At 59.2% G+C, this 83472-nt stretch carries 75 protein-coding genes (1 of these 75 cut by a window edge); 35 read left to right on the top strand and 40 right to left on the bottom strand.

Annotated elements, in window-relative coordinates:
• Nucleotides 1–321: 321 nt before the first annotated feature.
• Nucleotides 322–1722, bottom strand: a complete 1401-nt coding sequence (locus B2696_RS00910) for a class II fumarate hydratase (RefSeq protein ID WP_286953367.1) — start codon at nucleotides 1720–1722, stop codon at nucleotides 322–324.
• 206 nt (nucleotides 1723–1928) lie between these two features.
• The gene (gene glpX, locus B2696_RS00905; RefSeq protein WP_286953366.1) at nucleotides 1929–2948 is read right to left on the bottom strand and encodes a class II fructose-bisphosphatase; all 1020 of its coding nucleotides are present in this window, start codon (nucleotides 2946–2948) and stop codon (nucleotides 1929–1931) included.
• A gap of 275 nt (nucleotides 2949–3223) precedes the next feature.
• Between glpX and B2696_RS00900 the strand changes: the two genes are divergently transcribed.
• The gene (locus B2696_RS00900; RefSeq protein ID WP_075731072.1) at nucleotides 3224–3802 is read left to right on the top strand and encodes a DUF4245 domain-containing protein; all 579 of its coding nucleotides are present in this window, start codon (nucleotides 3224–3226) and stop codon (nucleotides 3800–3802) included.
• Here the strand turns inward: B2696_RS00900 and B2696_RS00895 are convergent.
• Genes B2696_RS00895 through xseA form a run of 3 tightly spaced genes read right to left on the bottom strand, consistent with a single transcriptional unit; the run spans nucleotide 3799 to nucleotide 5766 of the window.
• The gene (locus tag B2696_RS00895; protein ID WP_075729533.1) at nucleotides 3799–4167 is read right to left on the bottom strand and encodes a hypothetical protein; all 369 of its coding nucleotides are present in this window, start codon (nucleotides 4165–4167) and stop codon (nucleotides 3799–3801) included. The two genes, B2696_RS00900 and B2696_RS00895, sit on opposite strands and share 4 nt — an antisense overlap.
• Nucleotides 4167–4466, bottom strand: coding sequence for an exodeoxyribonuclease VII small subunit (locus tag B2696_RS00890; RefSeq protein ID WP_276623515.1), 300 nt, complete (start codon nucleotides 4464–4466; stop codon nucleotides 4167–4169). Before B2696_RS00890 ends, B2696_RS00895 begins: the two co-directional genes overlap by 1 nt.
• A 58-nt stretch (nucleotides 4467–4524) precedes the next feature.
• Nucleotides 4525–5766, bottom strand: coding sequence for an exodeoxyribonuclease VII large subunit (gene xseA, locus B2696_RS00885; RefSeq protein ID WP_075729535.1), 1242 nt, complete (start codon nucleotides 5764–5766; stop codon nucleotides 4525–4527).
• A gap of 154 nt (nucleotides 5767–5920) precedes the next feature.
• Here xseA and B2696_RS00880 point away from each other — a divergent pair, with 154 nt between their 5' ends.
• Nucleotides 5921–6874 carry a 4-hydroxy-3-methylbut-2-enyl diphosphate reductase gene (locus B2696_RS00880; RefSeq protein WP_075729536.1) on the top strand — a complete coding sequence of 318 codons (954 nt, stop codon included), beginning with the start codon at nucleotides 5921–5923 and terminating at the stop codon, nucleotides 6872–6874.
• Between the two features lie 9 nt (nucleotides 6875–6883).
• Here B2696_RS00880 and B2696_RS00875 read toward each other — a convergent pair whose 3' ends face one another.
• From B2696_RS00875 to B2696_RS00865, 3 genes are all read right to left on the bottom strand, one after another.
• A complete protein-coding gene (locus tag B2696_RS00875) occupies nucleotides 6884–7597 on the bottom strand; it encodes a DUF6542 domain-containing protein (protein WP_312954952.1) in 714 nt (237 codons plus the stop codon).
• 157 nt (nucleotides 7598–7754) lie between these two features.
• Nucleotides 7755–8831, bottom strand: coding sequence for a DNA recombination protein RmuC (locus B2696_RS00870; protein ID WP_286953359.1), 1077 nt, complete (start codon nucleotides 8829–8831; stop codon nucleotides 7755–7757).
• A gap of 36 nt (nucleotides 8832–8867) precedes the next feature.
• A complete protein-coding gene (locus B2696_RS00865) occupies nucleotides 8868–10358 on the bottom strand; it encodes an AI-2E family transporter (protein WP_286953357.1) in 1491 nt (496 codons plus the stop codon).
• A 29-nt stretch (nucleotides 10359–10387) separates the two neighbouring features.
• Here B2696_RS00865 and ychF point away from each other — a divergent pair, with 29 nt between their 5' ends.
• Both ychF and B2696_RS00855 read left to right on the top strand, forming a co-directional pair.
• On the top strand, nucleotides 10388–11473 hold the full coding sequence (gene ychF / locus B2696_RS00860) for a redox-regulated ATPase YchF (RefSeq protein WP_286953355.1): 1086 nt from the start codon (nucleotides 10388–10390) through the stop codon (nucleotides 11471–11473).
• 380 nt (nucleotides 11474–11853) lie between these two features.
• Nucleotides 11854–12762 (top strand): cation diffusion facilitator family transporter, encoded by a 909-nt coding sequence (locus B2696_RS00855; protein WP_286953353.1) that lies wholly within the window; start codon nucleotides 11854–11856, stop codon nucleotides 12760–12762.
• Here B2696_RS00855 and B2696_RS00850 read toward each other — a convergent pair.
• Both B2696_RS00850 and B2696_RS00845 read right to left on the bottom strand, forming a co-directional pair.
• Nucleotides 12759–13277 carry a DNA glycosylase AlkZ-like family protein gene (locus B2696_RS00850; protein WP_286953385.1) on the bottom strand — a complete coding sequence of 173 codons (519 nt, stop codon included), beginning with the start codon at nucleotides 13275–13277 and terminating at the stop codon, nucleotides 12759–12761. The genes B2696_RS00855 and B2696_RS00850 overlap by 4 nt on opposite strands.
• A 38-nt stretch (nucleotides 13278–13315) precedes the next feature.
• Nucleotides 13316–13714 (bottom strand): DNA glycosylase AlkZ-like family protein, encoded by a 399-nt coding sequence (locus B2696_RS00845; RefSeq protein WP_286953351.1) that lies wholly within the window; start codon nucleotides 13712–13714, stop codon nucleotides 13316–13318.
• Nucleotides 13715–13767: 53 nt separating this feature from the next.
• Between B2696_RS00845 and B2696_RS00840 the strand changes: the two genes are divergently transcribed.
• Complete coding sequence (locus tag B2696_RS00840) at nucleotides 13768–14646, top strand: ADP-ribosylglycohydrolase family protein (RefSeq protein WP_075729543.1); 879 nt, start codon at nucleotides 13768–13770, stop codon at nucleotides 14644–14646.
• A gap of 137 nt (nucleotides 14647–14783) precedes the next feature.
• On the opposite strand, the gene B2696_RS00835 is transcribed toward B2696_RS00840, so the two are convergent.
• From B2696_RS00835 to B2696_RS00800, 8 genes are all read right to left on the bottom strand, one after another.
• Nucleotides 14784–16157, bottom strand: coding sequence for a dicarboxylate/amino acid:cation symporter (locus tag B2696_RS00835; RefSeq protein ID WP_075729544.1), 1374 nt, complete (start codon nucleotides 16155–16157; stop codon nucleotides 14784–14786).
• A 135-nt stretch (nucleotides 16158–16292) separates the two neighbouring features.
• The gene (locus B2696_RS00830; protein WP_286953347.1) at nucleotides 16293–17366 is read right to left on the bottom strand and encodes a lipoate--protein ligase family protein; all 1074 of its coding nucleotides are present in this window, start codon (nucleotides 17364–17366) and stop codon (nucleotides 16293–16295) included.
• 52 nt (nucleotides 17367–17418) lie between these two features.
• The gene (locus B2696_RS00825; protein WP_286953345.1) at nucleotides 17419–18471 is read right to left on the bottom strand and encodes an enterochelin esterase domain-containing protein; all 1053 of its coding nucleotides are present in this window, start codon (nucleotides 18469–18471) and stop codon (nucleotides 17419–17421) included.
• Nucleotides 18472–18507: 36 nt separating this feature from the next.
• Entirely contained in the window at nucleotides 18508–19497 is a 990-nt protein-coding gene (locus tag B2696_RS00820; RefSeq protein ID WP_286953344.1) for a hypothetical protein, read from the bottom strand.
• Nucleotides 19498–19725: 228 nt separating this feature from the next.
• A complete protein-coding gene (locus B2696_RS00815; RefSeq protein ID WP_286953340.1) occupies nucleotides 19726–20895 on the bottom strand; it encodes a chloride channel protein in 1170 nt (389 codons plus the stop codon).
• Nucleotides 20896–20899: 4 nt separating this feature from the next.
• On the bottom strand, nucleotides 20900–21880 hold the full coding sequence (locus B2696_RS00810; protein WP_286953338.1) for a DUF808 domain-containing protein: 981 nt from the start codon (nucleotides 21878–21880) through the stop codon (nucleotides 20900–20902).
• Nucleotides 21881–21955: 75 nt separating this feature from the next.
• Complete coding sequence (locus B2696_RS00805) at nucleotides 21956–22495, bottom strand: DUF402 domain-containing protein (RefSeq protein ID WP_276623507.1); 540 nt, start codon at nucleotides 22493–22495, stop codon at nucleotides 21956–21958.
• Nucleotides 22496–23224, bottom strand: coding sequence for a hypothetical protein (locus B2696_RS00800; RefSeq protein WP_286953336.1), 729 nt, complete (start codon nucleotides 23222–23224; stop codon nucleotides 22496–22498). It lies immediately after the preceding gene.
• Between the two features lie 343 nt (nucleotides 23225–23567).
• Here B2696_RS00800 and typA point away from each other — a divergent pair, with 343 nt between their 5' ends.
• The 8 genes from typA to B2696_RS00760 all read left to right on the top strand — a co-directional run bounded on the left by typA (nucleotide 23568) and on the right by B2696_RS00760 (nucleotide 31318).
• Nucleotides 23568–25478, top strand: coding sequence for a translational GTPase TypA (typA, locus tag B2696_RS00795; RefSeq protein ID WP_075729552.1), 1911 nt, complete (start codon nucleotides 23568–23570; stop codon nucleotides 25476–25478).
• Nucleotides 25479–25617: 139 nt separating this feature from the next.
• Entirely contained in the window at nucleotides 25618–27207 is a 1590-nt protein-coding gene (locus tag B2696_RS00790; RefSeq protein WP_286953333.1) for an ABC transporter family substrate-binding protein, read from the top strand.
• Nucleotides 27197–28066: a PIG-L family deacetylase gene (locus tag B2696_RS00785; RefSeq protein WP_075729554.1), complete on the top strand. Its 870-nt coding sequence runs from the start codon at nucleotides 27197–27199 to the stop codon at nucleotides 28064–28066. Before B2696_RS00790 ends, B2696_RS00785 begins: the two co-directional genes overlap by 11 nt.
• A complete protein-coding gene (locus B2696_RS00780) occupies nucleotides 28066–28443 on the top strand; it encodes a hypothetical protein (protein WP_286953383.1) in 378 nt (125 codons plus the stop codon). Before B2696_RS00785 ends, B2696_RS00780 begins: the two co-directional genes overlap by 1 nt.
• Nucleotides 28444–28494: 51 nt before the next feature.
• Nucleotides 28495–28818, top strand: coding sequence for a ferredoxin (gene fdxA, locus B2696_RS00775; RefSeq protein ID WP_075729556.1), 324 nt, complete (start codon nucleotides 28495–28497; stop codon nucleotides 28816–28818).
• A 2-nt stretch (nucleotides 28819–28820) separates the two neighbouring features.
• A complete protein-coding gene (gene dapC, locus B2696_RS00770; RefSeq protein WP_286953328.1) occupies nucleotides 28821–29903 on the top strand; it encodes a succinyldiaminopimelate transaminase in 1083 nt (360 codons plus the stop codon).
• Nucleotides 29900–30724, top strand: coding sequence for a pseudouridine synthase (locus B2696_RS00765; RefSeq protein ID WP_376778850.1), 825 nt, complete (start codon nucleotides 29900–29902; stop codon nucleotides 30722–30724). Before dapC ends, B2696_RS00765 begins: the two co-directional genes overlap by 4 nt.
• Nucleotides 30725–30754: 30 nt before the next feature.
• Nucleotides 30755–31318 carry a GtrA family protein gene (locus tag B2696_RS00760; protein ID WP_075729558.1) on the top strand — a complete coding sequence of 188 codons (564 nt, stop codon included), beginning with the start codon at nucleotides 30755–30757 and terminating at the stop codon, nucleotides 31316–31318.
• A gap of 148 nt (nucleotides 31319–31466) precedes the next feature.
• Here B2696_RS00760 and B2696_RS00755 read toward each other — a convergent pair whose 3' ends face one another.
• The 3 genes from B2696_RS00755 to B2696_RS00745 all read right to left on the bottom strand — a co-directional run bounded on the left by B2696_RS00755 (nucleotide 31467) and on the right by B2696_RS00745 (nucleotide 34974).
• Nucleotides 31467–32294 (bottom strand): endonuclease domain-containing protein, encoded by an 828-nt coding sequence (locus B2696_RS00755; protein ID WP_286953324.1) that lies wholly within the window; start codon nucleotides 32292–32294, stop codon nucleotides 31467–31469.
• A gap of 292 nt (nucleotides 32295–32586) precedes the next feature.
• The gene (gene dapD, locus B2696_RS00750; RefSeq protein WP_286953322.1) at nucleotides 32587–33558 is read right to left on the bottom strand and encodes a 2,3,4,5-tetrahydropyridine-2,6-dicarboxylate N-succinyltransferase; all 972 of its coding nucleotides are present in this window, start codon (nucleotides 33556–33558) and stop codon (nucleotides 32587–32589) included.
• Between the two features lie 54 nt (nucleotides 33559–33612).
• On the bottom strand, nucleotides 33613–34974 hold the full coding sequence (locus tag B2696_RS00745; protein WP_286953320.1) for an amino acid permease: 1362 nt from the start codon (nucleotides 34972–34974) through the stop codon (nucleotides 33613–33615).
• A gap of 89 nt (nucleotides 34975–35063) precedes the next feature.
• Here B2696_RS00745 and dapE point away from each other — a divergent pair, with 89 nt between their 5' ends.
• The 7 genes from dapE (at nucleotide 35064) to B2696_RS00710 (ending at nucleotide 39867) form a co-directional block, all read left to right on the top strand.
• Complete coding sequence (gene dapE, locus B2696_RS00740) at nucleotides 35064–36146, top strand: succinyl-diaminopimelate desuccinylase (RefSeq protein WP_276623501.1); 1083 nt, start codon at nucleotides 35064–35066, stop codon at nucleotides 36144–36146.
• A 10-nt stretch (nucleotides 36147–36156) separates the two neighbouring features.
• Nucleotides 36157–36921 carry a TIGR00730 family Rossman fold protein gene (locus tag B2696_RS00735; protein ID WP_075729562.1) on the top strand — a complete coding sequence of 255 codons (765 nt, stop codon included), beginning with the start codon at nucleotides 36157–36159 and terminating at the stop codon, nucleotides 36919–36921.
• Between the two features lie 14 nt (nucleotides 36922–36935).
• A complete protein-coding gene (gene folP, locus B2696_RS00730; RefSeq protein ID WP_075731075.1) occupies nucleotides 36936–37748 on the top strand; it encodes a dihydropteroate synthase in 813 nt (270 codons plus the stop codon).
• Nucleotides 37745–38479 carry a glucosyl-3-phosphoglycerate synthase gene (locus B2696_RS00725; RefSeq protein WP_276623500.1) on the top strand — a complete coding sequence of 245 codons (735 nt, stop codon included), beginning with the start codon at nucleotides 37745–37747 and terminating at the stop codon, nucleotides 38477–38479. Before folP ends, B2696_RS00725 begins: the two co-directional genes overlap by 4 nt.
• 2 nt (nucleotides 38480–38481) lie before the next feature.
• Complete coding sequence (locus B2696_RS00720; RefSeq protein ID WP_075729564.1) at nucleotides 38482–38739, top strand: DivIVA domain-containing protein; 258 nt, start codon at nucleotides 38482–38484, stop codon at nucleotides 38737–38739.
• Nucleotides 38740–38832: 93 nt separating this feature from the next.
• Nucleotides 38833–39000: a DUF3117 domain-containing protein gene (locus tag B2696_RS00715; RefSeq protein ID WP_075729565.1), complete on the top strand. Its 168-nt coding sequence runs from the start codon at nucleotides 38833–38835 to the stop codon at nucleotides 38998–39000.
• 9 nt (nucleotides 39001–39009) lie between these two features.
• Nucleotides 39010–39867 carry a methyltransferase domain-containing protein gene (locus B2696_RS00710; RefSeq protein ID WP_286953309.1) on the top strand — a complete coding sequence of 286 codons (858 nt, stop codon included), beginning with the start codon at nucleotides 39010–39012 and terminating at the stop codon, nucleotides 39865–39867.
• A gap of 165 nt (nucleotides 39868–40032) precedes the next feature.
• Here B2696_RS00710 and B2696_RS00705 read toward each other — a convergent pair whose 3' ends face one another.
• A complete protein-coding gene (locus B2696_RS00705) occupies nucleotides 40033–41475 on the bottom strand; it encodes a GH32 C-terminal domain-containing protein (protein WP_286953308.1) in 1443 nt (480 codons plus the stop codon).
• Nucleotides 41476–41485: 10 nt separating this feature from the next.
• The gene (gene glgA, locus B2696_RS00700; RefSeq protein WP_286953306.1) at nucleotides 41486–42640 is read right to left on the bottom strand and encodes a glycogen synthase; all 1155 of its coding nucleotides are present in this window, start codon (nucleotides 42638–42640) and stop codon (nucleotides 41486–41488) included.
• A gap of 109 nt (nucleotides 42641–42749) precedes the next feature.
• Here glgA and glgC point away from each other — a divergent pair, with 109 nt between their 5' ends.
• On the top strand, nucleotides 42750–43976 hold the full coding sequence (gene glgC, locus B2696_RS00695; RefSeq protein ID WP_286953304.1) for a glucose-1-phosphate adenylyltransferase: 1227 nt from the start codon (nucleotides 42750–42752) through the stop codon (nucleotides 43974–43976).
• Here glgC and B2696_RS00690 read toward each other — a convergent pair.
• The gene (locus B2696_RS00690; protein WP_075729570.1) at nucleotides 43973–44620 is read right to left on the bottom strand and encodes an O-methyltransferase; all 648 of its coding nucleotides are present in this window, start codon (nucleotides 44618–44620) and stop codon (nucleotides 43973–43975) included. The genes glgC and B2696_RS00690 overlap by 4 nt on opposite strands.
• A gap of 152 nt (nucleotides 44621–44772) precedes the next feature.
• Here B2696_RS00690 and sigE point away from each other — a divergent pair, with 152 nt between their 5' ends.
• The 3 genes from sigE to B2696_RS00675 are packed head-to-tail and all read left to right on the top strand — an operon-like array spanning nucleotide 44773 to nucleotide 46337.
• Entirely contained in the window at nucleotides 44773–45393 is a 621-nt protein-coding gene (gene sigE / locus B2696_RS00685; RefSeq protein WP_286953300.1) for an RNA polymerase sigma factor SigE, read from the top strand.
• Nucleotides 45394–45427: 34 nt separating this feature from the next.
• Nucleotides 45428–45862, top strand: coding sequence for an anti-sigma factor family protein (locus B2696_RS00680; RefSeq protein ID WP_075729572.1), 435 nt, complete (start codon nucleotides 45428–45430; stop codon nucleotides 45860–45862).
• A gap of 25 nt (nucleotides 45863–45887) precedes the next feature.
• Nucleotides 45888–46337, top strand: a complete 450-nt coding sequence (locus B2696_RS00675; protein WP_286953299.1) for a twin-arginine translocase TatA/TatE family subunit — start codon at nucleotides 45888–45890, stop codon at nucleotides 46335–46337.
• On the opposite strand, the gene B2696_RS00670 is transcribed toward B2696_RS00675, so the two are convergent.
• A complete protein-coding gene (locus tag B2696_RS00670; protein ID WP_376778849.1) occupies nucleotides 46330–47121 on the bottom strand; it encodes an ABC transporter ATP-binding protein in 792 nt (263 codons plus the stop codon). The genes B2696_RS00675 and B2696_RS00670 overlap by 8 nt on opposite strands.
• Nucleotide 47122: 1 nt before the next feature.
• A complete protein-coding gene (locus B2696_RS00665; RefSeq protein WP_075729575.1) occupies nucleotides 47123–48259 on the bottom strand; it encodes an Mrp/NBP35 family ATP-binding protein in 1137 nt (378 codons plus the stop codon).
• A 105-nt stretch (nucleotides 48260–48364) separates the two neighbouring features.
• On the opposite strand from B2696_RS00665, the gene B2696_RS00660 reads away from it, so the two are divergent.
• Entirely contained in the window at nucleotides 48365–49135 is a 771-nt protein-coding gene (locus B2696_RS00660; protein WP_276623493.1) for a hypothetical protein, read from the top strand.
• Between the two features lie 66 nt (nucleotides 49136–49201).
• On the opposite strand, the gene B2696_RS00655 is transcribed toward B2696_RS00660, so the two are convergent.
• The gene (locus B2696_RS00655; RefSeq protein ID WP_414646575.1) at nucleotides 49202–52939 is read right to left on the bottom strand and encodes a multifunctional oxoglutarate decarboxylase/oxoglutarate dehydrogenase thiamine pyrophosphate-binding subunit/dihydrolipoyllysine-residue succinyltransferase subunit; all 3738 of its coding nucleotides are present in this window, start codon (nucleotides 52937–52939) and stop codon (nucleotides 49202–49204) included.
• Nucleotides 52940–53100: 161 nt separating this feature from the next.
• Nucleotides 53101–53814: a hypothetical protein gene (locus B2696_RS00650; RefSeq protein ID WP_276623491.1), complete on the bottom strand. Its 714-nt coding sequence runs from the start codon at nucleotides 53812–53814 to the stop codon at nucleotides 53101–53103.
• Nucleotides 53815–53957: 143 nt separating this feature from the next.
• Here B2696_RS00650 and B2696_RS00645 point away from each other — a divergent pair, with 143 nt between their 5' ends.
• A complete protein-coding gene (locus B2696_RS00645; RefSeq protein ID WP_286953292.1) occupies nucleotides 53958–55676 on the top strand; it encodes a carboxylesterase/lipase family protein in 1719 nt (572 codons plus the stop codon).
• Nucleotides 55677–55750: 74 nt separating this feature from the next.
• Nucleotides 55751–56626: a DNA primase gene (locus B2696_RS00640; protein ID WP_286953291.1), complete on the top strand. Its 876-nt coding sequence runs from the start codon at nucleotides 55751–55753 to the stop codon at nucleotides 56624–56626.
• Here B2696_RS00640 and B2696_RS00635 read toward each other — a convergent pair whose 3' ends face one another.
• Nucleotides 56627–57163: a hypothetical protein gene (locus tag B2696_RS00635; protein ID WP_286953290.1), complete on the bottom strand. Its 537-nt coding sequence runs from the start codon at nucleotides 57161–57163 to the stop codon at nucleotides 56627–56629.
• A 108-nt stretch (nucleotides 57164–57271) separates the two neighbouring features.
• Here B2696_RS00635 and B2696_RS00630 point away from each other — a divergent pair, with 108 nt between their 5' ends.
• The 3 genes from B2696_RS00630 to dcm all read left to right on the top strand — a co-directional run bounded on the left by B2696_RS00630 (nucleotide 57272) and on the right by dcm (nucleotide 61111).
• The gene (locus B2696_RS00630) at nucleotides 57272–58552 is read left to right on the top strand and encodes an MFS transporter (RefSeq protein ID WP_286953288.1); all 1281 of its coding nucleotides are present in this window, start codon (nucleotides 57272–57274) and stop codon (nucleotides 58550–58552) included.
• A 44-nt stretch (nucleotides 58553–58596) separates the two neighbouring features.
• Nucleotides 58597–58860, top strand: coding sequence for a hypothetical protein (locus tag B2696_RS00625; protein ID WP_286953287.1), 264 nt, complete (start codon nucleotides 58597–58599; stop codon nucleotides 58858–58860).
• A 286-nt stretch (nucleotides 58861–59146) separates the two neighbouring features.
• On the top strand, nucleotides 59147–61111 hold the full coding sequence (dcm, locus tag B2696_RS00620; protein ID WP_286953284.1) for a DNA cytosine methyltransferase: 1965 nt from the start codon (nucleotides 59147–59149) through the stop codon (nucleotides 61109–61111).
• Here dcm and B2696_RS00615 read toward each other — a convergent pair.
• The 8 genes from B2696_RS00615 to B2696_RS00580 form a co-directional block, all read right to left on the bottom strand.
• Complete coding sequence (locus B2696_RS00615) at nucleotides 61108–62391, bottom strand: ATP-binding protein (RefSeq protein WP_286953281.1); 1284 nt, start codon at nucleotides 62389–62391, stop codon at nucleotides 61108–61110. The genes dcm and B2696_RS00615 overlap by 4 nt on opposite strands.
• Nucleotides 62384–63169: a hypothetical protein gene (locus B2696_RS00610; RefSeq protein WP_286953278.1), complete on the bottom strand. Its 786-nt coding sequence runs from the start codon at nucleotides 63167–63169 to the stop codon at nucleotides 62384–62386. Before B2696_RS00610 ends, B2696_RS00615 begins: the two co-directional genes overlap by 8 nt.
• Nucleotides 63166–64071, bottom strand: coding sequence for a hypothetical protein (locus B2696_RS00605; protein ID WP_286953275.1), 906 nt, complete (start codon nucleotides 64069–64071; stop codon nucleotides 63166–63168). The genes B2696_RS00610 and B2696_RS00605 overlap by 4 nt, the downstream gene beginning before the upstream one ends.
• A complete protein-coding gene (locus B2696_RS00600) occupies nucleotides 64064–66067 on the bottom strand; it encodes a hypothetical protein (protein WP_286953273.1) in 2004 nt (667 codons plus the stop codon). Before B2696_RS00600 ends, B2696_RS00605 begins: the two co-directional genes overlap by 8 nt.
• A gap of 5 nt (nucleotides 66068–66072) precedes the next feature.
• Entirely contained in the window at nucleotides 66073–67065 is a 993-nt protein-coding gene (locus B2696_RS00595; protein ID WP_286953270.1) for a PD-(D/E)XK motif protein, read from the bottom strand.
• Nucleotides 67065–69791, bottom strand: coding sequence for a Z1 domain-containing protein (locus B2696_RS00590; protein WP_286953267.1), 2727 nt, complete (start codon nucleotides 69789–69791; stop codon nucleotides 67065–67067). The genes B2696_RS00595 and B2696_RS00590 overlap by 1 nt, the downstream gene beginning before the upstream one ends.
• A gap of 76 nt (nucleotides 69792–69867) precedes the next feature.
• Complete coding sequence (locus B2696_RS00585; protein WP_075729590.1) at nucleotides 69868–71238, bottom strand: amino acid permease; 1371 nt, start codon at nucleotides 71236–71238, stop codon at nucleotides 69868–69870.
• 82 nt (nucleotides 71239–71320) lie between these two features.
• On the bottom strand, nucleotides 71321–72163 hold the full coding sequence (locus tag B2696_RS00580) for an SGNH/GDSL hydrolase family protein (protein WP_286953262.1): 843 nt from the start codon (nucleotides 72161–72163) through the stop codon (nucleotides 71321–71323).
• Between the two features lie 126 nt (nucleotides 72164–72289).
• On the opposite strand from B2696_RS00580, the gene B2696_RS00575 reads away from it, so the two are divergent.
• Nucleotides 72290–74245 carry a DEAD/DEAH box helicase gene (locus B2696_RS00575; protein ID WP_286953258.1) on the top strand — a complete coding sequence of 652 codons (1956 nt, stop codon included), beginning with the start codon at nucleotides 72290–72292 and terminating at the stop codon, nucleotides 74243–74245.
• Nucleotides 74246–74398: 153 nt separating this feature from the next.
• Nucleotides 74399–75661, top strand: coding sequence for an HNH endonuclease signature motif containing protein (locus B2696_RS00570; protein WP_286953254.1), 1263 nt, complete (start codon nucleotides 74399–74401; stop codon nucleotides 75659–75661).
• On the opposite strand, the gene B2696_RS00565 is transcribed toward B2696_RS00570, so the two are convergent.
• The 3 genes from B2696_RS00565 to putP are packed head-to-tail and all read right to left on the bottom strand — an operon-like array spanning nucleotide 75593 to nucleotide 78251.
• Nucleotides 75593–76036 (bottom strand): DUF2269 domain-containing protein, encoded by a 444-nt coding sequence (locus tag B2696_RS00565; RefSeq protein ID WP_276623479.1) that lies wholly within the window; start codon nucleotides 76034–76036, stop codon nucleotides 75593–75595. The two genes, B2696_RS00570 and B2696_RS00565, sit on opposite strands and share 69 nt — an antisense overlap.
• Before the next feature lie 47 nt (nucleotides 76037–76083).
• A complete protein-coding gene (locus B2696_RS00560) occupies nucleotides 76084–76653 on the bottom strand; it encodes an HNH endonuclease family protein (protein WP_286953249.1) in 570 nt (189 codons plus the stop codon).
• 35 nt (nucleotides 76654–76688) lie between these two features.
• Nucleotides 76689–78251, bottom strand: coding sequence for a sodium/proline symporter PutP (gene putP / locus B2696_RS00555; RefSeq protein ID WP_286953246.1), 1563 nt, complete (start codon nucleotides 78249–78251; stop codon nucleotides 76689–76691).
• Nucleotides 78252–78485: 234 nt separating this feature from the next.
• Here putP and B2696_RS00550 point away from each other — a divergent pair, with 234 nt between their 5' ends.
• The 3 genes in view from B2696_RS00550 to B2696_RS00540 are tightly spaced (at most 36 nt apart) and all read left to right on the top strand, a layout consistent with a single transcriptional unit that may run on beyond the window.
• On the top strand, nucleotides 78486–81527 hold the full coding sequence (locus B2696_RS00550) for a DEAD/DEAH box helicase (RefSeq protein ID WP_286953242.1): 3042 nt from the start codon (nucleotides 78486–78488) through the stop codon (nucleotides 81525–81527).
• On the top strand, nucleotides 81527–82336 hold the full coding sequence (locus tag B2696_RS00545) for an SWIM zinc finger family protein (protein ID WP_376752346.1): 810 nt from the start codon (nucleotides 81527–81529) through the stop codon (nucleotides 82334–82336). The genes B2696_RS00550 and B2696_RS00545 overlap by 1 nt, the downstream gene beginning before the upstream one ends.
• Nucleotides 82337–82372: 36 nt before the next feature.
• A protein-coding gene (locus B2696_RS00540; RefSeq protein WP_286953236.1) for a metallophosphoesterase family protein crosses the window boundary here: on the top strand, nucleotides 82373–83472 show its 5' portion. 34 nt of this gene lie beyond the right edge of the window; 1100 of the gene's 1134 nt are visible here — the first part of the coding sequence; its start codon is at nucleotides 82373–82375; the stop codon falls past the right edge of the window.

Here is an 83472-nt window from a genome sequence, read left to right as displayed (position 1 = left end):
TACTCCTGCAAGCCCATGACCGTCACGCTAAGGCACCGCCACGCGGTACGACAATCCCCAACCGCGCCCAGTAAGGAAACTGTGGAAAACTCACCCACGCCAGACATAGTTATCCACAGCTGGGCCGCCCAGCCAGAATTAGGTAGTGCGGTAGCAAGGCCATCCGACCTATCCTGAATGATCGGGCTCGGTGCTGACCAACAAAACTAATTCACCCCAAAACCAAAAGAGCCGGTTTAGAGCAAAACGACGAGGCTCCCAGGGCATCGTGACCCTGGGAGCCTCGTGTTAAAGCGAAAGGAAACTAAAAGCAGCTAGGCGCTAGAAGTTGTCTCGGTCGCGGTTGGTCATGCTCAGCACGTTGAGCTTCTCATCGAGTTCTTCCTCGGTGAGGTTCTTGCCATCGACGAAGCCGAGATCGATGACGGCCTCGCGCACGGTGATCTTCTCGTGCAGCGCATGCTTGGCGGCCTTTGCGGCATTCTCATAGCCGATCTTCGAGTTGAGCGGCGTGACGATGGAGGTGGAGGATTCCGCGAACTTCTTCATCCGCTCCTCATTGGCCTCAATGCCATCGACGCACTTCTCGGCGAAGACACGCGAGACGTTGGCGAGCAGGCGAGCGGACTCTAGGACGTTGCGGGCCATGACGGGAATGAATACGTTGAGCTCGAAGTGGCCATTCGCGCCACCGAAAGCCACGGCGGCGTCGTTGCCGATGACCTGGGCCGAAACCATGGTAGCGGCCTCACAGATAACCGGGTTCACCTTGCCGGGCATGATGGAGGAGCCGGGCTGCAGATCCTTGAGGTGAATCTCCGAAAGGCCAGTTAGCGGGCCGGAGCCCATGAGGCGAATGTCGTTGGCGATCTTGTTGAGGGAGACGGCAATGGTGCGCATTGCGCCGGAGAACTCCACCAAGGCATCACGCGCAGCCTGAGCCTCGAAGTGATTCTCGGCTTCCTTCAGTTCCTCGAGGCCCGTGAGCTTCTTGAGCTCGGCGGTAACCTTGGCGCCGAAATCGGCGGAGGTATTAAGACCGGTGCCGGTGGCGGTGCCGCCAATGGCTAGCTCGCCTAGGCGTGGCAGCGTGGACTTGACCCTTTCGATGCCGAGCTCGATCTGGCGGGCGTAGCCGCCAAACTCCTGGCCGAGGGTGACCGGGGTGGCATCCATGAGGTGGGTGCGGCCAGACTTGACCATGTCCGCGTACTGCTTTGCCTTTGCCAGCAGGGAATCGTGCAATACCTTCAAGCCCGGAATGAGGTCATGGACGGCTGCCTCGGTGGCGGCCACGTGCGTGGCAGTAGGGAAGGTGTCATTAGAGGACTGTCCCATGTTTACGTGGTCATTCGGGTGGATCTCCACGCCGGCCTTGTGCGCGAGGGAGGCAATGACCTCGTTGGTGTTCATGTTCGAGGACGTGCCGGAGCCAGTTTGGAATACATCGATCGGAAAAGCATCATCGTGCTTGCCCTCAGCGATGGCGGTACCGGCAGTGATGATCGCATCAGCTTTCTCCGCGTCTAGGGCGCCGGAGTCCTTGTTGACCTGGGCACATGCGGCTTTGAGGAGGCCGAGCGCACGAATCTGGGTAGCCTCGAGGCCACGGCCCGAAATGGGGAAGTTCTCCACCGCGCGTTGAGTCTGGGCGCGCCACAGGGCATCGGCCGGAACCTTGACCTCACCCATGGTGTCATGTTCGATACGGTACTCAGTCATGAAATCCACCTTTATTATCTGTTGCTCTTTAATAGGCTCTTAAAAAACTAAAAGGAAAACTGTGGGGCGGATGAGCCCTACCTTTTAGTGAGCCGCGTCCCACCCACTGAATGACGGTGGTGAGGAACATAGCCCATTGAACATAGTACCGGGTTGCGCCCCGCGCTTGGCGACGACCCCTTCAACAGGGCCGGGCCGAACGCACCTTAAGCGTCTGCGTCAGCCGCGTTGGAGTAGTCCACGACGGAGTACTCCTGCAGCTTGGAGAGCTTGTGCTGGGAATCGATGTAGCGAATGGTGCCGGACTTAGAACGCATGACCAAAGAGCGCGTGGTTGCACCGTTGGAACGGTAAGACACCCCGCGCAGCATGTCGCCGTTGGTGACGCCAGTGGCAGCAAAGTAGCAGTTATTAGAGGAGACCAAGTCATTGGTACGAAGGACGTGATCGAGATCGTGACCAGCCTTGCGGGCCTTGTCAGCCTCTGCCTCGTCCTTGGGCCAGAGCTTGCCCTGGATTTCTCCGCCCATGCACTTCATGGCGCAGGCGGTGATGATGCCCTCGGGGGTTCCGCCGATACCCATCATCAGGTCGATGGAGTTGGTGGGCTGGCAGGCCGCGATGGCGCCGGCGACGTCACCGTCCATGATGAGGCGAACCTTGGCTCCGGCCTCACGAATTTCCGCGATGAGCTTATCGTGGCGGGGGCGATCAAGAACAACGACAGTGAGGTCAGCGGGGCGGATGCCCTTGGCCTTAGAAACCGATTCGATGTTCCAAGCGACGGACTTGGTGATGTCGATGGAACCAACTGCATCGGGGCCTACGGCGATCTTCTCCATGTAGAACACGGCGGAGGGGTCATACATGGTCCCTCGCTCTGCAGCGGCAATGACGGAAATGGCGTTGGGGCGGCCCTCGGCCATAAGCCGCGTGCCGTCGACCGGATCGACCGCGATGTCCATGGCAGCGCCTTCACCGTTGCCGACATGCTCGCCATTGAAGAGCATCGGGGCCTCGTCCTTTTCCCCCTCGCCGATGACTACAACGCCATTCATCGACACGGAATTGATGAGCTTTCGCATGGCATCAACCGCCGCGCCGTCACCCTCATTCTTCATGCCACGGCCGACCCACCGGCCGGAAGCGAGTGCCGCCGCCTCGGTGACGCGCACGAGCTCCATCGCAAGATTGCGGTCGGGCGTTTGAGAAGTGTTTTCGGACATGTGTTAATGCTGCCTTCCGTGTTAAAGAGTAAAGCTAAATCATTGCTTGAGTGATGCTTGCCGAGGGGGTTCCAAGGGGCACCTACCTATTCTTGCACTTTTTGCTTATAAGTAAGCCTTGTTTGCAACCCCAAAAGTGGGAGGGAGCGATTGTGCACGGGCTTCGGCAGACAGAAGCACTGGTCGCGGTGACGGCTGCGGGGCAATGCAAGCGAAGTTGAGTCTAGGAGAGTGAAGTTATCTAAAGCCTGCGCAGGCGTGCGATACTGGTGCGCGTGGCAGCTGAAGAAAAACCAAAGATTTTTGAAGGCGCCAAGGACATCACTTTGTCCTTGGGCGTTACCGTGATCGCCATGTTGGCGGTGGTCGGCGCAACCGGCCTGTGCACGATCAACCCCGAGTCCAGCCAGCAGGCAGTCCAGGAAGTAGATGCACAGACTTTCTTGGAGATGGAGGCCAGAGTGGGAGATACCGCAGTTCGCAGTCCCCAGATGCCCCAGGGCTGGAAGCCTAATGCCGCCCGCCGCGCATCCGTCGCTGGCACAAACGCCCCTAGGGTCAGCTGGGTGACGGATTCTCAAGGCTATGTTGAGTCGACCCAGACCTCCCTGAGCGCCGCTGATGCCATCAAGGGCTATGACTCGAAGTACCGCCCGGATACCACCATGCGTCAAGTAGACGGCGTGGACGTAGAGGTTGCCAGCTCCGAGGATAAGGACGTGCGCCGGCTATGGGTGGTCGATCTTGGTGACGAGCGCGTTATCATCTCCGGCGCCGCGGACGACGGCGACTTCGAGACAGCCGTGCGCGCTTTCCTTCGCGCCCAGCCCCTGCCTAACTCCAGCGCTGCCTAAAGAGCCGAGAACTCAATTTCCTCTAGGCCCTCGGCGCCGCGCACGGTGACGCCTTCTCCTGCCGCAGCGATGGCCTGTGCGAGTGAATTCTGGTCGAGGCCGTTGAGGCGAGTCCGATTGAGGTAGACCTCGACCTTCTCGTGCTTGGATAGGCTAGGGCGCAGAATCACCGCCTTCAAGGAATCCGCTTTAAAACGCAGTAGCAGCGAGCCGGAATAGTAGCTTAATTCCTCTCCTGCCACTTCGTGGGCTGGGCCGAAAAACTCCTCTGCCAGGGTGCGGGAATCACCGAAGCACAAGGAACCAGCAGAACCGGACTTGGATACGAAATCTACTCGGTCACCGGGATAAGCAAAGATCTGCATTAGCTTTCTTCCTCCTCGCTCGAGTCCGCAACTGCGGCTGACTGGGTATCCGCATCACCGTGCGCAGCAAGAGCCTCCTCAACGCGCCGAGACGCGCCATCGAGGTGCGCCTCGCAGGCCTTTGCAAGAGCCTCTCCGCGCTCCCAATAGCGCAGGGACTCATCCAGTCCCATCTGGCCGAGCTCGAGAATCTTCACTGTTTCGATGAGCTCGTCGCGCGCCTGCTCATAGCTGAGTTGCTCCACAGGGGGGAAAGCATCCTCCCTTAATTCTCCGGTGCCGAAAGCATCATTAGCCATACTTTTCTCCTTTTAATCTTCAAGTAACTGTGTTGTGAGGCGGTGCCGTGAATCCGTGCTAATCGGCTGGCTGGGCTGCCATCGCCGCTGCGGTAATCGAGCCATCTCCCACCCGAATTCGCAACTGGGAACCCGGTGGAGATTGGCGGTAAGAGTTAACAACCTCTGGGCCGGAACCGTCGCGCGGAATCACTTGCACGACGGCGTAGCCACGCTCGAGGGTGGCGGCCGGACCCAGTGCCGAGACCTGGGCACGCAGCGCAGAGACGCGGGAGGTTTCGCGCTCGAGGCGGAAGGATATGTCACGCCGGGCCAGGGCGAGCGCACGCCGCACCTCCTCGCGCTGGGCCCGAATAGGAACGAGCGGATCCGCCAATACCGGGCGTGATCGCACGGTAGCCAGGCTGCGGCGCTCGCGTTCAACCCAGCCCCGCAGCGCCGCTGCCATGCGTGAGCGTGCCTCAGTGATGAGGGCATACTCCTCGCTGGCCGCAGGCACCACGCGCTTGGCGGCGTCCGTGGGAGTGGCCGCACGCAAGTCCGCCACGTTATCGAGTACGGGGGAGTCGGGTTCATGGCCGATGGCGGAGACCACCGGCGTGCGCGCAGCCGCCACCGCGCGCTGCAGAGCTTCCTCGGAGAAAGGCAAGAGATCTTCCACCGAACCACCGCCGCGCGCGATGATAATGACATCCACCTCGGGATCGGCATCCAAGGTGCGCAGAGCATCAATGACTTGCGGGACCGCGTTGGCTCCCTGCACCGCCGTGTTGATGACGCGAAACTGCACGGCCGGCCAGCGGTCAGCAGCCACGCTAAGAACGTCACGTTCGGCGGCAGAGCCGCGCCCGGTGATAAGGCCAATGCGCTGTGGAAGGTAGGGGAGTGGCAGCTTGTGAGAAGGCTCGAAAAGGCCCTCGGCGGCAAGCGTCCGGCGCAGTTTTTCTATGCGGGCCAAGAGATCCCCAATGCCGACATGGCGAATCTCAGTGGTCCACAGCGAGAAAGAAGCGCGCCCAGCGTAGAACGCGGGCTTGCCATGAACCACAACTCGGTCGCCGTCCTTCAACGGCGCGTCGAGCCCGCGAATGAGATCGGTGGGGCAGGTCAACTGCACCGATTTTTCCTGCTCGACATCACGCAAGGTGAGATAAGACAGCTTCCACGAAGGCTTGACATTTACTTGCGTGAGCTGCCCCTCGACCCACAGATACCCCAGGCGTTCAATCCAACCCTTGACCTGCTCGTTGACCTTGCCTACAGGCCATGGGGTCTCCGGTGTTGATGCCGGTTGGTTCACAAGCTGCGACCTTTCTGGGCGGAGTTCTACTTACCTTGCACAGTCTATTGATCCCCAGGCCCCCGCGTCGCGCTGGGGTGGCCAGGATGGTGGGGATTGCACGCTTTGTGTACATGGCTACTGTTTTTTGGAACGTTTAGTTACTCTGGGGTCTATGACTGATGTAGGCAAGAATGTTCTTCTCGCGGCGCCGCGCGGTTATTGCGCTGGTGTCGATCGCGCCGTGGAAACGGTGGAGAAGGCACTAGAAAAGTACGGCGCACCCATTTACGTGCGCAAGCAGATCGTGCACAATCGCTACGTCGTAGAATCCCTGGCGCAGCGCGGCGTCATCTTTGTCGAGGAAGCATCGGAGGCGCCTGAGGGCGCGCACTTGGTTTTCTCGGCACATGGCATCTCGCCCGCCGTGCGGGACGAGGCCCAAGATCGGCGCCAGCTCACCCTCGATGCCACCTGCCCGCTGGTGACCAAGGTGCACCGCGAGGTGCAGCGCTTCCACCGCGACGGATTCCACATTCTCTTGGTCGGCCACGAGGGTCACGAAGAGGTAGAAGGAACCGCCGGGGAGGCCCCCGAGGTAACACACTTAGTGGATGGGGTAGAGGGCGTCGCCAAGCTGCCTGCTTGGCTCGAGGACGAAAAGCTGGTGTGGCTCTCGCAGACCACCTTGTCCGTGGATGAGACCATCACCATTGTCAACGAGCTGCGCAAGCGCTTTCCACATCTGCAGAATCCGCCTTCGGATGATATTTGCTATGCCACCCAAAACCGGCAGGAATCCGTCAAGGCTATTGCTCCCAAGTGCGATCTGATGATTGTGGTGGGATCGCAGAATTCCTCCAACTCGAAGCGTTTGGTCGAAGTAGCACTCGAGGCAGGCTCGAAGACCTCCTACCTCATTGACTTCGCCTCCGAAATTGATGAGTCCTGGCTCGAGGGAGTGCGCACAGTTGGCGTAACCTGCGGTGCTTCGGTTCCGGAATTGCTGGTGCGTGAGGTACTCGAGTACTTGGACGAGCGCGGGTATAGCGATGTAGAACAGGTTACTACCACCACGGAGACCATTCAGTTCTCCCTGCCGCGGGACCTTCGCCCCGCGCGTACCTAGGTTCTATTCCTATTCAAGGCGGTCCCATGTGGGGCCGCCTTCTTCGTTGTGCTCTTGTAGGCGATGGCTGGGTCGCGGGGGCGGAGGGTTATCGCCCGCCCTGCGGTGGGGATCCGGTTGCGGCGGCGCTTGGCGAAGTCTGTCCTCCCTCTCCGCTGCCTGTTCCCGGCGGCGCTGCTCTCTATCCTTGCCCCACTGGCGGGAGCTCGGCCGTGGAGCAGTGGTGGTTCGAGTGGCCTGTTTGGCGGCCTCGTTGCGCGCGAGGATCTCTGCGACCGACAGGCGCTCGGACTTGGCCTTGCGGTCTGCCTCGGCGGCGGCCCGCCTTGTGCGGCGGGCCTGCTCATTGTGGCTGCGTAGACGTGCCCGATCGCGCCATAGACGCAGGAGTGCAATGATCAATGCTCCGCCGGTTCCCAAGGCGAGCACCGGGAAGTTCTCGACAAGGGGGAAGGCCGAGGTCAACAGTATGGTCTTGGAGAAGGGGCTGGCCCCTTCCGGCGCCGCGCCGCGCGCGATGAGCCATCCGGTCGCCAGGACACTCGCGAAGAAGAACAGCGGCAGAGAGGAGACCAAGATAAAAAGGCCTGGTTTCTCAATAAATAGCGAAAGCGCGATGGCTGCCACGACGAAGCAGAGGAGGAAAGGCCACGCGATGGCCCCGCTCATCATGCTCAGCAACAAGCCTGTGACCATAGCAGCAGTCAAGATAAGAAGCCCCATAGCCGTGTTAAGTTCGGGCGCTGGGGCGCTTTGACTCCGCTGGGCTCGGTGGTTGCTCTTTTTAGCTACTGACACGTGGGAGAATCCTACATGCTCCGGTGACCTTTTCGTTACTCATTTCTCTCGTGGTAGGCGAAATCGTGGCCTGTGTCTCAGACTATTCGGCACCGGGGTGGCTGTGGCGCGGCCAGGTTTCTACCGGATAGGGCTGGGGTGGAAGTCTGTCGCTGCGTGCGGGGATCTCCAGCTCGTTGAGTTTGCGGGCCGTGACCGCTACGCGGGAGTCGAGTGAGCTCAACGTGGCGTTGTAGGCCTCGACGGCCTTCTCGAGGTTTCTCCCCACCCGCGAATAGTGCTCAGTAACGGTATTGAGGCGCGAATAGAGTTCTCTGCCCAGCCTGAGGACCTCCCGCGCCTTGTCAGAGACATCTTCCTGACGCCATCCCAACGCCACCGTCCTCAGCAGGCCGAAGAGCGAAGACGGGGTGGCGATGACGACGTTCTTCTCAAAACCAAACTCGATGAGCTCTGGGTCCTCAGATAATGCCGCGTCGAGGAAAGGATCCGCAGGCACGAAAAGAACAACGAACTCCGGAGTGGGGGAGAAAGCCTCGATATAGTCCTTTTGAGAAAGCGCCTTGACGTGATTTCGCAGTAAATGGGCGTGATGACGCAGATAGGCGCGATGCTCCTCCGGATCCTCGGTCTCGAGCGCATCGAGATAAGAGCTGAAGGGAGCCTTTGCGTCGACCACGATCCTGCGGCCTCCTGCGAGGTTGATGATCATGTCTGGGCGGACCACAGTCCCTGCGACGTGCGCGCTGACCTGGGTGTCAAAGTCCACATGCTTGTTCATGCCTCCCAGTTCCACGACCCTCTGGAGCTGCACTTCACCCCAGCGACCGCGCACATTGGGTGAGCGCAGTGCGCTGACCAACTTATCGGTGCGATCAGTCAGGCGCGTGGAGGTACGCGTAACCGCCTGCACCTGGCTGGTGAGTGAGGCGAAAGTGGTAGCGCGATCCTCCTCAATTTCCTGCAGCTGATAGCCCAGCCTGTCCATGGCCTTCTCAAGAGGCTGCAACTCCGCCTGCCGACGCTGCGACTCTTGAAGAGCCTTGTGGCTCTCATTGGGTTGGGCTCGCGTGGTGGCATAGGCGTGGGCGAGCCACCCCAGCACCGCTCCGAGCACCAGTCCGAGGAAGAGCAATAACACGGGCAGAGAAGTCGTCATAGCCTCCAGTATCCTCGCGCCACGGACATATGACCTTTAACGGCGAAAGCGCGGATGCAACAAGTGTTCGAAAGACTCTACCGCACGCTTGATGTTGGCCCGCACGGCTGGGCGCTCGTTGTCGCTACCATCGGTGGCTCGCGCCACAGCATCGTCGAGAGAGGGGCTGTCTGCTCCCTGCGCGGCGACGTCATCCGGCGCTCCAGAAGGCGCCGCGTAGTCGGGGATCTTGAGCCACTCTTCGCGCCTATGCAGCCCCTGCTTTTCCGTGTAACGGCCGATGAGGAATCCCGCGCCTGTTGCAAAGTGTAGATCTCCGGCCTTCTTCTCTCCGGACTGCAGCATCATCATGTCCTGGAAGTAGCGATAGGCCACCGCTACCATCGCGGCGGTGGGCACGGCGAGGAATGCTCCGATGAGATCGAAAAGCGCCGAGCCGACAGTCACTGAAATGAGCACGATGACCGGGTGCAGGTTCATCGCCTTCGATTGCAGCCACGGGGAGAGCACGTTGCCCTCGAGCTGCTGCACCAGCAGGACGAGGCCAAGTACCAACAGCGCCTCGGTCACGCCGAGAGAAACCAAGGCGATGACAACTGAAAGCGTGCCGGCCAAAATCGCTCCGACAAAGGGAATGAAGCCGGCGATGAAAGTAATGATCGCTAGTGCCATGGCCAGGGGGACGCCGATGAGGGCGAGGCCGATGCCGATAAAAACGGCGTCGACAAGCGATACTAGTGCCTGAGCACGGACGAATCCGCCGAGTGTGTTCCACCCGCGAGTCAACAGCTCGGTCAGGTGCCAGCCGGTGCGACGGCCCGTGGCTTTACGCAGCCACGGGAGGAAATGGTGCCCATCCTTGAGGAAGAAGAAGGTCAAGACCAGCACGATGAACAAGGTCACCAGGATCGAGGTGACTGTGCCGATGCCAGTGAAGACGGAGCCCGCGATGGCGCCCGCGCGTTGTTGCAACCACGACGCCGCCTCGTCGATGTAGCGGCCCATGTCATTGCTGTCGAGGTTCAGCGGTGGCCCCTGTGCCCACAGCTGGAGGCGCTGGATGCCCTCAACCGTCTGCAAATAGAGGGTCTGGGACTGCCGGGCGAAGTCAGGCGCGATGAAGGTGACGAGCACCCCAACGGCGGTGAAGGAGAAAAGTATCGTTACGACCGCCGCAGCCGCAGCAGGGAAGTGATGGTTGCGCAGGAAGCGAGCCATGGGCGAGAGCACCGTGCAGATGATGAGTGCCAAGAGTACGGGGAGGATACCGCCCCAGAGGTTGCCCGCCATCTTATAAATTGCGAAGAGGAAGACGGTGATGATGAGTAGGCGCACGGCCCACAGCGACGAGGCCTTGATGACCTCGCCGACAACCACCGAACGATCGACCTGGTTTCCGGGTGGGTGGGGAGATACCTCGTCGAGGGAGCTGGTGTCTATCGACTCATCGAACTTCTCCCCAAGCGCGGCTTCGGGCCCTTCCGCAGGAGATGGCTTATCAGAACTCACCCCACCATCTTGCCTCATAAAAGGGCCGGTGCGTTAGGATTGGCTCCGTGAGTCTTACACTTGGAATCGTCGGTCTGCCTAACGTAGGCAAGTCCACGCTGTTTAATGCCCTGACCCGTTCTGATATTTTGGCGGCGAACTACCCCTTCGCCACCATCGAGCCCAATGTCGGACTCGTGGAGCTGCCGGATGCCCGCCTCAAGCGCTTGGCGGAAATCTTCGGCTCCGAGCGGATCCTGCCGGCTACCGTGTCTTTCGTTGACATCGCCGGCATCGTCGAGGGCGCTTCCAAGGGCGAAGGCATGGGAAATGCCTTCTTGGCCAATATCCGCGAGGCAGATGCTATCTGTCAGGTCGTGCGCGCGTTCTCTGATGATAACGTCATCCACGTTGACGGCAAGGTCGACCCCAGCCACGACATCTCGGTGATTAATACCGAACTCATCTTGGCTGATCTACAGACCATTGAGAAAGCACTGCCGCGCCTCGAGAAGGAAGCCAAGAAGCACAAGGAGCTGGCAGAGAACGTCGCTGCCACCCAGCAGGCGCAGGCAATCCTCGAGGATGATCGCACGCTCTTCGCGGCCTCTGAGATTGGCGAGATTAACCTTTCCTTGCTCCGGGACCTGCACCTGATGACCGCTAAGCCTTTCTTGTATGTGTTTAACTCCGACGAGGCGGTCCTCACGGATGATGCGAAGAAGGCTGAGCTAAGCACGCTCGTTGCGCCGGCCCAAGCCGTATTCCTCGACGCACAGTCCGAGACGGAACTGCTCGAGCTCGATGAGGCAGAAGCGCTCGAGCTGCTCGAAGCTGTGGGCCAGGACGAGCCCGGGCTTGCCACGCTCGCCAAGGCAGGTTTTGCCACCCTCGGCCTGCAGACTTACCTCACCGCTGGCCCGAAGGAGTCCCGCGCGTGGACCATCAAGCAGGGCTCGGCCGCGCCGCAGGCCGCGGGAGTCATCCACACGGACTTCGAGAAGAAGTTCATCAAGGCAGAAATCGTTTCCTTCGCAGACCTTGATGCCGCAGGCTCCATGGCCGAGGCCCGCTCGGAGGGCAAGGTCCGCCAAGAAGGCAAGGAATACATCATGCAGGACGGCGACGTCTGCGACTTCAAGATCGGCGGCTAAGCGCACCGCTGCTTGCAACCACGCCTGTCCCTTCGCGTACACACAGCGAGGTTTTGCTGCGCGCTTTTACCGCGAGTGTGCCCGCGAAGGGACAGCAGGGCAGCAACATGGCTACATCGAGGCAGCAACACGGCCACAGCAGGATAAGATACAGACCAACAGAGCACTTGAAGCAGGTAGGTAACCCTTGCTAGAGTGGTAGCTCTGAAGGGGAGTAGCTCGTCCGCGCAGCGGATGGTTGGTCGACATACTGGTGCTTCGCACCCGGCCACCCTGCCGCAGGATAATCCTGAGGTGAGCGAGACCTTCGGTCCGTAGAAACTACGTCGGCCGAGCTCCTTTTGAGATAGCGGCTGACGCCGACTGTCCGAAGGTGCACCATGTCTATCCCCTCTGAACAGCTCATCCTTGAGCGTTTCATGAAACTATCGATTGCCGCTGCTGTGGCAACGATCGGCCTTAAGTCTCTAGCCGCTTATCTCACAGGATCGGTCGGTTTCCTCTCCGATGCGCTGGAATCCGGCGTCAATCTCGTCGCCGCCGTCGTGGGATTTATCGCGCTGCGCATTGCTGCGAAGCCCGCTGACGATAACCACCAATTCGGCCACGGAAAGGCGGAGTATGTCTCCGCGCTCGTGGAGGGTGCGATGATCTTCGTCGCAGCGGCGCTCATTATTTACACGGCGGCGGAGCGCCTGCTTGACCCGCGCCCCCTCGACCAGCCCGGTATCGGCCTCGTGCTTTCTTTATTGGCTTCTGCGCTTAATCTAGTGGTCGGCCTGGCTCTATTGCGCTATGGAAAGCAGTATCGATCCGCTACTTTGTCGGCGGATGGACATCATCTCTTGACTGATGTGTGGACCTCCGTTGGGGTTTTGGTCGGAATAGTTGCCGTGGCGCTCACAGATTGGCTGTGGTTGGATCCCCTCATCGCCTTCGCTGTTGGTATCAACATCTTGTGGACGGGCTACCGCTTGCTACAAAGCTCGCTGCGCAGCCTGCTCTCGGAGGCCCTTCCCAAAGAGGAAACCGATGCGATCGATGCTCTCTTGTCCGAAGAAGAAGATAAGCACGGGGTGTCCTTCACTTCCCGTCGGACTATCGCTTCCGGTCGCCAGCGGTTGGTCTATCTCACCATGGAAGTGCCGGGGCAATGGAGCGTGCTGTCCTCGCATGGAGTTGCTGATGAGGTTGAAGAGGCCGTCGACAAGCTCTTTCCGGGGGCGGAGGTATTCATCCACGTTGAGCCTGCTGGGGTTCGCCACCGACGGATCATGCGGATGTTTTAGGTACCGCGCAGGCTGGCTACGGCGACGCCTCCTTGCATCACCCACGGCCAGCTCAGCCCGTTCGGGGTGAGGATGTCTCCGCGCAGGTGTGGCGGGAGGACAAGATCTTTGTTGGCATAGCCGAGCAGATACTCATCGAAGGCCGGCAGCCCCAATCGCAGTTCGAGCGCGTGCTGAATATCTTCGGCGCTCACATCACGGTGCCAGTGAGGCATCCACATGAGCTGTCCGGCGGCTTCAACCTGCACGGCGTCGATGCTAGCGAAGGCCTTCAAAGCCTGGGACTTCGACAGCGCCGACCAAGCCATGAGATCGGCGACCCCGACCGGGCCATGTCCCGCGACGTAGCGCGCGGCGAGCTCGGCGAAGGGATCCGAGGGCTCGAACTGTTCGACGCCTAGCGCGTCAACCCTAAGAAAAATCTCTTGTGCTCCGCGCCGTGGCCCCTGCACCACCTCCCCCTCGCCGCCAAAAGCGCGCAGCAGGTGCGATCCGCGGTTGTCGCCGGGGTCTATTCCGGCGGCGGAGAATACCTCGTAGATTTCTTTCCTCGTTAGGGGGGGGACGAGACGGCTTCGAGTAGCGCCTGCCTAGCCCGCGTCACCATCTCCTCGCTGAGCCCGAGGGCGGCTCGTGGCCCACGCTGGGAATTAGCCACGCGGGGATAGAGCAGCTTCGACATCCAACGCACGTCGGCGGCGTGGAGGAAATGCAAGGTCCCGCGCTGCGGCCAGGAGCGCACGAGCTCGAGAGTGCGAACCTCGTCGGTTATAGCGGCGTCGTCTAAGCCGCAGCGAAGGCCCAGGGCTCTGATGCCGGCAGGGTAGTTCTGCGCCTGGAGCGCGAGGAGCCGTGCTGCGACGTCTCTTCCGTTGCGCAACCCCTCGCGTGCAGGGGTTGGCGCGAGGCCTTGGGAGATAAGGCGCCGGGCGAGCAGTTCAGAGGTGTCCATGCTTCAAGAGTCTAAACCTCCGCCGACGGCGAATTCCTTTTAGAATGGCGAAAATGACTTCCCTACATGAACGCGCCCAAGGCGTCCTCTACGGCCAGATTATTGGAGATTCCCTCGGCTCCCTCGTGGAGTTCCAGGGGGCAGAAGCAATTCGCGCTAAATATCCGGAGGGGGTGCGCGAGCTGGCGGATGGCGGACACCTCCAGCTGACTGCGGGCCAGCCCACGGACGATTCCGAGATGGCCCTCGCCCTTGCCCGCAGCCTGGTGAAAGAGGGGAGTTTTTGTCAGGACACGGTCCACGAGGCCTATCGCCGTTGGGCGCGTTCCCACCCCTTTGACATTGGAAATACCTGCGCGAATGCGCTTCGAAACGATGATTTCAACCCCGATTCCCAGGCCAACGGTGCGCTCATGCGCATCTCGCCCTTGGCCGTGGCCTATCACCGCAACCCAGGCATGGCCGCCCGCCTCGCGCTTGTCGACGGCCACTTCACCCACATCGCCGCCCTCACCGACGAGGCCAATGCTTTCTATGTCACGGCGCTGGCGGAGGTCGTTGCTGGCAAGGACGCGAAACAGGCCGTCCAGGATAATTTGCGGCTCTATCCGCATGAGCTAGACGGCTCCCTGCCTGATGTCAGCCGCTCCATCGGCTGGGTCGACCATGCCGTGCGCTTGGTCGATTGGGCGGTCGCGGCGGACCTAGGCTTTGAGGAGAGCCTGGTTAAGGTAGTAGGCCTAGGCGGGGATAGCGATACCAACGCGGCCATCGTCGGCGCGTTTTTGGGCGGCGCCTACGGCGTTAATGCTATTCCTCAGCGCTGGCGCACGGTTGTTGATAACTGCCAGCCTGCGCATGATCGTCCGGCGGAGTATAACCCGTGCGACGTAGCGCAGCTGGCCATCCGTTTGGCAGACTTGCTGGGATAGTCCCCGCAATTCCCTCTTGAAACACCTCTAAAACGCCCGCACGGTCCCTTCGCGAGCACAGAGGCCGAGAAACCTGCGCAGTTTCCGCGTGCCGGTGCCCGCGAAGGGACGGTGGGGAGGAACGAGACGGTGCGGCTTTAGGAGCTAACCGCAGCGGGGGAATTGGCGTCGGTTGCAGGATCGGAATCCATGAGATGCTTGACGCCACGCTCGGCGTCATCCCAGACCTGTTGGTTTTGGATGCCGGCGCGCTTTGCCACAACGGTAGCGGCGAGAGCCTGGCCGGTAACGTTGACGGCGGTGCGGCCCATATCGATGATGGGCTCGATGGCGAGCAGCAGGCCCACGCCGGCCAGCGGAAGCCCCAGCGTGGACAACGTCAGGGTGAGCATGACGGTGGCTCCGGTGGTACCCGCCGTGGCAGCAGATCCAATGACAGAGACGAAGATGATGAGCAGGTACTGCGTCAAGCCAAGGTCGATGCCGTAGAACTGCGCCACGAAGATGGCAGCGATGGCGGGGTAGACCGAGGCACATCCGTCCATCTTGGTGGTTGCTCCCAGCGGGATGGCGAAGGAGGCGTACTCGCGGGGCACGCCCATAGCCTGCTCGCTAAAACGCTGCGTGACGGGCATAACTCCCATGGAGGAACGAGTAACGAAGCCGAGTGAGGTTACAGGCCAGACGCGCTTGAAGAAGCCGATGACCGGAATCCCATTGAACTTCAACACGGCCGGGTAGACCACGACCATGACGAGCGCCAGACCGACGTACATGGCTAGCACAAACTTGCCCAGGGAACCGAGTGCATCCCATCCATAGGTGGAGACTGCCTTGCCGATGAGCGCGGCGGTGCCAATCGGCGCCAAGCGGATGATCCACCACAAGATGACCTGGATGACCTTCAGGAAGGACTCGGTGAACCTTAAGAAAGGGTCGGCGGCCTGTCCGGCTTTCACTGCCGCGATGCCGATTGCCAGCGAGATGACCAAGAGTTGCAAGGCACCGAAGCTCAAGGAAATATGATCTTCGGAAAGTGATCCCTGGAGGCCGAGGAAGTTACTTGGCAGCAACGACTGCAAGAAGGCTGTCCACGAGCCGGTGCTGGAAGGATCGGCGGCGGTGGAGGGATCGACGCTCGTTCCTACGCCTGGGCGCATGATGAGGGCGACTGCGATGCCGACGAGTACTGAGAAGAACGCGGTAATGGCGAACCATACCAACGTCGATACCGCCAGGGAAGCGGCGTTGGCGACTTTGCGCAGGTTAGCTACCGAGGTCACAACCGCAGCGAAGATCAGCGGCGGGACCATGACTTTCAGCAGTTGGACGTAGGCGGAACCAACCCCGGTCAAGGTCTGGGTGAGCAGGCCGGGGTTCTCTGGGTCGGTGTCGAGCCCTGCTGCGATAAAGCCCAGGATGAGGCCGATGATGAGACCGGCGATGACCTGGGCGCCAAAACCCGTGGCCCAACCGGGCAGCAGGTGACGGCGCGTGGTGGTGGAATTCATGAAAAGCCCTTCGAGTCTACTTCGACTAGTGCGAACCAGTCAGACTGAAAAATCTAGACTGCTCGGTTTGTACTCAGCACAACACATTAGCGCCTTCATTAATTCCCAGCAATGTCGCTCACCCTTGCCGCGGGCTTAAGGGATGCGCTTGGTCCAGGCCTCCGTCGCGTACTTGTCCTCGACAAGTTTTTCCGCCTTCTCAAGGGAAGCGGCGCCTAGAGTTCCCGGCTGTGCGCCATAACGCGTGGAAAACTCGTTGACCATGGTCTTGATGATCTCCTCTCGGCCCACGCCGGTCTGTCGTCGCAGGGGATCCACGCGCTTATTCGCGGAAGCGATTCCCTTCGAGGAAATCTTTACCTTGCCGGTACGCAAAACCTCGAGCATCTTATCCGCGTCGATGTCGTAGCTCATCGTGGTGTGATGCAGCACCGCACCACGCCGCCGCTTCTGCGCCGCGCCGCCAATTTTGCCGCCATCCGAGGTGATGTCATTGATGGGGACGTACCAGGCATTGACGCCGTGCTTAGCCAGCGCCGCGAGCACCCAGCGGTCGAGATAGGCGTAGGAATCCTCGTAGGAATAGCCCGCGACGAGGGATTCAGGCGCATAAATCGAGTAGGTGATGCAGTTTCCGCCTTCCATGAACATGGCACCCCCGCCCGACATCCGCCGCACCGTGGTGATGCCATGCTTGACGACGCCCTCCTCCTCCAGCTCGTTACAGTAGGACTGGTAGGAGCCAAAAACGACCGCCTTGTCGTCCCACTCCCACATGCGCAGGGTGGGGCCGCGCTTTCCTGTGGCGACCTCGTCGAGCAGGACCTCGTCCAAGGCGACGTTGACGGGAGTGGGCAGCACGCCCGGCTGCAGGATTTCCCAGTTGTGGTCAACGAAGTCGGTGCCTCCGGATACGGCCCGCTTGACAGCCACGGCAACATCTCGCGTGCTAAATCCGTGTAGGGCCACCGGGGGATCGGAGGCGATGCGATCGAGCGCCGAGTCGAGTCGCGCGGTGAGCGCGGGGGTGGAATCGGTGATGGAGGAGCCGGCCAGTGCGGGTGCCAAGGCTTCAAAAGCAGCCTCTGGTTCGAGGAAGAAGTCTCCCGAAATCTGCGCTGCGACGATAACATCGTTTTCAGTTTCGAGGTCCACTACCAGCAGTTTTCCTTCTGGTGCTTTGAGTTCAAAATGGAGGGGTGTAGACATACTTACTTCAACAATTCTCTCTGTATAAGTGTTCCGCTTTCGGCTTTCAATTCTAGCTGTAGAGCCAGCACAGCCCGCGGGTGAGGCCACCCTCCCAGGCCGCCATCTCGTGCGCGGTTGAGGTGACTTCAAGGCGGGAGTCCACTCCTGCGGCCTCCAGCTCGCGCGCGACTGCTGGAGTATGAATCTCCAGGCCCATTCCCTCGTTTTTTCCTACCGTCATAAACACGCGCGTGCCAGCAGCTGCTAGAGCTGCGGCTGCGCCGTTGTGCAGATCCTCTGCGATAGATTCTCCCGCCTGCGCAGAACCGTGCGGGAACCAGTAGCTACCGGAGTTGGAGACTATCCTGCGGCACAGCCCCGGTTGAGCAATTGCAATATCTAGTGAGGTCAGCCCTCCCAAGCTCTGGCCGCTGAGAACCCGATGCGCAGGTGAGTACTGGGGGAAATGGGGTAGGAGAGTATCGGCAATGAAGGAGCGCATCAGGGGTGAACGGGAGAGTTCGGCGACGCGGTTAGCTGCTGTATCGATAGCCGCGATGCGAAAGCGCGGGAGCTTTCCCGCGGCATGCAGCCGGTGCAATGCCGCATCGAGCGGAGTGCGGATCCAATGGTGGGCGTCGAAAAGCACAAGCAGCTCCGTGGCATAGGCGGGGCCGGCTAGGTACACCTGGCGGCCGTCCAATTCCTCTGTGGACCACTGCGTGAGCGCGTCCCCCGTCTCCCAGCCGGGGGCGGCAGGCGCGGCAGGCATGACTATGCGCCCGCTCTCGGTGGGCTCGCGGGGAGGGTAGCGGTACTCGAGACTGTTATCGCCCTCGACCACGTTCTGGTAAAGCTGCATCCAGCGCGTGCGCAGGTCAAAGCTCGGGGAGTCGGTGTCCTCAGTAGTGCTTGCCGTGGCGGCATCAACCGGCACGATGCGATAGCTGGCGCGCAGGTCCTCAGGGACATCCACGGTATCGCGCCAGTGGCCGTCGGCGCCGCGTTCCATGGTGTTCAGGCGGGCATTGTGGTGATTGTGAACGCCACCGATGTGGAGATAGACGCGCGCAGCGTCGAAGGTGGGAATCCACTCGAAGTTGAGGGGGATGGTCTTAGACATGCCCCTTAGTTAAGCATAGGCAAACCTAAATTGTAACTAGCGGCGGTGGTGACCCCCGCGGCCATTCTCACGCGCTTGGCGACGCGCGCGCACCCGCGCCGACTCCGAAGAAAAACGGCCAGGAACATCCGCGGTGGGCAAAGCACGCCAGGAGAGCTTGTCCTGTCGAGGCATCGCCTTCACGAGCGCGGCCAAGTCTGGGCTGGCCTGTGCGCGGGTAGGGCGCCTGCTTCCGTGCGGCAGGCTCGCGGCAAAGTCCGCAGCAGGCAGGGAGACCTCCCAGACCTCCGGCTGGCCTTCAACTGCGGGAGCGCTGATGGCGGCGCGCTCGGAAGGCACCCGCAGCGCGGGAATCGAGGGGGCAAAAAGCTCAGCGCCGGGCAGGGGCAAATCGACGCCGATCCTGCCTCCTGCGCAATAGGCGCGGGCCGCAAAGAACTCCGGCGTGCCCTCGGCACGCTGGACCATCTCCGCTACTTCTTGCAGGTCTCGCCCTCCCGGGATGAGCCCTATGACGTAGCCTTCTGCCGTTGCTAGTAGATCGCCATCTACGGAGTCGAGAGTGACAATCATCTGCTCGGTTCCCATGGCTTTTAGCTGCTGCGGGCTGAGGTCTCCCACCGAGGTGTCTATGAGATGTCCCATCCCGCCGTTTAACAAGGTGGACCCAGAGGGCTGATCGTTGTGGGGTACCTGCCACGGCCCGAGTCCGAGGCTAACGCCTACCTCAAGTTCTCCCTCGACGATTTCCACGGTGGCAACCGTGGCGGGCCGTAAGCCCGATGCCCGCACTCTAGCCAGCTGCGGGAACTCCGCGGCCTCCAATTCATCAAGGTAACCTATGCAGCCAAAGGCGCAGCGTATCCGCCAGCCCTTGGACAGAGAATCGGGCTCGAGCTGTGCCTCGAGGCTCACCGGCCCCTGCGCCAAACCTGGGATGTCCAAAGCGGCATTGAGCAACGGATGGTCGAGGATTGCAAGGTGCTCGACGCCAAAGTAGCTACTAGCCAGCGGGTAAAGAGCCATTATTCCTCCCAGCACTTGCTCATTGAGCTACGAACCTTAGTGCATGTCCACACCAGTCTAAGCCTACGCACCGTCGTGTCAGTAAAGAAGTCTTCCTGCATCCCGTCCTCTTGCGCCCCGAGTCCCGCACCTTGCGTCCCTTCGCGGGCACCGAGGCGAGGTTCTTGCGCGGCAAGTGTGCCGTGTGTGTACGCGAAGGGACGGGGCGGGTGAGCGTGGGGAGGGCTCTTAGCGCTTGGACCACAAATAGTGTGCTCCCCAGCAGGAGATGAGCAGCAGCGGCAACATCCACCACGGAGCATTGGTCAGCTCCCAGGCGATGGTGGCGGCGAAGAACGGTGCGCGCTGGGAGGCGGCAAGCACTGCGGCCGCGCCGATGAGGGCGAAGCCGGAGGTGGAGAGGGCGTCGGCTGGCAGGTGGGGCAGCGCCAAGGCGATGCAGGCTCCGAGGGCCGCGCCAGTGGCCAACGAAGGGGTGAGCGTGCCGCCGACGGCCCCTGCCCGCAGGCAGGCGACGGTCAGCAGCGGCTTGCACAAGGCAAGCGCCAGGAAAATCTGCCACGAGCCCGACTGGCTAAAGGCTAGCGCCACGATGCCGAAGCCGTTACCAAGCACCTGCGGCAGGATAAGCGCGGTACAGGCGACGCCGGTTGCTGCAAGCGCCGTTGCAAGCGGTAGGTACCAGCGCGCCGGGGTGTGATGCGCCGCTGCGTAGTCCGCACCTCGCCGGAAGAGGAATCCGAGTCCTCCTCCGGCCACGGCGGCGATTAGGGACCAGAGAGCCATCCAGAGCACATGTGTGGGCGTGGGGCTGGGGGAGGGGAAGCTATAGAAAGGACCGTTGCCCACCACCGGCCAGGTGGTAATGGCGGCGACAAGTGACATCGCTATCACCACCGCCAAATTGCGGCGGGACTTCTTTATTCGAAGCACCTCAAAGGCGAAGACCGCGCCGGCAAAGGGAATGTTGTAGACCGCGGCCAAGCCTGCAGAAGCGGCTGCGGCAAGCAACAAGCGGCGTTCAGAGTCAGGAACGCCGGCGGCGAGGTTGTACTGGATGCAGCCGGCGATTTGGCGCGGAGCTTTCTCTCTGCCGAGGGAACTGCCGGTGCCGACGGCGAGGAGTTGGAGTGCGCCGTCGCCAAGCGTGCGCAGGGCGGGCAAAGCTCCGCCGTCACGCAAAGCCTGCTCCGGGGTTCGGACGGGAGCACTGGCGCGCAGGGCCCACCAGCCTAAACCTGCGAGCAGGCCACCGATGGCGGCGGTGAGAACCATGGGCCAGCCACCATGTGGGGAGGCTGAGATGAGCAATTCCGCGCTAAAGGTGGTGGCCATGCCGGTCAGGCCGGCTCCGAGACCGCCGAGCACGGTCCACGCTGCCAGTGCTCTCAAGCGCATGGTGCTAAGAACTCGCCGCGGAGCGCTCGATTTCCAGCGCTTGCGCAGAACGGGCAGGCCGGGCGCGGCGGCCGCGCAGAGCCTGCAGCCCCATGACAATGGCGACGACGGCCGCGCCGATGATAAGCCCGCAGATCATCGACAGGCCGGTATCAACGAGCCAAGACAGAACGGAATTCTCTATGGATTGTCCGAGGTGATGGATGACTTCATAGGGCTGCGCCAAACCAAACTCGTGGGTTCCCTTGACCAGGATATGGCCGCCGACCCACAGCATGGCGAAGGTTCCGATGACTCCGATGGTAGAGAGGACGAAAGGCATGCCCTTGACTAGCGCGGTGCCGAGCGCGGAGGTGCCCTGGCCACGCCTGAGCATGCCGAGGCCGATATCATCCATCTTGACCAGAACGCCTACGGCGCCGTAGACGCCCAAGGTCAAGATGATGCCGACGACGATGAGCGTGGCCAGCCGCAGCCAGAAAGGCTGGTCGAGCACCTCATTGAGGGAGATGACCATGATCTCTGCGGAGAGGATGAGATCAGTCCTGATGGCCGAGCGTACGAGGCGGTTCTCCGCGTCTTTAGCAGACTCGTTGGCGTGCTCCTCGTCATGCTCGCCAGTGTGGCCTGGTCGAAAGAAGTGATAGATCTTCTCCGCGCCTTCGAAGCACAGGTAGGTGCCGCCAAGCATGAGGATCGGGGTCAAGGCCCAAGGGGCTAACCAGGACAGCAGCAGGGCGATGGGCAAGATGATGATGAGCTTGTTGACCAAGGAGCCCTTGGTGATGCGCCAAATCATGGACAGTTCACGAGCGGGCGAGACGCCGTCGACGTACTGAGGGGTGACAGCGGCGTCATCGACGACGACGCCGGCTGCCTTGATAGAGGTTTTGCCGGCGAGACTGGCGACGTCGTCAGCGCTTGCGGCAGCGGTGCGGGCGATGAGAGCGACGTCATCGAGCAGCGCTAAAAGACCACCTGACATGGTGAGATTCCTTCGGTCATGAAGAGCTAATTTTAGGTACCGCGTCTACTTTAGCCAAGGCTAGCCGCGAGCGCCCTAGGGAGCAGGGAAAAGCTCGACGTGATCTGCCCACGTTAAGGGAGCTCCGGCGCTGGCGAGCCAGGCCATGGCATCATCGCCGTGGCGGGTGATTCCTTCGACCGCGTTGAGGGTGGCCTCAATGGCCTTTTCCGCGTCCGCTGCAGTGATGTATCCGGTAGAGGTGGCAGCGGCGAGCTCGTCAATGTCTACGACCTCGACTGGTTCACCCGTGTTGGAAATGAGATCCACGTAGAGATCACGCGTGGTCCACACACCATCGCGCTGGGTGGTTTCGGCCACGTCGAGGTAGAACTCCTGGTGCTCTTCAATGCCTGGGCGAAAGTGGAAGATATTGGCGCGCAGTCCGAGGCCAGGCAGCAGCCAAGACTCGAGGTAGCCAAAGCGTGGGTGGTCTGCGCCGCGGGCCATGTAAAGGCCGAAGTCAGTCTGGCGGTAGACATCGACCTCGCGTACGAAGCCTTTGGGATCGATGTTAACCGAGCCTTCGACGTCGAAGGTCTCCCGCTTGACGGGGTGAAGATCCACGCCAGCCATCTACTTGACCTCGAAGAATGCGGCAGTAGGAGCAAAGGCACAGGAGGCGTCTTGAGTATTGACGGAGCCCTCCAGGAGCCCGACGACGGTGCCCTTTCCGGTGGCGGCGCGACCCGAAACGGTGGTGGGCCCGTCGGCGTTGATTCCGTTATTGAATAGCGGGGTGATGCCTGCTTGGAGGGTGTCGATATTAAACCAACGCACGTGCATTCCGCCCTGGTCAGCGGCAGCGGGGGAGGTGCCGAGCGCAGTGAAGAGGAACACGCTCTCGCCCTCACCGGCGCCGGGGGCGGGGATTTGCGTGGGGCCGGGCACGGCAATAGCCGAGCCCATGGCGTCCGATTGTCCGCCGATGCACTTGGCAGACACGGTGGGCCAATAGAACTGACGGAATTCCGGGCCGGGACCGTCTACCAAGGCCGGTCCCTGGCCGGCGCCGCCCTCTCCGAGGCTGAAGGCTAGTGCGGAGAGGATGGCGTTGCGGGCGTCCAGCGGGATCCAGGGCTGCGCCGCGAATGCGCGTATACGTTCTTGAGTCTCGGGGTTAGGGCGACCGAGCTCGTCGAGGGGGCTGTTGGCCGAGAGCGAGGCGCTGATGGCCTGCAGGTCGGGGGCAGATGCTTGAGCGGGAGAGAACAGGGGCGAGGCGATCCCGATGAGAGCCGCGGTGGTTGCAGCAACGATGCCGACTCGGGCGGGAAAGCGCGTGGAGAGGGTAGCTGTGCTCACGGTTTATCAGGATCCTTGGAAAAGTAGGGTATGAATTGTTGCGGAAAACACTCTCGCGGCAAATGGGCCGGCGACGCATGCGTGACGCCGCTGCGGATCTGCCTTAACGTGCGTCACAATAGTATCTACTGCAACAGTATTCACTTTTTCGGCGTAGTCAAGTGAAAACATGACCACTACGTCATATTTCGTGCGGAGCCGCAATTGTGTTACACGGGTGGTGCGCGGGGGAAAGTAGCTTTCCCAATGCTGCGATATCTGGGTTTTCGGAGTAGTGTTGGTGCCCGTTCTAAAACCTATAGGCGCACCGCGCTTGCTGATCCTTAAAAGGAGCACCCCACTAGTGACTAATACCGAGTTCCGTAACGTCGCCATCGTCGCGCACGTCGACCACGGCAAGACCACCCTCGTCAACGGAATGCTTGAGCAGTCCGGCGCTTTCGGTGACCACGGCGAACACACGGATCGAGTCATGGACTCCAATGACCAGGAGCGCGAGCGCGGCATCACCATTCTGGCGAAGAATACCGCCATTACCCGCAAGGGCCTGGGCAAAGACGGTGGCGATCTCATCATCAACGTCATCGACACCCCGGGCCACGCCGACTTCGGCGGCGAAGTTGAGCGCGGTATCTCGATGGTGGACGGCGTCGTCCTGCTTGTTGACGCCTCTGAGGGACCCCTCCCACAGACCCGCTTCGTCCTTACCAAGGCCCTCGAAGCCAAGCTTCCCGTCATCATCTGTGTGAACAAGACCGACCGTCCCGATGCCCGCATCGACGAGGTTGTCTCCGAGTCCCAGGACCTGCTGCTGGAAATCGCAGCCGGCCTCGACGATGAGGACGCAGCTCTGGCTGCTGAGGATCTCCTCGACCTGCCAGTTCTTTATGCATCCGGCCGCGCAGGTGTTGCCTCAACCGTCAACCCGGGCGATGGAAACGTTCCCGAGGGCAAGGACCTCCAGCCTTTGTTCGACGTGATTTACCACGTCTTGCCGGAGCCCTCCGCAAACGCTGATGCACCGCTGCAGGCGCACGTCACCAACCTTGACTCCGATGACTTCCTCGGCCGTATTGCGTTGCTGCGCATCTACGCCGGCAAGATTCGCAAGGGTCAGCAGGTGGCCTGGATCCACTATGACGAAGATGACAACGAGCACATCAAGACCGTTAAGGTCGCCGAGCTGCTGCGTACCGTCGGCTTTGAGCGTCAGCCCACCGAGGAAGCTATTGCTGGCGATATCGTTGCCATCTCCGGTATCTCCGACATCATGATCGGTGACACCATCGCCGATCCGGAGCACCCCGTCGCTTTGCCGCGTATCACCGTTGACGAGCCTGCTATCTCGATGACCATTGGCGTTAACACCTCTCCTCTGGCCGGTCAGGGCGGCGGCGATAAGCTGACCGCGCGTGTCATCAAGGCTCGCCTCGAGCAGGAGCTCATCGGTAACGTGTCCCTGCGCGTCCTGCCCACTGAGCGTCCTGACGCTTGGGAGGTCCAGGGCCGCGGCGAGATGGCGCTGTCCGTTCTCATCGAGTCGATGCGCCGTGAAGGCTTCGAGCTGACCGTGGGCAAGCCGCAGGTTGTTACTCAGGTCATCGATGGCAAGACCATGGAACCCTACGAGATCCTCACCATCGATTCCCCCTCGGAGTTCCAGGGTGCCATCACTCAGCTGCTGGCCGCCCGCAAGGGCCAGATGCAGGCCATGGATGTCCGCGAAGGAAATTGGGTGCGCATGATCTTCCGTGTGCCCGCTCGTGGCCTCATCGGCTTCCGTACCCAGTTCCTCACGGAGACCCGCGGCGCCGGTATCGCTAACTCCATCGCCGATGGTCTCGATGTGTGGGCCGGAGACATCAAAGCCCGCGCTACCGGTTCCTTGATCGCAGACCGTTCCGGCCAGATCACCGCTTATGCGCTGATGCAGCTCTCCGATCGCGGCGACTTCTTCGTCGAGCCGGGCACCGAGGCTTATGAAGGTATGGTCGTCGGCGCGAATAACCGCGACGAGGACATGGACATCAACATCACTAGGGAGAAGAAGCTGACCAATATGCGCTCGGCCACCGCCGACGCCACGGTCACCCTGGCCAAGGCTCGCAACCTCTCCCTTGAAGAGGCTCTCGAGTTCTGTGGCAACGATGAGTGCATTGAGGTTGCCCCGCACGTGCTGCGCGTGCGCAAGGTCGACCTCTCCGCCACCGATCGTAAGCGCGCTGCTGCGCGCGCAAAGCAGCTCAAGAAGTAAAGAACCCTTAACGCTCAAGCGGCATCCTCGTCTTATCGGCGGGGGCGCCGCTTTTGGTGTCTTGTGTCCTCCACCGCGACTAGAGTGGTGCAGGAAAGATCGGGAGACAGCAGAATTGGCAGAGAAATGGAGGCTACCCGTGCGCACAACGCTCGGTGTTCTATGCGTGTCGGCGGTCATAGCGCTGAGCGCCTGTTCAGCGAACCCGGGACCCCCTCCTGTTGTACAGGAAGAGGATAAGGATTCTTCGGCCAACTCTACGGCTACCTCGACCACACCCGCGCCGGAGGAAGAACCAGCGCAGACCCGTTCCACTGTGGCCATCGGGGTCGACCCTTTGCGCGGCGGCCTGAACCCGCACCTGGTAGCAAATAACTCCGAGTTGGTGTCGCAGATTTCTGATCTGGTTCTTCCTTCTGCCTTCCACGGCGAACAGATGGACTCCGATGTTTTGGAGTCGGCGGAGGAGATTCCGGCTCCGGAGGGCGTCGTCCAGCGCGTGCGCTACACCATTGCCTCGCCCGCGCAGTGGTCGGATGGGACGCCCATTAGCGGCGCGGACTTCGACTACCTGTGGAAGCACGTGAGCGCGACGGCCGGCGTCAACAACGCGGCGGGGTATAGGGCGATTTCTGCCGTGCGTACCACTGAGGGCGGCCGAGTCGTCACGGTGGATTTTAAGGAGCGCTTGGCGGAGTGGAAGCTGCTTTTTAATGACCTTTTGCCCTCTCACCTTCTGGAGAATTACGATTTCAACTCGGCTTTATCCAATGGCATCCCAGCCTCAGCCGGGCGCTATCTCGTCGAGAACGTCGATCGTGGACGCGGCGTCATCACCCTTAACCGCAATGACCGTTTCTGGGGCCAGAACCCAGCCCAGATCGACGTCATCCAGCTGCGCTCGGTGCGAGACTCCACCCAGGCGGTCAATATGCTGCGTTCGGGCCAAGTCGGCTTTGTCGATCTAACGCCCCAACAGACCAGCCTGGAGGCCCTAGGGCTGCTCGACGGCGTCACCGCCGCCCCTATAACTCGTCCCCGGCAGCTGCGCCTGCACTTATCCGCCCAACCCGGAGCACTCCCGGAGGAAGGAGAGCGGCGTGCGCTTGCCTCTTATATTGATACTGCACAGGTGGCTAGGCTGTCCTCTGGGCGCGCATCCGAGCTTAAACCCGGGGCTAACCCGGTAAGCAGAGATGTTGATCATCTTCCTCTGCGCGAGCGGGCAGGCCGCCAGCCCATTCGCATCGCGGCTGATCCCACAGACGCCCTGGGGCTGCAAGCCGCGCACGTTATCGTGGACGTGCTCGCGGAGCAGGGGATTGACGCTGAAGTTGTCAGCGAGCGCCTCACCACCATCACCTCGGATCTTTTGCCCAATGGTCGCGTGGATGGAGTCATCACCTGGGAGGATACCGCAGTGAACTCGATTTCCCTTGCCAGTCTTTTTGATTGCGCAAAGCAACAACCGCTGGCTGGAGACCTCTCGGGATATTGTCCCGCAGACGCTGCGAAAGAAAAAGTGGACATTTTATCCGGACAGGTATCTACGGAGTCTGCTCAGAAGACCGCGCAGGATCTCAACTCAGCTCAAGTGCTCTACGTTCCCCTGTTTGATGAGGTTAGAGTGCACGCGCTTGGCCGAGGTATCGTGGGTCCTGGCCAAAGCATTGAGGATTGGGAGCAAGGTTTGGTTACCGCCCCGAGTTGGAGGATCGATGAAGAATAGAGACCTAAACGGTCGCCGCGTCGTGGCCGTTTTTGCCCACCCCGATGATGAAACGCTTTTTATGGGAGGCACCCTCGCTGACCTCGCCGCCCGCGGTGCGGACGTCACGGTTATCACCGTCACGCTCGGCGAGTTAGGGGAGATCATCGGAGAGCCCTACCAGGGCCTCATCGCCTCCGATCAGCTCGGCGGATACCGTGCTGCCGAGCTGGCGCACGCCTTGGGGGCGCTGGACGTGCACGGGCTGCAGCTGGGAGGGTTTGGCTTCTTCCACGATTCTGGAATGGCTGGCTCGCCGGACCACGACAACCCGCGCGCCTTGGTCAACCGTATCGACGAGGCGGTCGCGCTCTTGCGCGAACAATTCGCTATCCTCGCCCCCGATGTTATCTTTACCTTCGGGCCAGACGGTGGTTACGGGCACCCCGATCACATCGCTGTGAATCAGGCAGTGCACCGCGCCGCTGCGGATGAGCAACGCATCTGGTGGCCGGTATTCGAGGCCACAGCCATCGACGAAGCTCTAGAGGCTGTCGAGCCTCCGCTCGGCTGGTCTTTGCCGGACCGCGCCTATTTGGATAACTTCACCAACTCGGGCGCGGACGTGGTCTACCAACTACCCGCAGCGGCTTTTGCCGCCAAGCGCGCGGCAATGAGTGCACATGCCACACAGATCTGGGTGGCGGACGGTACCGTTACTCGGGTGAATCCGCACGCCGCCTTCGCTGGCCTGCGTAATCCGGGCCTGGCCCCGGCAGCCTACGGATTGTCCAACCTTTTAGTCATGCCGCTTCTTGACAGCGAACACTTCCAGCTGGGTAACGGTTCTGCTTCCCACGTCGTGGTGGAGCCATGTTAGTGCGCAAAGACTTTGATCGCGCGGAGGTAGTGACCGGCATCCTCTGGTTGTGCATCGGGGCGCTGCTTTCGCTGTTCTTGGAGGCTATCTACCTCACCGCGCGTATCCCGCTGCCTGGGGGAGCGAGCGTCATTTTCCCCGTGACGATTCTCATCGCTTTCTGGTTTAACAGTGTGTTAACTCGCACAGCAAAACTTTGGAGTGATAGTGCCTACATCGTTGCTTTACCTTTGGTGGCGTGGATCGCGGGCTATGGCGTTTTCCTGCTGCTAGCTGCCACGAGCGGAGACCAAGTGCTGGCCAGTAGCGTTCGCTCCTTGTTGCTGTTATTCGCCGGGATAGTGGGGGGCGTTTGGCCTTTCTTCCGACAAAAGTGACATACTAATAACCATCCCAAAACCCGTGAGAACAGGAAGTTTTAGCACCCCATGACTTACACAATCGCCCAGCCTTGTGTTGACGTGATGGATCGAGGCTGCGTCGAAGAATGCCCGGTCGATTGCATCTACGAGGGTAAGCGTTCGCTTTACATCCACCCCGACGAGTGCGTTGATTGCGGCGCCTGCGAGCCCGCCTGCCCCGTCGAGGCAATCTTCTACGAAGATGACGTTCCCGATGAGTGGATCGCATACAACGATGCCAACGCCGCCTTCTTCGACGACCTTGGCTCCCCAGGGGGAGCGGCCGCGCTCGGACCGCAGGACTTTGACGTCCCGATGATTGCCGCCCTTCCCCCCCAAAACCAGGAGTAAACATGTCACGTACCGCTCTGGGCTCCGTCCTTCCGGACTTTCCCTGGGACTCGCTTGCTGGTGCCAAAGCACAGGCACAGCAGCATCCCGGAGGAATCGTCGACCTATCGGTGGGCAATCCTGTTGACCCGGTAGCGCCAGGCGTACAGCTCGCGTTGTCCGCAGCGGCAGAGGCTCCGGGCTATCCGCAGACTGCAGGCACGCCGGAGCTGAGGGAGGCCATAGCCCAGTCGCTCAAGCGGCGATACGGTATGGAGCCCGGGGCGGTACTGCCAGTTATCGGCACCAAGGAAGCGATTGCCTGGCTACCCACTCTGCTGGGCATGCGCGGGCAGACGGTTGCTTTCCCCACCGTGGCCTATCCCACCTATGAGGTCGGTGCGCTCATCGCAGGCGCCACGCCATTGCGCGCAGACAAAGACTTCGCAGACGCCTCGCTGGTGTTTATCAACTCGCCTTCGAACCCGACTGGCAAGGTCCTTTCCCTCGAGGAGCTCAAGGATATCGTCTCCTGGGCCCGCACCCATGGCGCGATCATTGCCTCCGACGAGTGCTATATCGGGCTCGGCTGGAACGATGAAAAGCAGCCGATCTCCATTCTGGATCCCCGCGTCAGCGGCGGAGACAACACAGGCCTTATCGCGATGCACTCGCTGTCGAAGTCCGCGAATATGGCCTCTTACCGCGCGGGATTCTTTGCGGGGGATGAAAAGCTCATCGCCGAGTTGCTCGAGGTACGCAAGCACGCGGGGCTTATCGTTCCCGGCCCGATCCAGGCAGCCATGGTCGCCGCCTTGAATGATGATGATTCCGAGGCGCTTCAAAAGCAGCGCTACGCCGCTCGGCGGGCGAAGCTGATGCGTGCCCTCATCGAAGCCGGTTTTGACATCGAGCATTCGGACGCTGGTCTCTATCTTTGGGCCACCCGCGGCGAGGACTGCCGCGATACCATCGATTGGTTGGCGCAGCGTGGCATCTTGGCCGCCCCCGGAGATTTCTACGGCCCGGCGGGTCAGAAGTTCGTGCGCATTGGGCTCAACGGCACCGATGAACGCGTGGACGCAGCCGTTTCTCGCCTGGCTTGATTGGCTCTCGCGAGGGAATCTCGCCGCGCAAGACAGTGCTCCACGGCATCGTCCCGCCCAGCCCACAGTACTGGGCGGCGCGCGCTGGCGATTCGCCCTTTGCCTCGGGGGAGCTTCTTCGCCCCGGAACCGTGCTCCCCAAGCCCATTCCGGCGTGGTACCACCCGGATGTCCCGCCCGAGCGGCCCATTCCGTACACCTACCGGCACCTGCTTGTCGACGACGACCTTATCGTCGTCGACAAGCCCCACTTCCTGCCCACGACCTCTAACGGGCGCCTTGTGCGCGAGACCCTCCAGACGCGCCTGCGGGTGGAGTTCGGGGAAGATGACATCGTCCCTTTGCATCGTCTTGACCGCCTGACCAGCGGGGTAGTGGTGTGCTCGCGTAGGCCGGCCACGCGTGCGGCCTATCAACGGATCTTTTTAGAAGGCGCGGCGCGTAAGTATTACCGGGCCTTCGTCAAGCGGCCCCTATACGTCGATGGCAGCGTGGAGCTGCGTCTGCTCAAGACCCCGGGACGGCGGCAGGTCAAGGTCGACGCCGCAGGCAAGCGGGCAGTGACCCGGCTGCGTGCTGCGGGTAATGAAGTAGACCTATGGCCGGAGACGGGGCGGACGCATCAGCTGCGGGTCACCCTGGCGCATCTGGGTTCTCCCATCGTGGGGGATGATACCTATCCCGTCGATACCGGGCTGGACCTTTATGACTTCCGGCAGCCTCTGTTGCTGCAGCATGCTGCGATTAGTTTCACAGATCCACTAACGGGCGCGCCCCGTGAATTTGTTTCAAAGTGGCCCTTGCAGAGTACACTCAAATAGCTAATGTAAGAGAACCTGGAAGGATACCGAATGGCTGATCTCAGTCTCGCGCGCCTCGCCACCAATTTCGGGCAATTCCTGAAGTTTGGCATCGTCGGTGGGTCAGGGACCTTGGTCAACCTGCTAGTAGTCTTCCTTTCGAAGAAGATTGCTTGGTGGACCGCTGGCATCACTTACCAGGATGCTTTCATGAATCTCTTTGGTTCGGTATTCCACATCCGCTGGTACCACGTTTTTATGACCATTGCTTTCATCGTGGCGAATACCTGGAACTATCAGATTAACCGCATGTGGACCTTCAAGTCCGTGAGCAGATACTCCTGGGTCCGCGGCTTTTTTCCTTTCTTGCTCACGGGGCTCGGGGCTTTCGTAGTCAGCCAGATCATCATGACCTTGCTGATGAACCCCGTTTCACCCATTGGCCTTCCGGATCATATTTTCGACGATTCCACCGGCCTGCGCACCAAGCTCTATTGGGGAACCGCCATTTCCATCATCGTGGCTATGCCATTTAACTTCGTCATCAATAAGCTGTGGACCTTCCGCTCCAAGCCCAAGGCTCCCGTCGTAGTCTCGGACGTTAATCCGCGTTAGTTTCGCCTTCTTTCGGCCCTTCACCCTCTCCTCCGTCCTCTGCTTCGCCCCTTCGCGGGCGCGGAGGAGAGGAATTTGCGCGGAAGTTTGCCTTTCTGTGCCAGCGAAGGGGCACGCTGGGCGGACTCGCAACTAGAAGCGGGCCAACCTAAAGGCAAGCATGCCAATGCCAGGCCGGACTGAGCGCGGAGAAAGGCAGTCGCGGATTCAGTCGGCGTTTCTGTTCAACCGCACAGATAATTTGCGCTATCACCTCATCGAAGTGATAGCGCACGCAATCTGCTGTAAAGCGCAGCACGGTACATCCTGCCAATGTAGCAGCATTAGCCTTCAAGCGGTCCTTGACAAAGGATCGGTGGTCACTGTGATGAGTGAAACCGTCAATTTCCACCAAGACTCTTCCTATCCGCAGGTCAAAGCGGTACCCGGCGATGCTTTGATTATGGGCTACCTTGAGTCCTGTGCGTTTGAGCCGCCGCGAAACTGAGACCTCCGGTGGGCTATCCGCGCCTATCGCGCACCGGCGAATCGCGGCTTGTACTCCCGCGGGCACGCGACGCATTCTGCGCTTATCCCGCTCCAGTCGCTGCGGCCCCTCCTTGCCGCGGTAGTGTTGCTCGAGCATCGAATCGCAGCCCCGCGGGACCTTCCGGGCGGCCCATAGAGGCTCGATGACTGGCCACGCGCCGTGGCGGCTCACCGCGCGCAGCCTGGAGCGCGTTACTTTAAAGCCCGGACCCGCAATCGTGCGCGGCCCTTCGGCCTCCAGCGGGAAAGTCAGCCTCTTTCCGAGAAAAATCTCAGAGGCAGTCTTGCCTGTAAAAGCAATTCGCACCAGCCCAACGACCAGCGCCCGCGCCACAGCCGCGGCGTCCACCTTGCCCTCCACAAAAATGCCGCGGTGGATGCGATGGAGCGTACCTTCCGCCACCTTTTTAGCGAGGGCGCGCTTGCCGACGCCGCTCTCCCTTAACATTGCCGTAGTCCATACCCCCATATCAGCAAGGCTATGCCTCGGCTTTGAGCGAGAGCAATGCCGAGATCGTGCCCTGTGGATAACTTCCCAGACGCATCTGGCGCTAACAAGCCACTGCTTCTACTCGCCACCTCCCGCCGAGACCCTCCCCGCCGGCCCGAGTTGCGCCTTCGCGAGCACACAGGGCGGATGGGCAACACAAAAATCCGCCCCCCGTGCCCGCGAAGGGACACTTGGAGGCGGAAGGCTGGAGGCGGAAGGCAGAAGGAGCAGGGTCCGCAGGGGAGCGGCTCTAGTTCTTGTGCAGATCCTGGTTCAGCGCGACGGCAGCGGTCTTCCACTCGACGGCCTCGACTGCACCGCTGACAGAGTTGCGGCGTAGAACGAAGCCGGAGCCTCCGGAGAGCTGAGAGCCCTTAACCGTTGTGCCTTCCTCGACACCGAGAACCTCGGCGACCTTGCCGTGCACGGTGATCTTGGTGCCGGCGGTGACGTAGAGGCCGGCTTCGACAACAGCGTCGTCCCCAAGCGAGATGCCGATGCCTGAGTTGGCGCCGAGTAGGCAGCGCTTGCCAAGCGAGATGACTTCCTTGCCGCCGCCGGAGAGCGTGCCCATGATGGAGGCTCCGCCTCCGACATCAGAGCCGTCACCGACAACGACACCAGCCGAAACACGGCCCTCGATCATGGAGGTACCAAGCGTGCCGGCGTTGTAATTGACAAAGCCTTCATGCATCACGGTCGTGCCCTCGGCGAGGTAGGCGCCGAGGCGGACGCGGTCGGCGTCGGCAATGCGTACGCCGGTGGGAACGACGTAGTCGACCATGCGAGGGAACTTGTCTACAGAGAAGACAATGACTGGACCGCGCGAGGCGAGACGCCCGCGCACCATCTGGAAATCAGAAACGGCACAGGGGCCGTAGTTGGTCCAGACAACGTTGGCGAGGTGGCCGAAGATGCCGTCGAGGTTCAGTCCGTGAGGCTTGACTGCGCGGTGGGAGAGTAGGTGGAGACGCAGATAGACATCGTAGGTGTCGACGGGAGCGTCATCGAGGTCGGCGATGGAAGTCTCCACGGCGACGCGAGCGACGCCGCGCTCCTCATCGGGGCCTGCCAGCGCTGCGAACTGCTGTGGCGTCTCGGAGAGACGAACCGTTCCGGTCTTTTCTAACGACTGGTCGGTGTGGACCGCGGGGAACCAGACATCGAGGACCGTTCCGTCGTGAGTGATGGTGGCCAAGCCGCGTGCGGATGCTGAAGTCATAGAAATTAAGAGCCTTAGTCAAGATGGAAAGTAGTCACAGAAAAGCATACACACCTAGGCGGGGACGTCGTTCCTTCGCACGCTGGGCACGAGGAAGGAGACGACGACCAAAGCCAACGTCAAGACAGCGACGGCGACAACCTGGTTGCGTGCTGTGGGGTCTAAGAGCATCAAGATGAGTAGTGCGGCTATAGCAAGGAGGGTGAACAGCGGCAGCCACGGGAAGCCGATGACGCGCAGGGTGGAAAGCTCGCCACGCTCCTTGAGGATGGGATGCAGCTTGAGATAAGAGCAGACGATGAAGATCCAGATGACAAGCAGGCAACCGCCGACGGCGTTGAACAAGAAAGCCAGCAGTCCAGGCGGGTTCCAGTACTGGAGCGCGACGGAGCCGAAAGCAAAGATCATCGACAGGGTGACTGCGGCTACGGGCGAGCCCGAGTTATTACGCTTGAGCAGAAGCTTAGGCGCGGAGCCGTCACGAGCCATGTCAAAGACGAGGCGCGAGGTGGCATAGATTTGCGCGTTAAACGCTGAAAGCAGCGCGAGCGCGATGATGACTTCCATGAAACCAGCAGTGAAGGGCACCTGGGCGGCCTCGAGCACGAGGGTGAAGGGGGAGTCCGCAGCGACGTCGGCGTCGCGGATGGAAGCAAAAGGCAGGACCATGGTGATAACGAGGACCGAACCGATGTAGAAGACCATGATGCGGAAGATGACCGCGCGCACCGCAGTGGCGACGTTGTTGGCTGGGTCCTCGGACTCGGCAGCGGCGATGGTCACGAGCTCGATGCCACCAAAGGCGAAGGCCACAGCCAAGAGCCCCGCAGCGAAACCGGGCATGCCATTGGGCATGAAGTTCTCGGTAAAGTTCGCCCCGGCGCGATCGAGGTCTAGGCCGGGTAGGGCCCCGAAGAGCATCAGGAGGCCGATGAGCAAGAAGCCGATGATGACCGCGACCTTGATGATGGCGAACCAGAACTCGAACTCGCCGAAGCCGCGGACGGCGGCGAAGTTGACTACCGCGAAGAACACCACGGCGATAAGCGCGGGTATCCAGGGGGCTACACCGAACCATGAGGAGATGATGGCCGCGGCGCCGGTAATTTCAGCGCCCATGACCATGACGAGCATGAACCAGTAGAGCCAGCCCATGGTGAACCGTGCCCAGCCGCCAAAGGCCTGGCCAGCGTAGGTGGAGAAGGAGCCGAGAGAAGGCCGAGCAGCGGCCATCTCTCCGAGCATCCACATGATAATGGAGACGAAGGCGCCCGCTACGGCGTAGGAAATGAGCACCGAGGTGCCGGAGACTTGGACACCGAGGCCCACTCCGAGGAAGAGTCCGGCACCCACTGCGGAGCCGAGCCCCATCATTGTCAGATGCCTAGTTTTGAGCCGCTGCGCGTTATCAGCCATGTCTGCCTGCCCTTTTAAAACAAAAAATGAATATCTATGGGTACCTTACACAATGCAATGAGGCCGCGAGGGCAGTATTATCGCGGCTTGTGACCATTAATCTTCTTGCAGACCCCATCCAACTCACCGCTCAGCTCGTCGACATAGCTAGCCCTTCTCATCATGAGGAGGAAATAGCCGATGCGGTCGAGGAGGCGTTGCGCGCCCTCGATCAGCAGAAAGTCGAGGTCGTCCGCCACGGCAACACCGTGTGCGCACGTACCAAGCGTGGCCTCGAGTCACGGGTCGTGCTGGCGGGGCACATCGATACCGTCCCCATCGCCGATAACGTGCCTCATCACTTCGAGGCCGACATCATGTGGGGTTGCGGCACCGTGGATATGAAGTCTGGCATGGCCGTCTACCTGCACGCTTTTGCAACTTTGTATGATTCGCCGGAGTTGAGCCACGATCTCACCCTCATTGCTTATGAGGGCGAGGAGGTCGCCACGGAATTTAACGGGCTGGGCCACCTTCAGGCGGATCACCCGGAGTGGTTGGCAGGAGACATCGCCTTGTTGGGTGAGCCTTCTGGGGCCATGATTGAGGCTGGCTGCCAGGGCACGATTCGCCTGCGCGTTACGGCGCATGGCACCAGGGCTCACTCGGCTCGGGCGTGGTTGGGCTCGAACGCGGTCCATACGCTCGCGCCGGTCATGATGAACGTGGCTACTTATCGGCCCCGCGAGGTCACCATCGACGGCTGCACGTACCGCGAGGGCCTCAACATCGTGCACGTCGAGGCGGGGGTGGCAACCAATGTCATCCCGGATGAGGCCTGGATGTTCGTGAACTTCCGCTTCGCCCCGGATCGCAGCGTAGATGAGGCGATGGGGCATGTGCGTGAGGTTCTCGGCACCCACGATAAGGTCGAGATCACGGTCGATGATGTGGCGGGTGGGGCCTTGCCCGGCCTGGGTCAGTCTGCGGCTCGCGCGCTTGTCGATGCCGTTGGCGGCAACGTCCGCGCCAAGTATGGCTGGACAGACGTGGCGCGCTTTTCCGAGATGGGAACCCCCGCAGTCAACTTTGGCCCCGGCGATCCCGGTTTTGCACATAAGAAAGACGAACAAGTCCCCGTCTCTCAGATTACGCAGGTCGCAGACGTGTTGACCCGCTACCTTACGGCATAAGGAGCACACCTTGACCCCCGAACAGCTACGTTTCCTGCGCGGCCCGATGCTGCTGCGCTCCGAGGGAGACCAAGAATCAACCTATGATCAGCGCCTGCTCGAGTCCGGTTCGGATCATGAGTGGCAGCACGCCGATCCTTGGCGCGTGCTGCGGATCCAAGGCGAGTTCGTCGCGGGATTCGATGCGTTGGCCAGCCTGCCCAAGGCAGTCACCGTGTTTGGTTCCGCTCGGACCGCCACCGACCACCACGATTATCAGCTTGGTGTTGAGGTGGGAAAGCAGCTCGCCCAGGCCGATTACGCTGTCATCACAGGCGGCGGCCCCGGACTCATGGAGGCTGCCAACCGTGGCGCCCACGAGGCCAATGGCCTCTCGGTGGGGTTGGGAATCGAGTTGCCGCACGAGCAAGGACTCAACGAGTACGTCGATCTGGGCCTCAACTTCCGCTACTTCTTCGCGCGCAAGACCATGTTCTTGAAGTACTCGCAGGCCTTTGTCTGCCTGCCCGGCGGATTGGGGACCATGGATGAGTTCTTCGAGGTCTTGTGCATGGTGCAGACCAAGAAGGTCACGAACTTCCCCATGGTGCTCATCGGCACGCAGTTCTGGTCTGGCTTGGTCGAATGGATGGAAAAGACTCTGGCAGACGGCGGATACATCCATGAGCACGACCTAGATCTCTTCCTCGTTACGGATGATCCGGCCGAGGCCGTGGAGCACATCGTCCGCCGGCACAGCGTGCTCAGCGATAAGCGCATTAAGGATTTCAATTGAGCCTGGCCACGGTGATGGCGATTGTTAATCGCACGCCTGACTCCTTCTATGACAAGGGCGCAACATTCGGTCTCGACACTGCGCTGCAGCGCTGTGACGAAGTAATCGCCGCCGGTGCGGGCATTATTGATGTCGGCGGGGTCAAGGCCGGGCCGGGGGAGGCAGTAGATGCGCAGGAAGAGATCGACCGCGTCGTGCCCATCGTCACCGCGGTCCACCGCAGACATCCCAGCGCGCTAATCTCGGTCGATACCTGGCGGGCGAGCGTCGCACAGGAGGCAATTGCCGCAGGAGCAGGGCTCATCAATGACACCTGGGCCGGATGGGACCCAGAGCTCGTCGAGGTCGCGGGGCACAATCGCGTCGGTTACGTATGCTCGCACACCGGTGGCGCCGTGCCGCGCACGCGCCCCCATCGCGTCCACTACGACGATGTCGTCGCCGAAGTGATAGCGGAGACAACGAGGCAGGCCGAAAGGGCCGCGAGCCTGGGCTGTCCGGAGGCTCTCACCTTCATCGACCCAACGCACGATTTTGGCAAGAATACTTTCCACGGGCTGGAGCTTCTGCGCCGAGTAGAGGAGTTGGTAGCAACTGGGTGGCCGGTGCTCATGGCGCTATCGAATAAGGACTTCGTCGGCGAAACGCTGGATCGCCCCGTGGGCGAACGCCTCGCTGGCACCTTGGCCGCTACAGCGTGGTGCGCCGCCCGCGGAGTCGCGGCCTTTCGCGCACACGAGGTGACGGAGACCATCGACGTCATTCGCATGACCGCCGCCATCGCCGGCGATATGGCTCCATTACACACCACTCGCGGCCTGGCATGAGGGTTTCCGTAGTCATCCCGGCGTTAAATGAGGAGGCCACCGTCGCCGAGGTGGTGCGCAGTTGCCTGGCGGATGCTCCGGAGGAAGTCATCGTCATCGACGCGGATTCGACAGATGCCACGGCGCGCCGGGCTCAGGAAGCGGGCGCGCGCGTCATCAACTGGCGCGAGGCATTGCCCGATCCACCTCGTCCTGGCAAGGGCGAATCACTGTGGAGGGGAGTGGCCGCCGCGCGCGGCGAGGTCATCGTCTTTATTGACGCCGACCTAGAGTCCGCGCGCCCCGGCATGGTGTCCGCCCTGGCAAGGCCCTTTTCATCGCCGGATATTCATATGGTCAAGGCTCGGTACCGGCGCTCGCTCGACGGCCAGCCCCACGGTGGAGGCCGCGTGACCGAGCTGACGGCGAAGCCCTTGCTGCGCCAGTTCTTCCCCGAGCTGGCCCACATCAATCAGCCCTTGGGCGGGGAGTATGCCCTGCGTGCGAGCAGCGCCCGCCACTTGCCTTTCGTCGCCGGCTATGGGGTAGAGGCGGGCCTGCTTATCGACGTCGGCCAGCGTCACGGCACCTCCGCCATCGCCGAGGTGGACCTCGGCCTGCGCGTGCATCGCAACCGCCCGCTCGAGGAGCTCGCCTCCATGGCGGACGTGGTGGCGGCTACTATCTTGACGCGGGCGGGCGTCGCCAAGCAGGGCGTTGAGCAGCGCCCCGCACTGGAGGATAGGATTTAGGCATGCTGTCGTGGATTGTTCTTATCGTGGTGCTCGTGGCCTTAGTCATCCTCGGGACGTGGGCGTGGGGCACTATTTTTGGGCGCGGTGAGGTGCTGCCTCCTCTTGATGAGCCGCGGTCGGTGATGGCGAGCAATCGCCGCGCTGTGGAAGAAGGGGACTTTCGCGCCATCGCCTTCGAGGTGGTGCCGCGGGGATATCGCCAGGACCAAGTTGATGATCTTCTCGCCGCGCTGGAGGCCAAGCTGCGCGCGCGCTAAAGTGTGCTGTATCACGCTTAAAAACCGGCCGCGGGGAAAAGGGGCTAAACTGGAACTAGTAATACCTACTTTTCTCTTAGAACGGATGACAACATGGCAGCTATGAAGCCACGAACCACTGGTGGACCGATGGAAGCGGTGGAGGAATCCCGTAAGATCGTTATGCGCATCCCTTCGGACGGCGGGGGACGCATCGTCGTCGAGCTAAACAAAGAGGAAGCCGCCGAGTTGGGCGCCTTGCTCATCGCGGTTTCCAGCTAGTCTGGAGTCATGCTTTCCACGATTATTGATCTACTTGCGGATCCCATGGACGGGACCGCGCTGCACGGCGCCGATGATTATTCTCGCTTGGTGTCGGAGTCAAGCCACTCTTTTGATGTGGCCAAACAGGGTTATGTAACCCTCGCTGCCGGCCCAGGACTCAAGCACCACGGTGATGACATGGACATGGTCTCCGCCCGAGAAGCCTACCTGTCCCGCGGGCATTTCGCCCCCTTCGTGGAAGCAGTTACCGGCAGCGTCCAAGATGCCCTCGATGGCGCCGAGGCAGAATCTCCCACTCTTCTCGAGGTTGGCGCGGGAACCGGCTACTACTTGGCGCATACCCTCGATTCCATCGCTGGCTCGCGTGGCGTTGGGCTGGATATTTCCCCGCACGCTGCGCGCCACCTTGCCAAGGCCCACCCGCGAATTGGCGCGGTTGTAGCAGACGTCTGGGAGCGTTTGCCGCTGCAGGATTCTTCGATCGACGCAATTTCGGTGGTTTTCGCCCCGCGCAACCCGGCGGAGTTTCGCCGCGTCCTGCGCCCAGGCGGCGAGGTCATCGTGCTTACTCCCGGGGCCGGCCACCTCAACGAGTTGCGCGAGCCCTTGGGCATCCTCGGGGTGGAAGAAGGCAAGGTCGAGCGGATGTACGAGCAAGCCGCAGGCTTCCTCGAACAGTCCAGCGATCCGGTCGATATTTCTTTCCCGATCGAGCTCGATAAGGACTCTATCGCTGCTCAGGTCAAGATGAGCCCCTCCGCCCGCCACATCAGCCCAGCAGAACTCGCCGAGCGCATGGCGGCGCTTCCCGCTTCCATGACGGTTACCGCCCGCGCGCGTCTCGACCGGCTCCGCGCACTCTAGCGGCACCTCTTTACTCGCTACTTGGGCTCAGCCCGGCCTCCCGGTTCAGTCCTGCCTCCCGTCGATGTCCCTTCGCGTACACACTCGGGCGGTGTGGTGCGCAAAAAGAACCCGCCCGTGCTCGCGAAGGGGCAAGGGGGGGGAGGACATGGGGCGGAGCAGGTGCTACACCTTCGAACCGGTGCGCTGCCAGCTCTGCTCGACGGAAGCGTTGTTGGTAGTCTCGACCTCTATCTTCGAGCAGCCGCCAGGAAAATACACCCGGGAGGCCATGGCGACCTGCCCGCCATCAGCAAAGACCTCGACGGTAGCTCCGTCAACGATGATGGTCAGCGAGTCCGAGTCCCCCTCAGCGAGCTCGGCTCGCGCTGGCGCGCAGTCGGCGAAGTAACCGTCGAAGGCCGTTCCCATGGAGCGGTCCAAACTCAGCGTCTCGCCGCTGTGGGTGATGATGGCGGCGGGGTTTCCTTCGCCGTCGACAAGCGAAACGCGGACCGCAGAGTCAGCCGGAACGTGCAAGAGGCCCGTCCAGGAGCGAGCGCGATCAGAGTGCTGGACTGCGTCAGGAAGGCCGCGCACCGGTGTCTGGAAGAGCTTCCCGCCCTGCAGGGTTACCCGGCGCGGCAGAGAAAGGCTATTGGCCCAGCCCTCCTCGGCGAAAGTGGGGTGGCTGGTGGGGTCATCGAGCCTGCTGCCGCCGTTGAGTAGCCCAAAGAGAATGGCGGAATCGAAGCGCTGCTCTTGGCTGACCGTACCTTCGGTGAAGTTGGTGTTGCGGGGACGGGAGAAATCATGCCCGAAGTCGATGCGTCGAAAGCCAGTGGAGATGCGGAACTGGGTGCCTTCGAGGTAGCCAACCAAGTAGCCGGAAACGTCACGGTGGTTGCGCTCCAAGGTTACGAGCAAGACATCGTAGATGCGGCCGTCAATCTCGTCGCGCAGGCGAATGATGCGCGGAGAGACCACAGGGGGAAGCGGCGAGGTGGCTGGCACTTCGCCGGCGAGAAACTCTGGATCACCGATGAGTTCCAGCGGGCCCTCGAAGTTCCATGCAACGCCGTCTGGACTGCGGAGAATGACGGGAACTGGGGCTTCAGAATGACCGGTGAGGGCTAGCATGAGCCAGCCACGGTGGCCCTCTTCGCGGTCTTCAGCGGCCCAATCCGGCACGACGGAAGGGGAGCGGAAGCGCTTATAATCCGTGGTTGGCTTGGCCACCTCGCCGTAGCGGACAACGTGCGGATCGAGCTCATCCACGGCGTCTGAGACTTCGCAGACGTGGTCGAAGCCGGGGAAGCGCGCGAGCCGCACGGAGGTGGACACGGAGGTCACCGACGTGAAGTAGAGGTTTATGGAGTCGACCCCGGCAGCCACGGAGCCCGCCCGCAGGGAGAGCTCGCCACCAGCAGGAGCGAGGACATCATCGCATTCGAGCCAATCGAAGGGCTGTTCTTCCGAGTAGGAATGACCCCACCGGGAGGCACTGTCCGGAGAGTGCTTGTACTGGAAAAACAGCTGCCAGCGATGCCCATCGAGGAGGACGCCGGCGGGCGCTTCGACGATGCCTGTTTCAGGGACGAAATGTAGTTCGGGACGGTGAATTGTCACGGTTTCCTCTCTAAATCAGTGAGCGATAGATGTCGACGGTCTGGGCGGCAATGGTGGCCCAAGAAAAATCTTCGGTGGCGCGCCGCCGCCCAGCAACGCCGAAGGCATGCGCGCGGGACCTGTCGTGGGCCAACTCGTTGACCGCTCGGGCGAGGTCTGCTTCGAAACCTGCGGGATCAGATTCGTCGTAGTTGACGAGGATGCCTGTTTCTCCATCGACGACAACCTCGGGGATTCCGCCGACATTGGAAGCTACGACCGCGGTCCCACAGGCCATTGCCTCAAGGTTAACTATCCCCAGGGGCTCGTAGATCGAGGGGCAGATGAATACATCGGCTCCTGAGTAGACCTCCTGGATGGTCTCGCGGGAGAGCATTTCTTGCACCCAATAAACGCCATCACGCGTTTGCTGAAGTTCCTCGACCAGCTGTGCGGTCTCGGCGGCAATTTCGGGGGTATCCGGGGCACCCGCGCAGAGGACGAGCTGGACGTCATCATCAAAGTGGGCAGCAGCCTTCAACAGGTGCCGCACGCCCTTTTGCCTGGTGATGCGCCCGACGAAAGCAACAATCGGCCGCTGCTTGTCGACGCCGATCTGCTCCAGGTACTTCGGCTCACGCGGCGTCCATAGTTCGGTGTCGATGCCATTGAGCACCACATGGACCTTATCCGGCTCGATGCGCGGGTATGCCTCGAGTATCGAGGTCTTCATGCCAGCGGATACGGCGATGACTGCATCGGCGTATTCCATGGCGTTCTTTTCCGACCAAGATGAAACCGCGTAGCCGCCGCCGAGCTGCTCGCGCTTCCACGGCCGATGGGGCTCCAAGGAGTGGGCTGTTACTACGTGCGGGATATCATAAAGCCGGCCCGCGAGGTGACCGGCAAGGCCGGTGTACCACGTGTGCGAGTGAGCGACGTCGATATCGGAGGCGGCATTAGCCATGCGCAGGCCCATGGAGAGGGTTTGCAACGCGGGATTCGCGTTGTCCAACTCCGGATCTACTCCGTGGGCAAAGACATCCTTCTCATGTCGGGGCGCGCCCGCGCAGTGAACGGAGACATCAATGAGCTTCCGCATAAAACGCGTCAGCTCTGCGACATGTACTCCGGCGCCGCCATAGATCTCTGGCGGGTATTCCTTGGAAAAGATTCCGGCTCTCATAGGTATCTAGAATACGGCGTTCCGGGCATGCGTGCAGGGACGGTTAACGGGGGTAGAGGTTCAAATTTGTTTACTGCAAACTTTCCCAAACAATAATAAGTTGGTAGGTGTGAAAAGCCAGCCTAATGTCCTTGCTCTCGTCCTCGCGGGCGGTGAAGGAAAGCGCCTTTTTCCTTTGACCGAAGACCGCGCCAAGCCCGCCGTGCCTTTTGGAGGCTCCTACCGCCTCATTGACTTCGTTTTGTCCAACTTGGTCAATGCGGGCTACCTCAAGATTGCGGTCTTGACTCAGTACAAATCGCACTCCTTAGATAGGCACATTTCCCAGGCCTGGAACTTGTCGGGGCCAACTCCGCAATACATCGCCTCTGTGCCCGCACAGCAGCGCCTGGGAAAGCGCTGGTACATGGGCTCTGCAGACGCTATCTTGCAGTCCCTCAACCTCATCTATGACGAGAATCCTGACTACGTCATCGTATTCGGTGCGGATCACGTCTACCGCATGGATCCTTCACAGATGGTGGAGGAGCATATCGCCACTGGCCTAGAGTGCTCTGTGGCTGGCATCCGAGTGCCGCGCGAGGAAGCTTCTGCCTTCGGCTGCATCCAGGCAGACGGCATGGGAACCATAACGGAGTTTTTGGAAAAGCCGGAGAACCCTCCTGCTACCCCCGATGATCCTGCGATGACCTATGCCTCGATGGGTAACTACGTGTTTACCGCCCAAGCTCTCATTGACGCCTTGTTGGTCGATGAAAAGGACGAGGACTCCACCCATGACATGGGCGGAGATATTATCCCTTACTTCGTCGGGCGTGGGGAGGCTCACGTCTATGACTTCATGGCGAATGAGGTGCCTGGCGCTACCGAGCGGGATCATGGCTACTGGCGTGATGTCGGTACCATCGACTCTTTCTACGAGGCTCATATGGACCTCATCTCGGTTCACCCCATTTTCAACCTTTACAGCAGCAAGTGGCCTATCCATTCCACGGATGAGAACAACTTGCCACCGGCTAAGTTCGTGCAAAACGGCATTGCGCAGTCCTCGATGGTGGCCCCAGGCTGCATCGTCTCGGGAGGAACGGTACGTAACTCCGTGCTTTCCTCGGACGTGCGGGTGGCAGACGGCGCCACCGTGGAAGGCTCGGTGTTGTTGCCCGGCGTTCGAATCGGCAAAGGCGCCGTGGTTCGCCACGCCATCTTGGACAAGAACGTGGTGGTCCAAGACGGAGCTATCATCGGGGTTGACCGCGAGCGCGACGATAGGCGCTTCAAGGTCTCCGAGGGTGGAGTAGTAGTCGTTGGTAAGAACGAAGTGATTGAAAGCAGCTAGCGCTTAGTTACGAGCGTGAGCCCGGAACCTAGAGGCAGACGGGTAACAACGGCATTATCAATGCCGCGAACGTACTCGTCTGCTTCGCGCGCCGAAGCGGTGTCGCGGTCGCTGCGGCTGGTGTCGCCCAAGGTGCCGTCGAGTAGGGAATTGGCCATCACGAGTGTGCCGGACTGACGCAATAGCGGCCAAGAGGCTTTGATGAGAGCGGGCATGTCAAGGGCGGGAACATCAGCGTAGATGACTTGGTAGGAGTCTGCAGCTAGGCGCCCCATGACCTCGAGCGGACGGGCAGGAAGGAAACGCCCCCGGCTGGCTGGAAAACCAGCCTCGCGGAAGGCTTTCTTTGCGCTTTGTTGATGCTCTACCTCGGGGTCAATGCAGGTGAGGATTCCATTTTCCGAAAGCCCGCTGAGGAGATAGAGGCCGACCACGCTGGCGGCTGGGGTGATGGCTACCGCCTGGCAGCGCTCGCCTGGAATGGATGAGGCTGCCGCGAGAGTGCTCAGCAGCTGGCCGGTGGGCTCATCCGGCACGGGGAGACCGTACTCCTCGGCGTGAGCGCGGGCGCCGGCGAGGGCCGCAGATACTTCGCTGGTGGATTCGATATAGTTACGCAGTGCGTCATAGGCCGTTGTAGTCACATTTAAAACCATAGGGAAAAGCGCGCGAGATTGCCCGAAAAACGCGCGCGACCACGCCGAATTGATACAGGTGGGGAGGATGTTACTGACTCACAGGTAGTTTCCAGTGCCATGTCTGGTGTTTGGGAGACAAATTTGGGAAACTATGACTTATGACAAAAACTAATCGCGATGCGGTCAATTCTGACCCCGAGCCGGAGCTGAAAGGTACTGCCGCGTTTGATGCGGGAGTTTCCACCATGCCCTCGTGGGGTGATTTGGTGGCCGAGCACGCAGATAGTGTCTACCGCTTGGCTTTTCGCCTCTCGGGCAATAAGCACGATGCCGAGGATCTGACGCAGGAAACATTCATGCGAGTGTTCCGCTCCCTCAATAAGTACCAGGCCGGAACTTTTGAGGGCTGGCTGCATCGTATCACCACGAATCTCTTCCTAGACATGGTCCGCCACCGTTCGAAGATTCGGATGGAGGCCCTTCCAGAAGACTATGAGCGGGTTCCTGGCACGGACATGACGCCGGAGCAGGCTTATAGCGTGGCCAACCTTGATCCAGCGCTCCAAGCCGCGTTGGATGAGCTCAGCCCAGACTTCCGCGTGGCGGTTGTTCTCTGTGACGTGGTGGGAATGAGCTATGACGAAATTGCGGAGACCCTCGGGGTGAAGATGGGAACCGTGCGCTCCCGCATTCACCGCGGGCGCTCCCAACTGCGCAAGGCGCTTGAGAAAGAAGCGCGGACAAACGCGGAGACGCGACTTTTGCTGCGCAACCGCTAGGGAACTTTTAGCTCAACGCACAAGGAGGAAGAAGATGGAATCCGTTTCCGGACGGGCAAGTCATTCCTTTTCGCTGCGGGGAAGTAGTCCGCGGCCAATCAATAAGGCGAAGGCACGTGCCCGCCGCCAAGACACCATCGGCCACCTAGGTCCCGAGGCCGTTGTGGCCTTCGTGGACAGTGAGATGGAGCCGAAGTCGATGCACCGCGTCCGAGTCCATCTCGTGCACTGCCCCGAGTGTCGGGCGGAAGTACACGAGCAAAGAAATGCCTCCGAATGGCTACGCCACTGCAATGTAGATTCGCAGGTGCGCGCACCTCAGAGCCTGATGGAAAAGCTGGCCAATATCGCCGTCGAGGTCCCTAAGCTGGGTCCGGATGCCGCTACGCCTGCTTATCGTCCTCAACAGGACTTCTTGGATAAAGTAGAGATGGTTTTTCGAGCCATCAAACGCAACCAGCGCGGATAATGGGATGAAGGTCTAAGATAGCACCGTGTTCTCTTCGATTGGTTGGACAGAGATTGCTGTCATCATCTTGCTGGCCATTGTGGTCATTGGTCCCGAGCGCTTGCCGGGAGTTATCGCGGACGTGCGCGCGGCTATCTACGCGGCTCGTAAGGCTATAAATAACGCCAAGGCAGAGCTCAATGGCGAGATGGGGGAGCTGTCCTCAGAGCTGCAGGCCTTCAGCGGGCCCATTTCTCAGGCTGCTGAGTGGTCGCGCCTGGGGCCGCGTGGGGCTATCACCAAGGCTTTGCTCGATGGAGATGATTCCGTGTGGGATGACTTCAACCCGAAGAAGCTGCAGGAAGACCTGGGCAAGAAGCCGCAAATTAGTGAAAGCCCGGTGAGCAACAAGCCGAAGGCGGAAGAAAAGAAGCCGGATACGCAGAGCGGAGACTATTCTTCGGGCGGCGGATTCTCATGGGCGGATATTACCTAGGGCCGTCTGCAGCAAAGGACATCCAGCGCCCACGGTAGGTGTGAAGATCCACATCCATGTCATAGAGCTCGGAGAGATTGCGCGAGTTGAGTGTCTCTGAGATTTCCCCTGCGGCCAGCGCACCGCCATCCTTGATTAGGAGCGCGTGGGTAGTAGAGGCCGCGATCTCCTCGACGTGGTGAGTGATAGTGACGCTCGCCAGCCGCTTCTGGCTCTGTCGAAGAAGATCGAGGGTGGTCAGAATCCTTTCCCGGCCGGGAAGGTCGAGTCCGGTGGAGGGTTCGTCGAGAAGCAAAAGCTCCGGCTCAGTGACGAGGGCGCGGGCGATGAGCGTGCGAGCCTTCTCGCCCTGGCTCATGCGCATCCAACGGTGATGCGCCCGAGTTTGCATTCCGACGAGCTCGATGGATTGCCCAGTCACCTGAAGATCTCTCTTGCTCGGCTCCCAGCGCGGAATGAGGCCGTTGGAAGCTGTAATACCGGACATCACTGCCTCTGTGCAGTCGATGTCTCCCAGCCGTTGCTTGGGATCGACATAACCGATTCGCCGGCGTAGGGCGAAGACGTCCGTGCGCCCAAGTGTTTCCCCGAGGATGTCGACGTGGCCGCGCGAGGGAAACTCCCGGGTCCCCAAGACCTTTAGCAGCGTGGATTTTCCCGCCCCGTTGGGACCTAAGATTGCCCAATGCTCTCCCGCAGAGATGTCGAGCTGTTCGAGCGCGAGGATGTCCACGCCATTGCGGATAACGTGCAGATCCGTGGCGTGGAGTACCGGGGCGGACACGCTAGTGCCTCGTCACCCCGAGCCCGAGCGTCTTGCCGACGAGGGACTCGGAACGAATAGCGAGCTTGTCCGCGAGGGCCAGGAAGGCCTTGGCGGCGGGAGTCTCGGGAGAGTTGAGGACGATGGGGACGCCGGCATCCCCGCCGGTGCGCAGCGCGGGATCGAGGGGAACCTCCGCCAGCACTGGAACCTCATGGCCAAGGATGGTGCTCAGGCGATCAGCGACTACCTTGCCGCCACCGGTGCCGAAGACGTCAAGGGTGCTGCCATCGGGCAGAGCCATGGCGCCCATGTTCTCAACAACGCCGGCAACGCGCTGGCGGGTCTGTTGCGCCACCGAACCGGCGCGCTCGGCCACCTCGGCCGCTGCCGCCTGCGGGGTGGTGACGATGAGAAGCTCGGCGTTAGGGATCAGCTGCGCCACCGATAGCGCAATGTCACCGGTGCCGGGAGGAAGATCGAGCAGGAGCACATCGAGATCGCCCCAGAAAACATCTCCCAAGAACTGCTGGAGGGCGCGGTGCAACATCGGACCGCGCCAGACCACGGGGGCATTGCCCTGCACAAACTGGCCGATGGAGATGTGCTTGATACCGTGCGAGATGGGAGGTAGGAGCATCTCATCATCCAAAACGGTGGGGCCGGCGGTGGAACCGAGCAGGCCAGGCACGGAGTGGCCATAAATATCGGCGTCAACGATGCCCACCTTCAAGCCCTTGTGCGCGAGCGCTGCGGCGAGGTTCACGGTCACGGTGGACTTGCCGACGCCGCCTTTACCCGAGGCCACAGCAAAGACGCGGGTGGTTGAGTCCGGCTTGGCGAAGGGAATCTCGGGCTCTGCCTGGCCGCCGCGCAGCTTCTGCTTGAGAGCGCGGCGCTGCTCGTCACTCATGGCATCGAGAGAGACGGAAACCGAGCCTATGCCGTCGATGTCCTCGAGGGCGGCGCGAGTGTTCTTCTCGATCGTGGATTTCATGGGGCATCCGGCGATGGTGAGATAGACCTCAACGGCGACATCATTGCCATCGATGGCGATGGACTTGATCATGTCGAGCTCGGTGATGGGCCGGCCGATCTCCGGGTCCTCCACGCGGGCCAGCGCAGCCTGTACGGCGGATTCAGTAATAGTACTAGTCATAACACCTCACCATCTTAGTCATGGTGGGCCATAAGTTAAACGCTGGCCAGTGTAGAATCACATGCGCCCACTTTGAGCCCTTCTACATAGATGAGGAAGAATCACATGCGCCACCTTTCTGACTCGCCCCGCAGGCGGGCCGCCTCGTTAGCCCTCGTGGCTTGCGGGCTGGTGCTGGCTTCCTGTTCCCGCTTCGATCCCACCCCGCCTGCGGAACCCGCGGCCACTCAGCCGGTGCAGATCGTGGTCAATACCGCCGGTACGAGCACCGAGGAGATGACCGGGGGCATTGAGCAAGAGGTCATCGCAGATCTCTATAAATACACGCTGCTCGAAGAGGGGCGCGCCGCCGTAGTCGTGCGCGGGCAGGACAGTGCCACAGCGACCGCAACGCCGAACGCGGACCCCTTGGGAGGCAACCTCTTTGTGGGCTGTACGGGAGTGCTCCTGGATTACTTCGATGCCCCGCAGGCGCAGGAGATTTCGCAGGACTTTGTCCAAGATAAGCACGATGCCTCGGGGGAGGACTACCTCGCGCGCACGCATATCGCACTGATGGGTTCGCTGCCCGCCGACCTTGCGGTGGTGGAGCCCTCGAGCGCAGAGGGCTGCGCAAGCGCCCGCCCGCAACTTCCGGAAAACTACGTTGCTATCTATGAAAAGGGCATCTTCGACCGCGAGCAGCTCTTGGCGGTGTCCTCGCTGACCAAGTTCCTGACCAAGGAAGAGATTGACAAGATTATCGCCCAAGCGCGTGCTACCTCGGTCGAGGAAGCCACCCGCTCTTGGGTCTCGCAGTCCTCGGGCGCGGGCAGCCTAGATACGGGCGGCGATAAAGACTCTTCTAATAAAGCCGATGCCTCCAGCGCCGGATAGTAGGCAATAAAAACTCCAGCCCCGTTCTTTCCTGAAGTGGAAGGAACGGGGCTGGAGGGGTTTTATCTAGTCCGAGAAGGCGTCGGAAAGCAGCTTCTTCTGCTCAATCTGGTGCACCTTGGCGTTACCAGTGGCCGTTGAAGACTGTGCGCGGCGAGATACCCGCACCATCTCCGGCATATCCGGGATCAACCGGCGCAGGTGCTCCTGGTAGAAGGGCCATGGTCCCTGGTTGGCGGGCTCATCCTGCACGAAGCGCACCTGGGTGGCATTCGGGTAGGCGGCAAAGGCCTCGCTCAAGCGGTTGAAGGGGATGGGGTGCAGCATCTCGAGGCGGATGATGGCGACGTCATCGCGGCCATCAGCCTCACGCTTCTTCTCCAGCTCCCAGTAGAGCTTGCCGGAGACCAACATGATGGTCTTGACCGCATCGGTGTTGCCCACGACCTTGCCATCGGCGTCGATCTTGTGAGGATCGTTGATGACGGAGCGGAAACGCTTGATCTCGGTGAACTCCGCGATGGAGGAGGCAGCGGCCTTGTTGCGCAACATCGACTTCGGCGTCAAGACAACGAGCGGGCGCTTCATCTCGCCGAGAGCCTGGCGGCGCAGCAAGTGGAAGTGATTGGCCGGAGTCGAAGGCTGAGCCACGGTCATGGAGCCCTCGGCGCATAGCTGCAGGTAGCGCTCGATGCGCGCCGAAGAGTGATCGGGGCCCTGGCCCTCGTAGCCATGCGGAAGGAGGAGAACCAGGCTGGAGAGCTGGCCCCACTTGGCCTCGCCGGAGGCAACATACTCGTCGATGATGGTCTGCGCACCGTTAGCGAAGTCGCCGAACTGTGCCTCCCACAAGACAAGAGCGTCCTGGTTGCCCACGGAGTAGCCGTACTCGAAGCCCATGCCGGCGTACTCAGTCAAAGCGGAGTTATAGGGCAGGAACTTGCCGCCGTTGCCCTTGGCAGCCGCGAGCTCGTTGAGCGGGTTGTACTCGGAGCCATCAGCCGGATCGATCGGGATGGCGTGGCGCTGAGTGAAGGTACCGCGGCGGGAATCCTCACCGGCTAGACGGACAACCTTGCCCTCGTTGGCCAGGGAGCCCAAGGCGAGAAGCTCGCCCCAGCCCCAGTCAATTCCACCCTCGCGGGAGCTCTTGAGACGCTCCTTGGCCACCTTGGCCACGCGCTTGTGGAACTCAAAGCCCTCAGGGCCGTGCGCATAGGCTTCCCCGAGCTCGAGAATGTCCTCTGCGGTGATATTGGTGTCGAGGTCACGGGTGAGCTCCTGGGCAGAGGTGATGCCGACCTGCTCGCTCGGTCCAGCAGACTCTGCGCGCTTGACCTCGGTGAAGACGGACTCCATCTGGTCGTGGAAGTCTCGTGCTGCTGCCTGTGCGTCTTCTTCAGAGAGATCACCACGGCCTATGAGCTCCTCGGTGAAGAGCTCGCGCACGCTGCGGTGCTTGTCGATGATGGAGTACAACTGCGGCTGCGTCATCGAAGGATCATCGGCCTCGTTGTGACCGCGCAGGCGGTAGCAGACCAAGTCAATGAATACGTCCTTGCCAAACTTGCGGCGGTACTCGGTGGCTAGCTGACCCACCCAGACAACTGCCTCGGGGTCATCGCCGTTGACGTGGAAGACAGGGCAGTCGAAGCCCTTGGCCAGGTCGGTGGCGTAGTGCGTGGAACGCGCCGAGTCCGGAGTAGTGGTGAAGCCCACCTGGTTGTTGACAATGATGTGCACCGTGCCGCCGGTGGTATAACCGCGCAGCTGGGAGAGGTTGATGGTCTCCTGCACGATGCCCAGGCCGGTGAAAGAGGAATCGCCGTGCAGCATGACGGGGACAACGGAGTAGCCATCTGCGCCCTTGTCCAGCAGATCCTGCTTGGCGCGGGCGATGCCCTCCATGACCGGGTCCACTGCCTCGAGATGCGAGGGGTTGGCCGCCAGGGTGATGTCGATTTCGCCGTCACCGAACATCTGAAGGTGGTGGCCCTCGGCGCCAAGGTGGTACTTAACGTCACCGGAGCCGCCGAGCTGGCCGCCCTTGTAGTTGCCGGAGAACTCACCGAAGAGGTCTGCCAGGGGCTTGCCCACGATGTTGAACAAGACGTTGAGGCGGCCGCGGTGCGGCATGCCGATGACAACCTCGTCGAGACCCTGACCGGCTGCGGTATCGATGATGGAATCCATCAGCGGGATAAGCGTCTCTGCACCTTCGAGGGAGAAGCGCTTCTGGCCGACGAACTTGGTATGGAGGAAGTTTTCGAAAGCCTCTGCAGCATTGACCTTCTGCAGGATGTACTTTTGCTCCGCATTGGTGGGCTTGGGCATGCCGGCTTCGAGGCGATCCTCGAGCCAGGCGCGCTCATCACGGTCCATGATGTGGGTGTACTCGGAGCCGACCTTGAGGGTGTAGGCAGCGCGCAGGCGGCCCAACACCTCGCGGAAGGTCATGGTTTCCTGGCCGCCGAATCCGCCGACGTTGAAGGTGCGGTCGAGGTCCCAGATGGTCAGACCGTGCGTGGTCATGTCCAAGTCGCGGTGATCCGGCCAAGGCAGACCAGGCTGGTGCCAGCCCAGGGGGTTGACGTTCGCCAGCAGGTGGCCGCGGGAGCGGTAGGACTCGATGAATTGCTGGACGCGCGTGTTCTTATCGACGCCGGTATTGGGCACGTCCTGCGCCCAACGGAAAGGCTGGTAGGGCACACCCATGGAGTCGAAGAGTTCATCCCAGAAAGCGCCGTCAACCAAAAGCTGGGAGACGGTGCGCAGGAAGTCACCGGACTCTGCGCCCTGAATGACACGGTGGTCATAGGTTGAGGTCATGGTGACAAGGCGGCCGACGCCGAGATCAGCGAGGCGGTCCGCAGAAGCTCCGGCGAACTCGGCGGGGTAGTCCATGGAACCAACGCCGATGATCGAGCCGGCGCCCTTGGTCAGACGCGCGATGGAGTGACGGGTGCCAATACCACCTGGGTTGGTCAGGTTGATAGTCACGCCGCTGAAGTCATTCATGGTCAGCTTGTTCTTGCGTGCGCGAGCGACGATATCTTCGTAGGCCGCGATGAACTCAGCAAAAGACTTGGTTTCCGCCTCCTTGATGGCGGCGACCACGAGGGCGCGGTTGCCGTCCTTCTGCGGAAGGTCGATGGCCAGGCCCAGGTTAATGTGCTCGGGCTGAACCACGGTGGGCTTGCCGTCTTGAACCTCATAGCGCACGTTCATCGCCGGGTGGATCTGCGTGGCCTTGACCAATGCGTAGCCGATGATGTGGGTGAAGGAAATCTTGCCACCGCGGGTGCGCTTCAAGTGGTCATTGATCATCGCGCGGTTTTCCCACATGAGCTTGACCGGCATATCGCGCACGGTCGTAGCGGTGGGGATTTCGAGAGACTCTTCCATGTTCTTGGCAATAGCCTTGAACATTCCCTTGATGGGCTTAGCGCCTGGCTCCGGGTAAGTGCCGATGCGGTCGAGAGGGGAAGCTTGACCCTTCTTGGCGCCGGTCTGCGGCCTAGTCACGTGCTTTTTTAATACCGGGGACTTGCGGCTGACCTCGGTCTCGCGGTGGGACTGCTTTACCTTGGTCGTTGCGCTCTCAGTCTGCTTTGCCTTCTGCGGGGCCTTGGCAGCTGGTGCCTTTGCCGCGGAGGCAGGCGCCGCCTGAGCTTTTTCCGGAGCTCCGTTAGACTCAAAGTAGTTGCGCCACTCCGGATCGACGGAGTTGGGGTCCTTGGAGTACTGCTGGAACTGTTCGTCAATCAGCCACGCATTAGGGCCGAAGATGCTCGAGTTGCTCACGGCAGGTATTCGCCTCATTTCCTTGCTTTTATTGGGGTCGTCTCATCGACTCTAGTAGTGCCTTTGCGAGGGGGCATGCGCCACCCCGAAAAGTGTTGCCTTACATGATACGGCCATTGTGTCTTTGAACACTATCTTAGGGGTAGTACGTGCTCATCCAGTTAGTTTCTAGGCAGGGCGGAAAGCTGCTGACCTGCATGATTGATAACCCGCCGGGCCAGTTTGCGGTTAGCGGTGGTTCCCAGTACCGCCCCGATGCCCAAGGGCATGAGCTTGGATACCCACGCCCACTTCACCTTCTTGACTATCTGTTTGGTGAAGGCCTTGGTCAAGCGACCGTTGATGCCACTTAGCGTGGGGCCAGAAAAGCGCGAAAGCGCCGTAACGGCAGATACCGAAGCCATGGAGTCCACATCCCCCAAGAAAGTATCCACGATGGCGGAGCCTTTTGAACCGGTAAGAACCAAAAGGATAAGCGCGCGGCGGCGCGGCTCGTCGGTGATGTCGTCCCCGCGCAGATACGCCGAGGCCAGGATGTACCATGCGGCGGCGTCGAGAAAAATCAGGGATTCCGCGCCTATCGCTGCCGTACCCGTAACAAAGCCCACCCCAGGGATAGCGGCGGAAGCTCCCGCCGCGGCACCAGTGGAGGAGACAATGTTGAGGAAGTGCTTGTCTATGTAGGTCTGCAACTGGGCAGGGGACTCAAGGCTGTGGCGTTTGCGCAGTCCCTCGACGTACTTGATGATGACGGAGGACTGCACCGCCGCAGCGCGGTCTAGGCCACCCACTAGAGCCTTGGCAAAGATATTGGCATTGCGATCTAGTTCCTCTTCTGAGGGGGTAGGACTGTTCTTTTTGGAAGGAAGTCTCACTATTAGGGCCGCTCCGAAATCTGTTAGGGATAAGGGGAAAGAAGAATAAAGCCACGTTGGTACAACATAGTTGGTACAACATAACAGCGCTCACGGCCTCTTAACATCGCATCAGCACGGCGCGCAGGACTAAGATTGCGACTATGAACACTGCAGGCGTTCCCCCGCATCATACTCGGGAGCTCAGCGCCTCCGCGGCAAGGGAATTTGCCTATCAGGCACATCTACGTGCGCGCGAAGCCCAAGCCGCGGCTTTCGACGCCCTGAGTGATGATCTCACAATCCGCACCAGCTCAGGCTGGGTGCGCGGCGAGATCCTCGAGGACCTTAGCCCGGACCGCCCTATCATGAACGGCGAGGAACCCGGCCGCGTCCGCTCATGGCGGGGCATTCCTTTCGGGGCTGATACAAGCGGGGACAACCGCTTCCGCAATCCGCGCCCCGCCCAAAGCTGGCAAGGTATCCGCGATTGCCGCGAGTTTGGACAGGTCGCACCGCAGCCCACCTATTCCTGGACCGACCGCATTATGGGCTCCGAGGACTGCCTCCACCTCGACATCGTCCGCCCCGATAGCGAGGAGAAGCTCCCCGTAGTGGTCTATCTCCACGGGGGAAGCTTTATCGTAGGCTCCTCGCACATGCTCATGCTGCGTGGCTATCAGCTGGCTGCGGGCATGAACGTGGTCTACGTGTCCGTGAACTTCCGCTTGGGTGCCTTGGGCTATCTTGATCTGCGCAGCCTGGGCGGGGATTGCGATGCCAACCCGGCGGTAGCCGATCAGCTCCTGGCTCTGCATTGGGTGCAGCGCAACATCGCCGCCTTTGGGGGCGATCCTGACAACGTCACTTTGATGGGGGAGTCCGCAGGCGGTGCGGCAGTCCTCACCCTTATGACCGTGCCGCAGGCAGAGGGCCTATTCCACCGTGCCATTGCGCAATCTCCGCCTATGGCGATGATTCACTCGCGCACGCAGTCGCGTTTCTGGGCCCGCGAGCTGGTCAAGCACATGGCGTTGCCGCGGGCTACCTCGGTGGAGGATCTGCGTCGTGAGGACTGCGACGATCTCATCCGCGCCGGGCAGTCCATGATGTGGCGCGCCGGGGAGCTGTTGCACCTTAATTCGTGCTATTCACCCACAGTTGATGGCAAGCTCATCCCGGAGCATCCCTTGGCGGTCTTCGCGCGCGGCGGCGAGCACAAGGTTCCGCTTATTATCGGCACCAATTCGGACGAGGCCAGTTTTGGCAAGTTCCTTTTCCAGCGCCAGAGTGCGCGTAACCGTGCAGGTCTGCGGCTTTTGGCTTCCTTCGACGAGGAGCATGCCCCCCAGGTAGTGGAGGCTTATGGGGGTGCGGTGGCGCGGGCGGATTTCGCCGCCCTGCTTGCCGACGCCCTCTTTTGGGCCCCCGCAGTCCGCGTCGCAGGCGCACATTCGCGCAACGCGCCGACGTGGATGTACCGCTTCGACTTTGCGCCACCGGCAATGAAGTTTTTGGGTCTGGGTGCCATGCATTCCATGGAATTATCCAACGTTTTTGGCGATCCGCAGGCCTCGCGCGCATCTTTCCTGACCAGAGTAGGTAGCGCCCAAGAAATGGATCACTTAACTGGGTCGATGCAGCGCTTGTGGGCAAAGTTCATTCATGAAGGAACCCCGGGGCAGGCGTGGCCACGTTACCGCGCCACAGATGGACGCGAGACCATGATCTTTGATGCGAAACCTTATCTTGAGTCTGCGCCTTACGAGAGCCGCCGCCAGGCCTGGGAAGAGTACGACATGCTCGAGTGGGGCAGCGGGCGCCGCGATTTGCTGGCAACATTTGGCCTGCTCGTAGAAGGGAAGACGGCACCAAGAGAATAGATGTAGGATCGGCAAGGTCGTGTGCTTTTGCCACGGTGACAATTTTCAACCCTCATGAGGACGGACTTCCAACGATGAGCTTTTTCGAAGATATTGCTTCGGCCTTGGACGCCGAGGGCATCGAATCCCGCGTTAATGACAACGTGATGTTTGTTCCTATCACGTCTGATCTTGAGATTCAGTTTGTGGAAATCGATCCTCTTCTCCCCGCTGCTAACGTGTATATCGCCGCCGCCGACGTGGATGAAGACGATGAGGACTTTGAGGCGGTACTCGTCTCAGTGGCTTTCTCTGTTGGCGATGCAGTGGAGGCAGTGGCCAAGCATATTGCCACCGACCAGGTGGTCACCGTGCTGCGGGACCTTCTGGAAGGTACCGATGAGCGTATTGCGGAGCTCGAGTTCAACCAAGATGACTTCAACCCGAACCTGGTTGTGGCCGAGGTTGCTGATGATTCAGAGCTGCGCGTGCTCGTCGAGTCCATCGACGGCGTGCCCTCTGCGATCGTGCGTTTCGTTGCCTTCGACTTCTCCGAGGATGACCTCGATGAGATTGAGGATGATGCCATCACGGCCATGTGGGCCACCGATGACATCGAGGACCTTTCTGAGGAAGAGCGCGTGGCACTCTTCGCAGCCCCCGACCTCGACGGCGCGGGCCCCATCATCGAGGTTCCCGCCGAGACCCTCGAGCTTGGCACCTATACCGACTTCGACCGCCTCTTCGACGTCCTTAGCCTCGTCTCCGAGCAAGCCTTGGACTGGGAGTCCCAGCTGGTTGACTTCGACGCGGCTGAGTTCGACGAGCCGGATGTCTACGACATCTTTGGCAAGGATGACGGTGAAGGCGAAGATTTCCTCGACTTTGAAGAAGACGACGACGTCGACACCGATACCGACGCCGACACTGAAGATGGCGACGAGATCGAAGACGAGAAAGAAGCCGAGTAACTAGGCTGCCGCGGCGAATCCCTCGAATAACGAGTTGGGGGAGTGAACCGGATTGAAGGCGCTATCAACCAGCCACACATAAGTGGTGGCGCCTTCTCCCTCGATTTCGTGCACCGCCCCGGCTAGTGCGGGCTCGACAAGGCTGCGAATCCACCCCTCCGCCAGCGCCGCGGGGACCTCCCGGTCATGCGGGTCTGTGATACGTACCGAAAGTAGATACGCGGGTGCGCGCCTTTCTCCGAATCCGCGCACCCGCGCCCGCACGCGTTCTCCCACTCGGCGCCGCGTCATAGCCGCGATGAGCGGTGGTTGCCCGGCCACCCCTGGGAGTTTGAGCACCGGTGGCCGCCATGCGGCAGTGGGCCGGGCCAAGCAGCGCGGGTGGTGCAGGATTGCGTGGATCTTTTCTACAGTTTCTTTCTCCTCGAACAGGACTTGTGCGGCAACCTCGGCTGCGGAAAAGCTCGACCCTGCTGTGACAGTGTTTTGGGTGGTCATGGAGGAAAGTGGCTTGCGTGCTGAGTGTTTTTGTTTCATGCCCGCGAGCATAAAGCCGGGTACGGACAACCAAGCAAAAGTATAGAACACACATTCGAACAGAACTCTCCTGCGTGGATTTGACCTTGTCGCTAGAGTGAAATGAGTATGTCAACTCAAAATTCACCTCAGAACCCGACCATCCCTCGGGAGATCTGGGTGATGGTCACCGCCGCGTTCATCATCGCCTTGGGCTACGGGCTCATCGCCCCCTTGTTGCCGCAGTTCATCGTCAGCTTCGACGTCTCCATGGCAGCAGCTGGCATGGTGATCTCGGTATTCTCTGCCACCCGCCTCATCTTCGCTCCCTCGGCGGGCGCCCTGGTGGACCGTATAGGAAACCGAAAGATCTATCTCATCGGGCTGCTCACCGTCGCGACTGCCACTGGTGCGGTGTCCGTGGCCCAGGAGTACTGGCAGGTCGTCGTCCTGCGTGGCCTTGCCGGGCTGGGGTCGACAATGTTCACGGTCTCCGCGATGGGCCTGATAGTAAAGCTCTCGCCACCCACCATTCGCGGTAAGTGCTCGGCAACCTACGCAACAGCATTTCTACTCGGCAACGTGGTCGGCCCTGTGCTGGGTGCCTCACTGTCTTTCTTGGGCTTCCGCTGGCCTTTCTTTATTTACGGCGTGGCCGTGGCGATTGCTGCCTGCGTGGTCTGGGCGCTCATGCCCAAGGTTGATCACGCGGAGGAAGTCGCCCATGAGCTTCCCCATATGCACCTCAAGGAGGCGTGGCAGGACGTCGCCTTCCGCGCGGTCTTGACCTCCAACTTTGCCCAGTGCTGGATCAATCTGGGTGTGCGTGTCTCCGTATTACCTCTCTTCGCCGCTTCCGTATTCCACAACGGTGCCGCTGCCGCAGGTTTTGCCTTGGCCGTGTTCGCAGCCGGCAACGCCGCCGTCTTGCAGTTCTCTGGTCGTTGGGCCGATACCTATGGGCGGCGGCCCCTGGTGATGATCGGCCTGACCGGAACCGCAGTGTTCATGGGAGTCTTGGGCTTTGCCGATAGCGTGTGGTCCCTCATCCTGGTCTCCGCGTTAGCCGGTGCCTCCTCGGGCCTTATCAACCCTGCCCAGCAGGCCGTGGTGGCCGACGTCGTGGGCAACAAGCGCTCCGGCGGCCAAGTGCTCTCCGCATTCCAAATGGGCGGCGACCTAGGCCAAATATGCGGCCCCATCCTCGTGGGTTTCCTCGCCGATGTCTACGGATTCAAAGCCGCCTTCGCCATCTGCGGCGTCGTGGCTCTCATGGGCATCATCGCGTGGGCCTTCGCCCGCGAGACCCTCAAGTCCCACCGCGGAATCATTCGGCGCATTCCCAAAGACGAACACAAAGACGACAGAGAACCCAAAGAACCCAAAGAAGATGAGGAAGACAAAGTCTAGCGCGCTGGGCTAGACTTCACCCCAGCAAAGGAGGTGGATTAGGCATGCCACGCAAACACAAACAAGTGCAAAGACACAAGCGCGACCGCACCATGTGGGCCATGAGCCCTGAACGCCTGGAACAGCATCTGCAACTACGCAAACGCGCAGTACGCATTCCAGACAAGAAGAAGCAAGCAGAAAAGAAGGCCTGCCGGATCACCAACCGGCAGGCCTTTGGTCTTTTAGAGCAACGGCGAACTCGTGTAGCACCTCGGATAAAACCGACCCATATCAGTCTGGACCTGTACGATCATTTCCAAAATTAGTCGAGATAAGTCAATCCTCGCTTCTTCTTGAATCCCCTCCTGACGTATTAGAAAGAAGTTCTTAATTTCTCCCTTGAAGAGAGGTATTTGTAACGGAAGCGACATGTCTAGGCCAGAAAAAGCTCGTGCAGGCTGTGAGCTGTTTCCGTGGGTTTCCCAGATTGTGAAGTGGGGGTAGCGCAATAGTCGTCGCTGATAGCGTGTTTGCCCAGGTACAGCAGCGTATCCGCAAGCCGCGTGGAATTTGATTCGGTAAAGCCCAGTTATCCAGCTAGATTAGATCGCTGTGAATCCAAATGATGAGTTTGCAGTCAAGCAGGTGCGTGGCCCCTACGTAAAGCTGCCAAAGCACCCTGATCATTGTGAGACTGTGGATGAGCTCGTCGAGTATGCAAAAGAGCGAAAGAAGAGCGGTGCCGTTCTAGGGGTGGACCTCTTTGCAGGGGCAGGAGGGTTGAGCCAAGGCCTTGCTGACGCCGGTATCGAAGTGATTTTAGGCGTGGACCATTACGAATACGCCGTAGAGACTCACGCGGCCCGATTCCCGGGGATTTCTGCACCTTGGGACATGTCAACTGCAGAGAGCATTGAGCGAATCGTTTCTTTGATGACAGAGGCTGATATTGATGTCCTTGCTGGAGGTCCGCCTTGTCAGCCATTTTCCAAGGCAGGTAGAAACGGGATACGCCATCTTGTGGAGCAAGGATTAAGGGATCCAATAGATCAGCGGAGGAACCTCTGGAGAGCTTATTTGGAGGTCGCTCAACTGGCACATCCGCGTGCAGTGATAATGGAAAACGTTCCTGATATGGCGCTCGATGATGAGATGTTCATAATGCGTAGCATTATCGAAGAACTGGAGCAGCTTGGTTACACCGTCGAGAGCAAGGTAATTGATACTTGGAGATACGGTGTACCGCAGTTTCGTCAGCGCTACATCTTGGTAGCACTAAGAGATGGGATAGCCTTTAGCTGGCCCCAAGAAGTTAGTAAGAAGGTTACTGTATGGAACGCCATAGGAGACATGCCCGAGGTAGAAGGGGGATGGCGGCCCGAGGGGGGTGCTGATGGTTGGATACAGTACGAAGGGCCTAAAACTGAGTTTCAGAAGTACATTCGACGAGGAGTGCCGAAAGAGCAAAGCCGTCGGCTTTACGATCACATAACAAGGCCAGTTCGCGAAGATGACCGCATCGCCTTTGAAATGATGACTGCGGAGACAAAATATTCAGAGTTGCCCGCTAACCTTCAGCGGTATCGTTCGGACATTTTCAATGACAAGTACAAAAGGCTAGATGAGAATGATCTATCTAGGACCATTACTGCACACATATCGAAGGACGGGTATGGGTTTATTCATCCGCGTCAATCTCGTACCCTGACAGTTCGAGAGGCTGCCAGGCTGCAGACATTTCCTGATGATTTTCGTTTTAGTGGTCCACCGAGTGCAGCATTCAAACAGATAGGTAACGCGGTTCCCGTCAGACTCGGAGAGAACATCGGTAGAGGCGTGCTTGAGGCTCTATCGCTGGGCGAAAAGAAGGGCTTCGGGTCGGCTCAGACAGCTCTTGCTCTAGCGAGCTGGTATCGCAGCATTCCTGAGCGTGATCTGACACGCCCTTGGATTCGGGATGGAAATCGATGGCGCATCTTAGTGTGCGAAATTTTCATGGAACGCACCACTTTGGAGCAGGTTAGACTGCTTTGGCCTTTGATAAAGTCGCTACCCGCTGCTAACGAAGAAGTTGGGGTTTCTCAAACTACTAAGGAAACTATCCTCGCAGTTTTTCAAGGAGAACGTTTTGAGAAGAGGAGGAGGAAGTTCGAGAGCTTAGCATCTTCCATCAACGAACACCCCGAAGCATTTTGGGCACCAAGCATCGATCTGTTGGTTTTTCCTTCTCTCAATCCGGCACTTAAGGAGATTCTAGAGCTAGCTTCCCTTCAAACACGGGCAGAAGATCGAAGCGAGGAACCTGTGATTGTTGCGAAGGGTGTGCTCCGAGTGACTTCTAGATTCCAAGGCATCGACACGGAGAGCCGAAACAAGCAATCAGATGGCAGAATTAGCATCGCGAGGCTAATCGGTCTTAACGAAAACTCTCGGTCGGCACATCTTGCACTGTTTGAGCTCGGTCGTACTGTGTGCGTAAGTGAAATGCCTAGGTGTTCAGTATGCCCGCTCCAGCAATGGTGCGTATACGCTCAAAGCGAAACAAGTCGTGATAATCAATCGCAGGTTTTGTTTTAATCGAATCCAAGGTGCTTGGCCAACTCTGGCATCTCTGCCTTCAACAAGTTCGATATCGCATTGAGGGCTTCGAAGTTCCCTGTCCGTGCGGCAGCGGTACGAAGAGCAAGGCCAATTGTCTCACCAGACTCTGCTCCTCCAAATTCCCCCTTCGAGGCTGGGAAGTCATTCTCTTGGGGTGTTCGTTTGGCGTTTTCTCGTCGATATGCCGCATCGGCGGCAATACATAGCTCGTTTACTGGCCTAGTTAGCATCTTTCTAAGCTGACTAGGGAGGTTTACCCGCATCTTCGCTACGTTGATATTAAATGCGTCGTCAAGGGACGTTCCAAAGTCAACCGAAGCCCTGCCAAGCTTTGTATGCTCGTCGATTGTCCTAATTCCAGACCATCCTCCCCACTGAACCAGCCTGTCGGCTCGATAAATGTATAGTCCTTGCTGTTTGTTCCACTTGTCAATTCCGGAGGCAGCCTCAAAGGACTCCCTTGAGGAAAAGCTCGTTCGAGAAGGCAAAAGGTAGCGCTTCATGGTTACCGTGTCCGTAATATCACCGTGCTCTACCTCGAACTCATCGACTCCCATGAATTCGGTTTTGGGCTCATCACGTGCAAATGGATCCCAAGGTTGGAGACGCGTGTCATTAACTTCTATTGAAACCGCGGTAGGGGACTCTCCAGAAAGAAATCGGTGGAACACCATCGAAAGGTAAGACGAAAGCTTTGGCCCGAGAGCCTCGATTCTTCTGCGTGCCCAACCGCCTTCCGGAGACTTCACCGGTAGTAGCCGGTCGAGCTTCCGCCAGTACACAATTGTTCCTGGCGAATCACCTAACAACTCTGATTGGGCCTTTACTTGGTCTTCGTCACTGTAATCTAGGGTCACCCAGTCATCGACGGACTGAATAAAGTCAAGATCCAGAACTCGTGCTTGGATTGGATGGTTGTTGGTGCGAGAGATGACTTCGACTCTGCGGCACTGCGAGAGCGACGCAGTCTTCAAACCGAGACCGTAACGGCCCAATTCTTGGCTCAAGTAAGTTCGACGGCTACCGAAGCGCATGGCCTCGTCCACAGCCTTTGCACTCATTCCGCGCCCATTGTCGACTATGGCAACGCAAGACTCAAGACCATTAAAATCAATGTTAATTCTGATTTTGTCAGCGCCGGCCGCAATGGAGTTATCCACGATATCTGCTACCGCAGATTCAAAGCTATAGCCTATATCTCGGAGCGATGTAGTGAGTCGTCGAGCCGAGGGAGCTACGGAAATTTGTTTACTCATTACCCTTATTACTATTTATAGTTTGCGACTTAGAAGCGGCGTAGATGGAGCAGGCTTCCTCAACGATTTCTGCAATCAGCGCTTCTAGTTCAGTTTCGGTATAGAACTCGAAGTCTAGCAGTGGAACGTGACGTCTAATGTTGACCATGACCGCTCGCATAAGGTCACTTCGTGAGAAGTCGCCGTACTCGCGATATTGAAGATCGAATTCTCTAACGATGGCCCGTGCCAAAGCCGGATTGCCCGATAGTCCTGGGCGTTCCATGATTCCCACTGCTTCATCTTCGCCAAGTTTCGAATTGAGGGCGCGGCCTAATGTAGCTTCTCTCCACCAGAGTTTTCTAAAGACATTCCTATCGACACCTAGCCAGCGCTCAAAAGCAGGCTTTTTGGCCCGATTGGGGTACCTCCAAGCAGCGATATCCGGAAGCAGAATCATGGTTAAGAAATTCCAGATCTCTTGATTTGCAGCTTCTGCGGGGATGAGATCCATGTGATCGTATAGGATTGCTGCTGCTTTTTGGTCGAAGTCTCGAACCTTCTGAAGACCAAGAGGATTAGGGAAAGCTGATTCCTGAGCAGCTGCGAGAATCTCTTCTCTTAGCTTTTTGAGGCTAGTGGGGCTCACCTTTTCCGTTGCAACAGAATCGTGGAATTCCATGGGACTATGGGTGGCTGCGTTCTGCGTGAGTGCTGAAGGATCCTCAAACTGCGAATACTCACTGATAAGTGTCATTGCGTAGGCATCTGTAATCCTAGGATAGTAACTAATCGTCATTTGACATCCTTGAATGCTAGAGCTTGAGCTGCTGAGAATAGCGACGAAGTGTCCCGAGGAACATCTTCCAGAGGAGTATCTGGAAATAGCAACGAAGCGAGGTTAAGTATGGTTTCCGCCAATGAGCCAGAGTAGAGTGCGCTCTCGAAGAAGTCATTGAGCTCTGCTAGCTCGCCACACTTAAGTAGTAGTTGAACCATTATGTCCGTTTGGAGAAAAGCATCCCAAACCGCTTTTTCTTTTTGGTTTGGGTTCTCCAACATCCGTAAACACGTTTTGTTGTGAGTGTTTAGGAAGATGCGCAACCCTGCTTGTACGGGGAGCATTAGCTCGGTGCTGACCTCAACTCTCCACATTGCACCATCATGGGGCAATGCAGCTAGTTTGAAGTCAATCGGTGTGATAGGCATTTGCGCGGCGGCGCCTTCTAAGCGGATCCGCAGAACGTCGCTCTGCCACAACTTGGATCCTAGGCGTTCGGAGGTAAGCTGACCTTCGACTGCTGTGCCTGCTTGGGCTAAGTCTATGCGGATCTGCGCCTGTAAATCGCCACCTAGGAGCAGGCTGTCAAGGTCAACCTCAAGACGGTTAATGCCATCAGAAATGAGTTTTCGGGCACTAGCTCCCCTTTGCTTAGTTTTGTTTGAACTCCAGCTTATCTGTGCTCCGAATTGGGGCTTGTTGTCTAAGTTCTGGTCTGGATCAAACCCGCATCCCAAGGTGAACTCAGGAAGGTCTACGTTGACTATCGCGATGATTTTAACTGCAGACTGATAGTCCCAGTTGGGGAGCTCCCTGGAGTTGATGGGAAACTCGTCGTCGTCAATTTTGATCTTGAACTCCTCGACCACGACGCAAGACTTTGGAGGTGTCGGAAAACCAAAACTCACTACGTTAGCCATTGGCATTATCTTTCTTGTATCGAGATTTTGCCGTTTGGACGTTGCGTTCGAAGTTGACTTCTAGACGAACGGCAGTGTCCTTGGGCTGAAATACGTCCACGAGCAACTCTTGGTGTTCTTCAAATAGCGCTGTCTTGAGAGACTCCTCTACGCTCCCACTAAGAGTGTCGAGCGAAGCCTCGGATGCGGAATTTCGAATCCCAATCACCGATGGAATTGCGATTCCAACTTGGCGAAGGTTTTCTAGGATATTACCCTGATCAGAATCAACAATTGGTGCGACTGAAAGCTCCACAGGGAGCTGGCTCGGAGGTATAGCCACATCCAACTGAAAAGTGGTGATCGTCCCACCTGCAGTCTTTCTTAAGCTCTGTACACGAGAATCGTAGGTCGGTCGAGGCTTGGAGACAGATGAGTTAGGTCGCGGCTTCTTCTTTTGGGCAGAGACGCTACTGTTTCCCGTTCCGCCAATGGCATTGGAAATTAGAGAACCAAGGGATTGTGAAAGTGCGGTTGCAGCTTTAAGGTGCTGAGACTTTGCATGCGAGTTTCCTGCAGTACCAGTGCTTCTAACCATTTCTTTGAGGCGTCTAAAGAAGATGCTAACTGGATTATTCGTACTATTCCAGAAGCCTCTCAAAAGCTCGTGGTCTTGGGTAATCGTTTCATAGTTCCATTGGTGATGACCGGCAGGTTCGCTTCTTGCAAAAACAATGTCGGCATCTTCATCTGCGATAAAAACTCCGCAATAGGGCTTTCCTGTGGTCGCCTCTGGAGCTTTGTAGTACTCGACAATCATCCTTGGGTTGCGAATTGTTGCGATGTGACTGGAAACGTCCTTATCAATTATGGTATCGACAATTTTTATTGGCTTAGGTAGATCGATCAGGGACAAAGTTCCCAGTACTTTTTTAGGCCGAATACTTGCTAGCCTGGTCACTCGGCCATTAAAAAAGTGTTCCCAAGCGTTCATCGGTGCATCTTGGTGCTCAATAGCTTGGACAAAGGCATCTATAAATCTCCGTAAGGCTTTGTCTTCGTCCGGATTGATGATCTTTACCGGTTCGCCCTTGAAGGAAACCAGAAACTCAATGGGATCCATTCCCGTATCAACATCGATCATGTGGGGCCAAGCCCAGCGAGTCAGTGAGTTTGCTATTTCCTGCAGGATACCGCGCTGGCGTTGCTCTAAAGGCACGATATCTGATTCTTCAGTTTCAGTACTCGCTGACATATCTGGGCTGAGGATCATAATAGAGGTACCGGTCGGGCGCTCCTCAGTAAAGTGTGCATCTAGCCCCAATAATGAAGCAATTCGATCGGCGGTTTCGCCCTCGAAGGGCTCGGCATATTCTGTGCGGTCTATTCCCGTTTCTTCAATTGCATGCTCACCCCACCAATGCCGGCCTGTATATGCGACTCCGTCTGCGTTGAAGTCTTCGGAGTTTGACATAGCTATCAAGCGGTGGACGCGTCGGTTGTTTTCATCGACAGTTCGCGTGTAGACCACGACGGTGTTCACCTCACTTGCAATGAAGAAGACTCCTTTTCCGAAGCCGTAGGTTCCGCCTGCCAAGACCTTGGAGTCGCTGCGCCCAATGTTGCGTATAAAGGAATTGAAGTCTGTTGGTCCGTCGACAGCAGCGGTAGCTTTGCTAGGTCCCCGTAGTCCATGAGTTCCGGAATCGCTAACACATAAAGCAGTGATGCTATTTTGTCCGAGCGCTTTCTCGAGCTCTGGGATTCCGACGAAGTCATTTCCAAAAACTTCTTGTCGGAGGGTGGACACTTGATCCGCGAATAGCTCGCGGAAATCAATCGCAAATGTCACTCCATCGTCGGTAGAAGCCCTATCTCGAGCATCCCAACTATTCTGGAGAGTTTCACGGGTAAACATGTCCCAAGCTGATAGGGCTTGGCTTTTCATCGTACGTGTTACAGAAGTGGCGTATACGTCACCTGAGGGATCAAAAGGCTTTTTGTGATGGTAGGGCATAGTCTCTATCGAATGTATGTGGAGAAGTCTCTGTGTCCAGGAACGCTCGCAGGCCCTGCAAGGTCGATGGAATAAGAGAGATTTTGGATACGATTTTGGTCGTTAACTAACTTGACTTGGGGAAAATCCGGTGTGATTTCAAACTCATGTACATCTACGGCGAAATAGCTGCCGAATTTTTGGCGGTTCTGTTTGCTGAAAAAATCAATGCCGAACTCTTGTGTTTGCTCAATAAAGCGCTCCACATCAAACTCTGAGAAAGCATTCAGCTTTTCTATCAAGTTAGGAATCGAGATCGGACCGTCTAGATGGCGCTCATATCGTCGAAAAACTAGAACTAAGGGCTTGTCATTCAGAGTGTCTAGTTGATCCGCACCGTGGATAGTGGCGAGGAGCCTCTCTGCTGAAGAAGTCGCTTTGCATTCCACCGCGCAATCTGAGAACTCAAAGTCGTGCTTTCCGCTCTGGGGACCGAACCAAGACTCGAGGGGATGAGGAGAGTTGTCTTCAAATAGTCCGATAAGCACTTCAAGCTCGGCTAAGAGGCCTACTTCGGTCTCGGGTGAGATTGGCGCATGCTTGGCTCCTGCGAAAAGGCGGCGCCATTTTGCTAACTGCCCAGCAACATCCTGCGGGCCAGTGTGGGGGTTCTCATCGAGGAAGTTCAGGATTTCGTCAATGAAGAAGTAGAAGATAGCTTCATGATTCAGGTCTTTCAGGGCAAGACGCGTTTGAAATGCTCTAACGCCGTTACTGTTCAGACGAGAACTCTTTGTTAAGTGGATCGCAAGGCTTCTACGGTCTTCAGTAAATATCTCCAAATCTTTGGCACTACATGGAATATCAATTCCAATCTCGCCGTTTTCCTGAACAAAGCAGATGACTGGGCCTGCTTCGATTTCTACACCCGACTCGAGAACCCATTCTTGACCAGGCTTGAGCGAATCATCTTTCCGAGCGGCCTGAAAGAGGAACGCAGCTCTATCGAACGCTGGCACTACTTGTCTCCATCTTCAACCTCATTAGAGAAAGCCTCTTCTTCAGACTCTTGAATTAAGCGCATTGTTTCAGCGTCGATCGGTTCTTTCGCGCTGACGTAGTCTGCGGTGATGTCGGGGTTGTTTGAATTCGGGAAGAAGAGTCCAATGCCGATGATCGTCTCTACTGCATCTAGGTCTTTCCTCCGGTTCCTTATATCGATCTCTTTGCCAGATTTTGAGAACCGTTTCTGTGTGGTTTTGGAAAGTGGATTGATTGCGTAGATAGCGAGGTGTCCCACATCAGAGCCCACATGTTCCTCGTATGCGTCCAGCAGCCTTGATTCCGTAGTTCCCTCAGTACTCGAAAGCTCTTTCAGTATTTGTGACCGAGCAGCGGAATCGATATCCGCGGTATTGATGCGATCCATTGAACCTACCAAGGCTTTTATGTTCGCTACATTCGGATTTGAATTCGCGATCATTTGTGAGCGGTTGATTAGCGGGAGATTTGTCCCGAGGCCCAAGTCTATGGTCTCTTCATCGTCCTTATGGCTCTTTCCATAGAAAGAGACGTCCCAACTACGAATCGAATCTGTATCGTGCTCGCGCTTCAGGTACTTCTTCAGCAGTGCTGCGTCGTTCTTTCCTAGATTCGATTCCTCGTAAATGGTGTAGTTGTCCAAGAACTCTTCGATGATGGAAGGGGAGATGCCTCGGAAAACTTGCGTGCCGTTGCTCTTGGGAATTTCGCGCACACCAGCTGACTTGATCTCAGCAACGAGCCTTTTGGTCGCTTCAATGTTCGACTCTAGCCACTGCCTGTCTTTGTGCCGAAAAAGGATCGTTTGAACCTTTTGCCCTGAATAGCTAATGCTTGCGGGGCGGCTGTCTTGTTGTTTCGCGCGGGCGGTGACTTCCATGGAGGGATGAACTCGAATTCGTGCTTGGAAGTCCATTGGGGTGAGGTTCTCTTTTGCATAGCGTGAGAGGTCGCGTCGGAGATCCGCTTCGACTAATGATAGATCTTGGAACCAAGACTCCAGCTCCTCCGTCATCCAGATACGAGGCAGGTCGCCGTAACCATTCCTGAACCCAAACCATCGGCCCATCTGAAGCAGAGTGTCATAGGCAGTAGCAGTTCTTACAAAGTAGCTTGAAACTAATCCTTCAAGAGTTAATCCTCTTGCAAGCGTGTTTCCACCAACGGCAATGACGGTCAAAGGACGTCCGGTGCTGTAGTCTAGGCGGTGTTCAGATATTCCGTTATCCATAACAACCTCGATGTCATTGAGGACGCGGGGAATATAAGCGTCTACTTCCTCAAAGGTAAGCGGTTTGTACCCTAGTTGCTCCGGAGGCACCGTAGAGATCTCCGATTCCCACTGCTTACGAAGCTCGTTGCGCAGATTATCCTTCTTGTAGTGAGATTTGAGAATACGTACGTGTTCGGCGATTAGGTCGCGTAGTTGTTCGTGAGCGACAGTTCGAACGGCGGTGTGGACCAGCATTGAAGAATGCTTGGAGGCTTGACCTCGGGCATGTCGTGCGGCAGTGGCGAGGATAAACCAACGGATTGCTTCGTCGAGTGAATCGGGAATGCTAGGGTCCCAGGCTTCTCCTCCGTTCTTCTTGCTCGGCGGGCGAGTCTGGTCTACTTCGGATTCGTCGATGGTGCGTATCATATTGAGTCCGTCGGATTCGATATATTCTTCACCCGACAGCGGGGCTCGCCCAAAAATGGTCTCAGTTCCGAAGTAACCATTCGGCATCGGGAGCACGTGGATGAAGTCCTTCGGGTAAATATCTTGGTCCTCATTAGGGTCGATGAGGATGTTTGCGAACGGAGTCGCAGAATATGCAACGTAGGCAGTCTTGCTGTTTCTCAAAAGCTCGCGTATTTGGGCATTAATCCTCGAGACTTCTGACTGGGCTTTGGGCGAAACATTGATGCTTGCTTGGTCTGATTCATCGTCGATGACCAAGATAGGAAGCTCTTTGGTCGAAGTCCCACCATTTTTGAGGAGCTGGTTAAGAGCCTTTAAGACGTGTCCATTCTTCTTTACCACGGCAATCATTCTGTTATCAGAGTTGCTGAAGAAGGAACTCGCATTGTTATGGTTGGCAAGAAACTTGGACTTGTTGAAGTCGGATTCAATGTCGGTAAGGTGTATCCATCCAGACGTGCCAGAAATTAATTGTTCGTCAATACGCGCTTGAGTTTGTTTGCGGAGATTATCAGTTAATCCAGCCAAGACAATGATGAGTCGATAACCTACATCGGCAGCTTTTGCTATCAGCGAGATAAAGTTCGTCGTCTTACCGCTTTGTACGTAACCAAGAACGAGGCCGCGAACGTTAATGGTTGACTCCGCTGGGGGGCGCAGGGAACCGAGTGTGACACTGGAAGCTGCGTCAACGTCATTGAGAGCGGCACCAAGAATTGGTTCAAGTACTTGTTTTACGTGCGGCCAGTAGATGTGGTCTTGTTCTCGAGGGCCGCTGTACCAACTGCCTTTTTCCAGTTCCTTCCTGTTCGTGATGTCAATTCCCTCATACTTAGCAATCTTCCCAGTTTCGCGTAGAAAGCGGGATCGTGCCTCTTCCATGACCTCTGCCGGAGGTTGTGCGTATGGGTTAGAACAGACCTTTTCAATTGCCGCGTCAATTGAGTGGCCTGAGCCCACTATGTCTCTGATTATGTCGAGAATGTAGCTTACTTCTCGGCTGACGGAGCTATCTGACATTTTCGTTTCCCTTACCTGAGTAGACACCGTTTAAGACATTACATTGGCAGCGTTCCGGTGTCGTCGAGACCGACAATTAGACCCGAAGCGGCACTGCATCAACCTTGTGCCGCCCGGTGGCGTAGTAGATGCCGGTCATGAGCACGATGAATCCGACACCGACGCCGAGGGAGACGCGGTAGTCGGCCTGCCAGACCATGATGCCGAAGGTGAAGATGATAAACGCGATGGCGATGTACTGCCCCCAGGGCCAGAAGGGCACCTTGTAGGTGAGCTGGGCAAGGTCGGCCTTGTCCATGCCGCGGCGGGAGTAGACGTGGGCAAGCAGGATCATCAGCCAGACGAAGATGGTGGCGAAGGTCGCCAGGGAGGCGATGATGGCGAATACATTCTCGGGGATAACGGCGTTGAGGATGGTGCCGACGATCATCACGATGACGAGGATGACGGTGGACATGACAGGAATGCCGCGCAGCTGCTTGGACATCACGGCGGGGGCGAGGTTCTGCTTGGCCAGGCCGGTGAGCACGCGGCCGGCGCCGAAGAGGTCGGCGTTGATGGCGGAGAGCGCGGCGGTAATCACCACGAAGTTGAGCAGGCCGGCGGCCCAGGAGACACCCAGGGAGCTAAAGATCTGCACGAAGGGGGATTCATCGCCGGTGATGGAACGCCAGGGGTTGAGCATCAAGATGACGAGGATGGCCAGGACGTAGAAGAGCAGGATGCGCACGGGCACGGTGTTGATGGCCTTGGGCACGGAGACCTCGGGGTCCTCGGCCTCAGAACTGGCGACGCCGATGATCTCAGTGCCGCCGAAAGCAAAGAGCACCAAGATGAAAGAGGCGATAAGGCCCTCGGCGCCGTTGGGGAAGAATCCGCCATCGTTGACGAGGTTGGCAGGGCCGGTGGTGGTGGAGGCTCCGGAAAGCCCGAAGACCAAAATGGCGGCACCGCCGATGATCATGGCAACCACCGCGCCGACCTTGATGGTGGTAAAGGCGAACTCGAGCTCACCGAAGGCGCGCACGCCGGCGACGTTGGCGGCGCCCACAATGAGTAGGGTCACCGCCACCCAGACCCATTGCGAGACATCGGGGAACCACAGCTTCATGTAGATGCCAATCGCCGTGAGGTCCGCCAGAGCCACGATGACCATCTCAAAGGCGAACATCCAGCCGGTGATGTAGCCGGCCCAGCCACCCATGTAGGCACGTGCGTACTCCGCGAAGGAGCCGGTGATGGGGTTGCGCACGGCCATCTCACCGAGGGCGCGGAGCATGAAGTAGACCACGGCGCCGCCGAGGAGATACACCAAAAGTACCGACGGCCCGGCCGCCTGGATGGCGCCAGCAGAGCCGTAGAACAGGCCGGTTCCAATGGCTGAGCCCAGTGCGATGAAGTGCAAGTGGCGGTGTTTGAGGCCCGCGCGCGGAGAGGTTCCGGACATGGAGATCCTTCTATCTAAAAGAGAAAAGTGATTGCTTTAACCCAAGTATCTTCTAAGAAAAACTAATTCCCGGCAAACCGTCTCAAGCGCGCAGCGCCCGGGCGACTGCATCCGCCATGGCTTGCTGCCCCGCGTGGGTGGGGTGCATGGGGAAGGAACCGGTGTTCTCCCCAGTGAAATCCACCCAGGGTTCGGGGGAGCAGCCGGTGTGTTGCGCGGCGTCGTCGGGCAGCACGAAAAGGGCGCCGTGGCGTACAGCGGCGTCCGCTACCGCCAGGTTGATGTCCTGGATTGATTGCGAAAGCCACTGCCTATCCGTCGCGGCCAGGGGAGCAATGGCCGCGCAATCGTCCGTGGAGGTGATAAGCGGCATATAACCAGTGGCGACGACGCGGGCGTTGGGCGCGCGCTTGGCGAGTTCCTCATAAAGCACATCAAGGCGCCGCGGAAGATCGGAAATCTCCAGCGCGATCTGCTGGCCGTGCTCCTGCTGGCAGGTTGATTCCTGGGCGCCTCGCTCGAGGCACGAGGCCATGAGGATGAAGCTGGCGTCGTTGCCGCCGATGCTCAAAGTCACGAGATCCGTAATCGGGGTCAGTGCGTCTACCTGGGGAGGATGCTCGCCGGCGGAGCTGAGCACATCGAGCGTGGTCGCACCCTGGCAGGTGACGTTGGCGAGCGTTTCTACGTCAAGCTCCTTGGCCAGAAGCTCCGGGTAGGAGTCTTGGGCGCGCACGCAGGTATTGGGAGGATCCAATGGAAGCGCAGTCGAGCCCATGGCGGAATAGGAATCCCCCAGGGCGACGTAGACTTCTGGACTCCAAGGTGCCGGAGATTCTTCAGTGGACTGGCTGGGAGGGGCAGGCTGCGAGGAGCATCCCGCAAGGAGGCCCACACCGAGGATGACAGCCGCCAGTTTCTTCATGTTCGTCATGGTAGCCCAGCCGTCGCAGTGTGACAGGCGCCGGGAGTGTGGCCAGGGTGTGTTTATGCCCATCATCGGGTGAAGGAATAGTCTTTGCTGGCGTAGTCGCGTACTGTGGAGCGAGCAATGAGCATTACCGATAACGCCACCGGCGGCACGAAAGAGCCGGAAGAATTTACTAAGTCGGAATCTCAGGAAATCTCGCAAGGTGATATTGACAACACCGGGGCTGCGAATACTTCTGAGGACGCCGGCGCTGAAGATACTTCAGCCAATGACAACTCCCAGGGGTTTGCAAACCTCGGCCTGCCTGATGATGTGCAGCAAGCCGTTGCGAAGGTTGGGTACACCCAGCCGTCCCCTATCCAGGAACAAACCATCCCGATCTTGATGGAAGGCCGCGACGTCGTCGGCCTTGCACAGACCGGTACCGGCAAGACCGCAGCTTTCGCGCTGCCCGTCTTGTCGCAGATTGACGTCAAGGCCCGCCACCCGCAGGCCCTCGTCCTTGCCCCCACCCGTGAGCTTGCACTGCAGGTTGCGGATTCTTTCCAGACTTTCGCCGATCACCTAGGTCGCATTGAGGTGCTGCCTATCTACGGTGGTCAGGCTTATGGCATTCAGCTCTCCGGCCTGCGCCGAGGAGCACAGGTCATCGTGGGTACTCCCGGCCGTGTCATCGACCACCTAGAGAAGGGCTCACTGGATATTTCCCAGCTGCGCTTCCTCGTGCTCGATGAGGCTGATGAGATGCTCAACATGGGCTTCCAGGAGGATGTCGAGCGCATCTTGGAGGACACCCCGGAGGGCAAGCAGGTTGCTTTGTTCTCGGCGACCATGCCCAATGGCATCCGCCGCCTGTCCAAGCGCTACCTCAACGACCCAGCCGAGATCACGGTCAAGTCCGAGCGTCGCACCAACGACAACATCAAACAGCGCTACCTGCTGACCCCGCACCGTCAGAAGATGGACGCGTTCACGCGCATCCTCGAGGTCATTGACTACGACGCCATCATCGTGTTCTGCCGTACCAAGCATGAGACCGAAGAGGTAGCGGATCAGCTCAAGGAGCGCGGATACAATGCTGCTGCCATCAACGGCGACATCGCCCAGCAGCAGCGTGAGCGCACCGTTGATCAGCTCAAGGATGGTCGCCTCGACATCCTCGTGGCTACTGACGTTGCCGCGCGTGGCCTCGACGTTGACCGCATCACGCACGTGGTCAACTTCGATATCCCCAACGACACCGAGTCCTACGTGCACCGCATTGGCCGTACTGGCCGCGCGGGTCGTACCGGTGAGGCGATCTTGTTCGTCACTCCGCGCGAGCGTCGGATGCTGCGTTCCATCGAACGCGTCACCAATGCACGCTTGGAAGAGATGGAACTGCCTACCGTTGATGCCGTCAACGACAAGCGCAAAGAGCGTTTCGCGCAGGCCATCACGGATAATCTCGAGACCAAGCAAAGCGAATTGTTCCGCGGCCTAGTGCGCAAGTACTCCGAGACCAACAACGTTGCGATGGATGACATCGCTGCCGCATTGGCCGTACAGCTGCAGGGCGGAACTGAGTTCCTGCTCAAGGATCAGCCTGCCTTCAAGAAGGATCGCCGTGACCGCGACCGCTTCAGCCGCGACGACCGTGGAGACCGCGGCGACCGCGGCGACCGCGGACATCGCGGAGGATTCCGTGACCGTGATCGCGGAGACCGTGGCCCCCGTCGCCCGGATGGAGATTTCGAGACCTACCGTCTCGACGTCGGCAAGCGTCAGAACGTGCGCCCAGGCGCCATCGTCGGTGCCATTGCCAACGAGGGTGGCCTGTCCTCCAAGGACTTTGGCCGTATTACCATCGCCGTGGGGCATACCCTCGTCGATCTGCCCAAGGGCATGGACCCGCAGGTGCTCGATCGTCTCAAGGACACCCGCATCTCTGGCCAGCTGATCAACATCCAGAAGGACTCTGGCCGTCCGCCTCATCGTGGCGGCGGAGACCGTGATCGCGGAGATCGTGGTGGACGCGGTGGTTACCGCGGAAATCGCGACCGTGACCGTGGTGGTCGCGGCGGCTGGCGCGACTAAGCAATCCCAGCGTAAAAGGCCTCTAGTGAACTAGGGGCCTTTTACGTGTTTTGCGGGGTCTCACTATATTCGGGGGTAGATGTCGGTGGCATGGTTTAGGCTGTGATTCGAAAGGGTATTCGATACTTTTGTTTCACGGGGGAGTGACAACTAATGACTACCGCCTTTTATGCCAATACCAACCCAGCACACGAGGTTTCTGCTGCCGCCACAGGGCTGCGGCGGGAAGAATACTTGTTCTGGCGCTCGCTGCAGCCGGAGGAGGACGCCGATATTGACATCGTCGTGGCCACTTTGTCTGGGCTTACAGGAGCAAGTGAGGGACGCATCACGCGGATCATCTACACTTTTGTGCGCTTAGAGAAGCTTCCGCGCCTGCGTGCGGAGCAGGAGGAAAGCTTCCATCTCGACCTAGACAGGCTCATAGCCATAGATTCGGCACTGTCGAAACTGGGGGACGTCGCACAAGAGACTTTGCAGGATATCGACGAGGAACTGACCAGATACCTCTCAGCGCGCCAGCCCAACCAGAAGTTGCCTTCACATCGAAACCTGCGGCGGAAGTTGCGGGATACTTTGATGCGCAAGGACTCCTCAATCGCTGCCAAAGACCCGCGGCGTCGCCCTGCCTATGGCGTGTATCCCATGGGCAAGGATAGTGCCACACTTAGCCTCGATGTGGACTTAGAAACTGCGGCCGTCATCGACGCCAATGTCGCTTTTCTTGCTGAGCGCGACAACATCACTCGGGCAGGAGCAGCGATAGCGCTGCTTAGCGGGGAATCTGTTGCGGAGGCTAAGGTCACGCTCAATGTTTATAAGTCTGATTGTCCGGACGCGCCAGGCTTCATCCAGGAGCTGGGCTGGGTGCCGTCCGAGGTAGCTGAAAGGCTGGCTGCGCGTGCTAGTACCGTGCGTGACATGGATGCGGCACAGCGTGCCGTCTCGCCCAACTACGTCACGCCTGCTGGTATCGGCGCTTATGTTGAGGGTCGTGATGCAGTGTGCCGCTGGCCCGGTTGTGACGTTCCTGCGCAGGATGCTCAAAAGGATCATCGTATTGACTTCGCGGATGGCGGTCCGACCTCAGCGGCGAATCTCGCGAGCCTGTGTCAACACCACCACAACATCAAGACTGATGGCCGGGCTCGCTACATCATGGACCCAGTCAGTGGGGATATTGTCTGGCTCTTTGAGGATTCAACTTGGATCTACGATGAGGCCACGGGCCCTTTGGCGCCGCGGAAAAGAAACTGGGTCCGCACGGTGGCGCAGGCCACGCAGGGCAGAAGAAAAGCCGCTCACGACGAGGCGCAGCGGCTAAAGAAAGAGCTCGATGATGAGGTCTTAGACGAACATCAAGCAAGCACAGATAACCCACAAGAGGTTGAAGATCCCACCCATGGCGGCCAGTGACTTCTTGGTCGCGGCGAAGTCCTCACCAGAGTTCTCTTCGAGTGCAGCGAGGGACTTCTTCTGCTTCGGGATGATAAGGAAGAAAAGGAGGCACCAAGCAACGATTGCCACCAAGATAGCGATGTGGAACTGAATCTCGGACTTGTAGGTGGATAGGTCCGCGAGGAATACGCCGATGCCCAGGATCGGAACGATGGCAGAAATATAGCCATAGGTGCTGGTTATGTTGTGCAGAAGGCGTGCTGCGCCTAGTGCGGAGACGTCACCTTGGGATGCCTTGAGCATCTGGGACTGGTAGGTCGAGGTCGATACGCAGACGGGGCCGATTAGCAGTAGGGCGGAGATGACGTGTAGGAAAATCAGAAAAGATGTCACGGGGGTGTGTGGCCTTTCAAAGGACGGAATGTACACCCTGAGCCTATCTAACCTGGAAGCAGGAACTCGAATCGACACTGCCTACGCATCACCGAAACGTCTGCGGTAGGCAGCGAAAGCTCGTATGCGCGTGCTATCTCTGCCAGGCGTGTAGAGTAGGCGCAGCGCTTCTTCGGGGGTAGCCACTCTGAAGGGAGGCTATCGGACTTCTGTTGGTTGAGGCTGCGCTGCGTGGCCACCAGATTGAGTGGATCGTTGGCAAAGCGAGCGCGTGTGTTTCGATCCCAGCTGTGTGCGCCCATGTCCCAAGCAGCGGAGAGGGGAAAGACGTGGTCGACTTCCACGGCTTCGCTATTGGACACTGCTTGGTCGGAGTATGGATCGTAGAACGTTCCGCCTGTGACTCGGCAGTTGAGAACGCTCGCCTGTGTTGACTGCGCTAAGCGCACAGCCTCGCGGGTAGTGCACTGGCCATGTGGCTGCCAGCTTCCAAAAAGTGCGCGGTCATATCCGAGGACGTCTTGGCGCTGGGGCACCGTAGCGATGTCCAAGCGGGGGCCGGGATATAGATACAACAGTGTCAAAAACGTCAAAGCCACCAAGAAATAGAACTTCATGTTCTATTTGACTTGGCGGCGGGGGGACGCGTTCCTTAGTCTTGGACCTTTTGCGCGGCCTTTTCGAAGTCGACGTCGGCATCCTTGGCGGCCAGCTTCGAGAGCTTGGCGGCCTGCTCGAACTCTTCAACAACCTCGTCAGAAGGTTGCTTGGTAGCGAGGGAAACGACGACAGCCGCAACAAGGGCGGCGAGGAATCCGGGGACGATTTCGTAGAGGACGTCGGAAAGCGGCGACACACCCCAAGCAATGGTGATGACGGCTCCGACCACCATGCCCGCAATAGCACCGGAGGAGCTGAGGCGCTTCCAGTACAGCGACAACAAGATGATTGGGCCGAATGCGGCACCGAAGCCGGCCCAAGCGAAGCCGACCAAACCGAGGATAGAATCCGAGGGGTTGATAGCGAGCACACCTGCGAGAACGGCGATGGCGACCACCGCGGTGCGGGAAAGATTGATGAGCACGTCTTCGCTGGGCTTGCGCTTGACGAAGATGGTGTAGAGATCCTCGATGAGGGAGGAGGAGACGACCAGCATCTGCGAAGACATGGTGGACATGATGGCCGCTAGAACGGCAGTGAGGACCAGACCAGCGATTAGTGGGTGGAAGAGGATCTGAGCCATGTCCAAGAAGATGGTTTCGTAATTTTGGGTGTCCGTGATCGTGTAGTTCTTCTGAGTGAAAAAGACCGTGCCAATGATGACGACGAAGACAGCGCCGATGATCGAGAGCGACATCCAGGCAATGGCGTAGAAGCGGCCGGCCTTGGCATCGGCGGGCTTGCGCAGCGCCATGAAGCGGACAAGGATGTGCGGCTGGCCAAAGTAGCCTAAGCCCCAAGCCAAGTTGCCGATGACAACTGCGGCGGAGACTCCAGAGAACACTGAGAAGTAGGTGGGGTTGTCGATCTCGCCGTTGGGGCCATAAGGATGGTTGCTAGCGAAGCTAAAGATATCCATTGGGTTATCGAGCGAGATGAAGGCCATGATCGGAACGATGAGTAGGGCAGTAAACATCATGAGGCCTTGGACCACGTCGGTATAAGAAACGGCCAAGAAGCCACCGACGAAAGTATAGAACACGGTAACGGCAGCAATGATGAGCATGCCAACGAGGTAGTCGCCGTTGAATGTCGATTCGAAGTAGCGGCCGCCGGCGACCATGCCGGAGGAGACGTAGAAGGTAAAGAAGAAGATGATGATGGCTGCGGCAAGGACGCGCAGGATGCGGGACTTGTCGCGCAGGCGGTTCTCAAAGAAGGAAGGCACGGTGATGGAATTGCCGGCTACTTCGGAATAAGAGCGCAGACGTGGTGCGACCCACGTCCAGTTCGCCCACGCACCGATAATGAGACCGACGGCAATCCAGATTTCGGAGAGACCGGTCAAGAAGAGCGCTCCTGGCAGGCCCATGAGCAGCCAACCAGACATATCTGATGCGCCTGCGGAGAGCGCCGCGACGAATGGATTCAGGCCACGGCCGCCGAGGACATAATCGTCATACTCGTCGGTTTGTTTGTAGCTCCAGAATCCGATTGCGGCCATCGCAAGCAGATAGATAATCATCGCGATGACGTACCAAGTGGAGTCTTGCACTGATTTCTCCTCGTAGATAGTAGGGACGTTCCCACGCTAGCGAGCACGAAGCGGTCACCCAACTCCATTTCACCTGTTCTTAACGTGTGGCGCAGTTCATTCACAGCTTATTTCAATGTCTCAACAGGTAAAACAGCAGAATATAACGACGGTATAACGATTGGGGCGGGAGCGTTGCATTCTGTCTAATAGCTGAAGCGCTCATGCGAAAGGGGCGCTGCTAAACTGGCATCTATGGCTTCTTACCTTTTGCATGGACTTTGGTTACCCGTCTCGGGCCTTAGTCTATGGATTGAACAGGTAGAAGGGCACAAGATAGTCCTGCCCTCCGCCGTGCCCGATGGTGCATTTCCCGAGGCGGTGGAGGCGCTGTTAAAGAAGAAGTCTTTCCGCAACCGCGCCCGAGTCTCTTTGCGTACGCCGAAGGGCAAGGACGTCTCGTTGATGGTCCCCATGGCGATGTTTGCGCCCGAGGAGGCGGTGTCTGCGCTCGCGGGTCTATCCATTCTGGATGATGGCAACGCAGCAGCCAGCCCGCAACAGCGCGAGTCCATCGCGCCTGATTTGTTTTGGCTCATCCGGGCCTACCGCGGACTGCGGGCCTTCGTGCGTGCCGGGCGCGTAACGATAAGGCTGTCCTACCAGGCTGGCGAGTGGTACCCGATGTGGCAACTAGCTTCGGGACTGGGAGAGCGTGGCTGGCTGGGGGAGATGATCGCGGCAGCTCCCGGAATCTTGTCTATCAATAATCGTTCACTCTCGGAGGACTTGGCCGAGGAGTTGACTCACTGGATTGCCTACGTGGAACTGCGCCACCTGACCCAGGCGGCGCGGCCTTATCCCTGGCACGATTTTGCCCAGGCGCTGCTTACTACCTCGCCGGTCAAGCGTGGACGCGCACAGCTTCTGCGTGGCCTCAACGAGTGGAAAGACTCGATTACCTCGGTGGACCTACAGCTGGTATTCATCGTCGAGGAGCCGCCCAAGGATGAGGATCCGGGGCAGTCCGCCTGGCCCATTAGGGTGCAGGTGCGCTCGGGTACGGACTCTCCGCAGCCAATTAGGCTCGACAGCCTTGACCGGGCAAGTGTGGAACGTCTGCGAGAGGATCGTCGTAAAGCGATCGCCATCGCGCCCGTATTAGGGGAGTCCCAATTGCCGGTTGACCCAGATGCCGGGGATTGGGACGTGTACCTGCGCACCGACAGCCTAGTTTCTTTCATCGGAGCGGATGCCGCCGCGCTCAAGGCCGCAGGGTTTACCGTCATGCTGCCCAAGGCGTGGGCGCAGATGGAAACCAAGGCCAAACTCGAGACCCGCGAGGTGCGCGACCCTGCCGAGGGCTCCACGAAGGCGCACCTAGGCATGGACAAGCTGGTTGAATATGACTGGCACATGTCGGTTGGGGACATCGAGCTCAGCGATGAGGAGATGCAACAGCTTGTTGAGTCGAAATCGGGGTTGATTCGCCTGCGCGGAGATTGGGTCATGGCGGATACCCAGTCGATATCGAAGATCTCTGAGTACATGGAGGAGCTGGCTCAGACCGCTAACAAGCGGGCCAAGAAAGAACTGGAGCGCCTCGCCGCAGCCGCCGAAATGGCTCGCCAGTTGGAGCAGCCGGGGTGGCAGGAGCTGGTGGCGGACGTCGAAAAGCGCCGCCAAGAGTTCAACGATGGCCAGATAGAGCAGGTTTCCGTGGCCGAGCTGCGGGAGCTTGCGTTGACCTCCATGGCGCAGGAGCCGATAGAGTTCACCGGATCGACCTGGCAAATGGCGTTGCTCGGAGGCATGTCCACGCAGGCGCCGGAGAGAATCGAATTGCCAGAGACCATTCATGCGGAGCTGCGCGAGTATCAACGGCGCGGCGTGGATTGGCTCTACTGGATGTCCCGCAACAATATCGGCGCGGTCCTCGCCGACGACATGGGCCTGGGCAAGACACTTCAGCTGCTCTCGCTCGTTGCGGTGGAGAAGACACGCGCTGAGGCAGCAGGGCCCACGCTCATCATCGCCCCGACCTCGGTGGTGGGGAACTGGGCGCGCGAGGCGAAGAAGTTCGTGCCCGATTTCCGGGTTCTGGTCCAGCACGGCTCGGATCGCCTGCGTGGTAAGCAGCTGGTGGAGGCGGCGGCCAAGATGGACTTGGTCATCACCTCCTATGGCACCGCTGGGCGGGACTTCGCCGTTCTGGGCCAAGTGGAATGGGATCGCGTGGTCCTCGACGAGGCGCAGGCCATCAAGAATGCGGCGACGCGATCTTCCAAGGCCGTGCGTTCGCTGCCCTCTCGTCACCGCGTGGCTCTTACGGGTACGCCCGTGGAGAACCGCCTCTCGGAGATGCGCTCTATCCTCGACTTTTGTAATCCCGGGGTGCTCGGCAGCGCCTCCTTCTTCCGCAACCACTTTGCCAAGGCCATCGAGCGCGAGGGCAGTGAGGTTATGTCGGAGCGGCTGCGGCAGCTCACGGCGCCCTTTATCCTGCGTCGCCTCAAGACCGATCCCAGCATCATCGATGACTTGCCGGAGAAGTCGGAACAGATTGTTACGGTGTCGATGACCGAGGAACAGGCGGCCTTGTACAAGGCGCTTGTCGACGACGTTCAGAAAACCCTCAACGAGAAACACGGCATAGCCCGCCGCGGTCTGGTGCTGGCCTCCCTCACACGCATCAAGCAAATCTGCAACCATCCCGCGCACTATCTGGGCGATGGCTCCGCGGTGACCATCAAAGGCAGGCACCGCTCCGGTAAGGTCAAGGAGCTCATGCGGATCGTGGACGGCGCCGTCGAGAGCAACGAAAGGTTGCTGATCTTTACCCAGTACCGCGCGTTTGGCAGCATCTTGCAGCCCTATCTTTCCCAGCAGCTGGGCCGCGAGATTCCTTTCTTACATGGCGGGGTGACCAAGAACAAGCGCGACCAGATGGTCGAGGACTTCCAGTCTCCCGATGGACCGCCTGCGATGATCCTTTCGCTCAAGGCGGGAGGCACAGGTCTTAACCTAACCGCGGCCAATATCGTGGTTCACATGGATAGATGGTGGAATCCCGCGGTGGAGAACCAGGCCACGGACCGCGCTTTTCGCATCGGCCAGCAGCGCAACGTGCAGGTCTATAAGATGATCACCGCAGGAACCCTGGAGGAATCCATTCAAGATATCCTCGACGGCAAGACCCAGCTGGCCGGCGCGGTGGTCGGGGAGGGCGAAGGCTGGTTGACGGAGCTGGATCCCGAGCAGCTGGCCCAGCTGATGAGTTATAAGGAGTCGGATTAATCGTGGCCGCTGAGCAAGATAATGTCATCTACGCTAATTTCGGCGCGCGCAAACGCGTCTCCTCGCCTGAGCAGGTGCACCGCGTTTCCGCGCTGTCGGACGCTGCTACTCGGGTAACGCAGTTTATCTATAAAAACGCCGATAGCGGCCGCATTTCGCGTGGGCGCCAGTATGCGGCTGGAGGCCACGTCGTAGGCCTAGACGTGCGCAACGGCGCGGTGCATGGCCGAGTGGCAGGCTCCCAAAACGAGCCCTTTGCCGTGCTTATCCAACTGCCTTTCCGCTCCAATGACGATATCGCTCGGATCTCAGAGATCTTCGCCCGTACCCCAAACTCCTTGGCGCAGGCGCGTGAAGGAGTATTTAGCCCTGAGGTGCTCGATCTGCTCTTTGCAGCCGACGCCGATGAACTCAGGTTTTCTTGCACCTGTCCCGATTCTTCATACGTGTGCAAGCACGTGGTTGCGGTCGGGGATAAACTGGCCGCCCGCATCGACGCGGATCCCGCAGTGGCCTTGTCGCTGCGCGGGCTTGACTTGGGCAGGCTCGAGCAATCCGTCCTAGACCAAGCGGAATCCGTGGCTAAGGAAAGCTACGACAACGCCGGCCTCGATGCTGCAGAGCGCAGCAGCCTGTTCTGGGAAGGCCGCGCTTTTCCCGATCTTCCGCGTCCCAAGGTTGCGCCTGCGCTGGAGGATTCCGATCCAGAGCTGTTGCGCAAGGCGATGCGGGCGGTTTCGCACACCAATATCGACCTGCTGCGCGCAGTGTCCGACGTTGAGGATCTTTATCACCATCTCACCCACTAGGCGTCCATGTCCGAGGCGAGTACTAGAAAGGATGGCATGACTTCAACGACGTTCATCCATACCTCAGACTTTCAGCTGGGGATGACTCGGCGCTTTCTTGGGGAGTCGGCTCAGGCTCGCTACAGCGACGACCGAGAGGCCGCCGTCCTACGCCTGGGAGACCTTGCCAAGGAGACGGGGGCGCAGTTCATCCTCGTGGCGGGGGATGTATTCGAGCATAACTCGCTTTCCCAGGCCACCTTGTTGCGCGCCAAAGAGATGTTCAAACGCCTTCCGGTGCCCGTGTACCTGCTGCCGGGCAACCATGATCCTTTGGTCGCCGATTCGGTGTTCTACCGTGCCTCTGCGGAGAATGTGCACGTCATCGCGGATTCGCAGTCTTTTGAGGTGGCCCCTGGAGTTGAGCTGGTTGGAGCGCCATATCTATCCAAGCACGCCAATGTGGATCTGGTGCGCCAGGCACTCGAGCCCCTAGAGCCGGCAGAGGGAATCCGCATAGCGGTAGGCCACGGGCAAGTGGAGTCTTGGTCGGCAGAAGATAACGCGGATGCTATTGACCTGGCCTACGTGGAATCCAAGCTCTCCGAGGGAGTCATCGACTATCTGGCGCTGGGAGATACTCATTCCACCATGAGCCTGGGGACAACCGGGCGCGTGTGGTTCTCCGGCAGCCCGGAAACCACTGACTTTCTCCAGCTCCCGGCTGGCAAAGGCGAGGCAGATTCGGGTAATGCCCTGGTAGTCACGGTCGGGGAAGATTCGGTGGAGGTGGATAAGCGGCGTATAGGCCGCTGGTCCTTTGAGGCTTTCGATGTCGATATCAACTCCGCGCAGGACGTCCGTGGGTTCTTGGCCCGTCTCGACGCCTACCCGGATAAGATCCGCACCGCCATCAAGTACGGCCTGCGCGGAACCGTGGGGCTTGAGGAACAGCGCGAGTTAGAGCTAGGCCTTGCGCAATATGAGGCGCTTTTTGCCTCACTGCGCCCGCGCCAGCGCACTATGGACCTGCACCTTGCCCCCAGCGAAGAGGAGCTGTCCACACTGGGCCTGGGAGGTTATGCCTCTACGGCACTGGAGGAACTGCTGGGCGCACTAGATAGGCCGGAGGCTCGGGATGCGGCAAACTTGCTATT

The organism is Corynebacterium sp. UBA4397, assembly GCF_002390965.1.
GTDB classification, from domain to species: domain Bacteria; phylum Actinomycetota; class Actinomycetes; order Mycobacteriales; family Mycobacteriaceae; genus Corynebacterium; species Corynebacterium flavescens.
The sequence above is the reverse complement of the archived record's forward strand: the minus strand, read 5'-3'. Positions and strand labels throughout refer to the sequence as shown.

Excerpts from the sequence above, each read along its gene's own strand:
- B2696_RS00910 (WP_286953367.1), bottom strand. The coding sequence starts at position 1,722 with ATGACTGAGTACCGTATCGAACATGACACCATGGGTGAGGTCAAGGTT.
- glpX (WP_286953366.1), bottom strand. The coding sequence starts at position 2,948 with ATGTCCGAAAACACTTCTCAAACGCCCGACCGCAATCTTGCGATGGAG.
- B2696_RS00895 (WP_075729533.1), bottom strand. The coding sequence starts at position 4,167 with ATGCAGATCTTTGCTTATCCCGGTGACCGAGTAGATTTCGTATCCAAG.
- B2696_RS00890 (WP_276623515.1), bottom strand. The coding sequence starts at position 4,466 with ATGGCTAATGATGCTTTCGGCACCGGAGAATTAAGGGAGGATGCTTTC.
- B2696_RS00880 (WP_075729536.1), top strand. The coding sequence starts at position 5,921 with ATGACTGATGTAGGCAAGAATGTTCTTCTCGCGGCGCCGCGCGGTTAT.
- B2696_RS00875 (WP_312954952.1), bottom strand. The coding sequence starts at position 7,597 with ATGGGGCTTCTTATCTTGACTGCTGCTATGGTCACAGGCTTGTTGCTG.
- B2696_RS00870 (WP_286953359.1), bottom strand. The coding sequence starts at position 8,831 with ATGACGACTTCTCTGCCCGTGTTATTGCTCTTCCTCGGACTGGTGCTC.
- B2696_RS00865 (WP_286953357.1), bottom strand. The coding sequence starts at position 10,358 with ATGAGGCAAGATGGTGGGGTGAGTTCTGATAAGCCATCTCCTGCGGAA.
- B2696_RS00855 (WP_286953353.1), top strand. The coding sequence starts at position 11,854 with ATGTCTATCCCCTCTGAACAGCTCATCCTTGAGCGTTTCATGAAACTA.
- B2696_RS00845 (WP_286953351.1), bottom strand. The coding sequence starts at position 13,714 with ATGGACACCTCTGAACTGCTCGCCCGGCGCCTTATCTCCCAAGGCCTC.
- B2696_RS00840 (WP_075729543.1), top strand. The coding sequence starts at position 13,768 with ATGACTTCCCTACATGAACGCGCCCAAGGCGTCCTCTACGGCCAGATT.
- B2696_RS00835 (WP_075729544.1), bottom strand. The coding sequence starts at position 16,157 with ATGAATTCCACCACCACGCGCCGTCACCTGCTGCCCGGTTGGGCCACG.
- B2696_RS00830 (WP_286953347.1), bottom strand. The coding sequence starts at position 17,366 with ATGTCTACACCCCTCCATTTTGAACTCAAAGCACCAGAAGGAAAACTG.
- B2696_RS00825 (WP_286953345.1), bottom strand. The coding sequence starts at position 18,471 with ATGTCTAAGACCATCCCCCTCAACTTCGAGTGGATTCCCACCTTCGAC.
- B2696_RS00820 (WP_286953344.1), bottom strand. The coding sequence starts at position 19,497 with ATGGCTCTTTACCCGCTGGCTAGTAGCTACTTTGGCGTCGAGCACCTT.
- B2696_RS00815 (WP_286953340.1), bottom strand. The coding sequence starts at position 20,895 with ATGCGCTTGAGAGCACTGGCAGCGTGGACCGTGCTCGGCGGTCTCGGA.
- B2696_RS00810 (WP_286953338.1), bottom strand. The coding sequence starts at position 21,880 with ATGTCAGGTGGTCTTTTAGCGCTGCTCGATGACGTCGCTCTCATCGCC.
- B2696_RS00805 (WP_276623507.1), bottom strand. The coding sequence starts at position 22,495 with ATGGCTGGCGTGGATCTTCACCCCGTCAAGCGGGAGACCTTCGACGTC.
- B2696_RS00785 (WP_075729554.1), top strand. The coding sequence starts at position 27,197 with ATGAAGAATAGAGACCTAAACGGTCGCCGCGTCGTGGCCGTTTTTGCC.
- fdxA (WP_075729556.1), top strand. The coding sequence starts at position 28,495 with ATGACTTACACAATCGCCCAGCCTTGTGTTGACGTGATGGATCGAGGC.
- dapC (WP_286953328.1), top strand. The coding sequence starts at position 28,821 with ATGTCACGTACCGCTCTGGGCTCCGTCCTTCCGGACTTTCCCTGGGAC.
- B2696_RS00760 (WP_075729558.1), top strand. The coding sequence starts at position 30,755 with ATGGCTGATCTCAGTCTCGCGCGCCTCGCCACCAATTTCGGGCAATTC.
- B2696_RS00755 (WP_286953324.1), bottom strand. The coding sequence starts at position 32,294 with ATGTTAAGGGAGAGCGGCGTCGGCAAGCGCGCCCTCGCTAAAAAGGTG.
- dapD (WP_286953322.1), bottom strand. The coding sequence starts at position 33,558 with ATGACTTCAGCATCCGCACGCGGCTTGGCCACCATCACTCACGACGGA.
- B2696_RS00745 (WP_286953320.1), bottom strand. The coding sequence starts at position 34,974 with ATGGCTGATAACGCGCAGCGGCTCAAAACTAGGCATCTGACAATGATG.
- folP (WP_075731075.1), top strand. The coding sequence starts at position 36,936 with ATGGCGATTGTTAATCGCACGCCTGACTCCTTCTATGACAAGGGCGCA.
- B2696_RS00725 (WP_276623500.1), top strand. The coding sequence starts at position 37,745 with ATGAGGGTTTCCGTAGTCATCCCGGCGTTAAATGAGGAGGCCACCGTC.
- B2696_RS00720 (WP_075729564.1), top strand. The coding sequence starts at position 38,482 with ATGCTGTCGTGGATTGTTCTTATCGTGGTGCTCGTGGCCTTAGTCATC.
- B2696_RS00715 (WP_075729565.1), top strand. The coding sequence starts at position 38,833 with ATGGCAGCTATGAAGCCACGAACCACTGGTGGACCGATGGAAGCGGTG.
- B2696_RS00710 (WP_286953309.1), top strand. The coding sequence starts at position 39,010 with ATGCTTTCCACGATTATTGATCTACTTGCGGATCCCATGGACGGGACC.
- glgA (WP_286953306.1), bottom strand. The coding sequence starts at position 42,640 with ATGAGAGCCGGAATCTTTTCCAAGGAATACCCGCCAGAGATCTATGGC.
- sigE (WP_286953300.1), top strand. The coding sequence starts at position 44,773 with ATGACAAAAACTAATCGCGATGCGGTCAATTCTGACCCCGAGCCGGAG.
- B2696_RS00680 (WP_075729572.1), top strand. The coding sequence starts at position 45,428 with ATGGAATCCGTTTCCGGACGGGCAAGTCATTCCTTTTCGCTGCGGGGA.
- B2696_RS00665 (WP_075729575.1), bottom strand. The coding sequence starts at position 48,259 with ATGACTAGTACTATTACTGAATCCGCCGTACAGGCTGCGCTGGCCCGC.
- B2696_RS00660 (WP_276623493.1), top strand. The coding sequence starts at position 48,365 with ATGCGCCACCTTTCTGACTCGCCCCGCAGGCGGGCCGCCTCGTTAGCC.
- B2696_RS00645 (WP_286953292.1), top strand. The coding sequence starts at position 53,958 with ATGAACACTGCAGGCGTTCCCCCGCATCATACTCGGGAGCTCAGCGCC.
- B2696_RS00640 (WP_286953291.1), top strand. The coding sequence starts at position 55,751 with ATGAGCTTTTTCGAAGATATTGCTTCGGCCTTGGACGCCGAGGGCATC.
- B2696_RS00635 (WP_286953290.1), bottom strand. The coding sequence starts at position 57,163 with ATGAAACAAAAACACTCAGCACGCAAGCCACTTTCCTCCATGACCACC.
- B2696_RS00630 (WP_286953288.1), top strand. The coding sequence starts at position 57,272 with ATGTCAACTCAAAATTCACCTCAGAACCCGACCATCCCTCGGGAGATC.
- B2696_RS00625 (WP_286953287.1), top strand. The coding sequence starts at position 58,597 with ATGCCACGCAAACACAAACAAGTGCAAAGACACAAGCGCGACCGCACC.
- B2696_RS00615 (WP_286953281.1), bottom strand. The coding sequence starts at position 62,391 with ATGAGTAAACAAATTTCCGTAGCTCCCTCGGCTCGACGACTCACTACA.
- B2696_RS00610 (WP_286953278.1), bottom strand. The coding sequence starts at position 63,169 with ATGACGATTAGTTACTATCCTAGGATTACAGATGCCTACGCAATGACA.
- B2696_RS00605 (WP_286953275.1), bottom strand. The coding sequence starts at position 64,071 with ATGGCTAACGTAGTGAGTTTTGGTTTTCCGACACCTCCAAAGTCTTGC.
- B2696_RS00600 (WP_286953273.1), bottom strand. The coding sequence starts at position 66,067 with ATGCCCTACCATCACAAAAAGCCTTTTGATCCCTCAGGTGACGTATAC.
- B2696_RS00590 (WP_286953267.1), bottom strand. The coding sequence starts at position 69,791 with ATGTCAGATAGCTCCGTCAGCCGAGAAGTAAGCTACATTCTCGACATA.
- B2696_RS00585 (WP_075729590.1), bottom strand. The coding sequence starts at position 71,238 with ATGTCCGGAACCTCTCCGCGCGCGGGCCTCAAACACCGCCACTTGCAC.
- B2696_RS00580 (WP_286953262.1), bottom strand. The coding sequence starts at position 72,163 with ATGAAGAAACTGGCGGCTGTCATCCTCGGTGTGGGCCTCCTTGCGGGA.
- B2696_RS00575 (WP_286953258.1), top strand. The coding sequence starts at position 72,290 with ATGAGCATTACCGATAACGCCACCGGCGGCACGAAAGAGCCGGAAGAA.
- B2696_RS00570 (WP_286953254.1), top strand. The coding sequence starts at position 74,399 with ATGACTACCGCCTTTTATGCCAATACCAACCCAGCACACGAGGTTTCT.
- B2696_RS00560 (WP_286953249.1), bottom strand. The coding sequence starts at position 76,653 with ATGAAGTTCTATTTCTTGGTGGCTTTGACGTTTTTGACACTGTTGTAT.
- B2696_RS00550 (WP_286953242.1), top strand. The coding sequence starts at position 78,486 with ATGGCTTCTTACCTTTTGCATGGACTTTGGTTACCCGTCTCGGGCCTT.